The following is a 115,343-nucleotide window of genomic DNA, read 5'->3' as shown; positions in this document are numbered from 1 at the left end:
TGCTGAAATCCAATGTATTTCAGACCGCCCCTATAGAGAAAAAGTGCGAAATAGAATACGAACTCGAGGGGAAACGCGTGAAATGCGAATGGCATGCGAATAGTGAACCTATTGATGCGCTCAGAGCTGTAGATTTCTTCGATAGTGATGAAGCAAACCATTATTTACGAAGTGAGAGTGCAGCAACATACATACCACCAATTGTTGGAATGTTTGAATCTTTGGCAGTTGCCTGTGACCAAATAAAAAGCATGCTGCAAGCTGAACAAAATAAACTTGTTAGCTCATTGCCTCAAATTCCGCATACTTTTGCAAATACAGACGTAGCAGGCAAACTCAAAGGGATAACTTCTAATACTTCGGATGAGGTTTTTCTACAACTGGTTACTTGGACTCAGGAGAGCCAAGACCAACTAGAGTTACTTAAAAAAAGACTAGAAGCCACTGACCCATTAGCAATTGCTAAACAATACAGAGCTACTAAGCTACAAGCTGATAGCATAGCGATTAATCTCAAAAAAGGGGCATTAGCGTATGGAGTTGCCAATTTAGAAAGATTAAAAAAATTACAGAGCGATGCACTAATTAAGCGACAAGTCGCTTCTGAAGCTGCACAGGTAGGTTCAGCGGTATTAGCACAAGTAGGAAGTAACACATGGCGATCTTTATGGGAGGCTGCACGAGATTATTCGCAAATAGCATACCCAGCTCGGGAATTTCCAGTTACAGATGATGCGCGTTGTGTTCTATGTCATCAAGAGCTCAGCTTAGATGCTAAGCAACGCTTAAATGATTTTGAGTCTTTTGTTCAAGGTAAACTCGAAGGAGCGGCTAAGTTAGCCGAATCAATCTACAACGAAGCACTTGCTAATCTTCCGAATATTCCAACAGTTGAGTTAATTAATACGCAATGTGAGGCAGCGGGGCTGACTAGTGAAGATTGGAAGACGTATCTTATAAAGTTTTGGGAGCTAGCCTTGTGTGTTCGTAATTCATTAATTAAAAAGGATAATATTGAAACGATCCTTCCAGTATTTGAAGTTGTAGATGCTGAAAAAATACTAGGTGAACACTCTATAGCTTTAGAGCTTCAGGCTGTTCAATACGATAAAGATGCACAAACGTTTGATCGAGTATTGGCAACAAAAAACAAAAATGAACTAGAAGCAAAGCAGTGGGTATCGCAACAACATGATGCAGTTAAGCTGGAAATACAAAGACTTAAACAACACCGAACATTTGATGGATGGAAGTCATTAGCAAATTCAAGAGCAGTATCAACAAAAGCTAGCGCTATATCCGAACAAATTATTACGAAAAATTATGTAAATCGCTTTAACACAGAACTTCAATTGCTTGGCGCAAATAGGCTTAAAATAGAACTTGTTAAATCAAAAGCAACAAAAGGAAAGATATTACATCGGTTACAGTTGAAAGACTCTAAACAATCCCATCCTATCGAACTAGTGTTGAGTGAAGGTGAACGTCGTATCATCGCCCTTGCAGCTTTTCTTGCCGATGTTGCTGAAAAGCCAATGTTTTCCTCGTTTATTTTCGATGATCCGATATCGTCTTTAGATCATGATTTTGAATGGAATGTAGCTACTCGTTTAGCGGAGTTAGCGAAGACTCGACAAGTGCTCATTTTTACACATCGACTTTCCTTATATGGAGCTGTTGAAGATGCTGCCAAAAAATTAGGAGAGGATTTTAGAGATAAACACCTAAATCAGATATGCATTGAGTCATTTGGAGGTATCGCTGGTCACCCCATTGGTGAAGCGGTGTGGAACTCTAAAACTACCAAAGCGAATAATATTTTAATTACTCGTCTTGGCGAAGCAAAGCGTGCTGGTGAAAGTGGTGGTGGTGATTCTTACCGTATTCTAGCTCAAGGTATTTGTAGTGATTTTCGAAAACTTCTCGAGCGTACAGTTGAAGATGACTTGCTAAACGAAATTGTAAAAAGGCATAGACGTAGTGTAACGACTGAAAACCGTTTGAAAATGTTGCCATTAATAAACAAAGAGGATTGTCAATTTATCGATAACTTAATGACAAAATATTCTTGTTTTGAACATAGCCAATCGATGGAGACCCCAATATTTATACCGGAAGTCCTTGAATTACAAAGTGACATAGACGCTCTAATAACTTGGCGTAAGGAATTCAAAGGCCGGAAATAAGATAGTTACATTGAAGTGTAACAATCCCTATAAACGAAAATAATAAACCAGCTTAAAATCAGTTTCTTAGAAAACGTAGAGGGGGTTCGACTCCCTCAATACGTTTTGCACATTAGAGATAGTGAATAAGCCACTTATAGCGAAAATCTCCGTATGCTTTTAAAGCGACAGTTAACACTGATATCCGAAAGGTGAGTCATGGTGATTTGCGAGACGACCGTCCGCCCCATGGACGGGGCGGTCGAGCATCCACGGATGGACTAGCTGCGTGTCGGTGAGCCAATGCCATGACAAGCCTAAACTCGAAAACTTATTAATAATAAAAAAGCCAGCAAAGCTAAATGCTTGCTGGCTTTTCTGTCTAACTTATTCACTCGCTTTATAACATCACACGAGCACTTAATCTCAGCCGCTCAACTATGACTTCTTAGGAAAAATGGGATAGGACTCAGTGCCTAACACTTTGCCATCGACCTCGACACCATAGTAATCGCTGTCATTATGGTATTTCTCCTGCGCCTGCTTCACATCACCTTTGCTACGCGGGTCTTGTGGACGCTCGTGGGAGTTGATATAAGCTGCAACGTCCCAAGCCTGTTGGTTAGTTAACTGCATACTCTTACCAAAAGGCATGTTTTCATGGATGAAGAATGCGGCAGTATTGACCCTGTGCATTCCCGCACCCCAGTTGTAACTCTTAGGCCCCCACAGCGGTGGCAGCGCATAAACGCCAGCAATCGCTTGACCTTGGCCATCAACACTGTGGCAAGTTTGGCAATGGGCGACATAGACCTCTTTACCCCGTTCAGGTGAATAGGCTTGTTCGGGTTTTGGGATCTCAGGATAACCACGACCCGGCAAGTTGGCACGCTGCTCAACTGTCATCGCCTTGGCTAATATCTCAGGTAGCGGGAAGTCTTCCCGTTTGGCACCTTTAACTAACTCGGCATCACTCAGCTCAGGGACTGGGCCGCTAATATTAGCTTCGTCCATCAAGCCACCCATGCCTAACCAATAGGCATAGGCAGAAAGCGCTACTAGCTCAGGGCTCGCCGATGCAGGGGCTTTACCATTCATCGAATAGTTAAAGCAGCCCTGAATGCGCTCTTCAAAGCTACTGACCTTATTATCTTTTTTGCGATAGGCCGGATAAGCAAAATACGCGCCCCATAGAGGTGAAGCATTGGCTTTACGGCCCGCATCCATATGGCAGTTGGTGCAATTAAGCTCGTTGCCCACATACTTATCACGCAGTTGTTGGGTATTCACAAATAGCTGATAACCCAAACGCACTTTGTCACCAAAGGCGCCTTCAGGAATGGCACTCAAAGGTCTAGGAGTAAGATAGGTTTGATCCGGTATCTTAGGGAAAGAAGGCAGCGGGGCTTGTTTATCCGGGCGCTCTTGCAGCGGATCCGATTCGGCTTGCGCCTGCACGGTTAACGACCCCATCGCGGCCAGTAATAACATTGCGGAATATTTCATGGCCAGCTCCTTATTTCAAATTAGCAAAGTAGTTTGCTAAGGCATCAACCTCAGCGGCGGTAAGCTTGTTAGCTACGTTCGCCATCATGCCATCGACATCACCTTTGCGCGTTCCCGACTGCCATGCCAGTAATTGAGTTTTAATATAACTCGCTTGCTGACCGGCTAAACGGGGAAATAAGCCGCCACCTAACCCCGAAGGACCATGGCAGGTCACGCAGGCTGGTAAACCACGTGACCAATCACCTTGGTAGGCTAAGCGGGCGGTATCGTCATTGAAAACCACCTGTTCACCGCGGATAACGGGCTTGACCTCATTGGCAGGCTTTGCAGAAAAGTAGTTTGCCACTTGCTCAATCCCATCACCTTGTAGCGTCATTGCCATCGGCATCATGGTCGCATTTTGGCGCATACCCGCTTGGAAATGTTGTAACTGGGTCGAGATATATTGTTTAGATAATCCCGCTAATCGAGGGCCGAGCGGTTCAACGCCCTGACCTTCTACCCCATGACAAGACACACATAACTGTGCCGGTTGGGGGATAATTTCCATCAATTGTTTGCCAGAAGGCGCAACGGAGGCGGCCGCATAGCCGCTGCATAGCGTTAAGCCTATGACGAATGTTTTAATCTTCATGTTCTATCCTTGAAGAGAGTTAAGCTCTAAAGCATAGGTGGTAATTGTTATTTATGTTGCTGCTCACACACTGAGCCCATTTTTGAGTCAGCCGCCCATTTTTAAAACAGTCAATAAATGAGCCTTAGCGTTCATTAAAGCTCATTTATTGTTCAATCCAAATGGGATAAATTTACCTTACTCTTTGAAAGGGTATGCTGCAAGTCTTCAAGCCCGAGTAGCCAGAATCAATAACCAAATCGCGTCGATTCAAAACGATTCAATAACTTATGTATCAAATAACACAGGAGTAGCGTGCCGACGATGGCGGTGAGAATGCTGCTCACTCGATATAAGGCGCTGAAGATTAAATCGTTGCCTGGGGTCAGATACTGGCCAAACAGAATACCTAAGGTCGTCATGGCGCCAAAACCCACGCCTGAGCCACTTGCCTCTCGCACATGGGCTTGGCTAAAGATCATCAGTCCAATCCACAGCAAAGGGACGATTAATATCAATAGTCCTGACCAGTCATAGAGTACTAACTGCACAACGACCCCAAACGACACGCCCAGCAAAGTGCCTATGGCGCGCTTACGGGCATAGTCGAGTGCGCCATTCCAATGCATAGGAAACAGGAGCAACAAGGTGGTCGCCTGAGCTGACATCGAATCCCGCAGATCAAATATTTGGAATACCAGAAACGATGCGGTCGCTATGGTCGCGCCGAGTAACGCTTCGTGGCGCATTCGATGTGGCGCCTTAGGTCCAGGCTTGTAAGCCGCCCTGGGTTCCACATCGGGCCAGAGTGCCGTCATAGCATAGGCAATAACGACCGACAATGCCGTCGCCCAAAAGTTACTGAAAACTAAGTCGTTTAAATCAACGCCGGGATAGCTAGCAAAGTGCAGCATGATGCTGAGGCTGAGCACTCCGTTGGCGCCAAAGAGGAATAAACTGCCGCGGGACATGGCCGCAAAACGGTATAGAAATAACAGAAAGACGATGGGCGTCATCAGGCCGGGATGGCTGCCGAAGAAACCACCGAGCAGTCCAACCTCTAACCCCGCCATGGCAGATGAGGCCAATAACTGACGCATAGCGTGGCCATTCATCACAGGCACGAGTCCGAGTAACAGCATGGGTGTCACAGTGAAGAAGACTCCATTGCTCCAACCAAACATTTTACACAGGGTAAAACCTATGGTCGCGCCAGTCGCAATCCGTAAACACTGGCGTAAATCGTTGGCCGTCAATGGGCTATGGCGTAGTAACATGCTCGTCGCCTTGTTCTATCGATACGTAAAATTGGGGATGTTTAGCTGGCTTATGCTGCATTCACACTTATGTTGCTTTGAAGCGCTCACTCAAGCCACTCGCGGCTAACACACACCGACCGCGAGTCACTCGCCCGTCAATAGCAATAAGTGCGAGTAGATAGGCGAGTAAATACGCTAGTAAATAGGCTGATAAATAAGCTAGTAAATAGGCTAATAAATATAGTGCAGCAGGCTAATGACTTTAATCTGCACTTTAGCCAGCAGACTAAACAGGCTATTCTCGGGCAGCAGTTGCACGGTCGCGCGCGCACCGGCTGGCAAGCTGTTCATCGCCATCCCATCTAACTCCAAATGCAGTCTCAATCTTTGGGCATCACGCACCCAACGGTCAGACTCCTGCGGCGCCGCTAAACGGCCATTGGCATCGAATTGCCCCGCACTCACGCCCGCATCGACACTACTCACCGTCGCCCGATATAAACGGCCAGGTTCGCCATCGAACGCAATCAAAGCGGTCGAAGAAGTATTGACACCACGCAGGCTCTTCTCGCGAAAATCGGCAATAATATCCACTTTATCCGATACCACGGCCAACAGAGGTTGCCCCACAGTCGCAAAACTACCGACTTCTAATTGCAAGTTAGTCACTATCCCATCCTGATCGGCACGTATTTGGGTGTAAGACAGATTAAGCTCAGCTTGGGCTAAATGGTTTTGCGCCTGACGCACTTTAAGATTCTCTTCGCCATAACTGCCGCGACTCACTTTGAGTTTTTCTAAACGCGCATTGGCGGCAAGCAAATTTGCTTCAGCAGCTGCGGCATCACTATCGGCCTGATCCCTTTGCTGCTGCGATACACCATGGGTGGTATACAGGGCATCGAGGCGCTTAGCTTCGCTGCGTTTCTGTTGTGAGGTGGTTTTGTTGGCATTGACGTCGGCCTTCGCGGCAAGCAGCGAGGCATCTAACTCGGCATTGTCTTGGCGGGCTTGCTCTAAGGCCAATTTAGCTTGCGATACCGCTAACTCATAGGGCGCGGGATCGACTTGAAACAGCAAATCGCCCTTGGCAACCGCTTGGTTGTTCGTCACGGCTATGGTCTGAATTTTGCCGCTGATCTGCGGCGTAACCTTAGTCACCACACGCGTCGCCATAGCTTGCGGCGTTAATGGCATCATAGTATCGGCAAGCATAAAATAGCCAAAAACCATCACAAAGCCGAACATGGCAAATTTTACTAAACGGGCAAACTGTTGATCCGGTGTCATCTTCTTTCTCACAAAATGGTTGCTGTTGCCTTGGCCAATTTGGCGCTGGCGTTGTCACTAATCAGGCTAGTAATGCGTTCAAATTCGCTGAGCTCGCTGGCACTGATCCCAGCTAATAACTCACGGCGCACCTGAATTATCCGCGCTTCCATTTGCTTTAATACATCCAATCCCACAGGCGTTAGCGTCACAATCCTTGCGCGCTTATCTTTGTCGCAGCAATGACGCTCGACTAAACCTTGCTCTTCTAATTGCCCTAAGGTGCGCATTAACGAAGCCAATTCAATTTCTAAGGCATCGGCCAACACTTTCTGGCTCACGCTGTCGCCTAAACGCAGTAATTTCCACAATGCCGTCCAGCGGGGATGAGTTAATCCCAAAGGTGCCAGCTCGACATCGGCCACGGTACGCCACAATCGATGCAAACGGCCTAAATGCTCCGCCAGTGATAACTCTTTCAATCGCTCTAATTCTTTTTGCATCTTGCTCACCCACTTAGTTAGCGTGCTAAGCATTATACTTAGTTAGCAGGCTAAGTAAACTGACTTACATAACACCATGACCCATTTTCAAGGGGATTTTTAAGCTAAATAAATGAAAAATAATCCGATTAATTTTTTATAAAATCATCAAAAATACGATTAGCAAGAACAGAAGATAAGGCAAAGCCGATACAATTGAAGTGAATACACAGATAGGATTTTAAAAGCAAAAAAGCACTGATTCTCATCAGCGCTTTAATCTTTAGAACATGTTAAATAATAGCTTACTTAGGGCGCACACCTAACGTATGGCAAATCGCATAGGTCAGTTCGGCGCGGTTTAGGGTGTAGAAGTGGAAATCCTTCACGCCTTCGCGGGACAGTACTTTTACCATATCGATTGCCACGTTTGCACCCACCAATTGGCGTGTACCGGCATCGTTTTCTAAACCATCGAATTGCTTGTGTAGCCAGCCCGGTAACGACACATTGGTCATGCCCGCGAAACGTTTTAACTGGGTAAAGTTAGTCACAGGTAAGATACCTGGCACAATTTCAACGTCGATACCGGCGGCAACGCAGCGGTCACGAAAACGCAGGTAAGATTCTACATCGAAGAAAAACTGGGTAATGGCACGGCTAGCGCCCGCATCAATCTTACGCTTAAGGTTGATCAAATCCGCCTGTGCGTTGCTCGCATCGGGATGCACTTCTGGATAGGCTGCAACGGAAATATCAAAGTCGGCCACTGAGCGCAGCAAACGTACTAAATCCACCGCAAAACGAGTGGGCTTAGGGCTGCCCGCAGGTAAATCACCCCGCAGTGCCACTATGTCACGAATGCCCGACTTCCAGTAATGCTTAGCCAGTTCTAATAGCTCTTCATCGCTAGCATCAACTAAGGTTAAGTGCGGCGCGGCAATAAGGTCGGTTTCCTGTTGAATACGCTCAATCACGCCGTGGGTGCGGTCGCGCACACCTGAGTTAGCGCCATAGGTCACAGACACAAACTTAGGATTAAGCGGCTCTAAACGACGAATAGAGTTCCACAGGATTTGTTCCATTTCGGGGGTCGATGGCGGAAAAAACTCAAAAGAAACATTAATATCGCCATTAAGCTCAGACAAACTCTGGTTCAGCGATTGTGAATGTTGTGCGTGATGAAAAGCCATGTGTATTTCCTCAACCGCCCTTGGCGCTACTCTTTGCTAGTATGAATTAGTTCAAATGGACGTTTGGACGTCTACATGTCCATATACTAGAGAAACTGAGATGTAAGTCAAGCCAAAAAATCCCCATAAACCGCATTTAATCTCGGTTAATTCGATAGATTTATTCTAGCCAATAAAAAAGGACTCGAATGAGTCCTTTAAGCTGCTGAATTTCAGTCTACTCTTGCAAGAGATCGCGACAGATCTGCGTCAGATCCGACTGCACCGCTGCCGCTGTCACTTCGCGTCCGGCGCCCGGTCCACGGATGATCAACGGATTGCCTTGATAGAAGGCACTGCGGATCACAAACACGTTATCGCCGGGGGTCAAATTAGCGTAAGGATGATGGGCATCAATCCACTGCAAACCGACTTCAGCTTTAAGCTCTGGGCCGCTGTTATCTAAGGATGCCACGTATCTGAGCACCTTATTTTGCTCCGCCGCCGCACCGTATTGTTGCAGCAGATCGGCATCTAACTCGGCAATGCGGGTGAGAAATTGATCTAAGGGAATATCGGCCAAATCGGCTGGCACTAATGAGCGTAATTCAATATCTTCAAGCTCGATTTCAAGGCCAATTTCACGGGCCAAAATGAGCAGTTTACGCTGCATATCACGACCAGACAGATCGTCGCGGGGATCAGGTTCAGTGATACCTAAGCCTCTGGCTTCAATCACTAATTCAGAGAAAGGCTTGCTGGTATCGTATTTCTCAAACAACCAACACAAGGTGCCAGAGAAAATCCCGCCCACGGCTTCAACGCTATCACCGCTGTTACGCAGATCATTTAACGCATGTTGGATAGGCAAACCCGCGCCACAGCTGGCGTTATAGCGCCAAAATAAACGACGATTACCCAATTGCTGCTTTAACTCACGATAGAAAGGCAGTGGACCCGAGCCTGCGAGTTTATTCGCGCTCACCACATGGATGCCGCGCTCGAATAGCTCTGGATATTGCAGCGTCAAACTGGCGCTGGCACTGATATCTAAGGCCACCAGCTCATCGCAGTTAACCCGTTCTAATTGTTCGAACAAGTGCTCGTACTGCCAAGGCGTAGCCTCGGTATTAAACTCAGTCTGCCACGCGGCAAGATTAATGCCTGTGGATTTAATCAAGGCTTTACTCGAACTGACTAAACCGACTAACTCAACGCTGGCTTCGAGTTCATGATCCAGTGATGGCGACACCGACTTAAATAAATCGACCCAAGCCTCACCTATGTTGCCCACGCCGAGCAGTAAGACGCCAATGCGTTTACGCGGCCCAGCGCAGCGGCGGTGTACCTTTTGGGTTAACAGATTCACCTGCGACTGGGGCACCAGCGTCACTAAACTTAAGTCACCACTAAACAAAGGTTTAGCATCACGACTTAATAAACGAGCAAAACTGCGGCGATAATGTTCTGCATCGGCACTGACTAACGCCACTAGGCCGAGATCTGTGTTGATCTGTTGTTCGCTGATCCCTAATGCTTGTGCCTCGGCATCGAGCAATCTTTGCACTTGTTTTTGATTTTCAGCGGTATAGGCAAGCTCAACCCTTTGATGGGCAGAGGTCCAATGGGCCAATGGCGTTAAACCCGCGGCAATCAATAAATCTAATAAACGAGTTAACTCTCCCGTAAGCTTAAAGCCGAACAGCACAACAGCATTGAGGTTAGTCACCACAGGTGCGCTCGCCGACGAACTATGGGGCGCAATCAAGGTAAAGTCGGTGTGTGATGCATAACTTGAGCGCACCGCTAAACTCACTTCGGTATTAAACAAAGGCTGCAAAGTGCGCGAATGCAATACTGGCGAGCCTAAACGCGCTAAGCGGTCAGCTTCGGCAAGTGACATGCTTTTGAGTAATTTAGCATCGTTGATCTTATTCGGGTCAGCGTTGAACACCCCTTCCACATCGGTCCAAATGGTCACGCGCTCAATATCGGCAAGGCTGGCAATCAAGCTGGCACTAAAATCTGAACCATTACGACCAAGTAATAAAGTATCGCCGCGCTCGTTAGCGCAGATAAATCCTGTGATCACTAGTCGTTCATTGGGATGTGCGGCCAATAGCGCTTGTACTTTAGCGCGGGATTCTTGCACCCGAATTTGCGGCACGGCGGCTTCATCGGCCACTAAAATTGAACAGGCATCCACATGGCTTGCCGCCACACCAGATTCGCGCAGCAGCGCCGCCATCAGGCGCGCCGACCAACGCTCGCCAAAGCTCACCACATGGTTAACTTGGTATTCGTTACGTTCGTCGAGGGACAATAAACTGATGAGTTGCGCCTGATCTGTCGCCAAACGCTCGCGCAGATCGCGGGCTTGTTCGTTCGACAATAACTGCTCTACCAACCCTTGTTGGTAGCTGGTCAGCACTTGTAATTCTTCTTGCCACAGCTGACCCGCATCACGCAGCGCTAATAATTTATACAGGAAATTCGTGCTCTTACCCGCCGCAGAGACCACCACAAGGTCATCGCTATGACCGTGGGTTAACAGGATATGGGCGACTCGACGATAACAATCGGCATCCGCTAAACTGGAGCCACCAAATTTATGTAAGTGACAACGTGCCATCTATTATTCCTCTACTGACAAGCCGCAACGGCGGCTAATCCTGCTTGAATATCTGCAACTAAATCGGCGGCATCTTCAATACCCACCGATAAACGCAATAGGGTGTCTTTAATGCCTGCCTCAAAACGCGCCTGCGGCTCCATGGCTCTGTGGGTCATAGTGGCGGGCACGGCCACTAAACTTTCGACGCCACCTAAACTTTCCGCCACGCTAAATAAGCTAAGTGCACCTAAAAAGGCCACGACTTCGGCCTCGCCGCCCTTGAGCTCAAAACTCAGCATAGCGCCAAAGCCTTTTTGTTGCTTGGCTGCAATGGTGTGACCAGGGTGATCCGCAAGACCAGGGTAATAAACTTTGCTCACCACAGGGCTTTGCGTCAATACCTCAACAATGCGCTGGGCATTGGCTTGATGTTCACGAATTCGCACCGCTAAGGTGCGTAGGCCGCGCAGGGTTAAGTAACTATCAAATGCCGATCCCGTTAAGCCTAGAGTGTTCGACCACCAATGTAAGCTTTCGCCGATTTGTGCATCTTTAGCAACCACAGCGCCGCCAACCACATCGCTGTGACCATTGATGTATTTAGTGGTGGAGTGGATAACGATATCCGCGCCTAATAATAGGGGTTGTTGCAATATCGGCGATAAAAAAGTGTTATCGACCACCACCAGCGCGCCGACCTCATGGCTCGCCTTGGCAATGGCTTCGATATCCACCACACGCAATAGCGGGTTAGACGGGGTTTCGAGCCACACCATCTTAGGATGTTGCCCGATAGCGGCGGCTAACGCTTGGCTGTCGTTTTGATCGACCACAATCAACTTAAACTGGCCTTTCTTCGCCAAGTTAGTAAATAAACGGTAAGAACCGCCGTAACAATCATGGGGCACCACCAACAGGTCATCAGGGCCGAGCAATGTGGTCACTAGGGTGATGGCCGCCATGCCAGTGCATGTCACTATGCCAGTGGCGCCCTTTTCTAATTGGGCTAATGCTTCACCTAAAATGCAGCGCGTTGGGTTGCCTGAACGACTGTAATCGAATTCGCGGGGATTTTTATGACCATCGAAGGCGTAATTAGTCGACAAATAAATCGGTGGCACAACTGCACCATATTGAGTATCGCTTTCGATACCCTGACGCACTGCCAGTGTGGCTAATTGACGCTCTGCCATGGGTGGACTCCTAAATTCGGTAGACTGATAGAGATGTCTGGACGTCTAAATGTACCTAAGCCCAAGGCCATCGTCAATAGGCGTGAAGACGTTTAGACGTCTGAACATAAAGAAATCTGTTTGCAATCACAAAGAAATAGTAGCAATAATTTGACTGTTCTTTGTAAGGGTTTAAAATCTGCCCCGAATTTAGCGTTATAACAGGTGAGTCAATGACTGAATGGAATGGGGAATACATCAGCCCCTATGCTGAACATGGCAAGAAGAATGAACAAGTAAAGAAAATTACTGTGTCTATTCCGCTCAAAGTGCTTAAGGTCCTTACGGACGAACGTACGCGTCGTCAGGTCAATAATTTGCGTCACGCCACCAACAGCGAGCTGTTGTGTGAGGCATTTTTGCACGCCTACACTGGCCAGCCATTGCCTAACGATGAAGATCTGTCAAAAGATAGCCCAGACAGCATTCCCGCCGAAGCCAAGTTGCTGATGGACGAGATGGGGATCGAGTGGGAAGACATGGAATAGCGACTTGTCGCTTTCAAAGTCATATCACAGTGCTCATCAATAGGGATCGTTAACGATCCCTTTTTGTTTATATGGAATCCTATGTTTTCTCTAATAGATCCACAGACACTCGCCTTAGCCTCGCTGGTCGTGTTTCTTGGCGCCTTAACCCAGAGCCTGATTGGGTTTGGCCTAGCGGTTGTCGCCAGTCCTTTGCTGTATATCGTCGATCCGCAGCTCGTACCTGCGCCTGTTATTGCTATGGGTTTCTCCATCGCCCTGCTGACCTTAGTGCGTGAGCGTGGTCATTTAGAATTCAATGGCTTGCAATATGCACTTATAGGTCGCGTGCCCGGCGGTTTTATCGGCGCGAGTCTGTTGCTGTTTGCACCTCAGCCCATACTCGGGTTATCCATCGCCGCCATTGTAGCGGTCGCGGTGATCCTTAGCCTGTATAAATTCAGCCTACCCGTGAATAAGAAAACCCTCTTCGGCGCGGGTGTCGTCTCGGGGATTTTCGGTAATATTGCTGCTATTGGTGGTCCGCCGATGGCGATTCTATTGTCAGGCAAAGACGCTTCGCAGTTTCGCGCCGCCCTGTCGGCCTTCTTCATTTTTAGCTCCACCATAGCTATGGTCATTCTGGCGATCACTGGTTTATTAGAATTGAAGCACCTGTGGCTGTCGTTACTATTGCTGCCTTCAGTACTTTTAGGGTATTTAGTCGCGGGGCGATTGGTAGGCCGTGTCGATAAAGAGAAGACAAAAATGGCGACCTTAGTCCTGTGCAGTATCAGCGCCTTAGTGCTAACGGTGAAGTCGGTTATCGAACTCTTACCCCAATAAGCGTCCTGCTTGTACTGGCAAACCTTCTCAAAATTCAAACAATAAAAAAGCACTGACATTGTCAGTGCTTTTTCTTTATCTATCAATATGTAAAGTCAACTTACACTCAGCTTAAATAGCTTTGCCCTGCATACACAATAAAGTGTCTTAGCGCGAGCACGCCGGTTAAACTCGCGCAGGCCACCATGATCATCGCGCCCTTAGTGTGGCGAGTTGCTGCGGGTAACAACATGAACAGCAATGGAATACCAAAACCAATCCCGACGACGCCAATCCAGAACACGCTTGCCCATAGCCCAGAGGTTAACGACGCTAAAGCCGCAGCCGCTGCGCCGCCCTTGAAGTACAAGGCGCAGAACAACATGAACAGGAACAGGATTTCAATCGCCATCACAGGCAATTCTAACCCGTGCATCTTAGCCAAAGTCTTATCATGGCTATCGGTCTTAAACAGCAAGAGTGCCAGTACCGCATTTGCCGCAGCGCCCGCCGATAAACCCGACACTAAAAACAGCGCAGGCAGTACCGCAGTGTTGAGCATAGGGTAAGCATTCATCGCCGAAATTAAGAAGCCAGTGTAAGCCCCTACACCAATGGCAAGGACAAACAACAATACTTCAATCAGCTTTCGAAATGGCATAAGTAACTTAGCGATGGGCGTTAAGAAACCCAAACCCCATTTTGGTAAATCATCCCGCAGCACAATAATGGCGTACGCAAAGGCTAAGGGAGAATACGCCAGTAGCGCCAGCACTCCAATGGCCATCACGGACTGGAAGTTATAGTGAATTAAGATCAGCCAGAAGTGGAAGGGTTTGGTTAAATCAAACACTAAGCAAGCTAGACCTAAGCTAATCGCCACAGGCCCAATAATGGCTGCCGCCTTAAGAATGCTGCTTTCAGCTCCCGCGCTGAGTTCCTTATTCGCCCAGCGTAAACCAATGCCAATCAATAAACTGCCCGCGGATAACCCCGCCATAAACAGGTAAACGGCAATGACCCAGTGCCAAGTGATAGGATCATATTGCGCCATGTCGCCCCAAGTATTGTTCATAATCAAATCCCCCCTCTTTTGGTAGGAACGCGATATACCCTAGGTTTAGTGCCTAAATGGGTTTTATCTTGGTATGTGATTTTAGTGTTGAGCATGATGGCCACGTCACTCTGCGGATCATTGGCATCACCAAACACTAAGGCATCGGTTGGACACACAGTCACACAAGCAGGCTCTTCGCCCCGCGCTAAACGACTGTCTTTACAGAAGTTACACTTATCCGCCGCCTTGGTTTCTGGGTTCATAAAGCGCACTTTGTAGGGGCACGCTGCCACACAGTACATACAGCCGACACACTTCTCGGTATGGATAGAGATAATGCCGTCTTCACCCACATAGGCTGCGCCCGTTGGGCATACCTTAACGCAGGGCGCATCTTCACATTGCTGGCAAGATACCCTGTGATATTTGAAATGCAGATTGGGCATCTCACCAAAGGGGCCTTCCACACGCACTTGCAGACGAGTAACGCCTTCGGGTACGCCATTTTCACTGCGACACGCCACGTTACAGGCTTGGCAGCCGATGCACTTATTCTCGTCGTGCACCATTACATATCGTTTATTCATTTAAGCCTCCGATTAGCGCTTTACCAGCGTGACGCCCGTGGTGTGCACAGTCATGCCACACACAGGAGCCGTCACGTGCGGCAGTAAGTTACCGCAGTGGACACCTTTGCCCGTTGCTCTGACCAACTCTTTGTTTTTAGAACCAAAGCCCATGTAAGCAAACACAGTATCTTGGCGAATGCCCGGCGTGACTAAGGCATGGCCTTCTTCTGTGCCAACACTGCTGGTGAGGCGGATTGGGTCGCCATTACTGATCCCTAATTTGCCCGCAGTAACAGGGTGAACCCACACAGCGTTATCCGACATAAGGTTAGCGAGCATAGGCACATTGTGGGTGGCGCCATTGGTGTGCACCGCCACTTTGCCTTGGATAAAGTACAGCTCATCTGCTTTTTTAAGATGCACTTCGCGGAACTTGATCCCCCCACGGCCCGGTGCCATGGCTTCCACTTTCGCGGAAGTGAGTTCAATCTTGCCACTCGGGGTTTTAAAGGTGAGTGCACTGGCGTAAGTGCCGTCGTCATCCATTGGCCGTGCGCCTGGATAGGCTTGAGTGAAATCATTCACCATCTTGGCTTCGCGCAGCATGAGCGGTTTACCAAAACTCACAAAACCTTCGTCTTTGATACGGCGCAGCAGGTCAGTGTCGCGGTTCACCTGCAGCATTTGTAGGGTTTCCATGTTTTCCCATGGATAGAACTCGCCAAGGCCCATAGCCACACCCACATCCTTAAAGATCTGCCAAGAAGGCTTAGTATCACCTAAGGTTTCAACCACACGTTGGCGCACATAATAGGCGGGATTTTTACCGGATTTATCAGCAATTTCTTCATCACGTTCAAGATAAGTCGATTCAGGTAAAATCACGTCCGCATAGGCGGCGGTTTCGCTGATATACACATCACACACGGCGATAAAGTCGAGCTTTTTCATCGCTTCAACAACGCGTGCTCTGTCTGTCATGGTTTGCATTGGGTTAGTGCGTGACATCACCCAGCCGTGTAACTGGTAAGGCACAGCGCTTAAGGTAGCATCGAGAATGGTTTGGTAGACGCCGCCCGATGTCCACATCATGGCGTACTGTTCTTCCACTTGATCGATTCGTTTCGCTGCTGGTTTTGGCATGTCTTTCACGCCGGGTTTGGCCAATACGGGCGCAACCGCTTCACCGGCAAGCTTGTTGTAATCACTGGGTTTCTGGCCGATATAAATCCCGCCCTTACGCTCAATATTACCAATCAAGACGTTGGCGGCGTACAGGGCGCGGCGCATCTCAAACTCTTCGGTGGTAAAGGTGGCTCTGTGACCAAAATCGACCACGGCATGGGGCGCTTTAGCGGCATATTCGTGGGCGATGCGGCGAATGTCTTTGGCAGGTACATCGGAAATGGTTTCGGCCCATTCAGGGGTATAAGCTTTCACTTCGGCGGCAAAGGCTTCGAAGCCTTCCACATAGCGCGCGACGAATGCCTTGTCGTAAAGATTATCTTCAATCAATACATGGCATAACGCCAAGGCGACGGCCACGTCGGTTCCGGGGCGAATGGCATACCATTCATCGGCTTTATCGGCCACGACGGAGAATCTTGGCTCGAAGACCACCAGCTTGGCACCTTTGTCCATTTGCGCCGCCATCATGCCGCGGGTTTCGGACATATTGATGCCTTCGTACAGGTTATGGCCGAAGTTAATGATGTATTTAGAGTTACTTAAATCTCGTTTGACCTTAGTGCCAAAAATAGCCTTAGCGGCAATTTCATAACCACCAGGGCAAGTCGAAGCGTGGGTAAAGATATTGGGACTGCCAAAGGCGGTCGCGAGGTGAAACAAATGCTTTTCTTGTGAGCCCGATTTTGACGAGAATGCCACGGCTTCTGGGCCATGTTCTTTTTTGATTTTATTTAGATTTTCGGCGATAAGTTGATAAGCCTCATCCCAACTGATCTCGGCCCATTTGCCTTCGCCACGTTCGCCAACCCGCTTTAACGGTTTAACGATACGCTGTGGATCGTACAGTAAGCTATGGCCTGCGCCGCCACGGGCACACACTTTACCGCCAAAGGACTTAGCGGCCTTGTTGCCACTAATGAAGACGTTTTTGCCCTCAATCACCCGCGCCGAAATCGGACAACGGGTTGAACACATTTCGCAAATACTGGCAATTTCCTTGCCCATGCCCTTTAGCTGCTTATTCTCTAATGCCGCTAAGCTGCCCGGCAGCAGACTGGCTAACGCACACGTGGCGCTGCTCGCTCCCGCTCCCTTTAAAAAGGTTCGCCTATTAAGCTCAATCATGGTTACCTCCATCACGCTCATCCCACCCGTCAGTCGCCATTTGTGGCGCCATCGAGCAGAGGTTTGCTCACTGATTTGATTACTTTTTTAGTTATAAAAGCGTAAAAACAGCGCCGCCATATCTTCAAAATACCAGCATCCGCTGAATACACTGCTCATCCACAAAGATTGTTATCCCGAAAGAGGTAGGCGGATATTGTGGTAAACCACATGGGGAAGCTCGGTGTGATCTATCGCAACTAAAACCTAAGACTGACGTTGAAATACGTGAATAAGATCAATAGGCTTATTGGGAACGGGCTTTACATCGACGGAGAAGACAGAAAAAAGCCGCCAGTTTGGACACTGGCGACTTAGAAGAAAACTGACATTTTAGTCAATTGCGATAACCCGAGCAGGATAAGAACATCGCACTAGCGGGCGCAAACTGATTACAATCGCATTAATCCATTAACTCTATATCAAGGCAGTTGAGCAGGCGAATCGCTTCGTCGCGGCTAAACTTAGCCCCTTTGATTTTATTGTTAAAAATGTCGATATCGTAATTTGAGGCCTCGCTGAAATCCGCCTCCAATAATTGAGTTCGGCCAAACAGACTATGACTAAAATCCGTGTAGGTGAAATTGGCTTGGTTGAAACTGCCCTCGCGAAAATCCACATCGTGGGCCTTACACTCTTCGATGATGATTTCATCGAGGGACAAGCCTAAAAATGAGCAGTCATTTAAGATACATTGCTTAAAGGAAAAAGGCGCGGCAAAGGATAAACGCGACCATGCGGCGCGGGTCCAATCGATACCGACTAACTTACACTCTTCAAACTCGACCCCGCTGAACTGGCACTGGGGCACTTTCACTAAGCTCAAGTTGCAGCGTACAAAGCGACAATCGATAAACTTACATTTACGAAAAACGCTCTCGCTAAAATGACAGTCTTGAAAGCAGCAATCCTCGAACTCGATGCCCTGTAGCTCTTGGGCTAATTCCGACAAACCATTGAACTGTTTTGATAAAAAACTATTGCCCTGCAAAACTGCGCTTTGCGCGAGTTGCGATGGCGCAAGCACCGATTGTTTAAGCACAGGCACTTCTTTCTGTGACGACATAACACCTCTAATCCTGCCCAATCCCCAACAATATGATAATGCAGGGCAATTGGGCTAGGTACGACCTAATGTTGACTCTCTGATACGAGGCTTGAGACTCACCGGCTAAATGTTCGCGACGAGTTCCTCAAGCTGATCGGTCGCCTTAGACCAACCCTGATGAAACCCCATATCCTCATGATTCTGCCTATCTTCGCTATTCCAATGCAGCACCCGCGCAGTGTACTTGGTCTTACCGTCCACAGGTTCAAAGGTGATGGTTGCTGTCATAAAGGCCTTGTCGGACGGCACCCATGCCTCGGTAAAGGCATCGGTAAATACGATACGCTCATTCTCAACCACCTCGAGATACACGCCGCGATTCGGGAAATCTTGCCCCTCAGGGCTGCGCATCACGATCACGTTAGTGCCACCAGCACGCACATCTAAGGTCGCACTAGCCACAGTCCACGGCCTTGGCGTAAACCAAATTTTGAGAAGCTCAGGCTCGGTCCACGCGCGGAACAGTTTTTCCGGCGGCGCGTCGATAATCCGCTCTAATATCAATTCTCTGTCACTATCTAGATGTGGATGACTTGTGCTCATATTCCCTCCATTGGATATTTAGCTTGATGGTCTTGTGGGCTGCAACTGTGTCATAAGCTCGCACATCAGCAAGCTAAAATACAGCCTTTCAATATCCGATTTTTGTATCAAACATGGCACCCATCGTTTCGCTTTAGCACGTTATTGCGAGGCAAATCCTTACGGCCGCTAGACTCGCTGCGAAGTACTATGTAAAGAGCAATACCAAGAGCGATACAAAGAACAATGCAAATAGCCGTGGTAAATTTCGTCAATAAAGGTAAAATGTCGCCACTTTTTCGCGGCAGTCTAGCACAAGGTTCTCTCGGATTAATGGTTAGCATTTTCGAGCAAAATGGCACGGGCCCAGCCCGCTTTAACAGACCACTTTCACTGTGGTGCCAACCTTGCCCTGCGTTTGTTCCATCCATTGCATTATCTTCACCCAACACAATTCAAACACCGCCCGAAAATACCACTTTTGTTGTTCAAGATTTAACATCAACCCCCGCAAACTGGCCGAACGCTTTACGCCCTAAGCCACGCGCGAATAATAAAGCGGTTGCAATAAATCTGGCTGTTGCTAACGCCATAGTCCATCTGCAAACCGACACTTATAAAAACCTTATCCCTACACTCTCTATCCTAAGGAATACTCGTCATGAGTCTTGCTGATTCCGTACTTGCCATCAATAACGATTTGCCAATCCGCACCGACAGCCCAGTCCACAGCGGCAAGGTTCGCAGCGTTTACTGGCTAACCGACGCCGACAGCCGCCGTTTAATTACCACTAAAGGTTATAACGTCCCCGAAGATACTCCGCTCGCCATCATGGTGATCAGCGACCGTATCTCGGCCTTCGACTGTATCTTCCACGGTGAAGGCGGCCTCAAAGGCATTCCCGGTAAAGGCGCAGCATTAAACGCGATATCTAACCATTGGTTTAAACTGTTCGCCGAAAACGGCCTAGCCGACAGCCATATTTTGGATATCCCGCACCCGTTCGTATGGATAGTCCAAAAAGCTCGCCCTATTAAAGTCGAAGCTATTTGCCGCCAGTACATCACAGGCTCAATGTGGCGCGCTTACTCAAAAGGCGAGCGAGTATTCTGTGGCATCACACTGCCAGAAGGCTTAGAAAAAGATCAAAAGCTACCTGAGCTGTTAATCACCCCATCGACTAAGGGCATTTTAACTGGCATCCCAGGCGTGCCCGCCCAAGATGACGTGAACATCAGCCGCAGCGACATCGAAGCCAATTACCAAGCCTTTGGCTTTGAAAAGCTTGCAGATATCGACCTGTATGAGAAGCTGTTAAAAGATGGCTTTAAAGTGATTTCAAAAGCACTGGCCGACATTGACCAAGTGTTTGTCGACACTAAATTTGAGTTCGGCTATGTCACCGACAAAGACGGCAATTCAAAACTGATTTACATGGATGAAGTCGGCACCCCAGATTCATCACGTATTTGGGACGGCGCCGCCTACCGCGATGGCAAGATTTTAGAAAACTCTAAAGAGGGTTTCCGCCAGTTCTTGCTGAATCATTTCCCCGATCCAGATGTGCTGCTCAACAAAGACAGAATGCCAGAGCGTGAAGCCCTAGCTCGCGACAATGACCTGCCACTTGAGGCCATGATGCAAGTGTCACACACTTACACAGGCGTTGCCGAGAAAGTGACTGGCGCGGCGATTCCGCTGCCAGCGAATCCAAAGGCAGATATCATCAAGATCCTACGGGAAGAGTATGATCTGATTGTTTAATCAAATCATAGTGGGATGAGGAGTTTTCCCTTTCCCAAAGAGCAGAAAGGCGCTTAGGCGCCTTTTTGTTTGCTTTACAAAAGCAGCTTTTCCAAACTTCGTTTGGATCAAAGTCGTGGGGCTTCACCCCACACCCGACCAAGAGGGGATCAACAGCAATTCCCTCTTGGATCTCCCTTGCCGGCCCTAGCGAAGTTACATGCATTAGGTACTAGCTTCGTGCTTATTCGAAAATAGCTAACGCTTCCGATGGGGCGTCCCTTCCCCCCGAAAGCTACGCAGACGTCCTGTCTGCGTCACGCTATTTCCTTCAACGCCCTTCAGCAACTTCGCAGGGAAAGGTGTACTTCTGAGGCTTTGGTGTTGCTTGAGAGTAATGCAAAGCAAACAGAGTGATACCTACCATCACTTTTAGAAAATTTAACAATGGGTGGCTCGTTAAATTCTTCGTCCCTGCACCTGCGAAAGCTAGCTCGGTCATCTGATAGGCAGGATGTCTGAATGTCGTGAAGTGCATGGATGCACGAGAACGACCATGCCAAGACTCACGCACTCTTTATTAAATCAAGGGCTCTATTCGCCCTGCGGCAGATCCAAGGGGATGGAGTATTCCTGTAATTTGGGGTGTTGTTTGCCAGTCCTTATAAAGCAAAAAGAGCTATGCCTGTGCCATCTCTTTTTGAAAATTTAACGATGGTTGTCTCGATAAATTTTATGGCAGGAGTAAAGCAGTTAAACAGAAAACGAAGGCCAAAAAGCCTTCGGTGAGCAGATTATTGTCTTGACTCACTGGGAGCGTCCATATATGGCCTTTTTAATGTTCTTAGATTTTATTGGATATTCAATCTAACTTTTAATCCTCGCTGCTTTTAAATAAACTCTAATTTAAAACGATTACATACAGGAGTCTAAAACAATGAGAAATATAAATTGATGAAAAACAAATCCCATGCTAAATTATTAAAACCAATCAAATAGGTAGATAACATGAAAATAAAAAAATGCCCTTACTGCGGAGTTAAAATAAGTATTTTAAAACTTAGAGGGAAATGCGGAATTTGCAATAATGAGATCGATGTTAATTTTTGCATACTAAAAACCTCAATAAGCTTTTCTTTAATATACTTACTATACAAATGGTTTATTTGGGATTTTGTTGGAAACTTATATATAAATATTTTTGTATTATCATTAATCTCTGGATTTATAGCTTTGTATTTTTCGGTACTGAGAAAAGTTGAGTAAATATTTTTGTTGGGGTAATTACATTACCCCAACAACTTAACTATAAAGTTATTGTTCTTTTCTTTTCAATACTGGGTTGTCATTAATTGCACCTCTACCACTTCCGAAACCGCCACCGCCGCTGCTACCGCCACCTACAATCCCACCACCGCCAGTAGTCCCCCCTCCTCCGCTGTCAACCCCGCCACCGCTTGCACCATTACTAGCTTGAGTTAGCTTATCAGCAGGGATCTCTACACCATTTCGAATAACTGAAATTAATTTCCCACCTTTAAAGACAAGTACGTCACCGACTTTAAATATTGACTGTGCTGACATTATGTAGCCTGCTGCAGTAGATAATCCACCGGTTATCCCGCCAGCTACTACTAAGCCCAATGTTTTATTACCAGTTTGCAGCAACACTACTTGTGTAATTTTACCTCCAACTTTATGTAATTGAACAGCTGTTATAGCTCCGACAATTACAGAGTTAGTCATTTGCTTTAAAGCTGTTCTTATTTCAACCTCAATATTTGACATTGGTTGACTCTTAAATGTATAGTTTTGAAGATAATTAACTATTGAAGTTGCATCACTACTGTCTTTCCAATCATTACAATTATTGTCAGTGTCAAATCGACAATCAAGCGCAGCATCTTTTTGCATTACAACTGGAGGTAAGTGATTAGTCTTTTTTAGATAACTAAGATAATCAGAGTATGTAATTGAGTCCACCACAACATTGGAATCATATATGTAAAATGTATCTGCTGCCCTAAAAACCTGTTTATTACCTGTGATATATTTTGAAACGGCACCCATTGCATTACAGCTATCACTTGTACAAATTAAATTATATACATTTCTCGCTGGCTCTGCCTGACTAAAAAAAGAAACTGCACTAAAAGCAGATACAAAAATAGGTATTGATATTGACTTCATCAATTAAAATTCCATTTAAATCCATATGAAAAACCTATTATTCACACAAAAACCCCATACGCAACAAAAAACCACATATATCTATACTTTAGTTTTTATATTGATAAATACACCTTTATTTTGTTATTTTAGTGAGCACAAAGCATGGCTTTGATAATTTATTGTTTAATTTTGGTAAAAATATTTTCTTGTTCTGGTCTAATTCCATCGAACACTTAATTTTGAAGCAGTAAAAAATGAATCAGGCCATATATGGACGCTCCCAGTGAGTCAAGGCAAGGCTTTGTTTCCTAAATCGAGTCAGCGAACAAAAGTAACTAAATGGACATCCATCGTTAATGGCGCGGTAGTTAACCTCCGACTATGCTTAGGCTAAGCATTGAACAAGGAGGTTTGTATGCCGCGCCCTCGCAGAACTCAGATTAGTGTTGAAGACACGCCCTTCTATCACTGTTGTAGTCGCGTTGTTCGGCGTGCATTTTTATGCGGCGATGATAGTTACTCGGGGAAAAACTATGACCATCGCCGCGCCTGGGTAGAATCGCTACTATTTGAACTTGAGGCGGTTTTTGCTATTGATGTAGCGGCCTTTACGGTGATGTCGAATCATTTGCATGTGGTGTTACGGGTGGATATCGACCGTGCTAATCGTTGGACTGATCGCGAAGTGCTTGAGCAGTGGCATAAGCTATTCAAAGGCGATGAATTAACGCAAAAATTCGCTAAAGGTGAGTTGATTGAACCTCACCAAGTCCTCAGGCTAAAGCATGCCATAGCAATTTACCGTAGCCGTTTATGTGATATCAGTTGGTTCATGCGTTGCTTAAACGAACCGATAGCAAGACAAGCAAATCAAGAGGATAACTGTAGTGGTCGTTTCTGGGAAGGCCGCTTTAAGTCACAGGCTCTTCTTGATGAAGCTGCTGTTTTAGCCTGTATGACCTATGTTGATTTGAATCCCATCAGAGCCAAAATGGCTGACACGCCAGAACAATCAGACCATACCAGCATTCAGCTACGCATTCGGGCAGCATTGAAAGGTGATCAGCCTAGCAATCTACTGCCTTTCATTGGTAATGAACGCGATAACCAACCTAATGGAATCGCGTTTACACTCAAGGATTATCTTGAGTTAGTTGAGGATACAGGGCGGATCATCCGCAACGACAAGCGTGGTGCAATAAGTGAAAATAGCGCCAACTTACTGACAAGATTAAATATATCCCATGAAAATTGGTTAAAACTGACCACAGAGTTTGGCAAGATATTTCATGGTCCAGTGGGGACGCTGCAAGAACTGACCGATTACTGCGAGCATTTAGAGAAGCGACGACGGCACTTTGCTAAATGCTGCCGGTACCTTAACGCTGGCTGATTTCAAGCCTGTTTCATTGCTCGTTCCTTCAAGACCTCCAACGAGGCAATGGGTTGGGCTTTTTTTACTAAAAATATCGTTTTTTCAGCCAAATAGGTCAATTTAGTCAGTCATCATCCTTTGTAACCCTACTTCGCTAGCCTTTTAACGGCTAAGTGACTTTTTGTCACTTAAATGCCAACAGAAAGTGCATTATGTTCTTGTTTTATCTTGGGTGGCCTTATTTAGTCATTATTTAGTCCAGGTCAATTTAGTCGCCTTATTTAGTCCGGCCTTATTTAAGTCGTTTTTTCCCTTTTGGTCGGGTGTGGGGTGAAGCCCCACGACGTTGATTTTGACTTTGATTTAAAAAATAAAAACTCGGAGGGGCTTATTAGTAATATAAAAAAGGTGTGACACTTAGCGTGTCACACCTAGATAATCAATTTTTAAATTATAAATATCAAAAACGAATAATTAGAATCGATATTCAACACCTAAACTGGCTTGTTTAAAGTCTGTATCAGTATCTGCACCGTTGCTAACATTCTCAACGGTAATTCCTGCATCATACCAAGTGTACTCGGCATTAATTAAGAATCGATCTGTGACTTTAAATGCGACACCGGCACCGGCGAACACACCTTCATCATCTTTATTTCCAGAAAAACCTAACACATCATAATCTGTGGAATACCATAGTTGCCCACCTTTAGCGTACAACTCAACGCGATCGACAATGGGATATGAAACTTTTAGCGCAGCGGTATAACCATCTGTTTCTGCATTAGAAAGGCTATTGCCATAATCACCGAAGTTGACGTATCCGCCTTCGATAGCTAAATATTGGTTAAAGCGATAACCAACAAGCCCTTGAATAACATCGCTATTGTCATCGAAGTCATCTTTACCATCAACTTTTAAATAACCATAGTTAGCACCAACATAAATGCCATTTTCTGCGACATCATTATTTTTCATGTTCTCTGCATGAGAGTAAACACTAACAGAGGCTAAAGAAATAATGGCGGCCAAAGTAAGAATGGTATTTTTCATAATGTACTCCTAGTTAATTATTTAAATACGCTAAGTACATTACAAAAGTAATGCCAGACTTACCGAACTCAAGCTAAATAGATTTAAGAAAGTTAATAAAAAACATTACTATCAATGCCATACCTTAACTAAGATAATTTAAAATGAAGAAAAACCGTCTAAAATAACAGCTAAAATCACTTATATATTAATAGCTGTAAGTTGCACTCACTCTGGCGAATGTATTTATTGCCTATTGCATTGTAACTATTTCATAGATAAGGAATATATTCACAAACCAGCTACATCCCATCAACCTACAACATCTCACAAATTAGTCATCATTCATGTCGCACTGGTTAATTTTAAATGATATTGCAGATAGTTAACTCCCGAATTCAACTATAAAGTGTCCGCCTTTTATTCGCTGATAATGTATAGCGGTTTAAACGCTAAAATGATATTGAGGCAAAAATAATATTATCCTTCCCTATTTACCCAAGAAAATGATTTTTCCAAAAATGCCGTTGCATCATTCTCGATAATAAGACCATGGGCCATGATGATGGCTTTTGGCTCCCAAGCTAATATTTTATCAATATGACTGCGCGCTTGTGTCTTAGCAAACATAAAACTTAAGCGCCAATCTAAGGGCATTTTACCGTTTGGAGCGAGTATTCCCGCTCCGCGAGCCAATAATCGCTGTAAGGCATTAAAAGATTCAGGTGAAAAGTTTTCGATAAGATCCGTCACAATCAAAGTACGCGATGCTTTATGAAGGAACACACATTCCTGCATGAAATGAGAGCCCGTAAATAATATTTGGTCAATATCAGTCGCCCACATGGCATGAAATTGAGCGGTGAACAGCCCGTCAAAATGAAGATCTGGCCGCTTTGTTTGAACTTCTGCAGTGCCAAAACTTTGGGCCTGCGGATAACGTTGCTGCCAGTCCTTTAAAAATAGGTGGTGCAAGTGGTTAGGCGCAATAAGATAACGAACTTCGCCTAACGCTTCGACCAGTGCCTGAAGTTCAGAGGTGAGTTTGATTGGGCTATGTACCCACAAAGCACCATTATTCAAACGGATCACTGTCATCCGAGTGGTATAGGGCAAGGTAAAAAATGGTACGGCTTCACCATCAAAAATCCACAGGTTTTCTGCTAGTTGCTTCATATCAACTCTCCATACTGCCAGTCATTCCATCAATAATAGCGTTCGCTTTACCGTACATTGAAGCACGAAATCAGCCGCCAACCATCATCACAAAAGTATGAAAAGAGAATTGAAAAGACAGAGCACCCAAGACTCATTTTGTTTTTAAGGGCTAACAAACCTTACTTAAACCCAATGAATCGCCCTTCGACGTTGCGAAGAGGCATTGCGACGCTTTATAAAAAAGATCGGGTATGGCAGAGGGAATTAAGGGAGTAAACGCTTTGCTATTTTGGTCACGTGAAAGATAGGACAGGCACAAATCTTTAGGGATTAACAGCAAACGCCGAGATCACAGAAGTTCACCATCCCCTGCGAAGTTGCTGAAGGGCGTTGAAGACTCTTTATTGAAAGAATGGCGCGTGACGCAGACAGGACGTCTGCGTAGCTTTCGGGGAAAGGGGCGAATGAAAATCGGTGATTTTCGCGCTTATGAGCGAGAGGCAGGGACTACCGAACTGGAGGCTTTACATGGATGTAAAGCGGAGCCATCGGAAGCGTTAGCTATTTTCGAATAAGCACGAAGCCACTAATCAATGCATGTAACTTCGCTAGGGTGAGTGCAGCCTAGCAGCGTTACGAACGAGAGCCAGGGATGGCGAACTGGCAGTTAGACATGGACGTTGTTCGCCGGGGGATTTCCAAAAGGGGAACAGGCATTTTTCCCCTTTTTGTCGGGTGTGGGGTGAAGCCCCACGACCTTGATTTTGACTTTGGTTTTGATTTTATAAAGAAACTATCAACAGTCTAAATATGCAAAAGAAGACTGATGGAAGTAAAGAAAGTTGTCACACCTTCAACCCAAGGTTAAATCTTCACGCAGACAAACAGCGCGTTGCCGGATGCTAAATCCCACGGGACGATTCTTTCATAATCATGTTCGAAAACATGCACTTCAAAATAGGGGGCTAACAGTTCCTGCAGTTCAGTGAAGCTAGTCGCGACCATGGCATGTTGATCTTGCCATTGCTCAATGCTGTGTAGTTCTTGTAAGCCAACTTCCTGTAAACCTGCGGCGTGTAACCCCGCTTCCAGCGAGCCTAAATCTTTCATGTCAGAGACTGGTAAAGGCGAGGCTGACACCTCAGTAAACGGCAGACTACTTTTGGCAATACTCAACTTTAAGGACTGTTTCTCGCCTTGACCACTGTAATGCCAGCCGGATTCAAAGGCGAAATGGCTACCATCAAACTCGGCAAAATGCTTAACCGAGGCAGTGTTATCGATTCTGTGTTTATCGACCGTGTTAAAACAAAACAATCCGCCGTCATTGAGCGCACTGTGCACACTGGCGATACAACTTTTAAGTCGTTCGATACAAGCACTGTAATGGATGGAATATAAAAAACAGGTAATCAAGTCGACGCGCTCTTCTAAATAAAAAGCTGTCATATCTTGCAGGTTAAACTGGGCTTCGGGACAACGGCGCATGGCCATGTCGAGCATAGGCTGATTGATATCGAGGCCACTGCATTGATAACCAAGATCGATAAAATGCCGCACATGCGGACCCGTACCACAAGCTAAATCAAGGTGTTGTTTACCGTTATTACCAAGGAACTGATGCAGACGATGAATGCTCGCACTCTGTTGCTGGTAGTTAATATCAGAACACATTAAATCGTAATAGCCGGATAAATCTGTATAGAGCGCGTTGGAAGACATAGTAGCGAATAGGTAACAAGGGCAATTTTAGGTGGCGCATGATATATCAGTTAGCCGATATCAGAAACAAACAATTGCCCCACAGCTCAGTACTCCTAAAGCAAAAGCGGCCAATTGTACACTCAAGGATTCAATTCGAGTTCGTAGCGCGAACATAAAAAAGCTCAACCTGAGCGTCAGACAAGAGTGTCCAATAAGGATATGAAATAGGAGTCGCTAAGCGCGATAATCGCAGATAGAAGAACATCTTAGCAAAAGAAATGAAATCGCAGTGAACTCACAACACACATCGAGCTCACACTCGCAATTAACTACTTGCAGGCGCATCTCGCGGATTGCTCGCAAGGCGGCGCGGCGGCGCGGCGGCCACTTCACACATACCTGCAGTTTTACCTTCGCCAACACACCAAGCATTACAGTCAAAGGTATCAGGATGACCTAAGTCGTCACTGTGACCATGTATCACATCTTTGCCAGGATTGGATTCGACTAACAAGCCATCGGGCAAACACGCCTCACCAAACATTCTGCCATTAGGCACACCTTGTGCATCGGTACCGACATGGCAACCGGCAACACCGGGCGCAACACCATCACTGTCCTTCCACCAGCTCTGTTTGTTCTCTTGCCAATCTGAGGGTTTAAATTCTATGGTGCCCATGGCACCGGCCATTCCCTTGGCGCCATCTGAGGGTTCACCGATTTCACCGTGGGCAAATACTTGGCTAGCAAGCAGCAGGGAACAGGATGCGAATAGGGTTAAAGCTGTAAACTGTTTCATAACACCTCCTTTGTTTGAGTCAGAATAAGCTTAGCCAGATGTGTCGATATCGCCATTTTAGATTCGATGGTAAACACACAAAGCAGAAGAATAACCAGATAGTTTAAGACGTCGAACGAGCGCGGCTATGGTGCATGAAAGCTCAGCTCTTCATAGGTACTTAAATGTTCGAGCTTAGGTTTAGCAAAGTAATAACCCTGAAAATACTCAATCCCGATTCCAGCGAGATAATTCAGTTCGGCTTCGCTCTCAACGCCTTCGGCCAAGACTCTTGTATTAAGTTCTAGACAAATACGCAGTATTTCATCCACCGCCAGCTGTTTTTCTTTATCGACATCGATATCACGGATCAAAGTCATATCGAGTTTTAGCACTTGGGGACGCAGGGCATCTAACCAACTTAAATCAGCAAAACCACTGCCAAAATCATCAATTGCCGTGATAAAACCACGCTTAGCATAACTCTCGAAGATACGGACTAATTTCGCCCGATCGACAATTTGCTCACCCTCTGTCACTTCGAACATAATTTTGTGGATATCAAACCCATACATGTCGGCGGCTTCAATCGTCGCGCGGATACAGGTTTCAGGGTTATACACAGCATTGGGCAGAAAGTTGATACTGAGCATCTTATCGAGTCCCAACTTTGAAGCGGTTTCTATCGCTTTAACCCGACAAGCCTGATCAAAATAGTATTTGTTGCTATCGTTAATTCGCGCAAACACCCACGCGGCCCCTTCACCTTCGGGACCTCTAACAAGGGCTTCATAACCGCTAATCTCAAGGCTGGGCCAATGAATGATAGGTTGAAATGCCATGCGAATTTCAAATCCTAATGACTTACCACTTAAGCAATCCATGCATGTTTGCTGCTTTATTCGAGCGGGGAAATCCATAAACGGCCTCCTTAACATCACCTTACTAGTGTGAGGATAAATGTTTAAATTTGCCAGTTTTTACTGTTCATCATGTTAATAAAATCTGGAATATAAACAATAAAGGGCCGATGACAAAAAAAATGAAACGTTGGTGCGAGGCAGAAAAATAAAAATGGATGAATCCCTATTGGAGCTTCATCCATAGTCACAAGCTGATAATTGATTTACTTCAGTTTATAAATCACTTCGACTCTATCTTCTATGCTCACTTGGCCGTACTGATAGCTCTCGGCGGCGCCCATGGCATCGGCTTTGGCGCTCATGCGTAACATGACAGGTTGCACGGGGCGTTGATCGTAATAACGGATCTGCCAGATCTTACCTAGGTTCTCCCCAAAACCTTTAGCCAAAGACTCGGCTTTTTGTTTGGCATCCACAATCGCGGCTTGGCGTGCCTTGGCGACATATTCCGCTTCTTTACTCGATTTAAGGGCGATGTTGTTCACCCGATTCATGCCCTCTTCCAAGGCTGAATCTAAAATAGCATTTAAGCGGCTTAAGTCTGTTACCGTCACGGTAATTTGGCGACTGGCGGTGTAACCCGTCAGCTCTGGTGCCTTATCCTGCACATACACGTATTGCGGTTGAAGATTTAAATTCGCGCTCTGGATCTGGTCTTTAGTCACACCCGCTGCGGTGAGACGGGCGATAAACTTAGCCACGGCGGCATCGGAATTATCCTTGGCGGCTTTAGCGGTTTTTTCGGTCACGGCCACTTCCACATTCACATCCGCCATATCGGGCTCGACTTGGATTTGGCTCACACCCATGGTTTCAATGTGGGGGAAATCGACCTCAGCGGCGAGTACTGCTGGCGCCATAAACGTACTAGAAAAAAGACCACCCGCTACCAATACCGCTAAAAGAGAATTTTTCATAACTTACTCCAAAATAATGTGCTTATAGCTAAACCACTTCAAATAGAACGCATATTCAAACGAGACGGCTAACACGACTGTGTCGCTTATTTAGCGCTTAGGCTATCAGTAAAAAGTGCCAATACCTGTGCCAATATGTAACAGCATCAACAAACTGTCTCTTGCTCCCTATAAACGCGGCGGATTTTAAAAAGGGTTAATTTTTCTGAAAAATATTTAGCTCTTTTTATCCCTATGGGTTGACTGCGGATCTCTAGCGGATATCTCTATACCCACACCCAAAATAGGCCTTAGGGTTAACTGGCATATTCAGCGCCCCAGTTGTACACTTTTCAGCCAAAGCTACTGTACCTTTTAACCACTTCAGGTATAATCCGCCATCTTTTTTAAGGCTGCTCTAACCTCAGCGAGAAACCATGACAGTTGAAACTTTTAAACCCAAGCAAACGACCACGCTTGATATCCCAGTAAAAACATTAGAAGCAGCAAGCACTAATGCTGTTACCACTGGGAATCGCATCGGTTTTGTGTCTTTGGGCTGCCCAAAAAACCTCGTGGATTCAGAGCGTATTCTGACTCAGTTACGCATCGACGGCTACGAAGTGACTAACAGCTACGCCAATGCCGATCTGGTTATCGTCAACACCTGCGGCTTTATCGATGCTGCGGTTGAAGAATCTCTGGACGCTGTGCGTGAAGCCTTAGAAGAAAACGGCAAAGTGATCGTAACTGGCTGCCTTGGCGCCAAAGAAAACCAAATCCGCGAAGTACATCCAGATGTGTTAGAAATCACTGGCCCACACAGCTATGAAGCCGTGTTGAAGCACGTTCACAAATATGTGCCTAAGCCAGAACACAACCCTTTCACGTCATTAATCCCACAAACTGGGGTTAAGTTAACGCCTAAGCATTACGCTTATTTAAAGATTTCAGAAGGTTGCGACAACCGTTGTACTTTCTGCATCATCCCTTCGCTACGTGGCGATCTCGACAGCCGCCCAGCGGGCAGCATCTTAGATGAAGCTAAGCGTTTAGTGGAATCAGGCGTACAAGAAATTCTAGTTGTGAGCCAAGACACCTCGGCCTACGGCAAAGACAAAGGCGGTCGTACCGATTTTTGGAACGGTATGCCAGTCAAGCAAGACATTACTAGCCTAGCGCGCCAACTGGGTAAAATGGGCGCTTGGGTGCGTCTGCATTATATCTATCCCTACCCATGGGTTGACGATTTGATCCCGCTAATGGCGGAAGGTTTAATCCTGCCGTATTTGGATATTCCAATGCAGCATGCTAGCCCACGTATCCTGAAGATGATGAAACGCCCAGGCCGTGTTGACCGTCAGTTAGAAGCGATTCAACGCTGGCGTGAAATCTGCCCCGATCTAGTGATCCGCTCGACCTTTATCGTCGGCTTCCCAGGTGAAACCGAAGAGGATTTCCAAATCCTGCTCGATTTCTTAAAAGAAGCCCGCCTTGATCGCGTAGGTTGCTTTAAGTATTCAGAAGTGGATGGCGCTGTCGCCAACACCATCGCCGAGCTTATCAGCGAAGAAGTGAAAGAAGACAGATACCACAGATTTATGGAAGTCCAAGCCGAGATCAGCGCCGAGCGTTTAGCCCGTTTCGTTGGCCGTACCTTAGATATTCTGATTGACGATGTAGACGAAGAAGGCGCCATTGGCCGCAGCTTCGCCGATGCACCAGAAATCGACGGTATGGTGTTTATCAATGGTGAAACTGAGTTGGAACCAGGCATGTTAGTGCGTGCCCGCATCACCCATTCAGACGAACACGATCTGTGGGCTGAAGTGGTAGACGCAGACACCCAAGACTAAGCCATTCTGATACAGGACAGGCTATGACTCAAAAAGCGAACCTCTGGTTCGCTTTTTGTTTTTTATCATTTCGTCAGCATTAACACGGCGAATGCTTCAGCTTCCTTACCCCACTGTTTCACCTCACTATTTCTTTCGCTCATTTATCAACGGCTAGTCTGAGACGTTATGAATTAAGCATCTGGCCCTAACATCTTATTGGCATCGACCCAAAGCTCGAACTCTTCTGCTGTCACCAACTCAAGTTCTAATGCCGCTTGGCGCAGTGTCTTGTGCTCGCTATGGGCTTTTTTAGCTATTTTAGCGGCCTTTTCATAACCGATATGTTGATTCAGCGCCGTCACTAGCATGAGTGAGTTTTCCACATGAAGAGCAATTTGCGGTTCATTTGCCACTATGCCGACCACGCAGTGATCGTTAAACGACTGACAAGCATCCCCCAATAAGCGCCCCGATTGCAGCACATTGGCGATAATCATCGGCTTAAACACATTGAGCTCAAACTGACCATTACTGCCACCAATGCCGACGGCAACATCATTGCCCATGATTTGCGCGCACACCATAGTCATGGCCTCGACCTGAGTCGGGTTGACTTTTCCCGGCATGATGGAGGAACCCGGTTCATTTTCAGGCAGGAATAACTCAGCGATGCCGCAGCGCGGTCCAGAACCTAACATCCTAATATCATTTGCGATCTTCATTAAACTTACCGCCGCGACTTTATAGGCCGCCGACAGGGCGACTAATTCATCGTGGGCAGCAAGGGCGGCAAACTTATTCGGCGCCGTCACTAAGGGCAAGCCTGTGAGCTTTGCGATATTGTCCGCCACCTTAACGGCGTAATCCTTATGCGTATTCAGCCCAGTGCCCACGGCAGTCGCACCTAAGGCTAACTCGGCCACCCGCTTAAGACTGTGCTCAATGCCTTCGAGGGCATGACTTAACTGCGCGGCGTAACCCGAAAACTCTTGGCCTAAGGTTAACGGTGTCGCATCCATAAAATGCGTGCGGCCGATTTTAACTAGGTGCGCAAACTCCTCGGCCTTGTGCTGCAAGCTCTGCTGTAGTGACGTCATGCAGGGCAAAACCAGCTCTACGGCTTGACGATAGGCAGCAATGTGCATGGCGGTAGGGAAAGTATCGTTGGAAGATTGCGAGCGGTTAACATCATCATTAGGATGCAAACATTTAACCGTATCCGTGAGTTGCCCGCCAGAGAGCACATGGCCGCGATAGGCGATCACTTCATTGACGTTCATATTGGTTTGCGTGCCCGAGCCCGTTTGCCAAATCACCAAGGGAAATTGCGTATCGAGTTCGCCTGCTATCAGCTCATCGCACACTTGGGCAATCAGTTGGGCTTTAGCTTGAGTCACAGTGCCAAGTTGTTGATTGGTGATGGCGGCGGCCTTTTTGAGATAACCAAATGCATGGATCACTTCAATCGGCATTGACGCTTCGACACCGATACGAAAGTGCTGCCGCGAACGCTCGGTTTGCGCCCCCCAATAACAGTCTGCGGGGACTTGTACCTCACCCATAGTGTCGTGTTCGATTCGATATTGCTGTGCCATGCGCATCTCCTTCGCTAAAACCCTCTAAGCATTCACCATACTCGCTCAGGGCGAAAGTACAATTAACCTCCAACAAGGAGTATCAATGATAAGGCTGATTTAAACGTAAAGATTGGCGTAAAGGCAGGCGGAAGAGCGTGAATTGGCAGGATTAGCGAGGGATTAAAGCAAGTGGGCTAAAGCAGGGAAAGCAACAGATTAACAAAAGCTCAGACGTAGAAAGTCAAAAGGGACATCGCCCTTGTGCTGATGCCCCTTTCGGTTTTGTGCATTACGGTCGTATGACCCTTTGCCCTTTTTCGCTTTCTCGGTACGGGTCCTAAATAAAGGGCTCGTCACTAACGCTTTAAGTGCGTTGTCGGTAATGGTGCCTCGACCACTTTCGTGTTCTAAGGTCATATTTTGCGGTTTTTGCTTAGTCATTTGATGCCTCACTGCTTAATGAAAGTTAAGCCCATAGCCTAACAGCGCAAACTATAACGCAATCAAATCAGATGTACAGAGTTTGTGCACTCCAACATAAAAAATGGCGTTGACTAGTAGGAAAGTATGATAGATTATTCAAACAAAAATAATATATTAGCTTAATAATCAATAAGATTTAGTTAATGAATTTTAAGATTTAGTTTACGGACTTTGCCATAACCTTTATTGGCACTCAGGTTACACTTTGTAATCGACAGATAAGGAGATCAATTTGAAATCCACCTTAGTCGCTCAACCTTGGCTCGGCGCACTGCTCTTGCTGATGACACTCCAAGCCCCGCTCGCCAATGCCTTTTCCAGTTCCGACGCCTGCGTGATTACTATGGGGTATCGCACCAGCGAACGCTTACCTTTTATCGGAGACGAACACAATAATACGGGATTTTATCACGACCTTTACCAAGCGGCGGCGGACAAGATTGGCTGCAAACTCAATATAGTGCGCGCCCCTAAATTACGCATTTTGCGGGATCTCAAACTCGGCAATATCGACTTTTATCCCGGGCTTAACTTCACCGAAGATCGGGCTAAATACGCGCACTTTATCCCTAATGGACTTTCACAACGCGCCATAGGCATTAGCCGTGCGGGCGCCGCCGATATTCGCTCGATTGAGCAGTTGGTCAACAACAAGATGACCCTCTTAATCGCCCCTGGCAGTTACGACTTTGGCGGCCTGCCCGACAAAATACAAGTACGTAAACCGCCTGAACTCAATGTGTCTAAAGCCTTGGATTATTTGCTTTCAAACCAAGGGGATTTTTTCATCTACGATCAAACCACACTGCATTATTACCTAAAGGATCGCAACCCAACTAAGTTCAAACTCCACTATAACTGCTGCCAATCTGCGCAGGAAATGTACCTCGGCTTCTCGAAAAAAAGCCGTCACTTCCGCGGTAGACACAACCCTAACTATCACGCCGAAAACCCCATCAGCCCAGATAATAATCCCACAGTGTTAGCGCCTGATTCTAAAGCCTTCCAGTTTGCCAAAGCACTCGCTGCCATGGATTCCCAAGGCGAAACTCAGCGGCTGTATAGCAAGTATTTTGGTTAGCTCAAGTCTTAAAAACTCACGCCTCCTCTAACGGCCGATAAAGCAGGATTCCATTGATGTGCTTATCGATGATTGATGATTGATGATTGATGAGCACAATGTTTAAAGAGTCAAAGAAAATCATGGCCTAAGTGATTCAAGTGCGAGGAATTTACCTTCTGCTCAAGCTCAATTCTGTTTTTAACCCGCTTTGTTGCCCTCTGCGACAATATGCCGCACCTGCCACACTGAGATGCTCTTTATAATGCAGCGCAATTAATCCAAGTGAATGGAAGACAATAAGATGGCTGCAAATTCTGCGTATTTATCTCACCCGTTTAAAACTTCAGTAATTTCCTCATCCCTCGCAATCGCCATGGGCTTATCGCTAGCGCCACAGGCAATGGCCGATGACAGCGAATTAGCCAATATTGAACGCTTAGAAGTCCACGGCCAACAGACCGAAAACCGCAACACGCTAGGTTCGGCTGAAAACCTGCTGAAAGGACAAGGAGTAGATTTCTCCGAAGCGGGTGGCGTATCGGCCCTGCCTATCCTCAATGGCATGATGGGCGATCGCATCAAAGTGTTAGTTGATGGTGCGGACATTACCGCTTCCTGCGCCAATCAAATGAATCCACCGCTGTCCTATATTTCCGCCAATCAAGTCACCACAGCCGAAGTGATTGCGGGTGTATCGCCAGTCAGCGCGGGTGGCGACAATATCGCGGGTGTGATCAAAGTCAGCAGCCTTAATCCTAAATTTGGCGAAAGCGATAGCATCAAGTGGAATAGCGGCGATATCTCAACGGGATACCGCAGCGTGAGTGATACCTTGCTACTGGGCACCAATGCCACAGTTGCCAGCAAAAATATCAGCCTAAGCTATCAAGGCGCCTATGAAGATGCCAACAGCTATAAAGATGGCAATGGCGATAAAGTCATCGATACCCTGTACCGCGCACAAAACCATGCATTGACCGCCGCATGGCGCGATGAGACTCAACAAGTCGCCATCAAACTGACCCATCAGAATATTCCATTTCAAGGTTTTGCTAACCAATACATGGATATGACAGATAACAAGAGTTACGGTGCCCTCGCCCGTTATCAACTTAAACTCGACGATGACGGTGAGTTCAGCGCCCAATTCAATTGGCACGGCGTGAAGCACGAGATGGGCTTTTTCACCCCAGAAAAAACCGGCAAGATGCCGATGAACACTGAAGGTGACGACTACAGCTATCAACTGCACTGGCGCTTGCCAATGGGCGATGACAGCACCTTACTGGTCGGCCAAGAATTCTATAGCTACCAGCTCGACGATGTGTGGCCTGCAGTGCCAGGCACTATGATGGCGCCGAATGACTACATTAACATCAACGATGGTGAACGCCGCCGCGCCGCCGTTTATGGCGAATGGCAGCAAGATTTGAGCCCTAGCTGGTGGTTATCGGCGGGTGTTCGCTTTGAGTATGTCACCACCAATACTGGTGAAGTCCAAGCTTATAGTGACATGCCAATGATGGGCATGCCGAATATGGATGCCGCTGCGGCGCAGGCCTTTAACGAGATGGACAGAGAGCGTAATGATGATCTGATTGACGCCACCTTACTGGCTCGCTATCAGTTATCGGCCAATCAACAACTTGAGTTTGGCCTTGCCCGCAAGAATCGAGCCCCCAATCTGTACGAGCGTTACAGCTGGGGTCGCGGCACTATGGCAACCACTATGATAGGTTGGTATGGCGATGGTAATGGTTATGTGGGTAATCCAGATCTAAAGCCAGAAACTGCCCACACCCTGAGCGCAGCCTACAAATATAACGGTGATAGCTGGCAAGTCTCGACCACAGCTTGGTACACAACTGTGACTGACTATATCGATGCCGAAGTGATTGGTAGCTTCAATCGCACTAGCTCAGCTGATGGAAAACGCAATATTCTTCAATTCACTAACTTAGATGCCAATCTCTATGGTGCACGTTTTAATGCGCTCTATCAGTTTGCCGAAACCAGCACAGGTAAATGGCAAGTGTTAGGCAAAGTGAATGTGACCCGTGGTGAGCGAGATGAAGGCAATGAGCCTTTATATCAAATCAAGCCGCTGCAAACCGAGCTGGCACTGCAACATCAACTCGGTAACTGGGAAAACAGTCTTTCATGGCAATGGGTTGCGACCAAAGATCGCGTGGATGACCGCCGCCTTGAAAATGAAACCGATAGCTACTCCTTGCTTAACTTAAACAGCAGCATGAAATGGCAGGATCTGACTGTCACCTTCGCGGTGAATAACCTATTCGACAGCTACTATGAGCTACCGCTAGGCGGTGTGAGTGTGGCGGAATTTAAGGCCGATAATACCAATGGCTTTAAGCAGATTGCCGGTGCAGGCCGCTCGTTCGAACTCAGCGCAAGCTATGCGTTTTAGCGACTGATTTTTAACGACATGGATTTGTAACAATACCGCTGATTAGGGCGAATAGCCCTAATCGGCGCGTTAAACAAAAAGGGCAAGCAGATTAAGTGATTAATCGCTTGCCCTTTTTTATGCTCAAACCACATTCATGCTACTGACGCTAAAGCACTGGCACTAAAACGCTGAGACGACTTAAGCGCTATGCAGCACGGCTGAACGAGTGAGACTATGGATTAGTTACCCGCAATCTTCATTTCAGATAACAAGATACCGCCGGTACGAATCGATGAGCGCAGATCAAAATCCTTACTCACGGCTTGCACGCCACGGAACATCTCTTTCAAGTTACCTGCGATAGTGATTTCTTCCACTGGATATTGGACCTCACCATTTTCAACGTAGAAACCCGCCGCACCACGGGAATAATCGCCCGTTACCATGTTCACGCCTTGGCCCATGACTTCGGTCACAATCAAACCTGTGCCCATGTCTTTTACCAATTCGTCGAAGGTTTGGCCTGTGTGGCCGAGCGTCCAGTTATAGATACCGCCCGCATGACCCGTGTTGGTTAAGCCTAACTTGCGCGCCGAGTAACTGGTCAGCAAATAGGTTTCTAACATGCCGCGGTCGATAATACGTCTATCTTGAGTCGACACGCCTTCGCTGTCGTAGTTCGCGCTCGCCAGTGCGCCCAGTAAATGCGGCTGTTCTTCGATATTGAACCAATCGGGGAAGATTTGGGTGTTGATCGAATCCAATAAGAAACTGGATTTACGGTATAAACTGCCACCGCTGATCGCACCGATGAAGTGGCCGATTAACCCTGTGGCGATATCTGGCGCTAATAAAATAGGTAAACGCGTTGTCGCAATCTTACGCGCACCAAGGCGGCTGACTGTCTTCTCGGCTGTTTTTAAACCTACGGTTTCAGGCGCAAGCATCTCGCTGAATTTACGGGCGATAGTGTAATCGTAATCCCGTTGCATATTGCCTTCGCTATCTTCACCGATCACGCTGCAACTTAAGCTATAACGCGAGCTGCAATACCCGTTTAAGAAACCGTGGCTGTTGCCATACACTTTAACCGCAGTGTGGGCATTGGCACTAGCGCCGTCGGAATTATTAATGCGCGGATCGGCATCGAGTGCCGCAGTTTCGGCGCGGATCGCCAGTTGGGCTAACTCATCGGGGGAAATATCTTCTGGATAATACAGCTGAAGATCGCGGATCTGAGTTGCCATCAAGGCTTTATCGGCAAGACCACTGAATGGATCCGGAGAAGTATAACGGGCGATATCGTCGGCCGCTTTCACCGCTAAGGCGATGGCCTCTGGACTTAAATCCGACGTTGATGAACTGCCCTTGCAACCATCGCGGTAAACCGTAATCCCTAAGGCACCATCTTTATTAAATTCAACGGTTTCAACTTCTTTTAAACGGGTAGAAACCGACAAACCTTGTTGTTTACTGATTGCCACTTCGGCAGCATTCGTTCCTAATTTGTTGGCATATTCCAGCGCCACGGCCACCGCATCTTTCAGCGCGCCCAATTCACTATCGATTCTGTTCAAAGACACAAAGCTACTCTTTCGTTGTCGGCAATTGCCGTAGCATAACAAACACAAATCCCATTCACATTAATTATTCGCGGCCGACTTAGGCTTGAGAGCGTATCCTATACCCAAACAACCTGAAGATGCAGGATTCAGCGGGAGTTTAACGCACTTTAGGCAAGGCGGTTATTTGCAGACCTAGCGGGCTAAGTTAAAAATAACCAACACAGCATAAAGTGCGTTACCCCGTGGTTAACATCAGCCGCCGGGACGGAGCGCCTAGGGCACTCCACTTCCGTGTTGCATCAATTCAAAAGGTGGCCGACATTCTGTCATTGATGCGCCTTGAATTGAAGCACCCTAGGCGCTCTGAAACTCGTATCTTCAGGTAGCTTGGGTATAAGCACATTCACCTAGGCGATTTTTGGCTGGAGATGTTATTATTAGCCAGTAAATTACTTGAGGTTTTATCTATATGAAGATTGTTGGTGATTCAGAACATTTTAAACAGCCCTACGACATAGATGAAGATTATGTCAGCAGCAAAACAACGGACAAGCGTGACAGTGAAGCCGTGCAAAAAGTCGGTATGGAGCTTGTTTCACTGAGCAAGACTCAGCTAGATAAAATCGAGCTGGATGAGTTTTTGTACGACGCTATCCTGCAAACACGCAAAATCAAGGTTAATACTGAGGCGTATCGTCGCCACATGCAGTATATCGGCAAATTGATGCGTAATTTTGATATTGAGCCTATCAAGGCTTCACTCGCTATCGTGTTGAATAAAAACAACAACGAAACTGCGAAGTTGCAGATGTTCGAAAAAATGCGTGAACGCTTACTCACCCAAGGTGATGATGAAATTCAAACCTTAGTCGAGCATTATCCGCAATTAGACAGACAAAAACTGCGTACTTTGGTGCGTCAAGCCACCAAGGAACTGGCCAAAGGTCCAGAATCAAAATCATCTAAAGAGCTGTTTAAATATCTACGCAGCGAAATCCAAGACTAATTAACTTCAGCCCCACAAGGATGTTGCTTATGCGACTTAGCAAAACGTTATGTAGCCTAGCTTTGCTTTTTATTGGACTATTTGGACTCGGGGCCTGTAACGGCCCTGCGGACGAAGATAACGGTGGCACAGATGCCATTGACGGTATCTATAAACTGTCTATCGACTTTAAAACCTTATCGGGTTCTGAATGCGGCAGTTTGACTTCACTCCATAGTTTCCCTAAAGACACAGGTTTTTGCGCAGTCGCGAAGTTAAAGAAAGGCTCCGCTACAGTGAGCTATCAGAAAGTCGACTTTACGACTGACCTTGGTGTATTAACACCTAGTAGCAAACTAACAAACAATAACGGTGAAGCCATTATTGTCGTTAGTAATCCTGATTTACTTGTCAATGCAGGGACAATTACTGCAACGACAACCCCAAAAGATTCCACAACTGCGCTAACAGCTACGCGCGAGTTTGAGTTTTTAAGTGCTAGCGATGGTACTTCTCCTGCAGCACCTAAACTCAGCGCCAGTATTTTAAACAACTCCGCCTTAGTAACGAGCTTTAAAGTCGATGAGCCGGTGCAACTGCAAGCTATATTGCTCGATAGCGAAAGCAACGGCATCGAAGGCGCGAAAGTGACGTTCAGCGCCGGCTCTGCAGTACTCAACCCTGCAAGTACTTTGACCAAAACCAATGGTATTGCGCAGGTGACCTATACGCCAAGTGCAACTGAATTAGGGGCAAACTCCCTCACAGTAACAGTGGACTATCAAGGTCAATCGTTGCAAACCAGCAGTCTGTATGAAGTCTTGAGTAAAGATGCGGTCAATCAAGAAGGCACGCTGAAACTCGGCTCATTCAATGGCGCTGTCTTTACTGAAGGCAAACTGGTGAGTACCTTAACGGCCGATGCCAATGGCGCATATAAGATTAGCGCAGGTGGTAGCTTTGGGGTGACCGCAAGTTTAGTCTTAGAGGCCAATGACGGTACTATTACCCGAGTCCAAACACCCTCTTCCATCAGCTTTAGCTCAGATTGCACCAGCAGTAATAGTGCGACACTCGATACCCCAGTTACGACCTTATCGGGTAATGCGAGCTCAACCTTCCAAGACACCAGTTGCAGTGGCAACAGTGAACGTAGCGACCAAATCATCGCCACGACAGTGGCCGGCAATCAGACGCTAACGGCGAATTTCCCGTTCACACTGCAACGCCAAACACTTGCCAGCTTAAGTTTTGAGTCGGCAGAGCCGGCACAAATTCGCATCAAAGGTGCGGGTGGCACAGGTGCAAGCGAATCCTCTTTAGTCAGCTTCAAAGTCACCAGCGCTAATGGAAAACCCACTGAGCAACAAAAGGTTAGCTTTACCTTAGACACTGTGGTTGGCGGTTTAAGTTTTGCTAATGGCACTGCTCACGCGGAAGGCCTGACTAATATCCAAGGTATCACCAGTGTGCGCGTATTATCCGGCACAGTACCGACACCAGTACGCGTAGTCGCTACTGCCGTTGACGCTGATACGAGCGAAGTCATCACTAGCCAGTCAGAGCAACTAACAGTCAATACCGGCTTGCCGCAACAGCTTGGGTTTAGTCTATCAACGACAGTATTCAATCCAGAAGCGGGTGACTTTAATGGTGAAACCGCAACGATCACCATTCGAGCCTCCGATAGTTTTGGCAATCCAGCACCCGATGATACTGCTGTCAACTTCACGACAGAAGGTGGTGGCATAACCTCTCCATGTTTAACTAAAAATGGGACTTGTAGCGTTGTTTGGACTTCACAAACGGCACGCGTACCCGATCACCGCATCACTATTCTCGCTTATGCCTTAGGTCACGAAACCTTCTTCGATACCAATGGCAATAACATCTTTGATGATGCCGATATCAGTAAAGACATCAATGGCACGCCTGTGACTGACTTGGCTTGTTTAACGAATTCAGGCGTTGCAAAAAAATGCACCGGTAATGGTATGGACATCGAAGCCTATCTTCCTAGTGGTTTTAGTGATCTAGGTGATGCGTTTAGGGATGACAATGAAGATGGCATTAGGAATTCAGCCGAACCATTTTGGAATACTCAAGCAAAAGAATATAGTTTTGCCGATGGTAAATTTAACGGTCCACAATGCGAAAGCACACTCTGTGGTAAAGACCAAGCCAATAAAACCTATATCCGCAAAGCCTTAGTGATGAGTATGTCAGGCTCACAGGCTTATATCAGTGTGATGCAAGACGGTGTGTTATTGCCGAGTGTGAATGACATCAAACCTGTGGCCGTTGGTGCTAGTTCTGAGTTTGTAGTATTTGTCCACGACAGTGCGAATCAAATCATGCCTGCTACGACTAGTATCGAACTTTGCGTCGATTGTGCTGGAGCGCCTAAAACCTTCGAAGTGCCCAATACTGTTTATGCGAAAGGCAGTCTAGGTTCGCCGCTGAAATTTACAGCATCGGCCAACGCCAGTGTATCGGTGAAAGTCACAACCCCTAAAAATGTGGTCACTGATGACTTAGGTTTCACAGTACCATCGCTTTAAAACTCGATTAAGCAAACTGAAAAGACCCGCGAATGCGGGTCTTTTCAATTGGACGTTTTATTAGGAAACTATGACAGTTCAATCAAACCGCAATAAACTCTGAGCAATAGCAGCGCCATGAGTTGTTTCAACTAATTTTGTAACTCTACAATTCGGCGTAAACGTATGCTACGCAGGGTTAAATATAAGGCTCCCACGGCAGCCCAAATTAATCCCAACTCTAAAGACTGTGGCTCTAAGTTCGCCCAAAGTACCCCAATAGTGCCAGCGCCACACAGGGGCAAGACTAAGTATTGCAGGTGATCCTTAAAGGATTGATTACGTCGCTCCCTCACATAAAACTGCACAATGACGGCTAAGTTCACGAAGGTGAATGCCACTAAGGCGCCAAAATTAACTAAGGCTAAGGCCATTTCCAAATCAAATGATACGGCAGACAGCGCCAATGCCCCCACCAACAAAACATTAAATGCAGGGGTGCGCCACTTAGGGTGGATATAAGCAAACCCTTTACGTGGCAGCATGTTGTCCCGCCCCATCACATACAAAATCCGTGCAACCCCAGCATGGGCAGCCATACCGGATGCCAACACCGCCACTGTAGTCGCCACTAATACGATGGACTGGAATAGGTTTCCTCCAACGTAGAGTGCTATTTCGGGCAATACCGCATCAAGCTCCTGGAAGCGGGAAATATCGGGGAAATAAAGTTGAAGAAAATAAGACACGCCGACAAAAATCACCCCACCAATTAAGGCGGTCAACACAATCGCCCGAGGAATAACACGCTGCGCATCCTTCGTTTCTTCGGTCAGCGAACTCAAACCGTCAAAGCCGAGGAAGGAAAAACACAGAATAGTGGCGCCAGTAAATAACGGCACAATCGCCATATTATCGGCATAAAATGGTCGCACGCTTGCAATCACACCTTCGCCTTCACCAAGGGAAATGCTATAGGCCATTAATGCAATAAACACGAGGATAATGGCGATTTGCACAAACACTATCACCCCATTAAAGTTAGCCACCAGATCAATCCCTTTAAGATTGAGCAGGGTCATTATGGTCACGAGTGCAAAAATGAAGATCCAAGGTTCGACAGTGGGGAACATGGCAGTTAAATAGATTTTTGCCAGCAACATGTTGATCATTGGCATAAACATATAATCAAGTAGCGACGACCAACCCACCATAAAACCGACATTCGGACTAAAAGTTTTCTGGGCGTAAGTGTAGGCTGACCCCGCATAGGGATATTTACGCACTAAGTGGCCATAACTGAACGCGGTAAACAAAATTCCCGCCAGCGCGAATAGATAAGACGTAGCCACATGGCCAGAAGTAATCTCAGAAACAATACCAAAGGTGTCAAAAACAGCCATAGGCGTGAGATAGGCGAGCCCCATCACTACCACTTGCCATAAATTGAGGGTCTGCTTCAAACCCGGTTTGTGTTGACTCATGAGCACGCCCCCACTGCACAGGGGTGAACAGCTAACCATGCATCTGCAATTGGTTCTGGCATGTGACTCACCATCAGCACTTTAGGCTTAATGGCTAACTCAACAACTTGATTTACGGCAATGACCGAAAATTCGGTGCACAACAGCCCCATTGATTTGTCCTCATTAAAATAGGTTCAGCCGAACCTCATATCATTTCCGGATGTTTACCGGCCTCAATTGTTTTAAAACGCATACTCTCTAAATAAAAATAACCGAGATACTGAGTACCTCGGCCATTTTTTCGGCGCGCATTCTCCCCCAAAACCCGCAAGAAGACAACCCAACAAGGGCACTTTGCTGGCTATCTGCGCGATGAGAGCATTAAGTTAACTGAATAAAAGAGGTAACGATGGGGGACTAACGCGATTTTGAAAGCGTGATGAGATATTAATTTTTAAACCTGAAGGCCCGCATATGGGATGCATGCCGCCATTAAGTATCTGAGATAATAATGTTTAATTGATGAGCCAGAAAATACTAACCCACTTCAGCCAACAATCTCGCTCTGCGTTTAATACCCAAGATCGCTAAGCCAAAAAAGACGGCAAATAAGCCCCAGAGTTGTAGCCATTTTGGCATCACACTCGCCCAACTTGCGCCCATTTGATTGAGTTCTAACATGCCCATAATTGCGGGAACAGCAGGGATAAACTGCGAACCTAAAACCAGTGGTTCAGGAATGAGCGCTATCGGCCAGACAAAACCTGACACGAATAGAATCGGCATTGAAATCAACAACAATACTTGGGTCGGTAGATCTCGGCGGGTAAACAAGGTGCTCATGGCGACCCCAGCAGCGGCGGTAGCCAATAAAAAAGGCAACAACCATAACGCGACAACACCCAGACTCGCTTGAATGCTGACGTGATACCAGTGATAACAATAGCCGACGTAAAAGCTGGTAAAGAAGAGATAAATCAACATGAAGGCGAGTATTCGCCCACATAAAAGTTGTACGGGCGAGACCTGCTGCCAATAGCCTTTCTGGCGCCATTGCCCTGCCCCTAAAATGCCTGTGCCTATGAGCAAGGTTTGATGCAAGATCAGCAAAAATAGTCCAGGTACTACATAGGGCGTATAACCTAGGCTTGGGTTAAAGGCGGGCACGCTATTGAGGTGAATCGAGTTGACACTCTGCTCAGCCTGTTTAGGATTTGTGCCTTGGGCCAACATGCCAATCAATTGCACTTGCTTACCCGCGTCCATACCCGCGCTCACTAAGCCTTCAACAACCGCGGAGTAAATCAGGAAATAACTGGCATCGCCGCCATAACTTAACGTCACTCCCTTACCCAGCATTAAGTCGCGGCGGAAACCTTCTGGGATCACCAGTAAGCCGTGGGCCTTGCGCGTCTCAATAAAACGCTTCGCCTCGGTAATCGAACCGACTTGGCCTATGACTTGGATTTTTGCACTGGCGTCGGCGTGGCGGATCAACTGGCGGCTTAGGGAGGAATGATCTAAATCTACCACGATCAGCTGTTGCTCAGTAGGCACTTGGTTTAAATAGGGTAAAGGATACAAAATCGAATAAAACAGCACGCCACCAAACAAGGTCACTGCGATCGCTTTATCGCTAATAATGGCCTTAAGTTCAGTTAATATCAGTCGCCAGATATTCATCCTATTGCCCCTTCGCAGGTAAGGCTGCGTCCGAGTCATATGCGGTCACGATAGTATTGGCGGTGATCGTGATGGGCAGTAATTTACGCGATAACAAATATATCAAAGGCAGTAAACAGATAAAGCCCCAATAACTGCTGAGCTGGCTCGCCACATTCGGCCAAGCGGCGCCGTAACTGACGACGCTCACATGGGACTCAATATAGTGGCTCGATGGCATTATCAATCGCCACCACTGCGCCAATTGCGGCATATCATGGGTGGGGAAAGTGATCCCCATAAAGGCAAAAGCGGGCGCAAATAAGGCTGTGCAAAAACTGATAACCCGCGCACTATCACGCATTACCACAAAGATTAATAACACCAGACTCCAGACCGCCAGCAACATCACTAATTGTGCTAACAGCAATAGGGCTAAACTACCCGCCATCGGCAACGCGAGATACAAGTACAGCCAAGCTAAAATAAAGCCGCCCTGCAGCATCAATATCGGCGTAAACAATGCCACTTTCGCCAGCACCTTAGGCCAAAAATGCTCGGTTAAGGTATTCGATATGCCATTGACCTGAGTCGTGGGCGCTAAATGCAGCTCTCGATTTAAGCTGTTGGCCATGACCAACATAGATAATAATTGCCACAGCGCCACGAGCACTGGCGGCACTAAGAAGCCTATATAGTTGTTATTTCGATTAAACAAAGCCGTTGTCTGGCTTTTGATTGGGCTTAAATTGACTGCCACTTGGGATTTAGGCGTGCCGTTGGCGAGCTGTTTTAAGCCCGCAACTTGCAACAAACCATCACCCAGACTCAACTGAATTTGGCTTGAGAGTAACTTACCCACCAGCAAAAATTGACTGTTGTAGCGCACATCGATGGTGGGCTTGTGGCCAGTGAGCAAATCTTTTTTCATATCATAGGGAAAGACCACGATAGCGTAGACTTTCGCCTGCTGCATCGCCGACACGGCCGCGGCTAAATCGGTGAAGTTTTGTGGCTCAGTCACAGGATTAGCCTTCAGCTGACGGGTCAGCATACGGCTTAATTGACTGTGGTCTTGATCGACAATCGCCACTGGCAGTTGTCTCGGTAAGCCTGCACTGAATAGCCACCACAGGCAGAAAATCCCGATCAGCGGAATATAACTGATCAGCGCCAACTGCCAAGGATCGCGCCACAGCGCACTGAGCTCACGGCGAATTAACGCGATGAGCAAGGCCATAAAGCTTCTGCTCGATGGCTGTGATTCACTCTTAGTCTTGTCGACCGTATTGGCGTTGGGCGTGCGTTCAGTCACGGCTTTTACTCACTGCGCAGCAGCACAGACATGCCGACACGCAGATCGGCAATCGGCTGGCTTGGACGCAATTCCATCTCGAAAGTGCGCATATCAAAATCGTGGCCACTTTCGGTCGAGCGCCACGTGGCAAAGTCGCCCATGACGCTGATATGGGACACAGTAAATTCCACATCTTGCCCGAGCGCGGGAATATTCAGCTGAACTTTTTGACCTTGCTTGAAGCGCTTAAGTTGATCTTCGCGCACTTGGAACACGGCCCATGAATCCTGCATGTCAATCAGGCTCACAATCGGAAAACCGCTCGGCGCTAATTCACCTGCCTGCAATAGCACGTCGCTGATTTCACCCGATTTAGGCGCGCGCATTTGGCTATCTTGCATAATGGCGTTAACTTCTTTTACCGCGCCTTCGGCCATACGGGCGTTCCCGGCGGCAGCGGCTTTGGTTTCGACCCGCGCGCCTTCTTGTGCCATTTGATACATGGCTAATGCGGCTTGCTCTGTGTATTTCGCCGCTTGCCATTGGGTAAAGGCTTCATCGCGTTTTTGTCTCGCGGCCACACCTTCGTTGAAGAGATTTTCGACGCGAGTATAAGTGGTTTTAGCCAGCGTTGCCGCTGCCTGTGCCTTGAGCCATTGCTCTTTGGCCGCCATCACTTCTTGGCTACGGGCACCGTTGTTAGCTTCAAGCTGCATCGCTTTAGCGGCATCGCGGCCACCTTCGGCTTGCATCAACTTAGCATCCAACTCAGGGCTGTTGATGGCGAACAGCAAATCCCCTTCGGCCACACTGTCACCACGGCGCACCAGCACTTGCTCAACACGGCCTGGCACCTTAGAGGAGACATTGTATTCGCGGGCTTCAATCTGGCCCTGCAACAGACTCGGCTGCGGACTGTAAGCCAGCTTGAGGCCATAGGCCAAGATAAGGCCTAATGCGACCAACGCCACAAGGGCAAGTATTCTGTTAGCGCGCATTGTTTGTCTCCTGCACTTGGGTAAGGGCTATGGTACGACCGATAAATTCATCTAATTGACCACTGATGGCCATTAATCTGGCATAGGCTTGCACATAACGATAACGGGCGGCCAGTTGTTGAGTTTTAACTGCGCTGAGTTTCAGCTCGGCATCGACTCTGTCAATTGAAGTTGAAAGCCCTTGATTAAAGGCGATTTCTCGCAGGCGCAGGTTTTCGGTGGCGAGTTCGAGTGAGGTATCGAGCGCCTTCACTTCTTCTTCGGCCTGTAATAACTGGCGATAGCTTTGGTCCAGTAACAGACTCAAGTCTTGCCGAGTTTGTGCCTTGGTATAACGGGCCTGCAAGAGTGCACTCTTGGCGGCTTCGACCTTACCACTGCGACCGTCGCGGCTGAGCAGAGGGATATTTACACCGACACCTACCATCCAGTTAGGCGTAATACTCGACAATAAAGTGTCTTCTTCATACAAGGTATAGTTACCAAAGAGAAAGACCGTTGGATGGTATTTGCCTTTTTCCAATGAGATTAAACCGTTTGCTTGAGCTTCTTTTGCTTCGAGTAATTTGAGTGCAGGATGTTGGCTCAGCGTCACTTGGGTGAGCTGACCCAAAGACGGCGCATGCGGCAAGACAAATAAAGGTGACTCAGTGCCGACATCGCTTTGCTGCAACATACGCGACAGGGCGATAACCGCCATTTCATATTGACGGCGAGCGCTGCCTAAATTGACTTTAGCATTGTCTAACGCGACCTGCGCATTGAGGCGCTCAACCTTAGCTATTTGCCCTTCACGCTCTAACGCTAGCGCATGATCAACATGCTTAGTTAAAGAGCCAACGAGATCAGTTTGGGTGTTCACCAATGCCAGCGTGACATCGACAGCGTAATATCGGTCCACCAGCAAGGTAAATAAATCACGGGTGGCAAGCTGTAATTCTTGTTGCTTCTCAGCCACCATAGCCGCGTGTATGCCTTGGGCTGCGGTGATCTGCCCGCCCGTATAAATCGGCCACATAGCCTGCAAACTAGCATTAAAAATATCTTGCTCGCTTAAGGGCAACGGGGGAATACCCGCAATGATGCCCCCCAGCGAAGGCGGGATAGATATAACTGAATTTAACTCTTTTAAATCAAACTCTATCGGTTTATCTAGATGAGTATAGCTACCGTGAATTTCTAAAGAAGGCAGATTTAAGCTCTCGCCCGCCTCTTCTTCACCTTTAGCGCGATTAACTTCCTGGGATTGCGCTTGCAACTTATCGCTCACCTTCAGCACTTGTTGCCAAGCGTCGGTGAAGCTCGTGGGCTGGGCATGGCCAGCCAAAGGCAATAAACAAGGCAAGGGCAGTAAACACAGCCAAGCCACACGTGATAGTTTCATTAACACCTCTAGAGTAGTTACTCTAACTTCCTTTGCGAATGATAACATCCATCATGGTAAGCGGCTAGAAGGACGATCACAGAGGATCGAACCTAGTACTCTTCGACCGAGCGACTAAGGCGATTTATCTCAGTTTTGCTCCTTGGCGCTCAACATGCTCATGCACTTGAAAATAAGCATGAGCAACATTTCAATATGAGCCTAAAGCCGAACAAAGCTTTGCCAGTTACCACGCTTATCGCCATCGCGCATCTACAAGCTCAACGAATACTAAGCCGTACCACCCACAGTTAAGCGATCTAACTTCAAGGTGGGTTGGCCTACGCCAACAGGGACACTTTGACCGTCTTTACCGCAAACGCCAACACCTTGATCTAAAGCCATATCGTTACCGACCATAGAAATCTGGCTCATAGCCTCAGGGCCGTTACCGATTAAAGTGGCGCCCTTAATGGCTTGTGTGACTTCACCATTTTCAATCAAATAGGCTTCGGATGCGGAGAACACAAACTTACCCGAAGTGATATCCACTTGGCCACCGCCAAAGTTCGGGGCGTAAATGCCCTTCTTCACTGACTTAATGATCTCGCTTGGATCCGACTCACCCGCCGTCATATAGGTGTTAGTCATACGTGGCATAGGTAAATGCGCGTAAGATTCGCGACGACCGTTACCCGTTGGCGCAACGCCCATCAAACGAGCATTGAGTTTGTCTTGGATGTAACCCTTTAGAATACCGTCTTCAATCAATACGGTTCTTTGGGTCGGTACACCTTCATCGTCGATGCTGAGTGAACCGCGACGATTAGGCAAGGTGCCATCATCTACCACAGTCACTAACTTAGAGGCGACTAACTGACCCATTTTACCGCTGAAAGCACTGCTGCCCTTACGGTTAAAGTCGCCCTCTAAACCATGTCCAACTGCTTCATGGAGTAATACGCCCGGCCAGCCATTACCTAACACCACTGGCATTTCGCCCGCTGGTGCATCGATAGCATTAAGATTGACCTGCGCTTGACGCACGGCTTCACGGGCAAAGGCAAAGCACATAGGTAAACCAGTGTCATCGCTTGCCATCAACACGCCGTAGTCATGACGACCACCGCCACCGGCACCGCCACGTTCACGTTTACCGTTTTCTTCTAAGATCACGCTACAGTTAAAGCGCACTAAAGGACGAATATCGGCCGCTAAAGTGCCATCGCTGGCAGCGATAAGGATTTCTTCGTGCACGCCCGCAAGGCTAACAACGACTTGAATAATACGGCTATCTAAACTGCGAATAAAAGCATCGGCTTCTTTCAGCAGATTGATTTTTTTGACTTCTTCCATCGCCGCAATCGGATCTAAACTGTCGTATAACGCCAAGGCTTTTTGACGTTTAAAGGCTTGAACCTGAGTTTGCTCACCGGCACTGGCAATGCCGCGTGCGGCCTGTGCGGCAGCGCTTAGGGCTGCTGGCGTAATATCATCGGCATAGGCGAAACCGGTTTTTTCACCGCTGATCGCACGCACGCCTACACCGCGTTCGATATGGAAACTACCGTCTTTAATGATGCCGTCTTCCAGCACCCAAGACTCATGGCGACTACCTTGAAAATAGAGATCGGAATAATCGATTTTGTGCTGATGTATGGTGTTTAGATAGGTTTGCAGCCCCTCTAACGCTAACCCATTCTTCAATAAACTTTGCTCTACTTGTGCTAAAAATGGCATCTATGCTCTCTTTGACCCCAAGGGATCTTGATATTCTGAGTGTAAATTCGCTGTACTAATTCTGTACGTAAATCGCTGTCTAATTCGGTATTGCCGCTCGCCAGTGCGGGCGGTTATTTCAAGCTTGGCTCAAGGAAACGATTATGCTGCATCACGGGCATTTTACGGCGAATACTGTGCAGTTCGGTTAAATCGACCTCAGCCTGCACCCAACCCGTACCCGTTTTACGTTCAGCCAAAATATTGCCCCAAGGACCGACTATCATGCTCTGTCCCCAAGTTTCACGACTGCCTTCGTTATGCTGTCCCCACTGAGCTGCAGCAAGAATAACGCATTGGGTTTCAATGGCTCTTGCCTGTAACAATACTTGCCAATGGGCTTCTCCGGTGACTCTGGTAAAGGCCGACGGCAAGGTAATGATCTCGGCCCCCGCAAGACGCATCGCCCTAAATAAGTCGGGAAAGCGTAAATCATAACAGATGGCTAGGCCAATTTTGCCAAAAGGTGTATCGATAACGCTAATGTGATCACCGGGGCAGAAGGTTTCGCTCTCACGATATTGTTTTGTACCATCGGCAACATCCACATCAAAGAGATGCAGCTTATCGTAATGCCCTAAAGTATCACCTTTATCATCAAACAGATAACTGCGGCTATAGACGCGGCCATCCTCAGCCAGCGCCGGAATAGTACCTGCCACCATAAATACCTGATATTTGGCGGCCAGTGCACTTAACGCCGATTTGAGCGGGCTCTGATGAGTATCACCCGCATAGGCGAGTTGCTGACTTTCGTGGCCACCAAACAGTAAACTGCATTCGGGCAACACGACTAAATGGGGCGCATCGGCATCCCGTTTGAGTTCGTTAAGCTGCGATTCGATAAACAGCAGATTGGCGCTGACGTCGCGACTGCTCTGACATTGCAACAGGCTGATGTGCATTCTGATCTCCCTGAATTTGCTTAATCGGTTCTACTGCTGGCTGATTCTCTGGTGTGGCGGGTAAAACTGGGGCTTCAGACGAAGGCGTCGCTTGAGGTTGCACCAACTTTAAATCGGGCGCTTTAATTTGATCTGTGGCTGGCTTTGGCTCTTCTGACTTTGATTCTTCAGATCTGGCCTCTTCAGGCTTGACGTCTTTTGGCTCAAGCGCTTCTGATTGTGCTTCTTGAAGCTGTGGCTCTGATATTGGAGAAAGTGGCGCTTGAGTTGGCTCAGATTTAGCGTTGCTCGGTTTGACTTCAGTTGGCTTAGCTTCTGTTGATTGAGCTTGTGTTGATTGAGCTTCGGTCGATTTCGCTTCTACCGGCTGAGTGATATCGGCGTTATGACTTGCAGCTTCGGTTGGCGCTGCTGGGCGCTCAACTCCAACAACAGGTAAAATAGCCTCGGGAATTTCAATCTCTTTACTCTTACGTTCCAGTTCTTCAACCACAGGTTCAGCCATAGTGCCGGTCACCCGAAAACGAATTTCTGAAATTACTTCAATCACAGGCTCAAGCACTTTTGTCAGGGCAAATGCGCCCAGACCGAGTGTCCAGGCACTAGTGCTGAGCAATACCACAGTCGGTACACTCGAGGCCAATTGCGGCACAAAACGGATATCGTAATTCAAACTTTCAGTGGTGAGATCCGTATAGCCACGGACCTTCATATTGCCCGCAATCGCATCCATTTCGGTATCTGTAGTTTTCACCACGCCATTATCAATTTGCAGATTGCCATTGAAGGAGTTGAAATACATGCCCTGACCGAAGACATCGGTGAAATCCAGCGACAGTTTACGCACCAGAGAATCTAAGCTGAACAAGGAGAAAATGCGTGCGCCCTTATCACTCACCTGAGATAAATGCCCTTTGCCTAAGTCGAATTTCACCTTGCCATTTAAGGTTTCGAGGGAGAAAGCATAAGGCGCACCTTGCCAAGATAAATCCGCGTTAACCTTTAATGGCGCTTCATTGACGCCGGGATCTATGCCCAACTGAGCCGAGAGATAATTAAACTGAGTGGCGTTCAATTCAACACTCAGATCAGTTATATTCTGCCCAGCCTGTTGCTGCCAAATGCCACTGCCCTGCAAATTGACATTGGGCGTAGTCAACGACAGAGTTTGGATTTTATAGCCCGCCGCTTGAGGGCTCGCCTGCAAGACTAGCTTGCCAAAAGGTTTATCGAAGAAACGAAAATCTTCCACATTCACGGCCACGGGTGGCAGGTTAGTGAGCACTTGATCGCTGGCAAAATCGGCATCAGTATCCTGCTTAACCTCAGGTGAAAAATAGAATTTGCTCGCCACAACTTTGAGGCCTTGGGTTCGCCAGTTGGGATAGAAATCGACCCAGCCGTCAAATTCGTTGGCAACGGTATTAAAACGCCAGCCCGTTTCATTGGGTTTCGCATTGAGCCTAAACTCGGTCAGCTGTTGCCCTAAAAGGTCGAGGCGGCCAATATGGGAATCGATACTTACCACAGCAGGGAATAAACTGTCATGGTCAATATCGTCGACGAGGATGCCGGTTTTAGGTAATTTTTCTTGGCCAACAAAGGCATTAATCACAGGTAACCAGTCGGCTAATTTCGCCTTGCCAAGGTCAATTTGAATATGACCTTTCTCAGTATTTCGGGCTTCATCTTCATCGAATAAGCGCCCCAATAACAAATCAAAATAACTAAAATTAGCACCTTTTTCAGCATCGAAACCACCGATAAACTCGGCATGACTCGCTAGCTTCAGATCTAAGGTCGCATCATTTTGATCGCCAACAAATTCAGCGACTAAGGGCCGCGGCTCATCTTCGGGTTTGGCAAAATATCCTGGGAATGACAGTTGAGTGCCAACCATATCCGAAGTTACTTTGGCTTGAATTTGATAACCTTTTTCAGTAAACAGCATAGTCATAGCGCCGTCCCAACTGATTTTACCCTGATAGAAATCACTCAAAGGATTATGCAATTCTTCGGGAAGACGATTCAGATCCCAACGACTTTTGAGTAAAAGATTAAGGCCAAAATCTTTGCCTTTAGGCTGAGTATCAAAGGTTAAGTTGAGCGGCTGTTCGAACAAACGCGCTTTAATACCTTTACCTGTCACCACCTCATTCGCAAAGTCGACGATACCCGTTACGCCATTAAGCTGCAGTCCGGGCTGGGCAATATACACAGGCGTGTTATCAAAACTAATTTGACCACGAATATCTTCTGCGCCTCCTTCATACAGCGGAATACTGATATCCAAATTGCCAGTCACAGCGCCTTGCACTTGCACGACATCTAAGGTTTTACCCACTGAACCCGCCAAAGGCGAGGCTTGTAACACCTTAGTCGCCGCGCTGCCTTGGGTGGCAAGTTCAGCTTCAATCTTCAGCAGCGTGTGCTCCCCAATCGCGGGAATAAATACATGGGCACCCGTGGCATCCACGTTCATCAGCTTGCCTTGGTTGAGCCAAAGATCCATACGAGCATTTTCAAACAAAGCATTAAGGGATAAGTCTGTGACAGCAGGCCAATCGGGTTGAAACTGGAATTGGGCATCCGTTAAAGTAAATGCCGCTTGAAACACGCCGCTATTGTCATCGAAGGGGAAACCGTTTAACGGACCACGCCAAACGACCTGTGCATCTTGGGTCTGACCCGCTTTAAGCCCTGTATCCAAATATTCAGCCAGCGATTCGCCCATCGCCTTATTGGGGAAATACTTGTCGGCATTGGCGACATTATTGATATGAACATTAGCAGCCAGCGCCATATGCGCCGCAGCACTGAAATCCAATTTCAGCGCAGCATCTAAGCCTATATCATCGTTCTCAAGCTGCAACTGAGGCAGATTTAAACTCAACTCTGCAGTATTGAACTGACCATCAATTGCCGCACCGTTAAAGACAAGTGGCGCCGAAAATTCATCTCCAAAATCCATGGTATAAACTTGTGCAGGCAAAGAGAAATACAGCGTCTTGTCTTGCCAATGTAAGTTCAGATCCAAAGGATAAGTATTGGGGATACCGTCGACCTTCTGCCAATGTAACTGTTTCACCTCAGAAGTAGCGAGCAAAGGCTGATCGGCCTTTTGATACAATCGAATGGGCCCAATACTGGCTTCAGGCGATAAAGCATGCCATTGATGTAATATGGCTTTATCGACTCCGGGGAATAGCGGTAACAGGGGTAACAGGTTTTGAGTGTTAACTTGATTCACATAGGCAAAGAATTCGTTATGTTGACGCTTAGCCGCCAGCGTTAACTGCGGCCAATGCTCACCGTTAGTGACAAAGTCGAGCCCTGAGCTCTGTACTTCCCAGCCTGAATCCTTTGGCTGCCAAACGATATCACCCGCTTGGATTTCAAATCGTTGTGGCACTTCCTTTAAGGTCCATTGCAACCAACTCGGCTCAAAATGCACCATGGCAGAGCTGAGGCTGCGATCGGCAAACGTAAGCCAAGCTTTAAGATTGACGACCCCTTCTAAGGGTAATTTTTTGCTCGCATCATAGGGATTAGGCTGACGCGATGCCCACTCACCTAAGTCTAATGAGTTAGCCGCCAGATAAATCTGCCCCGTTAAGCTGTCGGGATTTGCGCCATCGCCATTGAGATCTAACTGTAATCCCAGAGATTCATGCTCAGAGGCATTATCATCAAGGTACAGCTCCCCTGCACCGCGGTGACGCTCGCCGTTATTGCGCCAATTTAGCTGGCGAATATGGATCGGGCGAAACTCTTGGCGCAAGCTGAGCAGCTGCACTGTGGCATGGGTTAACGAAAATCTGTCGAGTTGCTTGAGCAATAATGCATAGAGCCAATCAACTTGCGGCGTTTTATTAGTTACGGCGGGATTATTTTCGGTTAACTTGTCCATGTTTAACGCGATATGGACACCATCAAAATTGACATCTTCGATACGCGGCGTGAAGGTCAGCAGCGATTGCCAAAAATCTAACTTCACTTGTACATTCTTGATAATCAGGGTGACGGGCAGTTGTTCCTGCGGCGGGATAACTAGATTATCTATGTTAATTGCCGGACCAAACGCTTGCCAGTGGGCGGATAATTCCCCCACTTGCACATCAACCTTATATTCGCTTTTTACGTAATCAACCAGTTGCTGGCGCACCCCATCAACCTGTGGCAATAAGCCACGGATCAAACTCACTGCAAGCGCAAATAGCACTAAGATTAGCGCGATAAATAGCCAACAAAAACGACTTAGTTTTTTTGCAGTAAAAGGTGCCGCCACTACATCATCACCACATCGTATTTATGCTGTGAGTACATAGGCTCATTTTGCAAACGTATACGCTTACCTATATAAACCTCAAGCTCAGCAATCAGATGATTCTCATCGGTATGCAGGCTTTGATACACGGCTGGCGAACAGTACAACAGGAACTCATCGGCATCATAAGCACGGTTTAATCGAATGATTTCGCGAAACACTTCATAGGAAACGGTCTCAACCGTCTTCATGCTGCCCGTGCCATGGCAGGCGGGGCATTCGCCGCAAACCACGTGCTCTAAGCTCTCACGAGTTCGTTTACGGGTCATTTCAACTAAACCTAAGCCAGAGAAACCGCTCACATTGGTTTTCACTCTATCCTTAGACAAGGCACTGGTTAAGCTGCTGAGCACCCGAGCCTTATGATCCGCCGTCATCATGTCGATAAAATCGATAATAATAATGCCGCCGAGATTACGCAGGCGTAACTGCCTCGCTATAGCTTGGGTCGCTTCGAGATTGGTATTGAAAATGGTTTCTTCAAGATTTCTGTGCCCAACAAAGGCGCCGGTATTGATATCCACAGTCGTCATGGCTTCGGTCTGATCGATAATCAAATAGCCGCCAGACTTGAGCTCAACCTTACGACCAAGCGCCCGTTGAATTTCGTTCTCCACATCGTAGAGATCGAAAATAGGCGCAGGCCCTGAATAATGCTCAATCTTCTCGGCAATCTCAGGCATAAACTCTTGGGCAAAAGACTGCAACTCGGCAAAGGTACGGCGAGAATCAACCTGAATACGGTCAAGCTCAGTGCCAACAAAATCACGCACAATCCGCACAGGTAAGGCTAAATCTTGATATAACAAAGACACGCCACTGCGCTTACGTCGCTCACTGACCTTTGACCAAACTCGCCTTAAAAACGCCGCATCTTGGGATAACTCATCCTCACCCACGCCTTCAGCAGCGGTGCGGATAATAAAACCACCGTCATCATCGACATAGGGCAAAGTGATTTGTTTAAGGCGACTGCGTTCTTCTTCAAGCTCGATACGCTGGGAAACACCAACGTGGCTAGAGCCAGGCATAAAGACTAAATAGCGGGAAGGCAAAGTGATGTCGGTTGTCAGGCGTGCGCCCTTAGTCCCCAGCGGATCTTTAACCACTTGCACCATAATGTCTTGTCCTTGACGGACTAATTCGGCGATATCACGGACAACGAAATGACCTTTCTCAACATCGGCGACACATTCTGTGTGCGGCACTATGTCGGACGCATGTAGAAAAGCGGCTTTATCTAAGCCAATATCGACAAAGGCGGCTTGCATACCGGGCAACACACGGCTGATTTTACCTTTGTAAATATTGCCAACTAAACCCCGTTTCATGCGGCGTTCAATGTGCACTTCTTGCAGCACGCCATGCTCAACTAAAGCAACGCGCGCCTCAGAGGGGGTTACGTTGATCAGTAATTCTGAACCCATCTTGCGCTGTATTTTATTTGGATTTAAGCGACTGGTATTCACGACTCACCCCATTCGGGAAACTAGATTAATTAATCGAAGTTACAAACTAGAATTTACAAACTAGAAGTTACCAACTATCTAAGCATGAAAACCGAATAAAGGAGCAAGGCTAAGGGTAACTTCATGGGGATTCTCGATTAAGAGCCTAAAACTCCCGCAAGGTTCATTCTAACCTTATGCCTAAGCCGCAATACAAGTAACAAGCCGTTAAATCAGCCCAACCTCGGCTAACAACTCACGTGTTTCAACCAAAGGTAAACCCACTACGCCAGAATAACTGCCTTCAATCGCAGCCACAAAGCAACCGCCAAGCCCTTGGATACCGTAACTGCCGGCTTTATCCATTGGCTCTTGTGAAGCGACATAAGCGTCAATATCGGCGGCCGATAAAGCGCAAAAACGCACTTGTGTTTCGACTAAGCGCACTGAGGTTTTGAAGCTTAAATCTGCATCCGCTTGGTAAGTCAGCGCCACAGCGGTCATTACTGTATGTGTTCTGCCAGATAATTCACTGAGCGTTCGCTTAGCATCGGCCACATCCAGTGGTTTGCCTAATATTTGGTTTTCAAGCACAACGATAGTATCAGAACCTAATACAGCAGGCTGTGACATATCTGCGCATAATGCCAGTCCAGCATGGGCTTTTTCGGCGGCTAAACGGCGTACATAATCCCTTGGCGCTTCACCTTGCTGCACGGTTTCATCGATATCCGGCGCCACTTGCGTGAAACAAAACTCAGGACGACCGAGTCCGATGTGTGCCAATAATTCTTTGCGACGTGGCGAAGTTGAAGCTAAAACTAAATCCACAGTTAGCGAACCTTATAATGACGTCGAACCCGACGTAGAATCCAAAATATCCAAGGCCAGATCACTAATCCTGAAATCGCAGGTAAGAATAGATCCGTATCGAACACCGCCTCTTGCATGACAAACTCGACCCAGTAAATCACTAAGTGATACATACAAATGAGCAGCATGATCACCAACGACTGTTGCCACTTAGGGAAATTTCGCAATCGCTGGCAATGCAAGATGGCGACATAAATCACCAAAGACATCGCTAAAGAGCGCACACCTAAGGTGGCACCCAATAAAATATCTAACACTAAGCCTAAGACCCAAGCGGTTAAGATGTTGTATCTATGGGGTAATGCGATAGACCAGTAGAGCACAATCATCAACAACCAGTCGGGACGCCAAGCATCGACCACACTCGGCAAAGGCATAATCTGGCTGATCACGCCGATAAATAATGTCACCCAAACAATGAAGCGCCCATTGGCGGCTTGAAAACTCATTGGTGCACCTCAGTCGCTGGAGGAGTGGTTTCCGTTGCCGGTTTGGCCACAGTGGCTGCGGGTGTAGTCACAGGCTTAGTCGTATCTGCAGATGTGCCTTCCGCTGGACTCGCACTGCCAATTTTTGATGAGTTTTCGATAAGCGAATGATCCGCAGCGGGGACTGTAGGCTGATTAGGCAAGGTCACACCCGAATCGGGAGACGGCCAAATCAACAACACATAACGAATACGATCTAAAGCCGCTAACGGTTGGGCCGTGACTCGAGCGTAACTTTGGCCATCTTCAGTTAAGACTTCCAAAACCCGTGCGACTGGATAACCTTCGGGAAAACGATTGCCTAAGCCTGAAGTCACCAGTAAATCGCCGACACGAATGTCAGTACTCTTGGCCACATGGCGCAGTTCTATCTCATCAAGCTCACCCGTACCATTGGCCACAAGGCGCACATCATTACGGGTAATACGCACAGGTAAACCGTGTGATACATCGGAGAGCAATAACACCCGACTGGTCATTTCACTGACCTGCACCACTTGGCCGACAACACCTTGCGCATCCACCACGGGCTGACCGACAAATACACCGCTACGGGAACCGTGATTCAGCACCACGTAATGATGGAAAGGATCGCTGGCGACCTCTAGCACTTCGGCCACCATCTTGCGCGAATCCAGATAGGCGGGTGAGCCTAACAGTGCACGCAAACGCTCATTTTCTTGGCGTAAGTGTTCGAAACGCTGTAAGCGTTCACTCATCAACAGTTGTTGTCGTAACAGCTCTTTATTTTGCAACGCCAGCATATTGCGGGTGGCAAAACTTTCAGATGACCAGTCAAGCGCCGCACCGGGCACGCTGGCTAAATACTGTAATGGACTAAAGACAGAGGATAGGTTTTGCCGCACAGGATCGAGGCGATGATTAGCCACAAGCAAGGCCACCGACAAAATAATTGCCAGTGTCAGACGGAATTGGTTTGAAATACCACGAACAAAAATTGGCTTCATAGGAAAGCTAAGGCGGTGATTAACCGCCCTATACCGAAGTTAAATTAGGTTTCTTCGGAGAACAGATCGCCGCCGTGCATATCAATCATTTCGAGGGCTTTACCACCGCCACGTGCTACGCAGGTCAATGGATCGTCCGCCACCATTACTGGAATTCCGGTTTCTTGCATTAATAAACGGTCTAAATCACGCAATAACGCACCACCGCCAGTTAACACCATACCGCGCTCAGAAATATCTGAAGCTAATTCTGGTGGAGATTGCTCTAACGCCACCATCACAGCACTTACGATGCCAGATAATGGCTCTTGTAAGGCTTCTAAAATTTCGTTGCTGTTCAGTGTAAAGCTACGAGGTACACCTTCAGCCAAGTTACGGCCGCGGACTTCGATCTCTAGCACTTCATCGCCAGGATAAGCTGTACCGATAGTGTGCTTGATACGCTCAGCCGTGGCTTCACCAATTAAGCTACCGTAGTTACGGCGAACATAGTTAATGATTGCATCATCAAACTTATCACCACCGATACGGACTGAAGACGAATACACTACGCCATTCAGCGAAATAATCGCGACTTCAGTGGTACCACCACCGATGTCCACCACCATAGAACCCGTCGCTTCAGATACAGGTAAACCCGCACCAATCGCAGCAGCCATAGGTTCTTCAATCAAATACACTTCGCGAGCACCAGCGCCCATGGCTGATTCACGGATCGCACGGCGTTCAACTTGAGTGGCGCCAACTGGCACACACACTAGAACCCGTGGACTTGGACGAAAAAAGCTATTGTTGTGCACTTGTTTGATAAAGTGCTGAAGCATTTTCTCAGTCACATAAAAGTCAGCTATTACTCCGTCCTTCATTGGGCGGATAGCTTGGATATTGCCAGGCGTTCTGCCGAGCATTTGTTTAGCTTCTGTGCCGACCGCGGCAACAGATTTCTGACCGGAGCCACCACGCTCACCACGTATAGCAACAACAGAAGGCTCATTGAGCACTATGCCTTCGCCACGAACATAAATTAATGTGTTAGCTGTACCCAAATCGATCGATAGATCATTAGAAAAAATGCCGCGTAGCTTCTTAAACATGTAACTAGCCTGTATTCTGTGGAGTCAGAAGAAAAGAAAAATCAGCTAACTTTATCAATGCCACCCTGATTCCACAAGACCGAGGAGGTTAACAATCGCTAATGAAGTGATTTTTTTTCAAATCGTCCTCTAAAAAACAGTATTTAAGCGGAAAATACTGTTTATTGACGAAAATATCGACAACCAAAAACAAAGAAACATACAAACTAACAACAAATGTCAAACTCAGAAATTGCATTTAAAATCTGTCGCCAGGGTTTCAATCGACCTTCAATAAATGAAACTGATGCGCATTTCATACGAAAGGCTCAGCTCGATTCAATAGCTGAGATAACTCAGATTAGTTTACCTCACGCCAATAGATAATTTTGTCATGCCCTCGGTAGCGACCAAAATACGCACTTGCCCGCGGATCAGTAAGATCTGTTGGTGATACACCATTCCAATTCCAGTACCATTCTAGCCATGTCGGCACATCAAAGGGCGCAGTCACTTGACCGCGGTATGGCGCACCAGTTGAGGTTACAGCTTGCCAGAGCAACTCAAATTGGCCAGCTTGGAATGTTGCAGTCCCGCCAGAACGAGTAACACTTTGCCCCACCACTAAGTCGGGATCAAAATTGTAGCCAAGGCCGGCATTGTCCACTTGCGAACCCAAACCATACACTGCAGTGGTGCAGCTATCGTTGGTATTCAATACCCAACTGCTACCATTCCAATATTCGGCCCGAGTCGGCATACGCAGTATTTCAGTTTCAGGACCATAGGTGTTATCCATCACCACACGGCCATGACGAAGCGTCTGAGTGCTGATTTTCTTAGCATTACAGTTAGTGCAAGTACCTGTAGATGCCGCATCCATATCTGGCGAAGCGACATAGGAATAGATGCTATTGGGATGAGGATCGTTATCCATCAATTGCACGCCAATATCAAGCAGCTCGAAAGGGCCATCCTGATAAAGATTCGTCGCCACATTTGGGGTTACCCGACTAAAGTTAGCAAGGTAAGTGCCATCGACCGTCGCCTCACCTTGACTCCAACTTTCAGCCTTTATAGGTAATGCACTTAAGCGACTCAGTAAATCGACCCCATTGTTATTGTTTTCTCCCACTAATTTGGCAGTGGCGAGGGAAAATGGTAGGAAATAGTTTTTCGTTATATCCCCCGCGATATTTAAAGCACTGAGCTTCATCGACATAGGGAACAGCTGATCCATATAGCTAAAGCCGCCACAGGCAGGTATGACCGATACGTTACTGACTAAAAATCTATCGGGCACAAAACGGCCAATATTAGCTGAATAGCCAATTGGAATATTTAAGCTGCTTGCCGTCCCTAAATAATTGGGAGTCGCCAGCGCCGCAATTTGGAACACGCCGACTTCGCTGATGGTCTGATTACTGATGGTATTGAGATTATTGGCCTGCGCCGAGTGGCTATAGGATGCCACGCCTAATACCCCATCATGGCCGCCACTGGCGATGCTGGGCGCCACCACTTTACTGGTAAGCTTCATCTGCGCATCGCTAAAGTTAGGCGTGGGCAAATTGGCCATGCAAAAATCCGGATCGCCATCTTTTTCCCATGCCATCGCTTGTACTGTCATGCTGAAACTTTGTCCGGCTTTACGATAAACATTACACGTCATATTCGCGCTTGAGCAGCTAGCACTGGCATCTACAGGCTTAACACACAATCCAGCCGGAACACTGACAAACTGATCAGAGCCTATCATCACGAGATCTTGCTCGTTACCACTGCCGACATAGTTAGCATCGAGTTGCAATTTGCCCGCATCGGGGTAATTCACTGCAATGCTTGCTTGTCCGTTGGTATCAAACACCAGATTAACCGCCGTAGGCGAGGCACTCGAGGTGCCAATTGCCATATTGTTGATGGTGACGGCTTTAGGCGAGATAGGCGCGCTTGGGGTTTGGTAACTACTCCAGAAATTCAGCGTTTTGGTCTGGCTTTGGAAGCTTGGGACACACTGCTGCGTCACATCAGATTTTTTCACCGCTTTGACTAACACATTAATAGGTTTATTGGCCAGTTTATCGGGCACGTCGAAGATAAAGCCACTGTCGGCGAAAGTCAGTGAGCAAGCATTCTCGCTCAAGGATCCTGAGCCAACTCTACAAAGGGTTTTGCTTAATGGTTTAGTGGTGGGATTAGAGCCCTTCACGCCTAAAGTTACTATACCGGGTGTATTTCGCCTCAGTTGCAGTTGCGCCGTACCACCGCTAAAGCTCACTTGATTACCGCCAACCCATATTCCTTCGGAGGCGGATTCGGGTAACAAGGTCGCCGTCAAAGGATCGGTAAAGAGCTGGCTACAACTGGCGTTGGCACAGGCTCGAATCGTCACGGTTTCGGGATTACAGGTTAATCCCTGCCCCGTGTGATCAAACTCAAAATGATCGATTTGGGCGCCAATAGGATTCGATTTTAGCGCACAAATTTGCACATTATCGATTTCGTGATTGTTATTTGAGCCCCCCGTTGAGCCCGTTAAAGACAATAAAAAATCACTCGGAATGGCCGCTTGACCATTTTGTGCTGCAGCGTTAAATGCGGGAACTAAAGTCACAAACCCTGAACCTGTATTACGCTCAACCTTGACCACTGACTGGCCAGATACTTGCGAATCAATAGTGATTTTATATCTATGTGCGGGCGACACGTTATTGCCGTCTACTGCGGGCGATAAGCAACTACCGCTGGTATTAGTGGTGCCGTTACTACAAGCGCCACGTAAATAATTATACCCTGACGTGCCGACACCGGAACCACGAACCGCGACTGACTGACGCCGCTGACCGACATTAGAATTACCGCCTTCACCGGAGAAGTTACCAAATTCATCAATACCAAATCCAAGCCAACCACCCGCGAACCCATTAATACCAGGTTTATAACCGTAACCTAATGGACCGCCAAAGGCGCCGGGCTGCGGCGTTATAGAAGCATCCGATAACACCATCGCAATACCGTCGGCGCCATTTCCACCATATGCATAGTGGTCAAACTGGATCTCAACTAAGTTTGCCGCTGCAGGAAAGAGTCTTTGGTAGGTCGATGCCGTAGATTGATTTGATTGGGCTTCAGTTAAGCGTAAACGGCCGCCTTGGATCGATGGGGTGAATCCTCCGCTACTTCTAGAAACGACCCAGTCATTACTCAAAGTGCTTTGGGAAAAATTATCATTAAAACATTGTAAAACAGGTGCGATTTTCTCAAGCGCTACAAAGCCATAGTCTTCAGCAAGATGACTACGATCACTATCGCCATAGGTATCTTCGTCGTTCACCATACTGACTTGAGTTGCACTCAAATTACAGCGTCTTAGCCAGCCACCATCGCCACCTCGACGAGAATCTTTCCCCGCGACTAAAGTCGGAGGATTAACAAATCCAGTCAAACTCGTGTTGTAGGCACATTGCTCAGCCAGCGTTTTAGTATTTCCCCCGCCTGTGTGGGTAAGTGCAGTACCGAATTGATAGTGAACATCCTCACCATTCAGTATGACTGTGCCAACACTGGATTTTACCGCTAAATAACCAATCGTTTCTGATTGTAAACTTTGCAGATTACCTGGTTTACATTGACCCCCAGAGCGAACTTCAGAGGTATCTAAATTAAGTTGAATACCACTCGAATTTAGCTGTGCCACGCTTGTCAGCCAACAGGTAGAATTATTACGCGTCTGCAACTGATTCAATACGACATTCAGTGAGGTATTAAGCGGCACACTCGTCCACGCAGAATTACTCATGTTCAATGCATTAACAGTAGAGATTCTACCTGCCTCAAGTTGACTGCCATCGGATAAAACATGAGAACCTGCCGTCACAGCAATCCAATGCACTTCCGGCATACTATTCGAAGCAATATAGCGGTTTGAAGGACTCGTTGGCTCACTTTGCACCCAAGTAAATCCGGTATTAGTCACAGATGACACAAAGGTTGATGCAGGTCCATCGTTGCTAGTATTCGCCGTTGATATTGTCGGCATAAGGAAAATAAGTGGTTTCACGCCAACAGGGAAAGCATTGGCAAATGTCACTGAAGTTGTGGTCGCCTTACCAAACTGTAATTGCAGCGGTGCAACAGGTAAATCTTCATTAATACTGCCACTACTCATGACTAAATAACGACTCGTGACACGACCATTGATAATCGAGTTATCATTAATAGTTAATGTTGCATCGCTATAAACTCGTCCATTGAGTAAAGTGCCACTATTTAGCTGAATATCGCTATAACCGAAAATAAGGGCAGAAGCCGTATTATTTTCATTAAATTTACTGCCATTAAACGCAAATTTCTGTTTAGTAAAAATGCGGACATTACCTTGCAAAATCACCTTAGCATTTTGGTTCAAGGTAAAACTATCTACCCAATAGTCCCCTTCGGGTAAAACGAGTGTCGCGCCCCCACCAATAGCGATCGTGTTAAATCGATACTCATTTTGAGTAGCCGATAAAGTCAGAGTACAAGCAGAATAAAGCGAAACATTGTCAAACTGACTTTGCCCATTACCACCAAGCGTTAATTGCTCGCCACTATTACAATAACCATAACCGCCACCAGCGCCGCTACTCGATAAAAAAGCATTGCTCCCAGTTAATTTTAACCCTCGGATATCACTGCCATCGATAGTACATTTTCGCACTCCACCAGAACCGTTATCACAACTGTTATTAGCAAGCCCGCTGCCATCGTTACTCGAACAATAATCTAATGCAGCACCACCAGTACCATTAATAATGCCATTACCGTTTATCATCAGCTGTGGCGATGATATCTGATGGCATACGTTAGAGTTATCGCCATGATGCCCTTGAGCAACCTTGGCAAAAATAACACTCTGGTCAATAGGGTCGAATGCCATCACAGCAGAAGGGAAACTCAAGATAAGTACTGCTAATATGGCACGATGAAAAAGATTAATTCCCACGGGCTTCTACCTCAACTTTTCGGCTGACGCGCGTTTCACCGCTTTCGCATACCGCTTTACTGCTGATTCGATATTGAGTGACTGTGTCTACAGCATATGCTGTACAAGTCAACGTCACACTACAGGCATGAAAACCAGTTACATCGGGCGGTGTCCAAACATCTGATGCTAAACACGTTCCGACGTTACCATTCAATGGAAACAACTTAGCCAGCGCGGCATCGGCGCCACTGTTTGCAGCGGCAAAAGCACGCGTCCCCCACACTTCTTGGGTGAGCCCGGTATCACCGTCTTCCACAATATTGATCAGTGCCGATGCCAGCAGAAACATCACGGTAATCACAAACACGCCAATGATTAACGCACTACCCCGCTGCCGCATAGGCAGAGCGTAAGATTTTGATCTTGATAGTGATGAGCTGGATGCTGAGTTACGCCCTACCGATCTACGATATGAATTAAGGAACATTGATCACCTGCACTTGATGTCGATATTGGAACGTCTCACCATTGACATTAAATCTTGGCTGCAAGTGCACCATGGCATTATTGACTAAGCTTGACGGTGTTAAGATCAGTGGCAAGTCATTACTATTATCGAGGCGATTCGCCACACTTTGCGCCATTAGCACGCCCGTGCCCATAGTGGCAAGATTTGGTTGAACGGTATTAAAGTTATAACCAGCATAACGCACTATTTGCAAATCATTACCGCTTGCCCCCTTTTCAAAGCAATAACTCACAGGACTCGAACCAAAATAGATCCGTTGTCGTGGTGATGCTTCAGCAAAACGTGTTGGCGCAGTAAAAGTCAGCGTAACTTGATTACCCGAGATAGCAATCGTTTTAACCTGTGCCCGTTTTTGTCTCGCGCTGCTATACACATCGGCGTCAATCAAGGGGTAGATCCAAGCAAATTGATTCACGCGAATCGCACTCGCGGTATTATCTAGAATAACTATCCCAGTACTCGCGGCAGCTACGGGGATTATTGGCATAGTGAGATAAGTCGTGCTGGCTTCGATAGGCACAAACTCGATACATTGATAGGTCAGCGAATCGGTATTAACTCGCACACTATTAGGCAAAGCACTACGCAGCTCACGGGTCATTCGCTCAACGGCAAAACGGCTCTGACTTAGTACCTGATCGACTGAACTCGACTCCACAAAAATCCGCGTACCAAAAATAATAAAACTACTCACCCCGACCACAAGAATCCCCAGAATCAAGATAACTGTGACCATCTCGACTAAGGTAAAACCCCGTTTGGATGTTTGCATACGCTTGGCTGAAAAAGAGCTCATTAGTAATTGCTCCTCACCAGATTGTAAGTAATTACTTCATTGTCCGGCGTCGTCACATTAATCGTGACTAGCTTAGTATTGGGCGCAGGCCCATAGGCGACAGTGACACTTAAACTATAGTTAGGATAAGCAGCGGCATAGGTTTGGGTTGAGTTGAGCATAGTCGCTGTTTCATTTAAGCCGTTGTAATCGTCCACATCGTTAAAGTCGTTACGGCTCTCACCTACCTCAGGACCCAAAGAAGTGGAACAATTGCTTCCTAGCGGACTACCACAAGCTGGCGTACCGCCATTGGCATTAGTGTTTTGATCGTAACGCTTGCCCCAGATTTCATTCATCACCGAATGGGCAAGCTCAGCACTGCGTACTCTATGTAAGGTGCTGGCCGCACGATCAGCTTGGGGAAATAACATGCTGGTTAGCATCACTATCGCAGTGCCAATCACCAACATACCAATGACTAATTCGATAAGGGTAAAACCCTGCTGTGGTTTGGCTTTTATGGATACTTTTATTGATGCTTTGTCCAATAGCAGCCGAGGATTAATTCGCATAAATATAACCCTCGCTGGAGACATTAATCATCACAGTGTCATTAGCAATCACACTAATGCATGGCCCATTACAAGCCAACGAAGGTCTACCATTGATATCGAAGTCGAGGCTGAAGTTGCTGCTGTTAGTACTGTTAGGGCCTACTAGCACTAATTGAGCACCACCTTGAAAAGCTTGGCTATAAAGCGGGTTTGGCGATAATGCAGTACCAGAACAAGCTGCCCCATTTCGGGCTGGGAATTGACTCACTTGATAATCAGTGGCAGAGACAGTTACACGAAAACACCTGTCAGTATTATTGAGCGCTTTCTGCTGTACTTGACGCAGTTCGCTAATCAACTCGTTACGTAGGCTATAAGCACTGTAGGAAGACTGGGTAAACAGGCGAGGCAGTACAACCACAGCAAGAATTGAAATCAAGATGATGGTCGTCACTAATTCAACTAAGGTAAATCCGGCCTGTTTTGACATAGAGAAGTTAAGCATCGCTCGGGTTAATTGCTGATTTCAAGTGCTAAGTTCAGTTTCTGCCAACGGTATGATTAACGCAAATAAATGTCGGCAAATTTTGGCCGACTCATTTATTTAAAATCATGTAAGAACCGCATTTTACCTAAAAAAAAGGCCTGCTAGGCAGGCCTTCTAATACAAAATAAATCAACAACCGTTATCTGTTAGAGTAATCGTTGGCAAAGCACCTGCACTTGCTGCCGCAGTGTAAACAATCTTACAGCTTGCTTCAGAACCAGTTGTAGTTACATCAGCAGGAGCGCCACGTTGCCATATAGTTGCACCTGTACTAATTTCGTTAATGATCCAGTCATTATTACCAGAAGCCGTTGGAGAACTACCAGCATCAAATTTCACATCCATACCAGCCTCTAAAGCAGCCTTTGTTGCAGCCATATAACCATAAACAATGGCGACATCATCGGTAGTTGCGGTAGTACCTGCGATATCTAATGTATCAGTTGCTTTTGTCTCTTTACCTGCTAATGCTGCTTTTGAATAAACTAAGCTATTTGCACCTTGAATAGCCCCCTTCATACCTTGGATTGCAGAAGCACGCGCATCACCTTGCAAATTAATAAACTTAGGTGCCGCTGTGACAGCAAGAATACCTAAGATAATGATCACTACGACTAATTCAATTAAGGTAAAACCTTGTTGTCTTTTCATATCAAACTACCTTTCTTTATAAGTGAGTACTCGTGTGAGTACTGATTAAGTTAAGTCACTTCTGAACTAAGTTACTTAAAACATGAACAAAATAAAACTGTTAATTACAGCCTATGGCACAAATGGCGTTTGGGTAAAGCTTAGCACTTTACCTGTACCTGGGTTATACACGATTCCTTTCGCACCAGCTGTTGATAAATCCGGTGTAGGAGTCGGTACGCCAGTTGTTTGATTTAGCACCAGTGAAGCAACTTGGTGATAAACACATAAATCTAAACCAGCAACGACAGTGCCTGTAATCGAATTAGCACTGCCACCTGCGCCATCAATCACGCGCACGGTATAACGTTGATTACGCGCATCTTGAGTGTAGAGCACATTACGAGGAGCACTCTGCAGCACGGTATTAAATACTTGTTGGCAACTCGCATCCGTCATTGCAGTCACATCCGTCACTGAAGTTCCTGTAGGATAACCAAAACGTGGATCGAGCGAAACTGACGTACCGTCGAGGATCACGCTGCTATTTTGGCGCCCATCAACTTCCCACTGCGAACGTACAAAGCTAACCGCAGTCGATAAACCACCGGCGACACCGTCAACACTGGCGTCTTCAGCATCATCGGTGACATTTAAGAATCGTGGGATCGCGGTTGCGGCGAGTAGCCCTAAAATCACAATCACAATCACTAGCTCTATTAATGAGAAACCTGTTTGCTTAGTTTTCATATATATGCCCTATACCTAAGAAATTTTATTCTAGCAGCTAAATCAATTTTAAAAAGCCATTGAGTTAACAATATTTTACGGTGCAGTCAAAAAAATGACCCTGCCAGAGTTCAGTTGATAGCCTAAACTATCGCCATTGTGCGACCGATAGTGACAGCTGTTATCCTTAACTAAGTAATCAGCAACTAGCCCTGCGTTATCCACTTCGGCACCCATAAGTTGCTGCCATAAATCTTGGCAACCTTGGCCGTTTAACTGTTTAGGTTGCGGCCAACCTAAACCATTCACATCAACGACACTTGGCTCAGTTTCCTTGGCAGAATTGTCAAACACTTCCCAGTTCAACTGCATCTGCGGCGGCTTTCCCAAAGATAACCATTGGGAGCGCGCCATCACCAGTACATTTAAAAAACGCACATGATCGACTTCTAATCCACGGGCCGCAATTTGCGGTAGGGTAAAAAAGTACTTAGCTCCAATCACCGCCATGATAACCAACACTAACCCTATGGTTATCATACGCCCATAGATGCGTAATAGATCGCTTTCTGCCTTTTGCTGAGTCTGCATTTAACCTCAGCCCCACACGTAAGATAGAAGATAAACATTATCCATATCGATTATTTACCGCCCTTGACCACATTAAGCATATCCCACATGGGCAGGTATATCCCTAAGGCCAACACGAGTACAATCACGGCCACAAAACCGATCAAAATAGGCTCCAATTTAGCGGTGAGGTTCTTTAAATCATAGTCTACTTCGCCCTCATAGAAGTCTGCCGCATCATTGAGTAATTGATCGATTTGCCCCGTCTCTTCACCCACTGCCACCATTTGCAGCACTAATGGCGTAAATAACTTACTCTGATTCGATACCCTCAACATAGAGTCACCAGACTCAATCCCACGGCGCATACCGACTATTTTGTCGTGCATATAGGCATTATCTACCGCATCAGCCACTAAACTTAGGGCTTGTGTCATAGGCACGCCAGCGCTCAGCATCATAGAGAAACTGCGACAATAACGGGCTAACGTCGAACGCTCGATAATCGATCCTACGGCGGGGATGTGCAGTTTCCACTTATCCCACTGTTTCTCGCCCTTTTCCGTATGGTGCCAATAACGGATGCCGATAATAGTGCCAATCAGCGCCACCAACATCAGCGCCCAATAATTCACAAACAGATTCGATGTACCTATCAACACTTTTGTCGCCCAAGGTAAGTCAGCGCCAAAGCGGGAAAACATCTCGGCGAACTTAGGGATCACCATGATATTGAGGATCACCATAGCGAGTGCAATCGAAATCAATACAAACATGGGATAACGCATGGCCGATTTAATTCGTCGCCGCGTTTCCTGCTCACGCTCGATATAACCCGAAAGCTGAATAAAGGCATCCTCTAACTTACCGGTGTTTTCTCCCACGTGCACCATAGAAACAAACAAGGAATCAAATACATCGGGATGTTGATTCATGGATGATGACAAGGGCCGTCCTGCGGTGAGCTGCTCAGAAATATCGTTGAGCGCATCTTTCATCCGCTGGGAATGTGCCGTTTCAGACAAACCCGCAATCGCCCGTAAAATCGGGATACCAGAACGAGTCAGAGAATACATTTGCCGAGTAAAAATCTGTAATTCTTCTAACGCGACTTTACCGCCAAACAGCTGGGTCAGTGAGAATGACTTAACCACTTTAGCGACTTTGACTTCGAGGGGAATAATCCCCCGCGCCAATAGCATGTCAGCGGCAGCACTTTCCGACGCAGCATCCAATTGCCCCGTAACAGATTGACCTTGACCACTGCGTCCGCGGTATTGATAAATCGGCATAATTACGCCTCAACGCCTTGTTGGCTAATAATATCCTTCGACAAAGGTATCTGAGATTCACTCACGTCTTCCACCAGCTTAGCCACCTCTTCAATGGTCGTCATGCCTTCGCTCAAATATTGCAAAGCAGACTCGGCAAGCGGGGTGAAGTTAGGGCTCTGCAACGCGGCTCTGGCGAAATCCTGCGGATTACCGGTACGCATCGCATCGATCATCTTTTCGTCGAGCTCGAGGATCTCAAAAATACCAATACGGCCACGATAACCACTGCCGTTACAACTCTGGCAACCGGTACCGATTCTAAAGTTTGCATGGCTAAAATCTTTACGACTCACGCTACTCAGCCAGGCTTTTTCCTGCGGTGTCGGTTGATACTCGACGCCACAGTTATGGCAAACACGGCGCACTAAACGCTGGGCAATAATCACCCTTAAGGCACTGGCGACCAAATAACTCGCAGCGCCCATGTCGAGCAAACGCAGCGCACTGGTGACCGCATCGTTAGTGTGCAAGGTCGATAACACAAAGTGACCCGTCAATGCGCCCCTCAGGCCAATCTCAACAGTTTCTTGATCACGCATTTCCCCGACCATGATGATATCGGGATCTTGACGCAAGGTGGTGCGCAATACGTTGGAAAAGTTCAAGCCAATCTTATGGTTAACTTGCACTTGGTTTATCCGTGGCAATTGATACTCTACCGGATCTTCCACTGTGATGATCTTACGGTCGGCGGTATTGAGCTCACTCAAAATACCGTACAAAGTAGTGGTTTTACCACTACCCGTGGGACCAGTGACCAACAACATGCCGTGGGGGCGTTTAATCTGTTTACGAATACGCGCTAAAATAGCAGGTGGCATACCGGTTTCGTTTAGGGTCAATAACCCCGCCGATTGGTCGAGTAAACGCATTACCACAGATTCACCGTGGTAAATCGGCATGGTCGACATACGCACATCGATATGGTGACCTTTAATTTCCATATGAAAACGGCCATCCTGCGGCAAACGTTTTTCAGAAATATCGAGACCCGCCATCAACTTAAGTCGCAACACTAAAGCCGCTGCAATATTAACTTCATTCAGAATCGTTTCGTGTAACTGACCATCGATACGCTGGCGAATACGTAGGGCTTTATCACCGGGTTCGATATGGATATCCGAGGCGCGCATTTGCACCGCATCCTCAAAAATCGACTGCAGCAGCTTAACCACTGTAGTTTCATTGTCACTGTCGCCAGAAGTCAGACTGGCTAAATCGAACATCTCATCGGCGGCGTATTCTTCTTCGAGCTTACCGGCGATCTGAGCAATTTGGTCTGTACGGCGATATAAGTTATCAAACGCTTGCAGCAGTTGCTGCTCAGGCGCTACCGCTAGCTTCAAACGCTTAGGTGCGATAAGCATTTCGAGATGATCGAGCGCCTGCAAATCGGCAGGATCACTCATAGCAACCAGTACGCTATCGCCCCTGTCTTCAACCGCTAAAGCGCGGAAACGTCGGGCTTGAACCTCAGGAATAAGATGCACGACTTCCGCAGGGATTGGCATTTTACTGATATCAAGCAAAGGCACATTCAATTGTTGCGACAAGAACTGCAGCAACTGATGCTCAGTAATCGATTGCAGATCAATGAGGGTACGACCCAGTTTTTTGCCCGTATTGCGCTGCTCTCCTAACGCCTGTTGCAACTGCGCTTCGGTAATAATGGCTTCTTGAACTAACAGATCGCCCAAACGCATTTTTAATCTGGGTTTCATTGGCTATCTCCTAGCTGAGTCAAACGTTGTTCGATAAAGGCACTCGCCTGCGCCGATAAGCCTCTGTGGCCTAATGCAGTCCGATAGGCTTGGCGTGCTTGGGAGAATTGCTGCTGCGAATCAAGCGCATAAGCTAGTCCCATCCACCATTTAGCCTGTTGGGGTTCTTGTTGTAATAACTGCCTGTAGGCTTGTTCCGAAACGGAAAACTGCCCTAGCTTTTGCGCCAGATCCGATTGTGCCATCCACTTTTGTCTCGCCAGCGGATGCGTATCAGGTATGTTAGCTAACGTCACTAATGCGAGATCAGCCTGACCAGCGGCTTGCTGAACCCGAGCGAGCAATAAGGCAAAGTCTAATTGCTGCGGGAATAACAGCATACCTTGCTGCAACACTTCGCTGGCTTTGGCTAATTGACCTTGACCATAATGCAGCGCAGCCAATTGCTTGCGCGCTTCGTGCATACTGGGTTCAAGCGCCAAGGTTTGCTCATAGTAACTAATGGCATCTTTGAGCTTGCCATCCCTTTCGGCCTCGCTCGCTAACGTAAACCGCTTCTTTGCCAGCTGCTTTGGCGTTAACTTCACCTCAGTAATCGCCATTTGCCCTTGTTCTTTGGGCGCGAGTCGATTAGTGCCTGCATCTGCTTTAACTTCTTGTACGTTAAGCCCATTGCTCGCATTACCTTCATTATCGGCGGCCACACTGGCCCGCTCCGACATCATTAACGCAGAGGGCGCAGCTACAGTGACCTCGGCGCTACGCACACTCGATGTCGCACGATTTGGCTGCGAGTGGCTTGGCTCGCTTACCGTATCGACCTTGTCATCTGCGAGTGCAAGGCTCACGTCTGCTTGTGGTTTTTGTTGGGGTTGCGACTGAGACTGAGCTTGTTGCTCATGCTCAGCTTCTTTTGCGGTTCCCAATTCTGGTGCCTGACTCGATGCCACTTCGGTGGCACTTGGTTCAAACTCTTCACTATTCGCTGTCATCGCTGCCGCAATCTTCTGTGTCGTCGCAAGCTTCAATGGTTCAGCAGCGGCATCGACGTTAGGTGAAGCTTCTTCTGAGGCAACACTGTCGATCCGCACAGACTCAGTTTGGGCGGTTAATGTATGTTGTTCCTGCGCTTGAGATGAAGCTGTCGCTTCTGCAGGCTCTGCCATGAAGAATTGCCAGCCATAAACCGCGCCGCCACCGAGTAGCAGTGACACACCACAGAGTAGCAGCCAATGAGATGATGAACGCCTGCGAGCTAAATATTGCACCTGCGGCTGAGCCACATTGCTGAGTTCATGCCCCTGCTGACGTTTGTCGAGATCCTGCAACATCTTGTTGATCACGCTCATACAACACTCCTCAAAACGTGTTGTAATCCCAAACCGAACACCACAGTTATCAGAGTGAAAAAAGGCAGCCATTTCCACGACAATAATCGGCGCACGCTCGCATCTTCAGTGTCTTGAATCGCCGCTTTAACGTGGGAGGTTTGCACACGCGTAGCACCCTCGCCGAAACTCAGTAACAAGGCTTTGTGGGCAAGAATATTGATCAATCTGGGGATCCCTCGGGACGCATAGGCAATCTGACGTGTTTCCCGTGATGTAAAGAGTGGTTCGCCCGCACGCCCTGCTATGGCTAATCGGTGACGAATATAAGCATCGGTTTCATCCCATGTCAGTGGGCGAAGGTTGTAGCTAAAAGTAATACGTTGTCTTAATTGCCTGAATTCTTGGCGTTTAAGTCTTTCATCAAGTTCGGGTTGCCCAAATAACACCACCTGCAATAACTTACGCGTCTCGGTTTCGAGATTAGTGAATAACCGCAGCGCCTCTAAACTGTCGTCCGGCAATGCCTGCGCTTCATCGAGCACTAATACGATGGCGTGACCATGGGCGCTCAAAGCTAAAAGCTGCTGCTGGATAAGCCCAGTGAGCTGCTGCTGGTCGATATTGCTGGCGTATTTAAGGCCTAACTCACTCGCCACCGCCCAGCGTAACTCTGCAGGCGTAAGGTAAGGATTGGGTAGATAGGCGCAATGGAACTTAGTCGGTAATTCATTGATAAGCTTACGGCAAATCAGAGTTTTACCAGTCCCCACTTCCCCTGTCACCTTGATAAAACCTTCGCCCGTTTGTAGCGCAGTTTGCAACACTTGCAAGGCTTCTACGTGTGGCGATAGGCCGAAAAAAAATCCGGTATTAGGTGTCAATGAAAATGGGGCTTGGTTTAAGCCAAAATGCTTCTGATACATAGAAGCTTACTTTGTCTCCGGATACCAACGATCTAATAATGTCTTAGAACGTTGTAGCTCAGTTTTCCACGTATCGACGCCAACTACCGTAGGTTTTAACAGAATAATCAGCTCAGTTTTCTTCTTCTGCTTGTTGCGGTTTTTAAACAATTCACCGAGGAAGGGAATATCACCCAACAAAGGCACTTGCGATACCACTTCAATGTTTTCACTCTTCATCAAGCCACCGATGATGACTACGTCACCGGAAGCGGCGCGGATAACGGTATCAGACTCGCGAATTTCACTCTGAGCTAAAGGTAGCTCCAACGAAGCATCACTCACTTTGATATCTTTAGTCTGCTCTTTCACATCGATAACGGATGGATGCACGTGCAATAACACATTACCGTCACTATCAATTTGCGGCGTGACATCTAAGGCAATACCTGAGAAAAACGGCGTGAGCTCGACTTGTGGAGTGGTCACAGGCGTTGCGCCCGCTACTGTGGTCGATGAAACGTCAGTGACAAAATACTCATCAGTACCGACTTTAATCACAGCTTTTTGGTTATTCGATGCTGTCACCCTTGGGCTAGACAATACATCCACATCGCCTTGGGTATCTAACAGATTGATCATGGTCGTAAAGTCGGAGCCTTTAATACTCAGCGAGGTCACACCACCAATCGCCGAAGTGATTTTATCGCTTAAACCAGGGCCTTTCGAAGTCCCAAAATTCACATTCGTATTGCCTACATGACCAAGCACATTGTCCCATTGGATGCCCTGCTGATAGCCATCAGATAAAGTGACTTCGATGATCTTAGCCTCCAAGATCACTTGGCGCTGGAGATGACTCTCGGCGGAATTTAAGAAAGTGCGAACTTGGCGTAATTCACTTGGGAAAGCACGAATGGTCACTAAACCCGCCTGCGGCGTGACCACCACTTGCCGCCCATTTCCTGTGTCACCAATAATCGCCGTCAGCGTTTCTTTCAGCTCGCCCCAAAAATCAGTCTTAGTGCGCGAGCGGATAAATGTGCCGTTACTGCTATCGCTGCTGCCATTGCTGCTGGAGTTATTACCATTACTGCTGTTGGAGCTGTTATTACTCGAACCACTATTATTTGCGTTGTTATTGCTCGAATTACTATTGGAATTATTGCTATCGGAAATGCGTCCAGAACTCACTGAGGTCACTGATAAGCCGTCGCGCTCCATATAAAGATAATTCAGCGGGAAAGTCTCAGTACGCATTCCAGCAGGGAAGACTCTTAGAATACGCCCTTCACGGCTCACTTCGTAACCGTAGATATCTTCAACCACTTGAATCGCTTCGCTTAAGGTTACACCTTTAAGGGATAACGAAATCGTACCTTGCACATCAGGATGCACGGCAACACTCAGCGGCGTACCTTGGACTAAGCTTGGAAAAAATACTTTGGCATCCACATCATGGGCAGAGACATCGAAACGACGCTCAGTTTCCAGCGCAGGGGTTAAGCCTGACAGTAAAGCGCCCGAATTCAATTCTCGCTGAACCGCATCCGGCATAGTCGCAGGCGGTGGCGTCGTTGATGCCGTAGCCGTCACCATTGAGGCCGCTAATTCCGCCTTACTCGCCTCCGGCTGTGGCCTATTTGTGGTCTGACACGCCACAAGGCAAAGTGAGAGCAGAGGTGTAAAGTATTTAATCGCTTTCATCTGAGGTGTATTCCCTATCTCTCTGTTATTGCTTGAAACAATGTCAATTTCCGTCCATCGGACAGCGACACATAAGTGGGGGTGATCTTGACGATACTCAGCCCCTCAATGCTGTCGCCAACCGACAATATCTTGTTATTTATCACAGCATAAGCCGTGTTGCCTGAACTCACTATACTGTTAAGTACCATTGCCTGAGCCTGCGCTTGACTCGCATGACCCACCACAGCAAAACCTTTACCGGGCAAGGTAGGGTCGCGCAGTGATTCAGCAGACGCCATAGGGCTGCTGACCAATAACAACACACTGATAATATAAGACTTATTTAGAGACACTGATAAAGTCCTTATTAATACTCAAGGTATAAAGTTCAATCTCTACTGTCGCTTGGGGATATTCTGCAACTTTATAGTCGAGACGCTTCCAATAAAGTTTATCTGGCATGGCCTCTACGGCTTCCACAAAGCGCAGCACAGAGAAATAATCGCCCTCTAAGCTCATACGAATACCATGGCTATACAGATTGAGTTTCTTCTCTTCACCCACAGCTAACAGGGGAATGGGCGCTATCGACATAAACTTAATTAATTTAATTCCTTGCACTTGTCCCAGTAAATTACCCAGCAGCTGTGGCATATAGTCTGCCGGCACCATATCCACCATCTGCTCATTGAGCTGGGCATCTAAGGCTTGATTCTGTTGCTCTAACAAGACTAAACGCTGTTGGTAATCTTGATTGGGATCTAACGCTAAACGTTGCTGATACAAGTCAACCTGCTGGGCCGAAATCGCGTTTTCTTGATCTAAGGCTTTTAGCTGTTGTGATAACGCCACATGGGTTTTCCACAGGGACTCTAAGGGTAAATAACTCAGCATAGCGACCACGGCCAGAATGGCGACTGAGATCAGCACTCGCTCGCGGCGACTTAGCGCATCAAACTGTTGTCCTAGTTGGGCTAACTTTTGCTTCATTGCGTGGCCTCCTCCTTGTTATCGCTCTTCAAGGTAAAGGCCAAAGGTTTATCTTCACCGCGATCCATGCTCATCGACGAGAAAGCTTGCCCCTTTAAAGTCTGCGTAGTCTTAAGTTTGCCAATCCACTGCGGAATGCTTTGGGGATGGTCGGCAAAACCTTCGAACATAAAATCTTGCTCATTAATGACAATATGACTAAGCCACACGCTCGCATCCGACACGACCGCTAAATCTTTAAGCACTGGCGCAAAACCTCGGCTAGTTAAAGAGGCCCTAAGGCTCAATTCACCCATGAGTAACTGCTTCAGCTCTAACTGTTGTGCCGCTAAATCGACTCGCGCAACGAGATCGGCATCGGGTTTACGCGCGGCAATTTGTGCTTCTAATGCCTGTTTTTGGGTATCGAATTGCAGCTTTTGCTGGGCAGCCAATTGCTGAGCCTGTTGCAACTCACTGACTTGCCAGTAGCTATAACCGCCTAATGCCGCAAATAGGACCAAAAATCCTGCAGCATAAGCTCCCAAACGGGCAAAGGTTAATCTTTGCTTAGGCGGAAGTAAGGAAGGAGTGTAGAGATTGACTCGGTATTTAATCACTCAGCACCTCTGGAAAATTCGGCAAAGGCTAATCCCGCTATTCGCGCGCCAACACAGCTTTTATCGATAACATTCACAGCTTGATTAAAGTTCGCCGACACTAGCTTAGCTAAAGTATCCACAGCGCCATCGGCGAGAAGTTCAATAGAAGATACCGGAGCTTGCCTTAACTGGCTTTCAAAGTAATCCATAGAGCGCTGAATTTCTAAACTTAAATTGTCTGCCATGCCATAAGTTAACTCATCGGCTTGGGTCTTATCCAGCTGAGCAAATCCGCGCACACGCCGCTGCATATACAGCTGACCTTGCTTAACCACAGTCAATAACAACTCTTGCCCTGGAATATGGCTGACCACCAGACGAGCTTGGTTGTCATCACCAAATAAGTTGGTCATGGCTAACTCTTCGATACTGATACCGATAAGTTGTAAATTTTGTTCATAAATGGCCTGTACCATACTCACGAGTTTAGCTTTATCGACCACCACCACATTGATTTTATTACTGGGAATGGGTGACTCGAAATAGTCTAAATGGATTTGCGGCACAGGTAGCGTAACCATGTCTTTAATTGACCACAGCAAGGCTTGGGATAATTCGACAGTATCAACATTGGGTTTATCGGTCAGCAGTAATTGATAAAGCCCTGAAGCCAAAATCAGTTGTAACTGGGCATTAGGAAAGGATTTAGCGACGGCAGCAAACGCCGATGACCAGTGTTCATCTTTAAGCTCAAACGGTAACCACTGTTCAGCTCTATCTCCTTGAGCTGGTGCGTAAACCCATAATTTATCGGCACAAACATAGACGCCAAGGCTAGTCGGATCCGTTCTTTTCTGCCAAAAGGCGAGTCGACCTATAAGACTTTTTTCCATAAAGATGCCTGTAACCAACTGAATTTAAAAGCGTGAGTAGTCTCTTTTGCTTAAACGTCCTGTCACTCCACTCTCCAGTGTTCCTTGCCCTCTGACTTGCTTTATCGCTAATTTAAACAGCAAACGTCATTATTTTGGCACTGGATAGTTTAGCTGCAAATACTCGTATTTTATAGATAAATACGTGAATAATAGGATCTATTTGTCTCTAAGACGACATTAGTCACCCAAATACCACACTTTCATTACTTAGCCTCTATGGGTTCGCTGAAATACATTCCCTGCGCAGCGCCAACACCGAGGATTTGCAGTGTCTGCCATTCTTCGAAGACTTCGACCCCCTCGGCACAGACTTGCACTTCCGTTCGATACAGACCGCCAATCAAGCTACGGATGAATAATTGGTTTTCTGGGCGTAAATGAATATGCCGGACAATCGATCTATGTAGCTTAATTAAATCAAAATGACATTCACGGATATAGTAAGTGCCAACGACCTGCTGACCCACATGATCAACACATAATCTCGCGCCCATTTTACGGATCATATCTAATTTAGGCTGCAACTTTTCTTGATGTTGAATCACGATATCTTCCGACACTTCGAAAATCAGTCGCGTGGTCAGATGGCGATATTCTAACAGCGTCGTTTTTAGCCATTGGGTAAAAGCTCGACTCATTAGCGAATCCAAACTCAGATTAATACTGTATATCTGTGACGCTGGTTTTTTATTTGTTTGAGTATTCGATACGCCACCCGCTAATTCATTCGACAGTAACAACAATACCCGCTCAATAATTTGCCGTTCGACCTGCGGCATTAAACCACATTTATTCGCCATTGGAATAAACAGTGTGGCACGAATTAGCGCTCCTTGATTATCCCGCGCCCGAGTAAATATCTCTTTATGATGCTCATTACCATCAGAATCGATTATAGGCTGGCTAAAGGGGAAGAATCGCCTTTGCACTAACGCGTTTTCTAAAAAGCTGCGCCAACGTACTGAGCCTTTAGCAAACTCTTCATCAATCGCGCCTTTGTCGTACATAAACCAATTACTGTTACCCTGTAATTGTGCCGCCCTCAAAGCCATATCGGCTTCTTCAATTAACTGCGCTGCATTGTCGCCCGCGGTAAAATAAGCGCATCCGAGGTGGAAAAAGTTATCGGTATTCTCGACTTCGGGTAACGGCTGGCTCAAACATATCTTAAGCAACTTACTGGCAAATTGGTCGGCTTCGATTAACGAGATTTGCGGCACGACTATGGCAAATTGATTGTGGGAACGACGGGCAAAAATACTGTTGGCTTGGGTTTGCAGTAATTGGCTTATCGCGTTAACAGTCGAGTTTAATAACTCTTTGGTTACCGCTTCACCTTGGGATTGCTGCAGTAAATCCAGATCATCCATCTCTAATAAATAAATCACCCCATGGGCGAGCATCGCCTGATTATGGCTAAGGGCGTCGAGACGGTTATTTAAGAAAAGTCGATTACCAATGCGCGTTTCCGCATCGAGAAAAGTATTAGAACGAATGAACTTGTCAAAACGACCGCGCTCTTTTTGTGCGTCTTGTAATTCTTCTAACAACTTGGTCAAAGCACGGTTAATCAGCCTTGGCTTGCCATTTCCGGGAGTCGCGAGTGCTTGCTCGTGCTTACCTTGCAGAATCAATCGACTGCGTAAGGCTAATTCTTCAATGCCATCCAATTGCTGGGAAAACCATAAATAGCCAAAACGCACTAAGGCAGCCACAGCTAACACACCGACCAACAGGATCAGGATTTCATACCAACTAAAAGTGTAATGCTCGAAGGGTTGAGTCAAAGTCAGCTGCATGCGCAGACCAGATTTTGGATCTAACACATGGTCATACACCATGGCATTTTGCGTAGTGAGATTGCCTTCATAGGCAAAGATCACTTCATCTTTCAAGGTCAGCCGAAAATCAACAGCATTGTAGGCGAGCAGCATGGGCGGCAGCCAAGCTTCCAAATCCCAATCGGGTTGGTGTTGATATTGGTCCACTAACATAGTTTCGAGTTCGGCGACTTTCTGCTGCTGAAATTTATAGGTCAGCTGCACGAAACTCATCATAGCGCTCAGCAAAAATACGAAGGCAATAGCGGCTAATGACATTAACCAAAAGCTGGTTAATTTTGTAGTTAACATTCGGGTGAATTTCATCTATCCGCTATCCTGCAGGATTATTATAATTATTTGTGCGATTTTAACAGGAGTACAACAAAGTTGTCCGTTGATTATTCAGTAGCATAACCTAAAAGGCAACCAAGACGCTGTGACTTTAATGTCCACTTAAAAACAAAAAAGAGGCTAATTAGCCTCTTTTCGATGTTTTTACCACTTCTAGCCTAGTCGGCGTATTTAGGTAAAGTAGGGATAGCTGCGACACCAGAGTCAATCGCCGCTTGTGCAACCGCACGGGCAACATTAGGCAACAAACGTGGGTCCATAGGTTTTGGCAGCACGTATTCAGGGCCAAAACTCAGTGAAGTCACATTAGGATAAGCCTTTAATACACTCGCAGGCACAGGCTCTTTTGCCAGTGCAGCAATGGCATGAACTGCGGCGATTTTCATCTCATCATTAATGCATGACGCACGTACATCCAAGGCACCACGGAAAATAAACGGGAAACACAATACGTTATTCACTTGGTTTGGATAATCGCTGCGACCCGTACCCATGATCAAATCGCTACGCGTTGCGTGAGCCAGTGCCGGTTTGATTTCAGGATCTGGGTTAGAACAGGCAAAAATCACTGGCTTATCAGCCATCAGCGCAACTTCTTCTGCACCAATCACGTCAGGACCTGATAGGCCTAAAAACACGTCTGCGCCTTTAATAACATCAAGAAGCGTGCGTTTGTCGGTATCATTCGCAAATAGCGCTTTATATTCATTAAGATCCGTACGGCCAGAATGAATAACACCTTTAGTGTCTAGCATATAAATGTTAGCGCGATTCGCACCACATTTAACCAACATAGTCATACAAGCAATGGCTGCGGCACCGGCGCCCATACACACAAACGTTGCGTCGCTGATCAACTTGCCTTGAATTTCCAGCGCATTAATCATACCTGCCGCGGTCACAATTGCGGTGCCGTGCTGATCGTCATGGAATACCGGCACTTTACAACGGGCAATCAATTCACGTTCGATAACAAAGCATTCGGGCGCTTTAATATCTTCAAGATTGATACCACCAAAAGTGTCAGCAATCGCTGCAACTGTATTGATAAATTCTTCAGGCGTATTGTGGGTGATCTCAATATCAGTCGAATCGATATTTGCAAAATGCTTGAATAATAATGCTTTGCCTTCCATCACAGGTTTAGAAGCCAAGGGGCCTAAATTGCCTAAACCTAAGATTGCCGTACCATTAGTAATCACGGCAACCGTATTACCTTTATTGGTATAACGATACGCATTGTCAGGATTAGCCGCGATTTCACGCACAGGCTCAGCCACACCAGGGCTATAAGCTAGGGCGAGATCGTGACTCGTTTCGGCAGGTTTGGTAAGGCAAACTGCGGTTTTGCCTGGTATTGGAAATTCATGATAATCGAGTGCTTGTTGACGAATATCTGACATTTTAAAATCCTGAAATGCGACATTTATAATTTATGAGAGTAAGGCCTACCAACACACATCTAGTCTCACCAAAGGGTGATGTTAATAGTCTGGCTGGTCGGGGTAAGATACGCCAATAAGGGGAATTTTTAAATAAGAGATTCAGAAATTTCACTTTAGCCTTCAAATAGACCCTCTAAGCTTAGTTTTATAAACTTATCTCCTATAATAAAGCTGCATTTCTTAATATATTTTGTAGGAAACAAACATATATTTTGTAGTTATAACGCTAGTTGTAGCGCATTAATCTCAAAAATGTTGGTTAAATTACAATATATAGCGGCTAGCACATTTATCTTATAGTTAATTGCTATAAATAAGTCGAATTACATACTTGAACTCGCAATATGCAATAAGTTGATGATTAATTGAGTGAAGTCGTACCAGATGGGGGATTTAACATAAGTATTAAAATAGGCGTAAATAAAGCGGTTCGGCAAATGATAGAAAGCAAAAAGGCGCCATAGGCGCCTTTTCTAGAAACATTGCAATCGCAATTATTTCTTTGCAAGCACTGCGAAGCGCTTGTTGAATTTGTCGATACGACCGCCGGTATCAACAACTTTTTGTGTACCAGTGTAGAATGGGTGACATGCACCACATACGTCTAAATGCAGATCTTTACCAGCAGTAGAGTTTACTTTGATAACGTTACCACAAGTACAGTTTGCAGTGATGATAGCGTATTTTGGGTGGATACCTGGTTTCATTGGGGTTACCTCAAAAGTGTAAGGCCATGTCGCTCTTCCAACCCGTAGTCGGACACCACATGCATGTTAATAACAATATGTTTAGGGCGCAGAATGGTACAGCATACCCACAAGGGATACAAGTAGATTATCTGAGCGTTTGGCGGTTATTCTGCGTCTATTTTGACTTTAGTTCGCCGCATCATTTTCCCGCCTCTTTAGCTTCAAACATCGTCTGCGCCTCTCTGGCGTTAGCATGCTGTGCCAAAATCATTTTTGAAGGACAGGACAGAGCCGCATTACTCTTGAGTGCGTTGATTTTATTTTTTGAGAACGCCGCTGGATTCGCCTCGTAGATCGCCAGCATAGCGCCATAAACACTCACGTCCCAATCGTTGGCATAGCGATTCGCGATACGCCACAAGGTCTCACCAGCAAGATAAGTTAACTGACAATTTTTAGGTGTCTGCGAAGCTGTTGGGGACGTTTCAGCAGCATTTACTTGGAGTTCGCTATTTGTTGTCTTCGCAGTTTCTGTAGCTACGACTTCAGACATAACAGTCTCAGGCACTACAGTTTCAACAGGCGTTGTTTTAACAGCAACAGGCTCAGACATCACAGCAACAACAGGTGTTGTTTTAGCAACAACAGGTTCAGAGATTTTAACGACAGGCTTTACCTCAGCAACCTGTGTATTTTGCTCATTCGCTGCTTCAGGGAATTTAAAACCAGTCACGATTTCAGCCACTGGCACTGTGGGCTTAATATCTACATGAGTATTTGCAGCCGCGATAACCGCCGTCGCAGGCTTAGCCTCCAACACTCGCGTGGATTCAGCGGCCACCTTTACAGGCTGAGCATTCACTTTATCCGCACGCTTTTGCACCTGCGCTGTCGTCGTATTTTTACTGCCCGATGCTGCTTTTGCGGTTAGCGTGGCCAATGTTGGCTTAGCCTCGCCAAATAGATTGATACTTTTGACCTCATACCATCGGTCGAGTCGATACTCCCTCACTAAGAGTTTAGCCTTGTCATCTTTTACATCTTCAACACCCGTGAGCAAAACTAAAAAGCGATTAAGCGCCTCAACCATTAACTTTTCTTCGCCGCCGGCTTGCTGCACTACAAACTCTAAGCGCGACATGTCTTGATTGTCCGCAATCACATTCACCCTGAGTTTAGGATAACCACCTAACTCAAACATGCGGCTGTTAACGCTCACATGGGAGACTTGTGCCATGCTCGGTGCGCTCCACACTAACGCGAGTAGACCTAATGATTTCACTATATTAGCCATTTATTTACTCTCAACTATCCTTGGTAAACCATCATTAGGGCTAGCCCTAGCCAGCCGCGCTGAGTACACTAAACCACATTCTTGCCTAAGACTTGCCAGCATATGTCATTGTTTGTCGAAGTTGCGTTACCTGTGCCTATGCGGCAAACCTTTAGCTACCGCGTACCCGAAACTTATCCTAGTACACCGCAGATAGGCGTGCGCGTTAAAGTCCCCTTCGGTCGTCAACAATTAATCGGATTAGTCACAGGTATCACAGATACGTGCAGCTTAGCGCCTAAGCAGATTAAGTCTGTGCTTGAGTTTATCGACGATAAACCTTTGTTGCCTGAATCACTTTATAAATTAACCCTTTGGGCCGCGAGATACTATTTTTGCAGCCAAGGGCAGATGCTAACCCAAGCCTTACCAGTGGCCCTACGTAAAGGGCTCGATGCCGCGCCGCAAAAGATCCAATTCTGGCAATTAACTGAGATAGGCCAAAATATTGCACCAGAAGCGGTTAAGCGAGCACCCGCACAGAAAAAATTACTCGAGTTACTCAAACCCGCCAGCTTAACCCAAGAAGAAGTGATCAGCTTAGATATCAGTAAAGCGGCACTGAAAGCCCTAGAAGATAAAGGCTGGGTGGCACGCCATGAAAAAATTGCCGAGCTTAACCTCGACTGGCGTACCACACTCGAAATGGACGAAACGCCACATAAACTCAATAAAGAACAAGCCGTCGCCGTTGCCACGTTAAATCTGCAACAAGGGTATCACTGTACTTTATTAGAAGGCATTACCGGTTCGGGTAAAACAGAAGTCTATTTGGCGGTGCTCGAGGAAATCCTCAAGCAAGGCAAGCAAGCGTTAATTTTAGTGCCTGAAATCGGCTTGACGCCCCAGACAATCAATCGCTTTAAGCGTCGTTTCAAAGTCAATGTCGCCATATTACACTCTGGGTTAACCGACAATCAAAGACTAGAAGCTTGGCGCCAAGCCCGCTGTGGTCAGGCCGCCATCATTATCGGCACCCGCTCGGCCTTGTTCACGCCAATGGCCTATCCCGGCATCATCATACTCGATGAAGAACACGACAGTAGCTTTAAGCAACAGGAAGGCGTCGGTTATCACGCCCGCGACTTGGCAGTCATGCGTGGCCATTTAGAATCAATTCCTGTGATATTAGGCACGGCAACCCCCTCACTCGAAAGTCTACAAAATGCCTTAAGTGGCCGTTACCATCATTTGCAATTGGGTGAGCGCGCTGGCGCAGCTAAAAAAGTGCGCCAAGGGATTATCGACATTAAAAATATGCCGTTAAAAGCAGGAATGTCGGTGCCGCTGCTGAACGAAATCCGTCTGCATTTAGACGCAGGCAACCAAGTATTACTGTTTCTCAATCGCCGCGGCTTCGCACCCGCTCTGCTTTGCCACGAGTGTGGGCACTTACACGAGTGCGACCGCTGCGACGCGTTTTTCACAGTGCATCAATCCCTTGGTGAAATTTGCTGTCACCATTGTGGCAATCAATATGCCATCCCTAAGCAATGCCACAAATGCGGCAGCACTATGCTGATGGGCCAAGGTATAGGCACAGAACAACTCGCCGAGGCACTGCAGCTGGAGTTTCCGAAACATCCTGTAGTGCGCATCGACCGTGATACTACCCGCTTAAAAGGCTCATTAGAAACCCACTTAAACGCAATTCATAAGGGCGAATATAAAATCCTCGTCGGCACGCAAATGCTGGCTAAGGGTCATCACTTTCCTGATGTGACGCTTGTTGGGCTACTCGATGTCGATGGTGCCTTATTTAGCGCCGACTTCCGCGCGCCCGAGCGTTTTGGGCAACTCTATACCCAAGTCGCTGGTCGTGCGGGCCGCGCCAGTAAACCCGGCACGGTATTATTGCAAACTCACCAGAGCGACAATCCTATTTTGCGGGATTTGCTGCACCGCGGTTATGGCGAGTTTGCTCGCAGCCAATTAAAAGAGCGTCAACAAGCACTGCTGCCGCCAGCATGGCACATGGTGTTGGTACGCGCCGAAGCTCATTTAGCCAGTGATGCCGATAACTTTCTCAACGCCTTCGCCGCGCTTTTGCCGCAAGATAAAGAATTTGAGGTAATTGGTCCTATGCCAGCGCCCTTAGATAAAAAAGCCGGCAAGTTCCGTCGCCAACTGCTATTCCAAGCGAAAAACCGCAACCGTCTGCAGCAAGAGTTTGAACGTATTCATCCGCTTGTAGAGCAGCTTATCGAAGCCAAGCGCTGCCGATGGAGCTTAGACAGGGATCCGCAGGATCTCCTCTGAGTCGAGTATTTGATAAGTATTTAAGTGCCATTTGATAAAAAATCATCGGGAAGATAGCAATTGTTAACCACAAACGGCTAAAATATGCGGTTATTCCCTGTATTCACTCTTAAAGTTAGTGCCGATTAGAACCCATGAAATCACATATCCAATCATTACTTGAACAAACTCTAGAATCCTTTAAACAACAAGGTATTGTGCCTGCTGACTTTGAAGCGCGCATTCAGGTAGATCGAACCAAGGATAAGAGTCATGGCGACTTGGCAACCAACTTAGCCATGATGCTGACTAAGGTCGCGGGCAAGAATCCACGCGAATTAGCCCAACTGATCATCGACACCTTACCGGCTTCGGCTTATGTGGCTAAGGTTGAGATCGCAGGTCCTGGCTTTATCAACTTTTTTATCAACGACAGCGCCTTAGCGGATCAACTGCAAAATGCCGTCAACGATGAGCATTTAGGTATCAAGTTACCGACACCGCAAACCGTTGTTGTTGATTACTCTTCACCCAACCTCGCCAAAGAAATGCACGTAGGTCACCTACGTTCAACCATCATTGGTGACAGTGTGGTGCGTGCGCTGGAATTTTTAGGCCACAAAGTCATTCGTCAAAACCATGTCGGCGACTGGGGCACACAATTTGGTATGTTGCTGGCCTATATGGAAGAGCTACGCGCCAAAAATGGTGAGAAAGCGCAACTTGAACTGTCTGATTTAGAAAACTTTTACCGCGCTGCCAAACTGCGCTTCGACGAATCGGCAGAGTTTGCGACCCGCGCTCGTCAATTAGTGGTTGAGTTGCAATCTGGCGACGAATACTGCAACAAATTGTGGCGCGAATTTAACGACATTTCGTTGAGCCACTGCCATGAAGTCTACGCCCGTTTAGGTGTGAGCCTGACCCGCGCCGACGTGCACGGTGAAAGTGCCTATAACGCCGATCTAGAACAAGTAGTTAAAGATTTAGATGCCCAAGGTTTATTAACCGAAAGCAACGGCGCCAAAGTTGTGTTCCAAGAAGCCTTCCGCAATAAAGAAGGTGAGCCACTGCCAGTGATCATCCAAAAAGCTGATGGTGGCTACTTGTATGCCACCTCAGATCTTGCGGCAATGCGCTACCGTTCGAACGTATTAAAAGCCGATCGCGTACTGTATTTTGTTGACCTACGTCAGGCGCTGCATTTCCAACAAGTCTTCAGCCTAGCCAAGCTGGCTAAATTTGTTCGTGAAGATATGTCATTGGAACACTTAGGTTTTGGCACGATGAACGGCGAAGATGGCCGTCCATTCAAAACCCGTAGCGGCGGCGTCGTTAAGTTAGTCGACCTGTTAGAAGAAGCCAACGTGCGCGCACTTGAACTCGTTCGCAGCAAAAATCCAGATATGGATGAAGTCACGCTGACTGAAATCGCTCGCGTCGTTGGGATCAGTGCCGTTAAATATGCTGACTTGTCGAAAAACCGTACCAGCGATTACATATTCAGCTTCGAACAAATGCTCAGCTTCGAAGGCAATACCGCACCTTACCTGCTGTACGCTTACACCCGTGTTGCGGGTATTTTCAAGCGTGTAACCGATCTGGATCTCAGCCAAGCGAAAATAGTGCTTGAGCATGAAAAAGAGAAAGACCTCGGTAACAAGTTAGCGCAGTTCGGCGAGATCCTCAGTCGCGTTGTCGATAAAGGTCAACCGCACGTACTGTGTGCTTACCTGTATGAATTAGCGGGTGCTTTCTCAAGCTTCTACGAAGCGTGCCCCGTGCTTGCTGCCGATAACGACGCGCAAAAGAACAGCCGTTTATTACTCGCACAACTGACGGCTCGTACGTTACAAAAAGGCCTAAATCTACTCGGTATCGAAACCTTAGAGCGGATGTAAGCCATGAGTAATCGCGATTATGCCAATAGAAGGCCGCAGTCGGGCGCTAAACCGCGCCCAGTCCGCGCGACTCGCCCAACCCGAGCAAAGCCTTCACAATCTAAATCAGCGCCGCGTAAGAAGCTGCCGCTGACGCTGATAGGCTTTGTCATACTCGCTGTGGGTTGTTTCGTCTATTTTCTATGGAGCATTAAAGATAATGCTCAGCAAGAAGAGCAGCCGAGGCCAACTCCGGCTAAGAAAACCGAAACTCGAGTTAAGCCGCAAGAAAATGTGGTGCTCACCCCTAAGGTGAAAGAGCCCGAGCGTAAAGCCGTCGTTATTCCTGTGGCGACCGAGGAGACAGCAGAGCCTGTTGCTCCGCCGAAGAAGGATCCTAACGCTCTGCCGCCTCAACCAAAGGAAGAATGGACCTATCTCAGTGAGCTTGAAAACAAGCATGTTGAAGTCGATATTCCCGATGTGGTCGCGAGCCGAACACCGATGCAATATCAGTTGCAGTGCGCTTCTTTCCGCCAAGAATCACAGGCGAACGAGATGAAAGCCGTGATCGCTTTCCAAGGTTTAGAGGCGCAAGTAAGACAGGTCGAAGGTACGACAGGTATGTGGTACAAAGTCGCTTTAGGCCCTTACGAACGTAAGCGTGATGCAGAACGTAAGCGTCATACGCTGCAAAATGCGGGGATTAATGGCTGTCAGATTCTGGCAATCCCTAAATAAGGCTTCACCCTTTCTCGGCTTATTTTAATAAGCCTAGTCGCAAAAAATAGCGGCCAGCGTTTATCGCTCGTCGCTATTTTTTTTATCCGCTAGACTTAATGTGATCTCGCTTTAGCTTGCCACATAACATCACTCACTATTCACCCAAGCTCACCTCGATATCACCAGTTTTAAACAGCCCTATTTTTTAAAGTACTGTTTTGTTGAATCTATAACTGATTATTTATAAAAAATAAAATCCTTTATTAATAAAGATTAATATGCAGTTTAATTGACCTAGATCAAACTTAGGCGTATCTCTTAAGTAACAGCAAGACTGTTGTATCTGTGTCAAATCCAACCTTAGGGTGAAGTATTATGAATGCATTAATAGAGATAGAAGCCACCGAATTCAGCCAACTTTTCAAAAGTGGTGACATGCTAGGAATTAGAATGTTTATGGAGCATGTTCGCATGCCGCTGGATGTTCAAGACAAGATTTATGACGAAATTTCAGCGCTTCAGCAATTAGAGCAAAATCAAATTGCGAAACTCATTGAAACCCACGCCCATTCCCAAATTCATGAACGCCTAGCTTATTAGCCTTCCATTCAATGAAAAATTTATCTATGCCCGACTGCAGCTTCTGACGGTTCATTCAACAGAAGCTGTATGATCTCCCCCTCTGCTCTACACTATCCACAACACAAACCACTACATACATTATCCAATTACAGCCAAAAAATAAGGCCAAATACCTGAGTATTTGGCCTTAATGATCTAGCTAGTTTCAGATTTTAACCACAGCCTTAGCTCGGTTTTTCTTCCGTTAAGCCTATGCTATTCATCCAGTAATCGAAATCCACCATATTACCCGGCAATACCACTCGGCTATTCTTCTGGCTTAAGCCATCGAGCTGTTTAAAGTACTGTTCACCAAGTTGCATCCGCAGGGCATTGTGGCCACCCGGCGCAGCAATAACTGTGGCAAGACGTTCGATCGATTCCGCCGTCGCACGGGAAATAGTTAAAATTTCCTCAGCCTTACCTTCAGCTTCGTTAATCCGGCGCTGCATTTCACCTTCAGAGCGGTTTACCGTCTCAGCTTTAACACCTTCTGAACGGTTAATCTTGCTCTGCTTGTCGCCTTCACTCTTAGCCAATAATGCGCGGCGCTCACGCTCAGCATTCACTTGCATTTCCATGGCATTTTTAACGGTTTCAGGTGGGGTGATATTTTTAATCTCATAACGATGCACGCGTATTCCCCACAGTGCCCCCGCTTGATCTAATACCTGCACGACCTTGGCAGAAATCACATCACGCTCTTCGAACGTGCGGTCAAGGTCCAGCGTCCCAATGACAGAGCGTGTGGTGGTTTGCGCCAACTGGATAGCCGCGTAGCGATAATCAGTAATACCGTAACTGGCTTTGACTGGGTCAGTTACAGAGATATAAATCACCCCGTCCACTTCAACGTTAACTTCGTCGCTCGAAAAACACTCCTGCGGCGGTACATCGATGGTCTCTTCTTTCAAATCATGAATAAAAGCAACTTTATCCACAAAGGGAATCAAGGTATGGAAACCTGCATCTAAGGTGCTGTGGTACTTACCTAAACGCTCAACAATATAAGCCGATTTAGTGGGCACTAGGCGAATAGATTGAAAAAGCTTAATCACGAAAATGGCAAAAATCAGTCCCCAAATTGCCATCACAATCAAATCTGTATCTAGTGGAATATTCATTATCGCGCTCCTTTGCCACTATTATTCTGGCCACTCACTGTCTGAGTGACTTGCTCCATGCCTTCGAAGAAACCTTCGAGTTTCGCCATTTCAGCGGGGACCACAGAGACTTGTGCGTCATTGAGGATCTTGCCAACCTGAGCGATAAACTGCTCTTTCAGTAACATATTCATCGCATCTGTACCGCCATTAACCGCTAACGCCTGCGAGATCATTGCCATGCCTTCGGATTTCGCTTTAGCGATAATAGCAATCTCTTGCCCTGTCCCTTTGGCTTCATTAATCCGTTTCTGCTTTTGACCTTCTGACAGGTTAATCGCCTCTTGGCGCTCCCCTTCAGACATATTGATCATCGCCGCTTTTTCCGCATTGGCCAACGTGATTTCAGCGCGTTTACGACGCTCGGCTTCCATTTGTTTCTCAAGAGTATGGATCACATGGCGCGAAGGGGTGATATTGCGAATTTCATAGCGCAAGACTTTGATCCCCCAAGGCTCAGACGCCTTATCGATTTCCCGCACTATGGATTCATTCAAGCTATCACGCTCGGAGAATGTCTCACTCAAACTCAGCTTACCAATCTCAGAACGCATTGTGGTTTGGGCTAAGTTCACCGCCGCTTTACGATAATTTTCAATACCATAACTCGCCAGTTTGCCGTCCATCACTTTTAGGTAGACTAAGCCGTCCACTTCCAGTTGAGTGTTATCTTTAGAGATACAGCTCTGTGGCGGCACATCTAATACTTGCTCACGGGTATCGTGACGGTAGGAGACGCGGTCGAAGAAAGGGATCAAAAAATGAAATCCAGGGCTTAATACTGCACGGAATTTGCCAAGACGCTCAATGACATGCACTTCACGCATCGGCACGATAAGCATCAACTTATAGAGAATAAAAAAGATAAATAAAATGACTAAGGTAAATACAAACATAGATTCCATCCTTTAGTTTTTGGAAGCTTCTATTGAAATAGGCTCAACGACTAGAGCGATATTTTCACGACAAATAATTCTGACTTCGGTCCCCGCAGCGATAGTGGTGCCATCGCCAAGCGCTGGCCATTCACTACCTTGAAATTCCACCCGCCCGGGTGTTTGCCCAGGACCTATGGTCTGCTTTACGCGAACAATTTGATTGTATAGATCGATTGCTTCATCCGTGTTATCCACATGGGAATCACCACCAACGAGCCTTTGAGTCACTTGTCTGAAGGCCAATAACAGCACTATGGCCGAGATAAACCATAGGGTCATGCTCTGCACTACGCCTTCGACTAGTCCTATGCCTAACGCACCTGCCACGACTAAACAAGCCGCACCCAGCAACACTATGATGCCACCGGGAACCACTATTTCGGCGAGCATGAATACTAGCCCCACCACAGCCCACACTAAAATCGGATTTGAAAACTCCATATTTCCCCCTGAAATGAGAGTGTCCTTTGCAGCAACTATAACAGCAGCTTTTCGGATAAGCGACATAATATGTCAAAATTTACGAAGCCAAACGCGCAATCAATCGCCTATGTATTAAGCCTCATTCTCCCACATCCACACGGCAATGCCCTTAGGTTGTTTTAAAATTAAGCACAATCAATTCAAAAAGATAGCCAACACAAAAGGAAACACTCATTCAATAAGAATAAAATCCATTTAAAATCAATTGGCTAAAAATTGATTTCCACCATAATGATTATGTGATTTTGACAACAACATTCGATAAAAACTTTGAATAAATGTAAATTTTTGCATATATTACCCCCACTTTTGTGCCAGTCCTTTGACGTACATCCACGCTAGGTTTGAACTTACCCATCAAACCATGCCATAGGTCAGAGAACAGATTGAGTAAGACACGAATTAACTTCGACCTATACAACAGGAAATAACAATGAAAAAAACATGCCTATGCCTAGCACTCATGCTTTCTCCTCAAGCATTTGCGGGTGACTTAGTACAATGGTGGGATTTCAGTGCAACAGCCCTCTATGGCGAAGACTACGATTTAGCACCATCGGACAAACAAGCCACTATCACCTTAGAAACGGCGGGCGGCTGGAAATACGGTGATTGGTTTGCCTTCCAAGACTTTATCTATTTCAAAGGCAACGATACAGGCATGGAAAGCACTACCTATGGTGAGATTTCGCCACGCTTCAGTGCCAGCAAAATCCTCGGCGAGAAAATCGCATTTGGTCCAGTGACAGATTTGTCTCTGGCACTGACCTATGAAGAAGGTGAAGGCCCGGTTCACAGCCTGCTGTACGGTTTAGGCGTTGACGTAGCAGTACCATACTTCACTTACCTTAACTTTAACACCTATCGCCGCAATGGCATGAGCACAGGTAACAACAGTGACGGCTGGCAGTTCACCCCAGTATTTCGCATCGACATTCCCGTTGGCTCAGCCAACATAGTGCTCGATGGCTTTATCGACTGGGTATTTGCCACCGATGATAATGGCTACGAGGAGAACTTCCACTTCAATCCACAGCTGAAATACGATCTCGGTAAGAGTCTGTTCGGTGATCATCAAGCCAATAAACTATTGGTGGGTATTGAATACGATCTGTGGACCAATAAATACGGTGTGAAAGGCGTCGATCAAGACACTTACTCAGTGATTGCCCAATACCACTTCTAATCGGTATCGGCATAGTTTTAAAGCAACAAAAAAGGTGCCATTGGCACCTTTTTTAGTTTGGTCACTCACTTTGCAGGGGAGTGTCGCTTAGCGTAATAAAAATTAGGCTAACAGTTTTTTCGCTGCAGCAACCACGATGGAAACCGCACTTACTTCGGTTTTCTTCATTGTGGCTTCATCAGGAATTTCTTGTTGGGTGCGGTTTACAATCACACCAGCAACACAGGCAGCACGCCAGCCTTGAGTGGCACACATAGTGAATAAGGTGGAAGATTCCATCTCATAGTTCAGTACGCCCATATCTTGCCATTCCTTCATTGAACCCGCGAAACGACGCGTTACACGGCCAGTGACAGTGTCATAACGCTCTTGGCCTGGGTAGAAAGTATCAGAAGAAGCCGTTACGCCAATGTGTGGCTCTACGCCTGCATCGCGACACGCTGCAACCATAGCAGTGGTACATTCAAAGTTTGCAACCGCAGGGAACTCCATAGGTGCAAAGTGTAAGCTCGCGCCATCTAAACGCACTGAAGCTTGAGTCACAATCACATCGCCCACATTCACATGGGGTTGAATTGCACCTGTAGTACCAACGCGCAGGAAGGTATTCACACCTAATTGTGCAAGTTCTTCTACTGCGATAGAAGTCGATGGACCACCGATACCGGTTGAACACACGACTACTGGCTTGCCATCGGCATAAGCTAAATAGCTTGTATACTCGCGGTGGCTAGCAAGAAACGTCGCATTGTCCATTAGTTCGGCAATACGTTTTACGCGCTCTGGATCACCAGGAACGATTGCCAAAGTTGCACCATCGAGCATTGCTTTGGTCAAACCTAAATGAAATACATCAGCCATTGTGAAAACCCCTTTCATTTTTGATAATTAAATTCTTATAAAATCGACTTTAACCTAGTATCGAAGCGGTGAAGGTTAACTTGATCACAGAATTATCGGCAAGAAGTAATTGTTTAGTCGTAATGAAATTACCAATTACCCTCGCATCTGATCACAAGATAGCAAATTTGCCCGCGCTGCGAATGTCAGTCTGATTTATGCCTAACAAAGTGTGAACCAGATCCTAATCACATGCCATAGACAGCGGCCGAAATCATCTAATCCAATGATTTATAAATGATTAAAATAAATCATCATTTAGTATTAATCTGAAGCAGGGCGAAGAGTGATCTAAGTCACATTTCACTGTAGAGTGAAAGGTTAGGGTTAAGGCGAAACCAGAAGTGTAGTAGATGACGACAAGGAGAATGCCGATGTTTCCAGAGTACAGAGAATTAATTTCCACCCTGAAAACCCAAGATGCTCATTTTCAACGTAAGTTTAACGAGCATAATCAGTTAGACGAGGAAATCAAACAACTGGAAAAACGTGTCGCCAGTGATTTCAATCCGACAGTGAAAGAACTCAAAAGCAGAAAGTTACACCTAAAAGAAGAGATTTATCAGATCCTCAAATCCCACGAGTAATCCCAAACTTCTTTAGCGAACAACAAGGGCGCCTAAGCGCCCTTATTCATGTCAACGTAATCGCTTATAGATAGTAATCTTTCAGCGGTGGGAAACCGTTAAAGCACACTGCCGAATACGTCGTCGTATAAGCGCCAGCGGTTAACCAATACATGCGATCACCAATGGCTAAGTCATTCGGTAAACCATAGCTGTAGTGCTCATACATGATATCGGCACTGTCGCAGGTTGGGCCGGCAATCACGCATTTATCCAGCTCGCCTTGACGATCGGTATAAATCGGGAACTTAATCGCCTCGTCCATCGTTTCAATCAAGCCTGAGAATTTACCCACATCGGTAAACACCCAACGCTCTAACGCTGTGTAGGATTTTTTGCTGATCAGTACCACTTCAGACACTAAAATCCCCGCGTTAGAAATCAACGAACGGCCAGGCTCCAGAATAATTTGCGGTAAATCGTCACCGAAATCTTCCTTCAGGAAGTGAGTGATCTGCTCGGCATACACACCCAATTGATTTGTTTTATCAATATAGTTAGCAGGGAAACCGCCGCCCATATTGATCATCTTCAGGGTGATATTGTGCTCATCACGCAGACGGTCGAAAATGCTTTTCACTTTACCTATGGCAGAATCCCAAGCACCGATATCACGTTGCTGTGAACCGACGTGGAACGAAATACCAAAAGGTTCTAAACCCAATTCCTGCGCCAATACTAATAGCTCATAGGCCATTTCGTTTTGGCAGCCGAATTTACGCGATAACGGCCAATCAGCCGTGTCTGTACCTTCGGTCAAAATGCGCACGTAAATACGCGATCCCGGTGCTTCTTCGGCGATCATACGTAGATCGGCCTCTGAGTCGGATGCATACATACGCACACCACGCTCATAAAATGCACGTACATCTTGACGCTTTTTAATGGTATTGCCGTAGCTGACTCGGTCGGTTGTCACGCCGACATTCATGACCATATCTAGCTCATAAATCGAGGCAATATCAAAGTTTGACCCTTTATCTTTCAGTAAAGATAAGATCTCGGCCGCGGGGTTTGCCTTAACTGCATAATAAACGTTGGCGTAAGGAAAACTATTAACCATGTCATCGTATTGTTTCGCTATGATACTGGTATCAATCACTACGAACGGGGTTGCTTTGTCTTTGGCAAACGCTTCAATACGCTTGAATGTGTCCATGTCATAATAGTCAGCAACATCAATAGATTGAAATTGGCTCATTGGGCCAGAGTCTCCTTTGGGTCAGGTAGATAAAAGTGAGTGTAATGTCTTAAAAACGTGCGCAGTAAACGATATTTTCTCGCTTTACGCAACGAATTTTTATGCTGAATTTATAACTTTTTATTCCACAATGTTTTAAGGGGCTAAACCATCAAAAAAAGCCTCTATAAAACAAATAATTATGCGCACAAACCCTAAGGTAAATTTGTGTGCATTAGCAGAATAAAAAGTGAATTTTTTACGACGTTATCGCAAAGGAGATGGATAGACTGGCTCAAGCCAACATTTCCATCCCAAAGCGATAAGCTTGACGGGCGAGCGCACCACGAAAGAAGGCTAATGTGATGCTTTAAAATAGGTCAGTTAAATTGAATCGTTACTGCGGCTGATTCAGTTTTGCGAGTGCTTGGCCCAAGGCTTCACTGGAATCAAAATAGGCGATATCTAAAATATTACGCTGATTGAGCAATATCATAGTGGCCATATCTTTGGTATCGGGTAATAAGCGACTGATCTCACCTTCCCTATCTAATCCAATCGCAAATGGTAAATCTTGCATTTGTGGCACAGCAACAAACTTAGCAATCAAAGAAGGCATGCCACTGATATCCGCGACATAAACTAACCTAGCAGGCATTTGAGTCGTACTCAGAGGCGTGAGTGCTTCTTTAATCACATCGCCGCCTTTCATGCTGCGGCTAAAGAGTAAAACTTGAGTTTCATCTGTCACACTTATCGTTTGATCATTTTGATCGAGAAGTGAAATAGGATTAATCGCATCGCCAGCAACGTAACTCGCAGCATACGCCCACATGGGGGTTAATAGACAAGACAGACATAACAACAGCGTTTTCATAAACACTCGACTCCATTATTGGATAGGCGGACAGCATACCTGACTCCCCCTATCGACTCATTAAACCAACCGCGATTACATGATACGCTTCACACATGCATGGCGAATAAGTATTTGATGGGATTTCTGCGCTATAATCGCACAGTTAAGTTTATTACAAGGATATCATAATGATAACACCTGGACTCGATCAGGAATTGCAGCAACTACAAGGCGTTTATCAGCTGATCACAGAGTTTCTAGTCACCTATAGCTTCCAATTGGTCGGCGCTTTGCTGATCTTTTTACTGGGTTTGTGGGTCGCCAGTAAGGCATCACGTTTAGTCGCAAAGCAGTTCGAAAAACACAATATCGACATTACCTTAAGCAATTTTGTCAGTAACCTTATCCGCATTCTGATCATCGTCATGGTCGGGATCATCGCCCTCGGCAAAATTGGCATCAGCGTCACCCCTATGGTGGCAGCCATTGGTGCAGCCTCCTTAGGTGCTGGCTTAGCCTTGCAAGGCATGTTGGCCAACTATGCCGCCGGCGTGACCATTATCGTCACCCGTCCTTTCGTGGTCGGAAACACTATCGAAATCAAAGGGGAAAGCGGTGTCGTTAAACGTATCCACTTAGGCATGACCATACTCACTAATGAGGAAGGCGAACAAATCAGCATTCCCAATAAGCATATCGTCGGTGAGATCCTGCATAATTCCTTTAGCAATAAACTGGTCGAAACCCAGTTCAATCTCAGTTACAACACAGATCCAGAACGGGCCATTAGTGTGATCACTGAGTTATTGAGCAACAATCCCTATGTCTATCAAGAGACCATGCCCAATATTGGCATCAATGGTTTTAATGCTATCGGGATTGAAATGGGAGTGCGCTATTGGGTGCCCACGCAAAGCTATTTTCAGCATAAATATAAGGTGAACTTAGCACTCTACAACGCCCTTAAGCAGGCGGGAATCGAGATTGCCTGCCCCATCAGAGAGATCCATCTGCAAGATAAATAACGCTAATGATCATGGGGTTGACCGGCGTAGTCGGTCAACCTAGCCCACATTGTAAACTTGCATTCTTGTACGAATTTACGTTTACTATACTCCCAAATATCGATAGTGATGGATTACTATGTTGTTGATACTCATAATTATTGCTTTTGTTGTACTGTTTATTTTCTTCGCTAAATATCAAAAAAAACAAGCTCAAGCCGAAGCGCTTGCCGCAGGAGAGCCCAATGCGCTACTCCATCATGGCATCGCACTGATTAATAAAGATCAAGTAGAAACAGGCTTAGATTTTATTCATCAAGCCGTGGATAAAGGGCTAGCAGTTGCGGCTATCACCCTTGCCGAATTATATTCGGGCCGATTTCCACAAGTGCCAGCCGATGCTAAAGCCTCGAACGATTGGTATAAAAAAGCGGCCGAACTGGATGCCCAATACTTATCACTGTTAACGCTACCGAATTTGCTTTCGCCAGAAGCGCAAACGCGGGAAGATCTAGAAATGCTGGAGGCTCAGCTCAAATCCAATGCTGAAGCAGGCGATGCCGCCTTTCAGTATGAACTTGGGCTTTTATATGAAAGGCAGCCTTTACTCGATCCAGATGCGACTCAAGCCATTGATTGGTTTGAAAAAGCTGCAGCCCAACAACATCCAGATGCCGATTACCACCTAGGAGCGCTTTATTGGCATGACAAACGAGTGACGTCTGACTTTGCCAAAGCGAGACAGTACTTTGAAAAAGCTGCGGCTCAAGGCGATGAACTGGCCAAAGAGCACTTAGGCAATATGCTCCTCGCAGGCCAAGGTGGGCCAAAAGATGTAGCTCGCGCAGAGGCTTTGCTCAGCGAACAAGCCGAAGACAATGATTTCAGACAATTTTACTTGGGTAGACGCTTCTTTTATGGCGAAGATTTTCCAGTGGATTATGTCAAGGCCCGTTATTGGTTAACGAAATCCTGTGAAGCAGGTAATAGCTTTGCTCAGGTCACGTTGGCCAATCTTTTACTCGTCGACCCGCAAAATGATGATGACTACCTAAAAGCCAAAAATTACTACGAAGAACTCATCACAGAATGGAATGAGGACGCCCTATCAGGCTTAGGCAAAATACATGAACAAGGCTTAGGCGTGAGCCGCCAGCCGATTAAAGCGTTAATGTATTATCAGCTCGCGGCCATGAGCCATAGCGCTGATCACCTAAAAGAATTAGCCAGATTGAGTCAACAATTAGGCACCTTAGAGATAAGAGAGGCCGAGCGGCTGCGTGACAGTTTCTTGCATCAGTATCCAATCCCCGCTGAGCAACAACAATATTTTTATTCCTATAAGGCTGAATCATTTTTAAGTGGTGAAAAACCCACTCAAGAGGCTCTACAGGCAGCAGAAACTTGGTTCATCAAATCGGCAGAGCTAGGTAATGAAATTGCTATGCGGGAACTGGTCAATATTTACAGCGCGGAGCGATTAAACAAGCCAGTACAAGTGTTTATTTGGTCTAGTTTATTGCTACGTCATTTTGGTAAATACGGGATGAATAGCGCTCAACGACTCCATCAAAACACCGCAAAATCATGCTTAACAGAATCCGAACTTGCCTACGCCGAAACTCAAATTGAGGTCATTGAAACCCAATTAGCGCCCTATCTTGAGTCAGAAAGGTAAGTTTACCAGCAGCGAATGAGTCCCAAAAAGGTTTGGCCAAATTAAATAAGCCAAACCTTTTAGTGGCAAAATAGAGTGCATTTATAAATCCTTAAAAAGCACAATAGATATATAAGTACTACAATCATTGTATTCACTAAACCTGTACGGCTAAATGACTAGACATAAAACCTAGTCGGATTAACTGTCCAGCCCGATAATTAAAACTGACCATTTTAATAGGCAAGATGAATGAGGCTGATACTGATAATCGTCATTTCATGCTTATTTCTGCCCCAAGCGAGAGCAGAAACCTCTGCTATTGTCTGGCAAGCACACTGCCGCGATAGGCATCCAGTTATTTATTTCGAAAATGGTGAATGCAAAGGCCCAGGTGCTGCGGTGATCAATCAAGTTATCACCCGTCTAGGTCACAAGGTAAATTGGAGTAATGTGCCTTGGGCACGCACGATAAAAGTCGCCGAAACGGGACAAGTCGACCTCATTCCCGTCCATTCGATGACACCCGAGCGCAACGATTTTCTGAACCCTATGCTACTGGGCTACGACAAGCGCTACGTCTATTACTTTGCCCTTGCGAATCGACAGCTTGAGGTCAAAAATTTCGATGAATTAAAGCCTTATATCATTGGCGCACTCAGAGGCGCTTTTTACTGTCCGCAGTTTAATGACAATCAAAACCAACTAAAAGTGTCTTTTGTTAATAATAACGGTCAGTTAATCAATATGTTGAAGGCTGGACGTATCGATTTAGCCATCACCTCCGAACAACATGAAATGCCATTCTTTGCTAAAGATCCCCAACTTAAGCAGATGGAATACGTCGACATCAGCAAGAACGGTCGCTATTTCAGCATTCCGCTCAAGTCGCCACTGCATCAATATGCCAAGCAAGTTCACCAGATAGTCGACGACATGCGCACCTCAGGCGAAATCACTCGGCTATTTGAATCCTATGGTGTCGAGCCTCCGCTAAATCTCACCGAATCGCCCTTAGCGACTCACTGATCTGAATACTGATAACCCAAGACTAACTTGGAATTAATGCGCGCGTGCGGCTAAATGCCGTAACAAGGCTGCCAGCGTTGGCGCAATCGTCTGATGGGACGGGTAACACAGACCAATACGACGAAACATTCTCGGACCATCAAATTTTACTTGCTTGAGCCTAGGCTCATCCTCAATTAAACCATCAGGCAAAAAACTCACCCCAAATCCAGCCAACACCAGCGACATCACGAGAGACTTAGATTCGGCCTTAGCGACTAAATTGAGCGACATATTGCTGCACGCCAGTAAACCTATCGTCTGCTGATGAGCTTCACAGGGTGGACACTCGATAAAGTCAAAACCATTTAACTGCTCGGGGCGTAGGCTATCTACTTGAGCGAGGGCATGCTCCTTGGGGACGCACAGCACATAATCTTCTTCCCACAGCGGGAAAAACACTTCATCTTCATGGCGTAAACTGTCGATAGTTAAACGACAATCTGCGGGGCTTTGATAATCCACCAGCTCCAGATCTAGCTTCTCAATGGCTTGATTCACCTGCTGTAAAAATCCCGCCAAACGCCGCTGACTGAGATCTGGCATCACAGCCAAACGTAGCTTTTGTCGGCTCGCCTTCGCCATAAACAGACCCGGCAATTTACTCGCCTCCTCGACTAATTTAACCGCCAAAGGATACAAATAATGGGCGCTATCTAAGGGTTTAACGCCTTTCTTACTACGCTCAAATAGCTGGCCGCCTAACTCTTCTTCCAATTGCTTTAAGCCAGCTGACAGTGAAGGCTGGCTCACAAAGCAACGGTTAGCCGCTGCGGTGATATTGTTCTCTTCAAAAATTGCGATAAAGAAACGCAGTAAACGTAAATCAACCATTTTATCTTCTCCGACAACGGCAAATTAAGTACAAAGCTCGATAATAGTGTCATAGGCTGAGACTATCATATCCAGCTGGAATAAGTATTTTTCGGCTAAAAATCCCCAGCCTATACTGATTGCCAACTTAAAGACGCCGAACAACAGTTTGTTTACGGCTCAGATTGGCTTCAATTAATAGGAAATACTAATGAATCAAGTTACTAAATCACTGGTTGTCATCACGGGCGCTTCATCGGGTATTGGCGCCGCTATGGCCAAAAGTTTTAGCGCCGCAGGCCACCCACTGTTATTACTGGCACGCCGGGTTGAAGCAATGCAAGCACTTGAATTACCTAACAGCCTCTCTATCAGCGTCGATGTCACCGACACTGCAGCCATTAAAACCGCCATAACTCAAGCAGAAGCACAATTTGGCCCTGTCGGCTGTCTTATCAATAACGCGGGTGTGATGTTGCTGGGTCAGATCGATGTGCAAGATCCTAACGAATGGAGCCGCATGCTCAATATCAATGTGATGGGCGTGCTTAATGGCATTCATGCGGTATTAGCCGACATGAAAGCTCGCAAAACTGGCACTATCATTAATGTCAGCTCAGTGGCGGGGCGTAAAACCTTTCCAAACCACGCCGCTTACTGCGCCACTAAATTTGCCGTGCACGCCTTAACAGAAAACATTCGTGAAGAAGTCGCCATGGATGACGTACGCCTTATCACTATCGCCCCAGGCGCAGTAGAAACTGAGTTGCTAAGTCATACCACCAGCGATGACATTAAAGCCGGTTACCATGACTGGAAAGAAGAAATGGGCGGCGTTATCGCGCCTGAAAACGTCGCCGCTGCCGCACTGTTTGCATGGCAACAACCGCAAAATGTGTGCGTACGCGAAATCGTTTTAGCGCCAACACGCCAACAACCTTAATCCGTCCCGAGTCCGTATTCGCCTAGACTGTTTAGGCGAATACGGCTCAGAAACACTCATCAACCCAAGCCAAAAAACAAAAAATGTCAGATCATGCTCTAGCATTTATAGCTTAGTGCCACATCCCTCCCCATCTCGCTAATTTTAAAATAGCTACTTTAGTTAATGCATATTTTACAAAGTGTTAGCTAAATCACAGTCGCTTTTGGCGTGTTAAGTACCAAACACGACAGGTAAAATCGTCATGGCTAATTTAGCTAAAAAATCAACCTATTGGTTTTACTGAAATAAAAATGACGTAAACCGCGACAAAATACAGTCAATTAGATTTTTATCAATGAAGTTTTTATCAATTAGATTTTTTTAATGGAAGTGATGCACCTCAAATTTACTCACTGTGGTTTTTGATAAATTTGTTCACAAGGCGGAATCAATAAAAACACTTCGCCAACAAAGTCATACAAATGGCCACAAAAGTAAGGAATGAGATGATGAAAACATTAACCAAGATAGCAATAGCAATGGCCGTAATAGGCAGCTTAGGTATCAATGCCTACGCAGCAGACGGTGGTAACCCAAAGAAAGGTAAACATTTATACAAAAAAGAATGTAAAGCCTGCCATAGCCAAGGTGGCGAAGGCGGTGAACTTACCCCTATGACCAAGACCATGAGCCAATGGGATCGCTTCTTTGATAAAGATAAGCACAAACTCAAACCAGAGGTATTCAACGGCTTCACAGAACAAGACCTTAAGGACATACAGCAATTTTTGTATGACCACGCCGCTGACTCAGACCAACCACAAACCTGCGGCTGATCTCTGCCCATTTAACGGCCTAAGGCAATGCTAGAAAGCAGCCCTGCAACTGCGACCTAAATCATTGACTTAAAAATTTAAAACCCAATGCGAGAAAAAATGGGGAAACACCTCAGGGACTCCTATTGGGTAAATTTGGCGAAATGCTTCTTAGCAAGATAGCGCCAACAGAAAAACTCAGGGAGAAACCTTATGCGTACCCTTATTTCCATACTCGTTGCTAATGCCTTGTTTATGTCGGGCCAAGCCCTTGCTGCACCGAACGATGTGCAAAATGAAACGCAAAAAATTACCGAACTTAAACAACAGCTTGCCGATATTACCGAGCAATTGGATGACCTTAATAATCGCGTAGATAAAACAGAGCGACACACATCATTAGATCGTCTTGAAATTACAGGTGATTTCCGCACTAAAGCCCATTCATTGCATTACCAAGATGTGGTCTGGAGCCCCGCGATGAAGGTTAACTTCAACGACTTTGGCGCCAAAGCTATGTCGGGCGCCTTCGGCATGCCCAACGATCTAAATTCGCCACTTGGCAAAATGATGCAAGCCAATCCAGACCTTGCCGCCGCCTTCCAAAATGGCATATTGCAGGGCGTGATGCCCTATGTGCTCGCCCCCAAAAGCGTACAAGACATAGATAACGACATCTACTACACCACTCGTCTGCGCCTCAACCTCAAGGCAAAAGTATGGGATAACGTCAGCTTTGCTGGCCGTCTCAGTATGTTCAAAAACTGGGGCGACTCCACAGGAGTGCAAGTATTTGACTCTTGGCGGTCTTTCACTATGGATGGCACCAGCAGCGGCAATACCAGTGGCGACTGGCTGCGGGTCGAACGCGCCTATTTTGACTGGAAGAAAATCAACGGCTCCGAGTTTTATCTCTCCATTGGCCGTCGCCCTTCAACCTATGGCCCACCAAGCCACTACCGTGAAAACGAGCTACGCGGCGGCACGCCTTCAGGCCATTTAGTGAACTTCAACTTCGATGGCGCGACCTTAGGTTATAACCTAGGGGAAATCACCGGGGTTGAAGGGCAAGTTGTCCGCTTCTGCTACGGCCAAGGCTTTGAATCACAATGGGGCAATGGCGAAATGTTCGGTGACATAGTCACTAAAGATACCCACCTAGGTGGTTTTAATATCGATGCCATCAACGATGGCACCAACTTCCTGCAATTCACCTTGTTTGGCGCGAAAAACGTAAATGACGGCTTTAAAGGCACTATGGCCTTTCCAACCCAATTAGCGGGAATTTTTGCTCCGACCATGTACCAAGATATGCAAAAGTTCGACAACTTTAACTTTGTTACCCGAGTACAACCCAGCGGTGTGATTGGTGACATGTACCTAGGCGGGATTGGCTTTGCGCGTGAAGAAGCAAACGATATTAAATGGTTTGCCTCACTCGGCTGGACTCGCGCCGAGCCCAATGGCAACGCAGGTATGTTTGGTGGCATGTTATCCGATGCTATCTTCGAGGCTGAGTTAAATAGTACTGGTACTGAGATCATCATGGTGCCTAAAACCAGTGACGATAGTGATACCAAAGACGGTTACGGCATTTATGTCGGCGTACAAATTCCTGCACCCTACGGCAAGTTTGGTCTGGAATATAACTATGGTTCTAAATATTGGACACCCTTCACCCAAGCCCAAGACGACCCTATCGGTAGCAAACTTGCCACTCGTGGTCATGTGGCCGAAGCCTATTATATCTTTGATATCAATCCAAAAATGTTTATCAAATTGGCCGGGCTTTACTACGACTATGAATACACAGGTAGCGGCACACCTGTGGGTGCTCCGCAAAAAATTGATGATGTGTTAGCAGGTTCAGCTTACTCCATGTTGCCAGTGGTCGATACCGCCTTCGACATGAACGCCTCACTCACAATTAACTTCTAATCCGTCATAAATAACAGCTATCAGCCCTCGGTCAAGCCGAGGGTGGGAGTAAAAAATGAGAAGACTCTTACTTATTGCCTTGGCGGGTATGACATTAAATACCTATGCCGCTAATCCCCATAAAGAGGTGCTCGAGGGCCCCTTTGCGACGGGTACGCAAGTCACGGCACAATGTTTAGTGTGCCATGAAGACCAAGCCACAGACGTTATGAAAACCTCCCACTGGACTTGGGAGTTAGAACAAAAGCTGCCCGACAGAACCGTACTTAGGGGCAAAAAGAACAGTATCAATAACTTCTGCACCTCAATTTCAGGCAACGAACCTCGCTGTACCAGCTGCCATGCGGGCTACGGCTGGAAAGATAACGACTTTGATTTTAAAGATAAAACTAAAGTCGATTGCCTTGTCTGCCACGATACGACTGGAACTTATGTAAAAGATCCTGCAGGCGCGGGCGAGCCAATGGCAAAACTCGACTTAGCTAAAATCGCCCAAAATGTCGGTAAGCCAGTTCGCGACAACTGCGGCAGTTGCCACTTCTATGGCGGAGGTGGCGATGCGGTGAAACATGGCGATCTTGACTCTTCCATGTCTTACCCAGACAAAGCGACCGATGTGCACATGGATAGCGACGGTAATGACTTTCAATGTCAGAACTGCCATACCACTGAAAAACATCAGATATCGGGCAATGCGATGGGCGTATCTCCCGGTGGTATAGACCATATTGGTTGTGAAAACTGCCACGACAGCGCACCGCACAGCAATAAGAAGCTCAACACTCATACGGCAACGGTTGCCTGTCAAACCTGCCATATCCCTTACTTTGCTAAGAATGAACCCACCAAAATGCGTTGGGATTGGTCAACCGCAGGCGAGGATAAACCAGAAGCCGTTGACCAATACGGCAAACACACCTACCAGAAGAAAAAAGGCAATTTTGTCTGGGAGAAAATGGTTAAACCCCAATACGCTTGGTATAACGGTACAGCCAATGCGTACATGACTGGCGACAAAATGGACCCGAATGCCATCACAAAACTCACCTACCCCATAGGCGATATCAATGATGCAAAAGCGAAAATTTATCCCTTTAAAGTTCACACTGGTAAGCAGATTTACGACAAAAAACTCAATATCTTTGTGACCGCTAAAGTCTATGGCAAAGGCGGTTACTGGAGCGATTTCGATTGGAGCTTAGCTGCCAAACTCGGAATGGAAGCCAACCCGACTATGGTAGAAAAAGGCCTGAAATACAGTGGCGAATATGGCTTTGCTGAAACGGAAATGTGGTGGCGTATCAACCATATGGTGTCACCTAAAGCACAGGCCTTAAATTGCAACGACTGCCATAACAAAGGCTCAAGACTCGATTGGCAAGCCCTAGGTTATCAAGGTGACCCAATGAAGAATAAACAAGGACCAAAACATAAACAGCCTTAATTAAGCCATTCCCTGCAATACCCATTGAGATCTTAGTGCTTCACTAAGATCTCTTTTTTATGATGTTGCCACTCTGGCACAAACGCAGACATTTAGACTCATCCATTTCTCAGCCTTGCCCCAGTTTGTCTCACTGGGTGACGCTTCACGGTAGTTTGACTCTGTCTATCCGCCAAATCATCTGATTTTTATGGCATTTATTTTGCGTAGTCATAGCGTGTTCAATTACGGCAATCAGTATGACCTCGGGCAAAATATCCCAAACAGTATCCCATCTTTCATTCAACCGTTTACTCGGTGAAACCAGTGGTGCCTTTGCCGACTTAGGCACTTTTTTGCCTTTGGTGTTGGGGCTAATTGCCCTCAATCAATTTTCACCCCAAGGAATTTTCCTAGGCTTTGGGCTATTCGCTATCTTAAGCGCGCTGTTTTACCGTCGCCCTATTCCCGTACAACCGATGAAAGTCATCGCCGCACTGATAATCGCCCAAGGCTTGACGCCAGGTATGTTGCAGGCAAGCGCCATGTTGATGGGCATTATCCTGTTAATTCTGGCCTTTAGCGGCGCCATCACTTGGCTGGCCAAACAGTTATCCCAAGCTGTAAGTGTGGGCATTCAACTCGCTATCGGTCTGCAACTGATGTGGATGGGCACTAAGATGATGAGTGAGTTTTGGTTAATTGGCGTCGGGGCTTTTGTATTGCTTTTTATCAGTAAATTTTTGCCGCTGCGCTACCTTGCCATGCCCTTAGTCATAGCGGCTGGGATGATTTGGCAGGCAAGTACTCAAACGGATTTAGCCACTAATCTTGATATCCAAACCATGACAGCGCCGTTTCAATTGACTTGGCCGACATCTGTTGAGTGGACCTCTGCCGCCCTTTTGTTGGTTTTGCCACAACTGGCATTAACCTTAACCAATGCGGTCATTGCCACTTCTGTAATGGCGCAGGAGAAATTCCCTGAAGATGCCGCCAAACTCACACCCAAAAACTTCGCTATTAGCTCAGGTCTTGCCAACTTACTGCTCGCGCCCTTTGGCGCCTCGGCCATGTGCCACGGTGCGGGTGGGCTTGCGGTGCAATACCATTTTGGCGCCCGCACTTATCTGGCGCCGTTAATTTTTGGTAGTACCTGTTTAGTGATCGCGCTGTGCTGGGGCAGTCATATCGCTTGGCTACTAAGCCTTATTCCTATGGCAATCCTCGGCAGTTTACTGACCACTGCTGGGCTGCAACTGGCGTGGTCGAAACGCTTAATCGATGGCAAGCCCTTCTGTATCTTTGTGATTTTATCCACAGCCGTCACTTGCCTTGCCATCAATGCCGCAGCAGGGCTCGCAGTGGGGATCATTCTGGAGCAAGGTCGCCGAACTTGGGCCATGTTGGCCATGCGTTAATCGCTTCCAACCCGCTGTTATAAGGGTTAAAAATACAAAAGCGCGTTTAATTACGCGCTTTTTGTTAAAGATTAAAACCACTTCAAACTGTCATCAACGCGAGTAACTGGCTAAAAGGTTCTTGCAGGATTGAGCGCCGTATCCTTCTGCTTCTGCGCCAGCGCCAATTTAGCCGAACACAAGGGTGAAGTGCGCCTCGCCTTCAGATATCGGTCGCAGTCAGATCCGTGCTTGGATCGATGTGGCGCAGGATGTGACCGAATGCAGACTCAACCTAGTGTTAACCGATAAAATCGCACCGCCGATCCCACTGCAATTGGTATCTCTACAAACCGATTACCCTAGCCATAAGATACGGCGCACCATAGCGTTTTTAGTGGAAAAACTCGGTCAATTCGCCCAAGACTATCCACTGCCCTAATGCAATTGATCTGCAGCTAAGTGGAACTATACACATTAGCCTTTAGGTAAGACCACTGTCACCAAACAACCCTGTTGCCACGGCAATAAGGCTTGCGTGGATTGCTGGCAGTTTTCGATTTGAATGCTGCCATGATGGCGACTGACCACATCCTTGCAGATAGCTAAACCTAGGCCTAAGCCCGCATCTTTGGTTGAGGCAAAAGATGCCATTAACTCACTCGCCTGCCCTTGTAACCCTTCGCCATTATCAATCACTAATACTTTGATTTCATGCGGTTGAAAATAGATATCGATCCATAACTGCCGCACGCGGTTATCGCCGCAGGTCTCTAGCGCATCTAAACTATTTTTCACAAGATTGACCCACATTTGACTTAAGCCAACGCTATCCCCCATCAGCTCAAAGGGCTCGCCCTGCACTCGCACATTCACTTGCACATTAGCCCGATCTAACTCGCGCCGCAGTAAAGCTAACGCCTCCTTCACCACCAGCACGATATCTAAAGGCTCAGTCTTGGCCTGACGCCGCTTGAGTAAACCGCGAATACGGTGCACAACCGCACCCGCGCGAATCGACTGCGCATTAATTTTCCCAAGCACATCATAAAGTTCGGGATTATCTTGCCCAAGCCTTTCCAGTTGCAGCATGGCGCCTTCGCTGTATTGGGTAATGGCAGCTATGGGTTGATTGAGTTCATGGGCAAGGCCAGCGCCAATTTCCCCCAGAATTGCCGCGCTTTGCAATCGCTCAAGCTGCAATGCCTTATCCTTTAATTGCCGCTCAGTATTGAGTAAGAACTCGCTTTTCTGGCGAAACTTATATTCGAGCCAGAGGTGATAAATAGTCGAAATAATGAAGATTAATAGCAGCACACCGCCCCACTCTTTATTTTTCGCCATCCATTTGTATACAGTTTGATAGAGTGGCGGCGACGCACCTTGCAGTTGTAATTCCTTAAATAACTCAATCACTTTCAACTGGCTGACTGGCGCCGTCCAGCCCAAGGTATCGGCGGTAATGGCAGCGACATGGTCGGCGGGTAAATCAAATAAGGCGCGGGTGATCGCCATCGTCAGCTTAGGGGCAACCGTATCCGCCGCGGCGAATGACCAGTTGGGGTATAACTGAGTGCTCACCTCACAATCATATCCTGCCGGTTTAGTCGGGTGGATCACCCGATAATCGGCCTGATTAACAAGACCCGTTGCGATCATTTCCTCTAAGGTGCAAAAAGGCGCGATGGCGGCATCGGCGCTGCCGTCACGGACTTGATAGACAAGCGGCTCCAATGGAAAACCGAGAAAGCGCACTTGCCCAAAAAACTGTTCGGGTAAAAAGCCCATTTTATGAAGTAACCCCATGGCCGCCTGATACCCGCCTAATGCCTGCGGATCACTGGCGACCACATTGCGCCCGCGCAAATCCTGCAGAGTGCGGATAGGGCTATCGGCGCGGACAATAATAGTCGCGCCTATGGTAAAAGTGCTGCCCTGATGCTTGCGGCTCTTCATCGTCGCGAGCCAAGACAGCGGGAAGTTATTGCTTAGATGTAGATATTGCCCAGGGTTGGTGACGATAAACTGCAAATCATGGCCGAGTAACTGACTACGCATACCATTAAAGTCGACGGGCACCACTTCAAAATGGCTATTGGGCACTTGTTCAGTCAGGTAATCCATCATAGGTTGCCAACGCTGCTTGGCCTGTAACACACCGTGGTTGGCCAACACTCCGACTCTAAAGTGGTTCACCTCCGGCACGTCATCGGCATAGGACTGACTGAGCACAATGACACTTAGGCATAATCCCATCACTACCGCTTTACACCAAGAGCCCGTCGTCATCACCGCTATTACCTTGCCTTATATGCTATTAAACGACTTTAACTCGCAGATAAAAATCAAGCTGTGAAATGCCGCCAAACTCTGGTTTCTACCCTAAGATAATCGGCTAATTTAGTGATGCACCTCCCAAGACCTAGGCTTAAAATTGAGCCAAGCACAGACGCGGCTTAAGCTGATATGGCGATCCCGCACCCACATGCCCATAAGGAAATCCATGTTTACAAAATTGCCGCTGTATTTAGTCGATGACGATGAAGCGATTCTGGATTCGCTGGGTTTTATGCTCGGGCAATTTGGCTACCAAGTGCAAACCTTCAACAGCGGCCGCGACTTCCTTGCGCACTGTGCATTATCGCAAGCAGGCTGCGTGATTTTAGATAGCCGAATGCCGGAGATCACCGGCCAAGAAGTGCAGCAAAAACTGCTCGAAACCCACAGTCCGCTTGGCGTCATCTTTCTCACTGGCCACGGCGACTTACCTATGGCGCTGAGCGCCTTTCGTAAGGGAGCCTGCGACTTTTTTCAAAAACCTGTGTCCGGCAAGGCATTAGTACAAGCGATAGAAAAAGCACAGCGTGAAAGCCAGGCGGCCTTCGAGCAGCAAAGTCTGCAACATAAGTTTGACCAACTGACCGAGCGCGAACAGCAAGTGTTAGCCCATGTGATCCAAGGCATGACCAATAAGCAAATCTCGGAAGCCATGTTTTTATCCCTGCGCACGATTGAAGTACACCGCGCAAAAATCATGAAAAAACTCGAAGTGAATAATATGGCAGAGCTAGTGCAACACTTAGGCAATCTACATTCTGTTTTATAAGCCAATGACCCATAGTCGCTAAACAATCGCGACGCCTTCTCGCCACGCATAAGGATTTAACCGTTAAACCCTTTTTACCCAGACCATTCAAGATACCGTAACTACACAGTTTTCATCCTGCCTGCGACAAGCTGTCGCAGTTTGTGCATTTGGCTTTGTTAAATATCGTATCAGCCCGCACAATCGCGCCATAGGTTCCTTCCTTTGTGCCCCGCAGGCGCTCAAGAAATCCACTGCTTTTTGAACCTCCACCCGAGGGTAACTATGCCCTCGGGGATTTTTTATCCCACCCGCGAATGCCTTACTCCGAGATAACAACCAAAGTGGAAATGGAACGATCCAGTTCTAGCTCCGTCTGCAAAGCAGTTATATACTTCCCAACCATCTCAAATAATAAGAATCATGGAAGAGCGAATGTTCAAACCTTTAATATTACTCAGTTTTAGCACCTTAGCCTTGACATGCATGAGTGGCTGCGTTGGGCCGCTTAATTCAAAATGTGATACAAATTCCCCCTACAGCAAACAAGAATGCAATGCAGCCGACGCCGCAGTTTATGTTGCAGCCGCCATATTAGAAGGCCCAGATAAAGGTCAAACGTGTAACGATATGTCGGGCAAAGCAAAACAGGACTGCCTAGCTCAACAACAAGCACTGAAAGAATCATTAGAGAAACACGCTCGAAAATAGCATTAAGGAAGATGAATGAAAGCCTCCATTTTTATTGCCGCGACCCTCGACGGCTATATCGCCACTCCCGATGGGGATATCGACTTTTTAAATCAGCATCCCAGTACTAATCCCGATGAAGACTTTGGTTATCATGCCTTTATCGGCACTGTCGATGCGATTGTAATGGGACGTAAAAGCTTTGAGAAAGTCCTCTCCTTCGATTGTGATTGGCCCTATATGAATATCCCAGTGTTTGTATTAAGTCGCAGCGGTGTAACAGTACCGTCGGCGTTAAGTGAGCACGTGCAAGTGCTAAATGGCGATGCAGCAAGCATTAGCGAGCAACTTAAAACCCATGGCTTTAAGCATCTCTATATCGATGGCGGCCAAACAATCCAAGGCTTTTTAGCGGCAGGGCTAATTCAGGAACTCACGCTCACTCGCATCCCCACTTTACTGGGTAAAGGTATTCCCCTCTTTGGCGACTTAGCTCAAGCGATTCAATTAATGCCAATCCACACGCAGCAATATGACAATGGCTACGTACAAACCCGCTACTGCGTCATAGACGAAACCGCTTTATAAGTCGTTTACCTGCGGCCGATGACATTGAAGGGTAAGGCAATGACTTGTCATTTTACCCTTCGTTTTATAGCTCAAAGCGTCAATATCACCATAATTTAAACTGTTCAATATGCTGCCTATAATGGCCGAAGCTAAATCAGCCGTTCACCCCTTCCGCAGTAAGCGCTTATTTTTGCAGCCAAAGGTGCGCGAAAGATCGCAAACTCCTTTGGCTTTTCTCGCTATAACTTGAATTATTGTCATCTATCCCCATATCTACTCCATCATCCACCGCATGATTTGTCATTGCGGGCCAGAGAAGAGGATTCATTGTGACCACTATCGTATCAGTACGCCGTAATAATCAAGTTGTCATCGCCGGCGATGGCCAAGTCTCCCTAGGCAATACCGTAATGAAAGGTAACGCCAAAAAAGTGCGTCGCTTATATCACAACAAGGTACTGGCAGGTTTTGCAGGCGGCACCGCCGATGCTTTCACCCTATTCGAGCGTTTCGAAGCCAAACTCGAAATGCACCAAGGCCACTTATTGCGCTCGGCCGTTGAGCTAGCCAAAGATTGGCGTACCGACCGTATGCTGCGCAAACTCGAAGCCCTGCTCGTCGTGGCA

Annotated in this window: 96 protein-coding genes (2 of these 96 only partly in view); 30 read left to right on the top strand and 66 right to left on the bottom strand. The window is 46.8% G+C overall.

Features of this window, described 5'->3' with window-relative positions; translation table 11 throughout:
* Nucleotides 1-2,186, top strand: the 3' portion of a protein-coding gene (locus AC5YB3_RS14770) for an AAA family ATPase (protein WP_259560351.1). It extends 379 nt beyond the left edge of the window; 2,186 of the gene's 2,565 nt are visible here — the last part of the coding sequence; the start codon falls outside the window, past its left edge; the stop codon is at nt 2,184-2,186.
* 417 nt (nt 2,187-2,603) lie between these two features.
* On the opposite strand, the gene AC5YB3_RS14765 is transcribed toward AC5YB3_RS14770, so the two are convergent.
* The 8 genes from AC5YB3_RS14765 to metB form a co-directional block, all read right to left on the bottom strand.
* Nucleotides 2,604-3,671, bottom strand: a complete 1,068-nt coding sequence (locus tag AC5YB3_RS14765) for a c-type cytochrome (protein WP_494525609.1) — start codon at nt 3,669-3,671, stop codon at nt 2,604-2,606.
* 10 nt (nt 3,672-3,681) lie between these two features.
* Nucleotides 3,682-4,308, bottom strand: coding sequence for a c-type cytochrome (locus AC5YB3_RS14760; RefSeq protein WP_310802594.1), 627 nt, complete (start codon nt 4,306-4,308; stop codon nt 3,682-3,684).
* Between the two features lie 227 nt (nt 4,309-4,535).
* Entirely contained in the window at nt 4,536-5,564 is a 1,029-nt protein-coding gene (locus AC5YB3_RS14755) for a DUF2955 domain-containing protein (protein WP_283630354.1), read from the bottom strand.
* A gap of 213 nt (nt 5,565-5,777) precedes the next feature.
* Nucleotides 5,778-6,836: an HlyD family secretion protein gene (locus AC5YB3_RS14750; protein WP_494525608.1), complete on the bottom strand. Its 1,059-nt coding sequence runs from the start codon at nt 6,834-6,836 to the stop codon at nt 5,778-5,780.
* Between the two features lie 8 nt (nt 6,837-6,844).
* Entirely contained in the window at nt 6,845-7,318 is a 474-nt protein-coding gene (locus AC5YB3_RS14745; protein WP_494525607.1) for a MarR family transcriptional regulator, read from the bottom strand.
* A 284-nt stretch (nt 7,319-7,602) separates the two neighbouring features.
* Entirely contained in the window at nt 7,603-8,490 is an 888-nt protein-coding gene (metF, locus tag AC5YB3_RS14740) for a methylenetetrahydrofolate reductase (protein ID WP_494525606.1), read from the bottom strand.
* A gap of 217 nt (nt 8,491-8,707) precedes the next feature.
* Entirely contained in the window at nt 8,708-11,101 is a 2,394-nt protein-coding gene (locus tag AC5YB3_RS14735) for a bifunctional aspartate kinase/homoserine dehydrogenase II (protein WP_494525605.1), read from the bottom strand.
* Between the two features lie 11 nt (nt 11,102-11,112).
* Entirely contained in the window at nt 11,113-12,276 is a 1,164-nt protein-coding gene (gene metB / locus AC5YB3_RS14730) for a cystathionine gamma-synthase (protein ID WP_494525604.1), read from the bottom strand.
* Between the two features lie 212 nt (nt 12,277-12,488).
* Here metB and metJ point away from each other — a divergent pair, with 212 nt between their 5' ends.
* Together metJ and AC5YB3_RS14720 are read left to right on the top strand one after the other, a co-directional pair.
* On the top strand, nt 12,489-12,803 hold the full coding sequence (metJ, locus tag AC5YB3_RS14725; protein WP_006083215.1) for a met regulon transcriptional regulator MetJ: 315 nt from the start codon (nt 12,489-12,491) through the stop codon (nt 12,801-12,803).
* An 81-nt stretch (nt 12,804-12,884) separates the two neighbouring features.
* Nucleotides 12,885-13,628, top strand: coding sequence for a sulfite exporter TauE/SafE family protein (locus tag AC5YB3_RS14720; protein WP_494525603.1), 744 nt, complete (start codon nt 12,885-12,887; stop codon nt 13,626-13,628).
* A gap of 106 nt (nt 13,629-13,734) precedes the next feature.
* Here AC5YB3_RS14720 and nrfD read toward each other — a convergent pair whose 3' ends face one another.
* From nrfD to AC5YB3_RS14695, 5 genes are all read right to left on the bottom strand, one after another.
* Nucleotides 13,735-14,682, bottom strand: coding sequence for an NrfD/PsrC family molybdoenzyme membrane anchor subunit (nrfD, locus tag AC5YB3_RS14715; RefSeq protein WP_494525602.1), 948 nt, complete (start codon nt 14,680-14,682; stop codon nt 13,735-13,737).
* Between the two features lie 2 nt (nt 14,683-14,684).
* A complete protein-coding gene (locus tag AC5YB3_RS14710) occupies nt 14,685-15,251 on the bottom strand; it encodes a 4Fe-4S dicluster domain-containing protein (protein WP_006087006.1) in 567 nt (188 codons plus the stop codon).
* 12 nt (nt 15,252-15,263) lie between these two features.
* On the bottom strand, nt 15,264-17,546 hold the full coding sequence (gene phsA / locus AC5YB3_RS14705) for a thiosulfate reductase PhsA (RefSeq protein WP_494525601.1): 2,283 nt from the start codon (nt 17,544-17,546) through the stop codon (nt 15,264-15,266).
* A gap of 442 nt (nt 17,547-17,988) precedes the next feature.
* Nucleotides 17,989-18,651, bottom strand: coding sequence for a pentapeptide repeat-containing protein (locus AC5YB3_RS14700; protein ID WP_212600083.1), 663 nt, complete (start codon nt 18,649-18,651; stop codon nt 17,989-17,991).
* Between the two features lie 105 nt (nt 18,652-18,756).
* On the bottom strand, nt 18,757-19,236 hold the full coding sequence (locus AC5YB3_RS14695) for an SRPBCC family protein (RefSeq protein WP_242326394.1): 480 nt from the start codon (nt 19,234-19,236) through the stop codon (nt 18,757-18,759).
* A 225-nt stretch (nt 19,237-19,461) separates the two neighbouring features.
* Between AC5YB3_RS14695 and AC5YB3_RS14690 the strand changes: the two genes are divergently transcribed.
* Both AC5YB3_RS14690 and AC5YB3_RS14685 read left to right on the top strand, forming a co-directional pair.
* On the top strand, nt 19,462-19,890 hold the full coding sequence (locus AC5YB3_RS14690; protein WP_494525600.1) for a hypothetical protein: 429 nt from the start codon (nt 19,462-19,464) through the stop codon (nt 19,888-19,890).
* The gene (locus AC5YB3_RS14685) at nt 19,877-20,980 is read left to right on the top strand and encodes a phosphoribosylaminoimidazolesuccinocarboxamide synthase (protein WP_259521082.1); all 1,104 of its coding nucleotides are present in this window, start codon (nt 19,877-19,879) and stop codon (nt 20,978-20,980) included. Before AC5YB3_RS14690 ends, AC5YB3_RS14685 begins: the two co-directional genes overlap by 14 nt.
* Nucleotides 20,981-22,273: 1,293 nt before the next feature.
* Here the strand turns inward: AC5YB3_RS14685 and AC5YB3_RS14680 are convergent.
* Nucleotides 22,274-23,149: a hypothetical protein gene (locus AC5YB3_RS14680; RefSeq protein WP_494525599.1), complete on the bottom strand. Its 876-nt coding sequence runs from the start codon at nt 23,147-23,149 to the stop codon at nt 22,274-22,276.
* Nucleotides 23,150-23,546: 397 nt separating this feature from the next.
* On the opposite strand from AC5YB3_RS14680, the gene AC5YB3_RS14675 reads away from it, so the two are divergent.
* Nucleotides 23,547-24,524: a transposase gene (locus AC5YB3_RS14675; protein ID WP_494525598.1), complete on the top strand. Its 978-nt coding sequence runs from the start codon at nt 23,547-23,549 to the stop codon at nt 24,522-24,524.
* 456 nt (nt 24,525-24,980) lie between these two features.
* Here the strand turns inward: AC5YB3_RS14675 and AC5YB3_RS14670 are convergent, their stop codons facing one another.
* The 6 genes from AC5YB3_RS14670 to AC5YB3_RS14645 all read right to left on the bottom strand — a co-directional run bounded on the left by AC5YB3_RS14670 (nt 24,981) and on the right by AC5YB3_RS14645 (nt 31,018).
* Nucleotides 24,981-25,559: a porin family protein gene (locus AC5YB3_RS14670; protein ID WP_012088141.1), complete on the bottom strand. Its 579-nt coding sequence runs from the start codon at nt 25,557-25,559 to the stop codon at nt 24,981-24,983.
* A 459-nt stretch (nt 25,560-26,018) separates the two neighbouring features.
* Complete coding sequence (locus AC5YB3_RS14665) at nt 26,019-26,714, bottom strand: DUF4336 domain-containing protein (protein WP_259577045.1); 696 nt, start codon at nt 26,712-26,714, stop codon at nt 26,019-26,021.
* A gap of 846 nt (nt 26,715-27,560) precedes the next feature.
* Nucleotides 27,561-28,418 carry a class I SAM-dependent DNA methyltransferase gene (locus AC5YB3_RS14660; RefSeq protein ID WP_259529787.1) on the bottom strand — a complete coding sequence of 286 codons (858 nt, stop codon included), beginning with the start codon at nt 28,416-28,418 and terminating at the stop codon, nt 27,561-27,563.
* A 307-nt stretch (nt 28,419-28,725) separates the two neighbouring features.
* A complete protein-coding gene (locus AC5YB3_RS14655; protein WP_494525597.1) occupies nt 28,726-29,199 on the bottom strand; it encodes a hypothetical protein in 474 nt (157 codons plus the stop codon).
* A gap of 125 nt (nt 29,200-29,324) precedes the next feature.
* Nucleotides 29,325-30,098 carry an EAL domain-containing protein gene (locus AC5YB3_RS14650; protein WP_494525596.1) on the bottom strand — a complete coding sequence of 258 codons (774 nt, stop codon included), beginning with the start codon at nt 30,096-30,098 and terminating at the stop codon, nt 29,325-29,327.
* A 206-nt stretch (nt 30,099-30,304) separates the two neighbouring features.
* Complete coding sequence (locus tag AC5YB3_RS14645; RefSeq protein ID WP_063884277.1) at nt 30,305-31,018, bottom strand: oxidative stress defense protein; 714 nt, start codon at nt 31,016-31,018, stop codon at nt 30,305-30,307.
* 416 nt (nt 31,019-31,434) lie between these two features.
* Between AC5YB3_RS14645 and rimO the strand changes: the two genes are divergently transcribed.
* Nucleotides 31,435-32,853, top strand: a complete 1,419-nt coding sequence (gene rimO, locus AC5YB3_RS14640; protein WP_006083234.1) for a 30S ribosomal protein S12 methylthiotransferase RimO — start codon at nt 31,435-31,437, stop codon at nt 32,851-32,853.
* Between the two features lie 173 nt (nt 32,854-33,026).
* Here the strand turns inward: rimO and fumC are convergent, their stop codons facing one another.
* Both fumC and AC5YB3_RS14630 read right to left on the bottom strand, forming a co-directional pair.
* Nucleotides 33,027-34,430: a class II fumarate hydratase gene (fumC, locus tag AC5YB3_RS14635; RefSeq protein WP_494525595.1), complete on the bottom strand. Its 1,404-nt coding sequence runs from the start codon at nt 34,428-34,430 to the stop codon at nt 33,027-33,029.
* Between the two features lie 198 nt (nt 34,431-34,628).
* On the bottom strand, nt 34,629-34,853 hold the full coding sequence (locus tag AC5YB3_RS14630) for a ribosome alternative rescue factor ArfA (protein ID WP_494525594.1): 225 nt from the start codon (nt 34,851-34,853) through the stop codon (nt 34,629-34,631).
* Between the two features lie 274 nt (nt 34,854-35,127).
* Between AC5YB3_RS14630 and AC5YB3_RS14625 the strand changes: the two genes are divergently transcribed.
* Together AC5YB3_RS14625 and AC5YB3_RS14620 are read left to right on the top strand one after the other, a co-directional pair.
* Nucleotides 35,128-35,976: a substrate-binding periplasmic protein gene (locus AC5YB3_RS14625; RefSeq protein WP_494525593.1), complete on the top strand. Its 849-nt coding sequence runs from the start codon at nt 35,128-35,130 to the stop codon at nt 35,974-35,976.
* Nucleotides 35,977-36,259: 283 nt separating this feature from the next.
* A complete protein-coding gene (locus tag AC5YB3_RS14620) occupies nt 36,260-38,386 on the top strand; it encodes a TonB-dependent receptor (RefSeq protein WP_494525592.1) in 2,127 nt (708 codons plus the stop codon).
* 221 nt (nt 38,387-38,607) lie between these two features.
* Here AC5YB3_RS14620 and pmbA read toward each other — a convergent pair whose 3' ends face one another.
* Nucleotides 38,608-39,951, bottom strand: coding sequence for a metalloprotease PmbA (gene pmbA / locus AC5YB3_RS14615; RefSeq protein WP_311999085.1), 1,344 nt, complete (start codon nt 39,949-39,951; stop codon nt 38,608-38,610).
* Nucleotides 39,952-40,402: 451 nt separating this feature from the next.
* Between pmbA and yjgA the strand changes: the two genes are divergently transcribed.
* Entirely contained in the window at nt 40,403-40,939 is a 537-nt protein-coding gene (gene yjgA, locus AC5YB3_RS14610; RefSeq protein WP_011847919.1) for a ribosome biogenesis factor YjgA, read from the top strand.
* A 29-nt stretch (nt 40,940-40,968) separates the two neighbouring features.
* The gene (locus AC5YB3_RS14605) at nt 40,969-43,479 is read left to right on the top strand and encodes an Ig-like domain-containing protein (RefSeq protein ID WP_494525591.1); all 2,511 of its coding nucleotides are present in this window, start codon (nt 40,969-40,971) and stop codon (nt 43,477-43,479) included.
* 131 nt (nt 43,480-43,610) lie between these two features.
* On the opposite strand, the gene AC5YB3_RS14600 is transcribed toward AC5YB3_RS14605, so the two are convergent.
* From AC5YB3_RS14600 to AC5YB3_RS14430, 35 genes are all read right to left on the bottom strand, one after another.
* Nucleotides 43,611-44,942 (bottom strand): APC family permease, encoded by a 1,332-nt coding sequence (locus tag AC5YB3_RS14600; RefSeq protein WP_494525590.1) that lies wholly within the window; start codon nt 44,940-44,942, stop codon nt 43,611-43,613.
* Nucleotides 44,939-45,094, bottom strand: a complete 156-nt coding sequence (locus AC5YB3_RS14595; RefSeq protein ID WP_494525589.1) for a hypothetical protein — start codon at nt 45,092-45,094, stop codon at nt 44,939-44,941. The genes AC5YB3_RS14600 and AC5YB3_RS14595 overlap by 4 nt, the downstream gene beginning before the upstream one ends.
* A gap of 367 nt (nt 45,095-45,461) precedes the next feature.
* Nucleotides 45,462-46,607: an ABC transporter permease gene (locus AC5YB3_RS14590; RefSeq protein WP_427721595.1), complete on the bottom strand. Its 1,146-nt coding sequence runs from the start codon at nt 46,605-46,607 to the stop codon at nt 45,462-45,464.
* Between the two features lies 1 nt (nt 46,608).
* Entirely contained in the window at nt 46,609-47,826 is a 1,218-nt protein-coding gene (locus AC5YB3_RS14585; RefSeq protein ID WP_494527192.1) for an ABC transporter permease, read from the bottom strand.
* An 80-nt stretch (nt 47,827-47,906) separates the two neighbouring features.
* The gene (locus AC5YB3_RS14580; protein ID WP_006083247.1) at nt 47,907-48,881 is read right to left on the bottom strand and encodes an HlyD family secretion protein; all 975 of its coding nucleotides are present in this window, start codon (nt 48,879-48,881) and stop codon (nt 47,907-47,909) included.
* Nucleotides 48,871-50,265 (bottom strand): TolC family protein, encoded by a 1,395-nt coding sequence (locus AC5YB3_RS14575; RefSeq protein WP_494525588.1) that lies wholly within the window; start codon nt 50,263-50,265, stop codon nt 48,871-48,873. Before AC5YB3_RS14575 ends, AC5YB3_RS14580 begins: the two co-directional genes overlap by 11 nt.
* A gap of 270 nt (nt 50,266-50,535) precedes the next feature.
* Complete coding sequence (gene tldD, locus AC5YB3_RS14570; RefSeq protein ID WP_006083249.1) at nt 50,536-51,984, bottom strand: metalloprotease TldD; 1,449 nt, start codon at nt 51,982-51,984, stop codon at nt 50,536-50,538.
* A 113-nt stretch (nt 51,985-52,097) separates the two neighbouring features.
* The gene (locus tag AC5YB3_RS14565) at nt 52,098-52,928 is read right to left on the bottom strand and encodes a carbon-nitrogen hydrolase family protein (protein ID WP_494525587.1); all 831 of its coding nucleotides are present in this window, start codon (nt 52,926-52,928) and stop codon (nt 52,098-52,100) included.
* Nucleotides 52,852-57,216 carry a YhdP family protein gene (locus AC5YB3_RS14560; RefSeq protein WP_494525586.1) on the bottom strand — a complete coding sequence of 1,455 codons (4,365 nt, stop codon included), beginning with the start codon at nt 57,214-57,216 and terminating at the stop codon, nt 52,852-52,854. The genes AC5YB3_RS14565 and AC5YB3_RS14560 overlap by 77 nt, the downstream gene beginning before the upstream one ends.
* Nucleotides 57,216-58,682, bottom strand: a complete 1,467-nt coding sequence (gene rng / locus AC5YB3_RS14555) for a ribonuclease G (RefSeq protein ID WP_006087039.1) — start codon at nt 58,680-58,682, stop codon at nt 57,216-57,218. The genes AC5YB3_RS14560 and rng overlap by 1 nt, the downstream gene beginning before the upstream one ends.
* 249 nt (nt 58,683-58,931) lie before the next feature.
* Entirely contained in the window at nt 58,932-59,534 is a 603-nt protein-coding gene (locus tag AC5YB3_RS14550; protein WP_115335620.1) for a Maf family protein, read from the bottom strand.
* A gap of 2 nt (nt 59,535-59,536) precedes the next feature.
* The gene (gene mreD / locus AC5YB3_RS14545) at nt 59,537-60,025 is read right to left on the bottom strand and encodes a rod shape-determining protein MreD (RefSeq protein ID WP_006083254.1); all 489 of its coding nucleotides are present in this window, start codon (nt 60,023-60,025) and stop codon (nt 59,537-59,539) included.
* Nucleotides 60,022-61,032, bottom strand: a complete 1,011-nt coding sequence (gene mreC / locus AC5YB3_RS14540) for a rod shape-determining protein MreC (protein WP_012586672.1) — start codon at nt 61,030-61,032, stop codon at nt 60,022-60,024. The genes mreD and mreC overlap by 4 nt, the downstream gene beginning before the upstream one ends.
* 44 nt (nt 61,033-61,076) lie before the next feature.
* Nucleotides 61,077-62,126 (bottom strand): rod shape-determining protein, encoded by a 1,050-nt coding sequence (locus tag AC5YB3_RS14535; protein WP_006083256.1) that lies wholly within the window; start codon nt 62,124-62,126, stop codon nt 61,077-61,079.
* A 340-nt stretch (nt 62,127-62,466) separates the two neighbouring features.
* Nucleotides 62,467-67,089: a DUF6701 domain-containing protein gene (locus tag AC5YB3_RS14530; protein ID WP_494525585.1), complete on the bottom strand. Its 4,623-nt coding sequence runs from the start codon at nt 67,087-67,089 to the stop codon at nt 62,467-62,469.
* Entirely contained in the window at nt 67,079-67,558 is a 480-nt protein-coding gene (locus AC5YB3_RS14525; protein WP_494525584.1) for an MSHA biogenesis protein MshP, read from the bottom strand. The genes AC5YB3_RS14530 and AC5YB3_RS14525 overlap by 11 nt, the downstream gene beginning before the upstream one ends.
* Nucleotides 67,548-68,396 carry a PilW family protein gene (locus tag AC5YB3_RS14520; protein WP_494525583.1) on the bottom strand — a complete coding sequence of 283 codons (849 nt, stop codon included), beginning with the start codon at nt 68,394-68,396 and terminating at the stop codon, nt 67,548-67,550. The genes AC5YB3_RS14525 and AC5YB3_RS14520 overlap by 11 nt, the downstream gene beginning before the upstream one ends.
* Nucleotides 68,396-68,950: a prepilin-type N-terminal cleavage/methylation domain-containing protein gene (locus AC5YB3_RS14515; protein WP_494525582.1), complete on the bottom strand. Its 555-nt coding sequence runs from the start codon at nt 68,948-68,950 to the stop codon at nt 68,396-68,398. The genes AC5YB3_RS14520 and AC5YB3_RS14515 overlap by 1 nt, the downstream gene beginning before the upstream one ends.
* Nucleotides 68,940-69,437: a type II secretion system protein gene (locus AC5YB3_RS14510; protein ID WP_494525581.1), complete on the bottom strand. Its 498-nt coding sequence runs from the start codon at nt 69,435-69,437 to the stop codon at nt 68,940-68,942. The genes AC5YB3_RS14515 and AC5YB3_RS14510 overlap by 11 nt, the downstream gene beginning before the upstream one ends.
* A gap of 171 nt (nt 69,438-69,608) precedes the next feature.
* The gene (locus AC5YB3_RS14505) at nt 69,609-70,130 is read right to left on the bottom strand and encodes a prepilin-type N-terminal cleavage/methylation domain-containing protein (RefSeq protein ID WP_115335626.1); all 522 of its coding nucleotides are present in this window, start codon (nt 70,128-70,130) and stop codon (nt 69,609-69,611) included.
* 111 nt (nt 70,131-70,241) lie between these two features.
* Nucleotides 70,242-70,859, bottom strand: coding sequence for a prepilin-type N-terminal cleavage/methylation domain-containing protein (locus AC5YB3_RS14500; protein ID WP_311890625.1), 618 nt, complete (start codon nt 70,857-70,859; stop codon nt 70,242-70,244).
* A 75-nt stretch (nt 70,860-70,934) separates the two neighbouring features.
* The gene (locus AC5YB3_RS14495) at nt 70,935-71,429 is read right to left on the bottom strand and encodes an MSHA biogenesis protein MshF (protein ID WP_494525580.1); all 495 of its coding nucleotides are present in this window, start codon (nt 71,427-71,429) and stop codon (nt 70,935-70,937) included.
* A gap of 50 nt (nt 71,430-71,479) precedes the next feature.
* Nucleotides 71,480-72,700, bottom strand: coding sequence for a type II secretion system F family protein (locus tag AC5YB3_RS14490; protein ID WP_012586663.1), 1,221 nt, complete (start codon nt 72,698-72,700; stop codon nt 71,480-71,482).
* Nucleotides 72,701-72,702: 2 nt separating this feature from the next.
* Nucleotides 72,703-74,463: a GspE/PulE family protein gene (locus AC5YB3_RS14485; RefSeq protein WP_006087049.1), complete on the bottom strand. Its 1,761-nt coding sequence runs from the start codon at nt 74,461-74,463 to the stop codon at nt 72,703-72,705.
* Nucleotides 74,460-75,812, bottom strand: coding sequence for a tetratricopeptide repeat protein (locus AC5YB3_RS14480; RefSeq protein ID WP_494525579.1), 1,353 nt, complete (start codon nt 75,810-75,812; stop codon nt 74,460-74,462). Before AC5YB3_RS14480 ends, AC5YB3_RS14485 begins: the two co-directional genes overlap by 4 nt.
* Nucleotides 75,809-76,717: an ExeA family protein gene (locus tag AC5YB3_RS14475; RefSeq protein ID WP_011847945.1), complete on the bottom strand. Its 909-nt coding sequence runs from the start codon at nt 76,715-76,717 to the stop codon at nt 75,809-75,811. The genes AC5YB3_RS14480 and AC5YB3_RS14475 overlap by 4 nt, the downstream gene beginning before the upstream one ends.
* 6 nt (nt 76,718-76,723) lie before the next feature.
* A complete protein-coding gene (mshL, locus tag AC5YB3_RS14470) occupies nt 76,724-78,403 on the bottom strand; it encodes a pilus (MSHA type) biogenesis protein MshL (RefSeq protein WP_494525578.1) in 1,680 nt (559 codons plus the stop codon).
* A 14-nt stretch (nt 78,404-78,417) separates the two neighbouring features.
* Nucleotides 78,418-78,738 carry a hypothetical protein gene (locus AC5YB3_RS14465; RefSeq protein WP_063883335.1) on the bottom strand — a complete coding sequence of 107 codons (321 nt, stop codon included), beginning with the start codon at nt 78,736-78,738 and terminating at the stop codon, nt 78,418-78,420.
* The gene (locus AC5YB3_RS14460; protein WP_494525577.1) at nt 78,725-79,375 is read right to left on the bottom strand and encodes an MSHA biogenesis protein MshJ; all 651 of its coding nucleotides are present in this window, start codon (nt 79,373-79,375) and stop codon (nt 78,725-78,727) included. Before AC5YB3_RS14460 ends, AC5YB3_RS14465 begins: the two co-directional genes overlap by 14 nt.
* Nucleotides 79,372-79,974 (bottom strand): fimbrial assembly protein, encoded by a 603-nt coding sequence (locus tag AC5YB3_RS14455; protein WP_342900397.1) that lies wholly within the window; start codon nt 79,972-79,974, stop codon nt 79,372-79,374. Before AC5YB3_RS14455 ends, AC5YB3_RS14460 begins: the two co-directional genes overlap by 4 nt.
* Nucleotides 79,971-80,849, bottom strand: coding sequence for an MSHA biogenesis protein MshI (locus AC5YB3_RS14450; protein ID WP_494525576.1), 879 nt, complete (start codon nt 80,847-80,849; stop codon nt 79,971-79,973). Before AC5YB3_RS14450 ends, AC5YB3_RS14455 begins: the two co-directional genes overlap by 4 nt.
* 245 nt (nt 80,850-81,094) lie before the next feature.
* The gene (gene csrD / locus AC5YB3_RS14445) at nt 81,095-83,038 is read right to left on the bottom strand and encodes an RNase E specificity factor CsrD (protein ID WP_494525575.1); all 1,944 of its coding nucleotides are present in this window, start codon (nt 83,036-83,038) and stop codon (nt 81,095-81,097) included.
* A 185-nt stretch (nt 83,039-83,223) separates the two neighbouring features.
* Nucleotides 83,224-84,468 (bottom strand): malic enzyme-like NAD(P)-binding protein, encoded by a 1,245-nt coding sequence (locus tag AC5YB3_RS14440; RefSeq protein WP_006083276.1) that lies wholly within the window; start codon nt 84,466-84,468, stop codon nt 83,224-83,226.
* Between the two features lie 536 nt (nt 84,469-85,004).
* Nucleotides 85,005-85,217, bottom strand: coding sequence for a 50S ribosomal protein L31 (gene rpmE, locus AC5YB3_RS14435; protein WP_006083277.1), 213 nt, complete (start codon nt 85,215-85,217; stop codon nt 85,005-85,007).
* Between the two features lie 181 nt (nt 85,218-85,398).
* Nucleotides 85,399-86,493 (bottom strand): FimV/HubP family polar landmark protein, encoded by a 1,095-nt coding sequence (locus AC5YB3_RS14430; RefSeq protein ID WP_494525574.1) that lies wholly within the window; start codon nt 86,491-86,493, stop codon nt 85,399-85,401.
* 102 nt (nt 86,494-86,595) lie between these two features.
* On the opposite strand from AC5YB3_RS14430, the gene priA reads away from it, so the two are divergent.
* From priA to AC5YB3_RS14410, 4 genes are all read left to right on the top strand, one after another.
* Nucleotides 86,596-88,791 carry a primosomal protein N' gene (priA, locus tag AC5YB3_RS14425; RefSeq protein WP_006083279.1) on the top strand — a complete coding sequence of 732 codons (2,196 nt, stop codon included), beginning with the start codon at nt 86,596-86,598 and terminating at the stop codon, nt 88,789-88,791.
* A 134-nt stretch (nt 88,792-88,925) separates the two neighbouring features.
* Complete coding sequence (gene argS / locus AC5YB3_RS14420; protein ID WP_006083280.1) at nt 88,926-90,671, top strand: arginine--tRNA ligase; 1,746 nt, start codon at nt 88,926-88,928, stop codon at nt 90,669-90,671.
* 3 nt (nt 90,672-90,674) lie between these two features.
* Nucleotides 90,675-91,391, top strand: coding sequence for an SPOR domain-containing protein (locus AC5YB3_RS14415; protein WP_012586653.1), 717 nt, complete (start codon nt 90,675-90,677; stop codon nt 91,389-91,391).
* A gap of 357 nt (nt 91,392-91,748) precedes the next feature.
* Nucleotides 91,749-91,973 (top strand): hypothetical protein, encoded by a 225-nt coding sequence (locus AC5YB3_RS14410; RefSeq protein ID WP_006083282.1) that lies wholly within the window; start codon nt 91,749-91,751, stop codon nt 91,971-91,973.
* 206 nt (nt 91,974-92,179) lie between these two features.
* Here the strand turns inward: AC5YB3_RS14410 and AC5YB3_RS14405 are convergent, their stop codons facing one another.
* Genes AC5YB3_RS14405 through AC5YB3_RS14395 form a run of 3 tightly spaced genes read right to left on the bottom strand, consistent with a single transcriptional unit; the run spans nt 92,180 to nt 94,536 of the window.
* Nucleotides 92,180-93,118, bottom strand: coding sequence for an SPFH domain-containing protein (locus AC5YB3_RS14405; protein WP_011847954.1), 939 nt, complete (start codon nt 93,116-93,118; stop codon nt 92,180-92,182).
* Nucleotides 93,118-94,053, bottom strand: coding sequence for an SPFH domain-containing protein (locus tag AC5YB3_RS14400; RefSeq protein ID WP_006083284.1), 936 nt, complete (start codon nt 94,051-94,053; stop codon nt 93,118-93,120). Before AC5YB3_RS14400 ends, AC5YB3_RS14405 begins: the two co-directional genes overlap by 1 nt.
* A 12-nt stretch (nt 94,054-94,065) precedes the next feature.
* On the bottom strand, nt 94,066-94,536 hold the full coding sequence (locus tag AC5YB3_RS14395; RefSeq protein ID WP_063883326.1) for an NfeD family protein: 471 nt from the start codon (nt 94,534-94,536) through the stop codon (nt 94,066-94,068).
* A gap of 475 nt (nt 94,537-95,011) precedes the next feature.
* On the opposite strand from AC5YB3_RS14395, the gene AC5YB3_RS14390 reads away from it, so the two are divergent.
* Complete coding sequence (locus tag AC5YB3_RS14390; RefSeq protein WP_063883325.1) at nt 95,012-95,764, top strand: outer membrane protein OmpK; 753 nt, start codon at nt 95,012-95,014, stop codon at nt 95,762-95,764.
* Between the two features lie 102 nt (nt 95,765-95,866).
* Here AC5YB3_RS14390 and udp read toward each other — a convergent pair whose 3' ends face one another.
* Nucleotides 95,867-96,625, bottom strand: a complete 759-nt coding sequence (gene udp, locus AC5YB3_RS14385; protein ID WP_006083287.1) for a uridine phosphorylase — start codon at nt 96,623-96,625, stop codon at nt 95,867-95,869.
* A gap of 413 nt (nt 96,626-97,038) precedes the next feature.
* Here udp and AC5YB3_RS14380 point away from each other — a divergent pair, with 413 nt between their 5' ends.
* Entirely contained in the window at nt 97,039-97,251 is a 213-nt protein-coding gene (locus AC5YB3_RS14380) for an HP1242/YdcH family protein (protein WP_006083288.1), read from the top strand.
* 64 nt (nt 97,252-97,315) lie between these two features.
* Here AC5YB3_RS14380 and AC5YB3_RS14375 read toward each other — a convergent pair whose 3' ends face one another.
* Nucleotides 97,316-98,491 (bottom strand): type III PLP-dependent enzyme, encoded by a 1,176-nt coding sequence (locus AC5YB3_RS14375; protein ID WP_006083289.1) that lies wholly within the window; start codon nt 98,489-98,491, stop codon nt 97,316-97,318.
* 376 nt (nt 98,492-98,867) lie between these two features.
* Nucleotides 98,868-99,347, bottom strand: coding sequence for a hypothetical protein (locus AC5YB3_RS14370; RefSeq protein ID WP_311900979.1), 480 nt, complete (start codon nt 99,345-99,347; stop codon nt 98,868-98,870).
* A 170-nt stretch (nt 99,348-99,517) separates the two neighbouring features.
* On the opposite strand from AC5YB3_RS14370, the gene AC5YB3_RS14365 reads away from it, so the two are divergent.
* The 3 genes from AC5YB3_RS14365 (at nt 99,518) to AC5YB3_RS14355 (ending at nt 103,019) form a co-directional block, all read left to right on the top strand.
* Nucleotides 99,518-100,354: a mechanosensitive ion channel family protein gene (locus AC5YB3_RS14365; protein WP_300478602.1), complete on the top strand. Its 837-nt coding sequence runs from the start codon at nt 99,518-99,520 to the stop codon at nt 100,352-100,354.
* A 118-nt stretch (nt 100,355-100,472) separates the two neighbouring features.
* Entirely contained in the window at nt 100,473-102,011 is a 1,539-nt protein-coding gene (locus tag AC5YB3_RS14360) for an SEL1-like repeat protein (RefSeq protein WP_494525573.1), read from the top strand.
* 231 nt (nt 102,012-102,242) lie between these two features.
* The gene (locus AC5YB3_RS14355; protein WP_494525572.1) at nt 102,243-103,019 is read left to right on the top strand and encodes a substrate-binding periplasmic protein; all 777 of its coding nucleotides are present in this window, start codon (nt 102,243-102,245) and stop codon (nt 103,017-103,019) included.
* 33 nt (nt 103,020-103,052) lie between these two features.
* Here AC5YB3_RS14355 and AC5YB3_RS14350 read toward each other — a convergent pair whose 3' ends face one another.
* A complete protein-coding gene (locus tag AC5YB3_RS14350) occupies nt 103,053-103,892 on the bottom strand; it encodes a LysR family transcriptional regulator (RefSeq protein ID WP_107946429.1) in 840 nt (279 codons plus the stop codon).
* Nucleotides 103,893-104,082: 190 nt separating this feature from the next.
* Here AC5YB3_RS14350 and AC5YB3_RS14345 point away from each other — a divergent pair, with 190 nt between their 5' ends.
* The 6 genes from AC5YB3_RS14345 to AC5YB3_RS14320 all read left to right on the top strand — a co-directional run bounded on the left by AC5YB3_RS14345 (nt 104,083) and on the right by AC5YB3_RS14320 (nt 110,814).
* Entirely contained in the window at nt 104,083-104,814 is a 732-nt protein-coding gene (locus AC5YB3_RS14345) for an SDR family oxidoreductase (RefSeq protein WP_107946428.1), read from the top strand.
* Nucleotides 104,815-105,302: 488 nt separating this feature from the next.
* Nucleotides 105,303-105,632 carry a cytochrome c gene (locus AC5YB3_RS14340; protein WP_006087070.1) on the top strand — a complete coding sequence of 110 codons (330 nt, stop codon included), beginning with the start codon at nt 105,303-105,305 and terminating at the stop codon, nt 105,630-105,632.
* A gap of 192 nt (nt 105,633-105,824) precedes the next feature.
* Nucleotides 105,825-107,549, top strand: coding sequence for a DUF3373 domain-containing protein (locus tag AC5YB3_RS14335; RefSeq protein WP_494525571.1), 1,725 nt, complete (start codon nt 105,825-105,827; stop codon nt 107,547-107,549).
* Between the two features lie 55 nt (nt 107,550-107,604).
* Nucleotides 107,605-108,993, top strand: a complete 1,389-nt coding sequence (locus AC5YB3_RS14330) for a tetrathionate reductase family octaheme c-type cytochrome (protein WP_220776303.1) — start codon at nt 107,605-107,607, stop codon at nt 108,991-108,993.
* 239 nt (nt 108,994-109,232) lie between these two features.
* Nucleotides 109,233-110,393 carry a putative sulfate/molybdate transporter gene (locus AC5YB3_RS14325; protein ID WP_494525570.1) on the top strand — a complete coding sequence of 387 codons (1,161 nt, stop codon included), beginning with the start codon at nt 109,233-109,235 and terminating at the stop codon, nt 110,391-110,393.
* A gap of 184 nt (nt 110,394-110,577) precedes the next feature.
* Nucleotides 110,578-110,814: a hypothetical protein gene (locus tag AC5YB3_RS14320; protein ID WP_494525569.1), complete on the top strand. Its 237-nt coding sequence runs from the start codon at nt 110,578-110,580 to the stop codon at nt 110,812-110,814.
* A gap of 35 nt (nt 110,815-110,849) precedes the next feature.
* Here AC5YB3_RS14320 and AC5YB3_RS14315 read toward each other — a convergent pair whose 3' ends face one another.
* A complete protein-coding gene (locus AC5YB3_RS14315; RefSeq protein ID WP_494525568.1) occupies nt 110,850-112,661 on the bottom strand; it encodes a sensor histidine kinase in 1,812 nt (603 codons plus the stop codon).
* 214 nt (nt 112,662-112,875) lie between these two features.
* On the opposite strand from AC5YB3_RS14315, the gene AC5YB3_RS14310 reads away from it, so the two are divergent.
* The 4 genes from AC5YB3_RS14310 to hslV all read left to right on the top strand — a co-directional run.
* Entirely contained in the window at nt 112,876-113,478 is a 603-nt protein-coding gene (locus AC5YB3_RS14310; protein WP_494525567.1) for a response regulator transcription factor, read from the top strand.
* 414 nt (nt 113,479-113,892) lie between these two features.
* Nucleotides 113,893-114,168 (top strand): hypothetical protein, encoded by a 276-nt coding sequence (locus AC5YB3_RS14305; protein WP_014620884.1) that lies wholly within the window; start codon nt 113,893-113,895, stop codon nt 114,166-114,168.
* A 15-nt stretch (nt 114,169-114,183) separates the two neighbouring features.
* Entirely contained in the window at nt 114,184-114,735 is a 552-nt protein-coding gene (locus tag AC5YB3_RS14300; protein WP_494525566.1) for a dihydrofolate reductase family protein, read from the top strand.
* Nucleotides 114,736-115,046: 311 nt separating this feature from the next.
* Nucleotides 115,047-115,343 carry the 5' portion of an ATP-dependent protease subunit HslV gene (hslV, locus tag AC5YB3_RS14295; protein WP_006083300.1) on the top strand. The gene runs 228 nt beyond the window's last position, so only the first 297 of its 525 coding nucleotides appear in the window; it begins with the start codon at nt 115,047-115,049; its stop codon lies off the right edge, out of view.

The organism is Shewanella sp. 1311 (assembly GCF_059338235.1).
This window is presented reverse-complemented; position numbering and strand designations above follow the sequence as displayed.

Bases quoted from the DNA above. Each gene is read 5' to 3' on its own strand.
- AC5YB3_RS14765 (WP_494525609.1), bottom strand. From the start codon at position 3,671: ATGAAATATTCCGCAATGTTATTACTGGCCGCGATGGGGTCGTTAACC.
- AC5YB3_RS14760 (WP_310802594.1), bottom strand. From the start codon at position 4,308: ATGAAGATTAAAACATTCGTCATAGGCTTAACGCTATGCAGCGGCTAT.
- AC5YB3_RS14755 (WP_283630354.1), bottom strand. From the start codon at position 5,564: ATGTTACTACGCCATAGCCCATTGACGGCCAACGATTTACGCCAGTGT.
- AC5YB3_RS14750 (WP_494525608.1), bottom strand. From the start codon at position 6,836: ATGACACCGGATCAACAGTTTGCCCGTTTAGTAAAATTTGCCATGTTC.
- AC5YB3_RS14745 (WP_494525607.1), bottom strand. From the start codon at position 7,318: ATGCAAAAAGAATTAGAGCGATTGAAAGAGTTATCACTGGCGGAGCAT.
- metF (WP_494525606.1), bottom strand. From the start codon at position 8,490: ATGGCTTTTCATCACGCACAACATTCACAATCGCTGAACCAGAGTTTG.
- AC5YB3_RS14735 (WP_494525605.1), bottom strand. From the start codon at position 11,101: ATGGCACGTTGTCACTTACATAAATTTGGTGGCTCCAGTTTAGCGGAT.
- metB (WP_494525604.1), bottom strand. From the start codon at position 12,276: ATGGCAGAGCGTCAATTAGCCACACTGGCAGTGCGTCAGGGTATCGAA.
- metJ (WP_006083215.1), top strand. From the start codon at position 12,489: ATGACTGAATGGAATGGGGAATACATCAGCCCCTATGCTGAACATGGC.
- AC5YB3_RS14720 (WP_494525603.1), top strand. From the start codon at position 12,885: ATGTTTTCTCTAATAGATCCACAGACACTCGCCTTAGCCTCGCTGGTC.
- nrfD (WP_494525602.1), bottom strand. From the start codon at position 14,682: ATGAACAATACTTGGGGCGACATGGCGCAATATGATCCTATCACTTGG.
- AC5YB3_RS14710 (WP_006087006.1), bottom strand. From the start codon at position 15,251: ATGAATAAACGATATGTAATGGTGCACGACGAGAATAAGTGCATCGGC.
- phsA (WP_494525601.1), bottom strand. From the start codon at position 17,546: ATGATTGAGCTTAATAGGCGAACCTTTTTAAAGGGAGCGGGAGCGAGC.
- AC5YB3_RS14700 (WP_212600083.1), bottom strand. From the start codon at position 18,651: ATGTCGTCACAGAAAGAAGTGCCTGTGCTTAAACAATCGGTGCTTGCG.
- AC5YB3_RS14695 (WP_242326394.1), bottom strand. From the start codon at position 19,236: ATGAGCACAAGTCATCCACATCTAGATAGTGACAGAGAATTGATATTA.
- AC5YB3_RS14690 (WP_494525600.1), top strand. From the start codon at position 19,462: ATGCAAATAGCCGTGGTAAATTTCGTCAATAAAGGTAAAATGTCGCCA.
- AC5YB3_RS14685 (WP_259521082.1), top strand. From the start codon at position 19,877: ATGAGTCTTGCTGATTCCGTACTTGCCATCAATAACGATTTGCCAATC.
- AC5YB3_RS14680 (WP_494525599.1), bottom strand. From the start codon at position 23,149: ATGAAGTCAATATCAATACCTATTTTTGTATCTGCTTTTAGTGCAGTT.
- AC5YB3_RS14675 (WP_494525598.1), top strand. From the start codon at position 23,547: ATGCCGCGCCCTCGCAGAACTCAGATTAGTGTTGAAGACACGCCCTTC.
- AC5YB3_RS14670 (WP_012088141.1), bottom strand. From the start codon at position 25,559: ATGAAAAATACCATTCTTACTTTGGCCGCCATTATTTCTTTAGCCTCT.
- AC5YB3_RS14665 (WP_259577045.1), bottom strand. From the start codon at position 26,714: ATGAAGCAACTAGCAGAAAACCTGTGGATTTTTGATGGTGAAGCCGTA.
- AC5YB3_RS14660 (WP_259529787.1), bottom strand. From the start codon at position 28,418: ATGTCTTCCAACGCGCTCTATACAGATTTATCCGGCTATTACGATTTA.
- AC5YB3_RS14655 (WP_494525597.1), bottom strand. From the start codon at position 29,199: ATGAAACAGTTTACAGCTTTAACCCTATTCGCATCCTGTTCCCTGCTG.
- AC5YB3_RS14650 (WP_494525596.1), bottom strand. From the start codon at position 30,098: ATGGATTTCCCCGCTCGAATAAAGCAGCAAACATGCATGGATTGCTTA.
- AC5YB3_RS14645 (WP_063884277.1), bottom strand. From the start codon at position 31,018: ATGAAAAATTCTCTTTTAGCGGTATTGGTAGCGGGTGGTCTTTTTTCT.
- rimO (WP_006083234.1), top strand. From the start codon at position 31,435: ATGACAGTTGAAACTTTTAAACCCAAGCAAACGACCACGCTTGATATC.
- fumC (WP_494525595.1), bottom strand. From the start codon at position 34,430: ATGGCACAGCAATATCGAATCGAACACGACACTATGGGTGAGGTACAA.
- AC5YB3_RS14630 (WP_494525594.1), bottom strand. From the start codon at position 34,853: ATGACTAAGCAAAAACCGCAAAATATGACCTTAGAACACGAAAGTGGT.
- AC5YB3_RS14620 (WP_494525592.1), top strand. From the start codon at position 36,260: ATGGCTGCAAATTCTGCGTATTTATCTCACCCGTTTAAAACTTCAGTA.
- yjgA (WP_011847919.1), top strand. From the start codon at position 40,403: ATGAAGATTGTTGGTGATTCAGAACATTTTAAACAGCCCTACGACATA.
- AC5YB3_RS14605 (WP_494525591.1), top strand. From the start codon at position 40,969: ATGCGACTTAGCAAAACGTTATGTAGCCTAGCTTTGCTTTTTATTGGA.
- AC5YB3_RS14600 (WP_494525590.1), bottom strand. From the start codon at position 44,942: ATGAGTCAACACAAACCGGGTTTGAAGCAGACCCTCAATTTATGGCAA.
- AC5YB3_RS14595 (WP_494525589.1), bottom strand. From the start codon at position 45,094: ATGGGGCTGTTGTGCACCGAATTTTCGGTCATTGCCGTAAATCAAGTT.
- AC5YB3_RS14590 (WP_427721595.1), bottom strand. From the start codon at position 46,607: ATGAATATCTGGCGACTGATATTAACTGAACTTAAGGCCATTATTAGC.
- AC5YB3_RS14585 (WP_494527192.1), bottom strand. From the start codon at position 47,826: ATGGCCTTGCTCATCGCGTTAATTCGCCGTGAGCTCAGTGCGCTGTGG.
- AC5YB3_RS14580 (WP_006083247.1), bottom strand. From the start codon at position 48,881: ATGCGCGCTAACAGAATACTTGCCCTTGTGGCGTTGGTCGCATTAGGC.
- AC5YB3_RS14575 (WP_494525588.1), bottom strand. From the start codon at position 50,265: ATGAAACTATCACGTGTGGCTTGGCTGTGTTTACTGCCCTTGCCTTGT.
- tldD (WP_006083249.1), bottom strand. From the start codon at position 51,984: ATGCCATTTTTAGCACAAGTAGAGCAAAGTTTATTGAAGAATGGGTTA.
- AC5YB3_RS14565 (WP_494525587.1), bottom strand. From the start codon at position 52,928: ATGCACATCAGCCTGTTGCAATGTCAGAGCAGTCGCGACGTCAGCGCC.
- rng (WP_006087039.1), bottom strand. From the start codon at position 58,682: ATGGGTTCAGAATTACTGATCAACGTAACCCCCTCTGAGGCGCGCGTT.
- mreD (WP_006083254.1), bottom strand. From the start codon at position 60,025: ATGAGTTTTCAAGCCGCCAATGGGCGCTTCATTGTTTGGGTGACATTA.
- mreC (WP_012586672.1), bottom strand. From the start codon at position 61,032: ATGAAGCCAATTTTTGTTCGTGGTATTTCAAACCAATTCCGTCTGACA.
- AC5YB3_RS14535 (WP_006083256.1), bottom strand. From the start codon at position 62,126: ATGTTTAAGAAGCTACGCGGCATTTTTTCTAATGATCTATCGATCGAT.
- AC5YB3_RS14525 (WP_494525584.1), bottom strand. From the start codon at position 67,558: ATGTTCCTTAATTCATATCGTAGATCGGTAGGGCGTAACTCAGCATCC.
- AC5YB3_RS14520 (WP_494525583.1), bottom strand. From the start codon at position 68,396: ATGAGCTCTTTTTCAGCCAAGCGTATGCAAACATCCAAACGGGGTTTT.
- AC5YB3_RS14515 (WP_494525582.1), bottom strand. From the start codon at position 68,950: ATGCGAATTAATCCTCGGCTGCTATTGGACAAAGCATCAATAAAAGTA.
- AC5YB3_RS14510 (WP_494525581.1), bottom strand. From the start codon at position 69,437: ATGCTTAACTTCTCTATGTCAAAACAGGCCGGATTTACCTTAGTTGAA.
- AC5YB3_RS14505 (WP_115335626.1), bottom strand. From the start codon at position 70,130: ATGAAAAGACAACAAGGTTTTACCTTAATTGAATTAGTCGTAGTGATC.
- AC5YB3_RS14500 (WP_311890625.1), bottom strand. From the start codon at position 70,859: ATGAAAACTAAGCAAACAGGTTTCTCATTAATAGAGCTAGTGATTGTG.
- AC5YB3_RS14495 (WP_494525580.1), bottom strand. From the start codon at position 71,429: ATGCAGACTCAGCAAAAGGCAGAAAGCGATCTATTACGCATCTATGGG.
- AC5YB3_RS14490 (WP_012586663.1), bottom strand. From the start codon at position 72,700: ATGCCGATTTATCAATACCGCGGACGCAGTGGTCAAGGTCAATCTGTT.
- AC5YB3_RS14485 (WP_006087049.1), bottom strand. From the start codon at position 74,463: ATGAAACCCAGATTAAAAATGCGTTTGGGCGATCTGTTAGTTCAAGAA.
- AC5YB3_RS14480 (WP_494525579.1), bottom strand. From the start codon at position 75,812: ATGAGCGTGATCAACAAGATGTTGCAGGATCTCGACAAACGTCAGCAG.
- AC5YB3_RS14475 (WP_011847945.1), bottom strand. From the start codon at position 76,717: ATGTATCAGAAGCATTTTGGCTTAAACCAAGCCCCATTTTCATTGACA.
- mshL (WP_494525578.1), bottom strand. From the start codon at position 78,403: ATGAAAGCGATTAAATACTTTACACCTCTGCTCTCACTTTGCCTTGTG.
- AC5YB3_RS14460 (WP_494525577.1), bottom strand. From the start codon at position 79,375: ATGAAGCAAAAGTTAGCCCAACTAGGACAACAGTTTGATGCGCTAAGT.
- AC5YB3_RS14450 (WP_494525576.1), bottom strand. From the start codon at position 80,849: ATGGAAAAAAGTCTTATAGGTCGACTCGCCTTTTGGCAGAAAAGAACG.
- csrD (WP_494525575.1), bottom strand. From the start codon at position 83,038: ATGAAATTCACCCGAATGTTAACTACAAAATTAACCAGCTTTTGGTTA.
- AC5YB3_RS14440 (WP_006083276.1), bottom strand. From the start codon at position 84,468: ATGTCAGATATTCGTCAACAAGCACTCGATTATCATGAATTTCCAATA.
- rpmE (WP_006083277.1), bottom strand. From the start codon at position 85,217: ATGAAACCAGGTATCCACCCAAAATACGCTATCATCACTGCAAACTGT.
- AC5YB3_RS14430 (WP_494525574.1), bottom strand. From the start codon at position 86,493: ATGGCTAATATAGTGAAATCATTAGGTCTACTCGCGTTAGTGTGGAGC.
- priA (WP_006083279.1), top strand. From the start codon at position 86,596: ATGTCATTGTTTGTCGAAGTTGCGTTACCTGTGCCTATGCGGCAAACC.
- argS (WP_006083280.1), top strand. From the start codon at position 88,926: ATGAAATCACATATCCAATCATTACTTGAACAAACTCTAGAATCCTTT.
- AC5YB3_RS14415 (WP_012586653.1), top strand. From the start codon at position 90,675: ATGAGTAATCGCGATTATGCCAATAGAAGGCCGCAGTCGGGCGCTAAA.
- AC5YB3_RS14410 (WP_006083282.1), top strand. From the start codon at position 91,749: ATGAATGCATTAATAGAGATAGAAGCCACCGAATTCAGCCAACTTTTC.
- AC5YB3_RS14405 (WP_011847954.1), bottom strand. From the start codon at position 93,118: ATGAATATTCCACTAGATACAGATTTGATTGTGATGGCAATTTGGGGA.
- AC5YB3_RS14400 (WP_006083284.1), bottom strand. From the start codon at position 94,053: ATGTTTGTATTTACCTTAGTCATTTTATTTATCTTTTTTATTCTCTAT.
- AC5YB3_RS14395 (WP_063883326.1), bottom strand. From the start codon at position 94,536: ATGGAGTTTTCAAATCCGATTTTAGTGTGGGCTGTGGTGGGGCTAGTA.
- AC5YB3_RS14390 (WP_063883325.1), top strand. From the start codon at position 95,012: ATGAAAAAAACATGCCTATGCCTAGCACTCATGCTTTCTCCTCAAGCA.
- udp (WP_006083287.1), bottom strand. From the start codon at position 96,625: ATGGCTGATGTATTTCATTTAGGTTTGACCAAAGCAATGCTCGATGGT.
- AC5YB3_RS14380 (WP_006083288.1), top strand. From the start codon at position 97,039: ATGTTTCCAGAGTACAGAGAATTAATTTCCACCCTGAAAACCCAAGAT.
- AC5YB3_RS14375 (WP_006083289.1), bottom strand. From the start codon at position 98,491: ATGAGCCAATTTCAATCTATTGATGTTGCTGACTATTATGACATGGAC.
- AC5YB3_RS14370 (WP_311900979.1), bottom strand. From the start codon at position 99,347: ATGAAAACGCTGTTGTTATGTCTGTCTTGTCTATTAACCCCCATGTGG.
- AC5YB3_RS14365 (WP_300478602.1), top strand. From the start codon at position 99,518: ATGATAACACCTGGACTCGATCAGGAATTGCAGCAACTACAAGGCGTT.
- AC5YB3_RS14360 (WP_494525573.1), top strand. From the start codon at position 100,473: ATGTTGTTGATACTCATAATTATTGCTTTTGTTGTACTGTTTATTTTC.
- AC5YB3_RS14355 (WP_494525572.1), top strand. From the start codon at position 102,243: ATGAGGCTGATACTGATAATCGTCATTTCATGCTTATTTCTGCCCCAA.
- AC5YB3_RS14350 (WP_107946429.1), bottom strand. From the start codon at position 103,892: ATGGTTGATTTACGTTTACTGCGTTTCTTTATCGCAATTTTTGAAGAG.
- AC5YB3_RS14345 (WP_107946428.1), top strand. From the start codon at position 104,083: ATGAATCAAGTTACTAAATCACTGGTTGTCATCACGGGCGCTTCATCG.
- AC5YB3_RS14340 (WP_006087070.1), top strand. From the start codon at position 105,303: ATGATGAAAACATTAACCAAGATAGCAATAGCAATGGCCGTAATAGGC.
- AC5YB3_RS14335 (WP_494525571.1), top strand. From the start codon at position 105,825: ATGCGTACCCTTATTTCCATACTCGTTGCTAATGCCTTGTTTATGTCG.
- AC5YB3_RS14330 (WP_220776303.1), top strand. From the start codon at position 107,605: ATGAGAAGACTCTTACTTATTGCCTTGGCGGGTATGACATTAAATACC.
- AC5YB3_RS14325 (WP_494525570.1), top strand. From the start codon at position 109,233: ATGACCTCGGGCAAAATATCCCAAACAGTATCCCATCTTTCATTCAAC.
- AC5YB3_RS14315 (WP_494525568.1), bottom strand. From the start codon at position 112,661: ATGACGACGGGCTCTTGGTGTAAAGCGGTAGTGATGGGATTATGCCTA.
- AC5YB3_RS14310 (WP_494525567.1), top strand. From the start codon at position 112,876: ATGTTTACAAAATTGCCGCTGTATTTAGTCGATGACGATGAAGCGATT.
- AC5YB3_RS14305 (WP_014620884.1), top strand. From the start codon at position 113,893: ATGTTCAAACCTTTAATATTACTCAGTTTTAGCACCTTAGCCTTGACA.
- AC5YB3_RS14300 (WP_494525566.1), top strand. From the start codon at position 114,184: ATGAAAGCCTCCATTTTTATTGCCGCGACCCTCGACGGCTATATCGCC.